General features: G+C 72.3%; 90 protein-coding genes, 5 pseudogenes and 1 riboswitch (1 of these 96 running past the window's edge). Of the genes and pseudogenes, 38 read left to right on the top strand and 57 right to left on the bottom strand.

Features of this window, described 5'->3' with window-relative positions; all coding sequences use genetic code 11:
* The 3 genes and pseudogenes from IF67_RS0100475 to IF67_RS0100470 form a co-directional block, all read right to left on the bottom strand.
* Nucleotides 1-454: the 5' portion of a hypothetical protein gene (locus tag IF67_RS0100475; RefSeq protein WP_037838573.1), read on the bottom strand. 1,376 nt of this gene lie to the left of the window's left edge; 454 of the gene's 1,830 nt are visible here — the first part of the coding sequence; its start codon is at nt 452-454; the stop codon falls past the left edge of the window.
* Nucleotides 455-603: 149 nt separating this feature from the next.
* Entirely contained in the window at nt 604-879 is a 276-nt protein-coding gene (locus tag IF67_RS40985; protein WP_234340938.1) for a DUF397 domain-containing protein, read from the bottom strand.
* A 37-nt stretch (nt 880-916) separates the two neighbouring features.
* Nucleotides 917-1,663: pseudogene (locus IF67_RS0100470) on the bottom strand (helix-turn-helix domain-containing protein); the annotation flags it as partial.
* Nucleotides 1,664-1,867: 204 nt separating this feature from the next.
* Between IF67_RS0100470 and IF67_RS0100465 the strand changes: the two are divergent.
* Entirely contained in the window at nt 1,868-2,245 is a 378-nt protein-coding gene (locus tag IF67_RS0100465; protein ID WP_030981163.1) for a hypothetical protein, read from the top strand.
* Between the two features lie 96 nt (nt 2,246-2,341).
* On the opposite strand, the gene IF67_RS0100460 is transcribed toward IF67_RS0100465, so the two are convergent.
* The 4 genes from IF67_RS0100460 to IF67_RS0100445 form a co-directional block, all read right to left on the bottom strand.
* A complete protein-coding gene (locus IF67_RS0100460) occupies nt 2,342-3,334 on the bottom strand; it encodes a malate dehydrogenase (RefSeq protein WP_030981162.1) in 993 nt (330 codons plus the stop codon).
* A gap of 456 nt (nt 3,335-3,790) precedes the next feature.
* Nucleotides 3,791-4,945: a helix-turn-helix domain-containing protein gene (locus tag IF67_RS0100455; protein WP_030981161.1), complete on the bottom strand. Its 1,155-nt coding sequence runs from the start codon at nt 4,943-4,945 to the stop codon at nt 3,791-3,793.
* 432 nt (nt 4,946-5,377) lie between these two features.
* Nucleotides 5,378-5,806 (bottom strand): DUF3017 domain-containing protein, encoded by a 429-nt coding sequence (locus IF67_RS0100450; protein WP_030981160.1) that lies wholly within the window; start codon nt 5,804-5,806, stop codon nt 5,378-5,380.
* A gap of 65 nt (nt 5,807-5,871) precedes the next feature.
* Nucleotides 5,872-6,726, bottom strand: coding sequence for a bifunctional methylenetetrahydrofolate dehydrogenase/methenyltetrahydrofolate cyclohydrolase (locus IF67_RS0100445; protein ID WP_030082875.1), 855 nt, complete (start codon nt 6,724-6,726; stop codon nt 5,872-5,874).
* A 242-nt stretch (nt 6,727-6,968) separates the two neighbouring features.
* Between IF67_RS0100445 and IF67_RS0100440 the strand changes: the two genes are divergently transcribed.
* Complete coding sequence (locus IF67_RS0100440; RefSeq protein WP_030981159.1) at nt 6,969-7,718, top strand: RDD family protein; 750 nt, start codon at nt 6,969-6,971, stop codon at nt 7,716-7,718.
* Nucleotides 7,719-7,925: 207 nt separating this feature from the next.
* A complete protein-coding gene (locus tag IF67_RS0100435) occupies nt 7,926-8,492 on the top strand; it encodes a hypothetical protein (protein ID WP_030981158.1) in 567 nt (188 codons plus the stop codon).
* Between the two features lie 72 nt (nt 8,493-8,564).
* On the opposite strand, the gene purH is transcribed toward IF67_RS0100435, so the two are convergent.
* Both purH and purN read right to left on the bottom strand, forming a co-directional pair.
* Entirely contained in the window at nt 8,565-10,130 is a 1,566-nt protein-coding gene (gene purH, locus IF67_RS0100430; RefSeq protein WP_030981157.1) for a bifunctional phosphoribosylaminoimidazolecarboxamide formyltransferase/IMP cyclohydrolase, read from the bottom strand.
* On the bottom strand, nt 10,127-10,822 hold the full coding sequence (purN, locus tag IF67_RS0100425) for a phosphoribosylglycinamide formyltransferase (protein ID WP_030981156.1): 696 nt from the start codon (nt 10,820-10,822) through the stop codon (nt 10,127-10,129). Before purN ends, purH begins: the two co-directional genes overlap by 4 nt.
* A gap of 244 nt (nt 10,823-11,066) precedes the next feature.
* Between purN and IF67_RS0100420 the strand changes: the two genes are divergently transcribed.
* The gene (locus tag IF67_RS0100420) at nt 11,067-11,996 is read left to right on the top strand and encodes a hypothetical protein (protein ID WP_037838571.1); all 930 of its coding nucleotides are present in this window, start codon (nt 11,067-11,069) and stop codon (nt 11,994-11,996) included.
* A 49-nt stretch (nt 11,997-12,045) separates the two neighbouring features.
* Here IF67_RS0100420 and IF67_RS0100415 read toward each other — a convergent pair whose 3' ends face one another.
* The gene (locus IF67_RS0100415) at nt 12,046-13,839 is read right to left on the bottom strand and encodes a DUF6350 family protein (RefSeq protein ID WP_234340937.1); all 1,794 of its coding nucleotides are present in this window, start codon (nt 13,837-13,839) and stop codon (nt 12,046-12,048) included.
* Nucleotides 13,840-13,938: 99 nt separating this feature from the next.
* Between IF67_RS0100415 and IF67_RS0100410 the strand changes: the two genes are divergently transcribed.
* The 3 genes from IF67_RS0100410 (at nt 13,939) to IF67_RS0100400 (ending at nt 16,083) form a co-directional block, all read left to right on the top strand.
* Nucleotides 13,939-14,778 carry an RNA polymerase sigma factor gene (locus tag IF67_RS0100410; protein WP_234340936.1) on the top strand — a complete coding sequence of 280 codons (840 nt, stop codon included), beginning with the start codon at nt 13,939-13,941 and terminating at the stop codon, nt 14,776-14,778.
* Nucleotides 14,779-14,979: 201 nt separating this feature from the next.
* On the top strand, nt 14,980-15,729 hold the full coding sequence (locus IF67_RS0100405; RefSeq protein ID WP_030981152.1) for a DUF4232 domain-containing protein: 750 nt from the start codon (nt 14,980-14,982) through the stop codon (nt 15,727-15,729).
* A gap of 105 nt (nt 15,730-15,834) precedes the next feature.
* Nucleotides 15,835-16,083, top strand: a complete 249-nt coding sequence (locus IF67_RS0100400; RefSeq protein WP_030981151.1) for a hypothetical protein — start codon at nt 15,835-15,837, stop codon at nt 16,081-16,083.
* A 298-nt stretch (nt 16,084-16,381) separates the two neighbouring features.
* Here the strand turns inward: IF67_RS0100400 and sucD are convergent, their stop codons facing one another.
* Both sucD and sucC read right to left on the bottom strand, forming a co-directional pair.
* Nucleotides 16,382-17,266: a succinate--CoA ligase subunit alpha gene (gene sucD / locus IF67_RS0100395; RefSeq protein WP_030082896.1), complete on the bottom strand. Its 885-nt coding sequence runs from the start codon at nt 17,264-17,266 to the stop codon at nt 16,382-16,384.
* Nucleotides 17,267-17,286: 20 nt separating this feature from the next.
* A complete protein-coding gene (gene sucC, locus IF67_RS0100390; RefSeq protein ID WP_030981150.1) occupies nt 17,287-18,462 on the bottom strand; it encodes an ADP-forming succinate--CoA ligase subunit beta in 1,176 nt (391 codons plus the stop codon).
* A gap of 855 nt (nt 18,463-19,317) precedes the next feature.
* Here sucC and IF67_RS0100385 point away from each other — a divergent pair.
* Entirely contained in the window at nt 19,318-20,193 is an 876-nt protein-coding gene (locus IF67_RS0100385; RefSeq protein WP_030981149.1) for a peptidoglycan-binding protein, read from the top strand.
* 294 nt (nt 20,194-20,487) lie between these two features.
* Here IF67_RS0100385 and IF67_RS38640 read toward each other — a convergent pair whose 3' ends face one another.
* From IF67_RS38640 to IF67_RS0100360, 5 genes are all read right to left on the bottom strand, one after another.
* On the bottom strand, nt 20,488-21,708 hold the full coding sequence (locus IF67_RS38640) for a hypothetical protein (RefSeq protein WP_158713016.1): 1,221 nt from the start codon (nt 21,706-21,708) through the stop codon (nt 20,488-20,490).
* A 94-nt stretch (nt 21,709-21,802) separates the two neighbouring features.
* Nucleotides 21,803-22,681, bottom strand: coding sequence for a hypothetical protein (locus tag IF67_RS0100375; RefSeq protein WP_158713015.1), 879 nt, complete (start codon nt 22,679-22,681; stop codon nt 21,803-21,805).
* Nucleotides 22,682-22,815: 134 nt separating this feature from the next.
* Complete coding sequence (locus tag IF67_RS0100370; protein WP_030981147.1) at nt 22,816-24,147, bottom strand: VWA domain-containing protein; 1,332 nt, start codon at nt 24,145-24,147, stop codon at nt 22,816-22,818.
* Complete coding sequence (locus tag IF67_RS38635) at nt 24,144-26,837, bottom strand: DUF5682 family protein (protein ID WP_078889196.1); 2,694 nt, start codon at nt 26,835-26,837, stop codon at nt 24,144-24,146. The genes IF67_RS0100370 and IF67_RS38635 overlap by 4 nt, the downstream gene beginning before the upstream one ends.
* Complete coding sequence (locus tag IF67_RS0100360; protein ID WP_030981145.1) at nt 26,834-27,988, bottom strand: ATP-binding protein; 1,155 nt, start codon at nt 27,986-27,988, stop codon at nt 26,834-26,836. The genes IF67_RS38635 and IF67_RS0100360 overlap by 4 nt, the downstream gene beginning before the upstream one ends.
* A 167-nt stretch (nt 27,989-28,155) precedes the next feature.
* On the opposite strand from IF67_RS0100360, the gene IF67_RS0100355 reads away from it, so the two are divergent.
* Both IF67_RS0100355 and IF67_RS0100350 read left to right on the top strand, forming a co-directional pair.
* Nucleotides 28,156-29,517 (top strand): SWIM zinc finger family protein, encoded by a 1,362-nt coding sequence (locus IF67_RS0100355; RefSeq protein ID WP_030981144.1) that lies wholly within the window; start codon nt 28,156-28,158, stop codon nt 29,515-29,517.
* An 80-nt stretch (nt 29,518-29,597) separates the two neighbouring features.
* Nucleotides 29,598-31,535 (top strand): DUF5691 domain-containing protein, encoded by a 1,938-nt coding sequence (locus IF67_RS0100350; RefSeq protein ID WP_234340935.1) that lies wholly within the window; start codon nt 29,598-29,600, stop codon nt 31,533-31,535.
* 59 nt (nt 31,536-31,594) lie between these two features.
* On the opposite strand, the gene IF67_RS0100345 is transcribed toward IF67_RS0100350, so the two are convergent.
* Nucleotides 31,595-32,053 carry a cobalamin B12-binding domain-containing protein gene (locus IF67_RS0100345; RefSeq protein ID WP_051817429.1) on the bottom strand — a complete coding sequence of 153 codons (459 nt, stop codon included), beginning with the start codon at nt 32,051-32,053 and terminating at the stop codon, nt 31,595-31,597.
* 372 nt (nt 32,054-32,425) lie between these two features.
* Here IF67_RS0100345 and IF67_RS0100340 point away from each other — a divergent pair, with 372 nt between their 5' ends.
* A complete protein-coding gene (locus tag IF67_RS0100340; protein ID WP_030981141.1) occupies nt 32,426-33,358 on the top strand; it encodes an esterase/lipase family protein in 933 nt (310 codons plus the stop codon).
* 249 nt (nt 33,359-33,607) lie between these two features.
* The gene (locus tag IF67_RS45645) at nt 33,608-35,488 is read left to right on the top strand and encodes a M23 family metallopeptidase (protein ID WP_030981140.1); all 1,881 of its coding nucleotides are present in this window, start codon (nt 33,608-33,610) and stop codon (nt 35,486-35,488) included.
* Nucleotides 35,489-35,539: 51 nt separating this feature from the next.
* Here IF67_RS45645 and pcrA read toward each other — a convergent pair whose 3' ends face one another.
* On the bottom strand, nt 35,540-37,996 hold the full coding sequence (gene pcrA, locus IF67_RS0100330; protein WP_030981139.1) for a DNA helicase PcrA: 2,457 nt from the start codon (nt 37,994-37,996) through the stop codon (nt 35,540-35,542).
* A gap of 290 nt (nt 37,997-38,286) precedes the next feature.
* Nucleotides 38,287-38,468, top strand: a riboswitch (cyclic di-AMP (ydaO/yuaA leader).
* A gap of 7 nt (nt 38,469-38,475) precedes the next feature.
* Here pcrA and IF67_RS0100325 point away from each other — a divergent pair.
* The gene (locus IF67_RS0100325) at nt 38,476-39,624 is read left to right on the top strand and encodes a C40 family peptidase (protein ID WP_030981138.1); all 1,149 of its coding nucleotides are present in this window, start codon (nt 38,476-38,478) and stop codon (nt 39,622-39,624) included.
* 160 nt (nt 39,625-39,784) lie between these two features.
* On the opposite strand, the gene IF67_RS0100320 is transcribed toward IF67_RS0100325, so the two are convergent.
* Nucleotides 39,785-40,138, bottom strand: coding sequence for a hypothetical protein (locus IF67_RS0100320; protein ID WP_030082926.1), 354 nt, complete (start codon nt 40,136-40,138; stop codon nt 39,785-39,787).
* 324 nt (nt 40,139-40,462) lie between these two features.
* Here IF67_RS0100320 and IF67_RS0100315 point away from each other — a divergent pair, with 324 nt between their 5' ends.
* Nucleotides 40,463-41,599 carry an NlpC/P60 family protein gene (locus tag IF67_RS0100315; protein WP_030981137.1) on the top strand — a complete coding sequence of 379 codons (1,137 nt, stop codon included), beginning with the start codon at nt 40,463-40,465 and terminating at the stop codon, nt 41,597-41,599.
* 13 nt (nt 41,600-41,612) lie between these two features.
* Here IF67_RS0100315 and IF67_RS0100310 read toward each other — a convergent pair whose 3' ends face one another.
* The 4 genes from IF67_RS0100310 to IF67_RS0100295 all read right to left on the bottom strand — a co-directional run bounded on the left by IF67_RS0100310 (nt 41,613) and on the right by IF67_RS0100295 (nt 46,939).
* Nucleotides 41,613-42,737 carry an alpha/beta hydrolase gene (locus tag IF67_RS0100310; RefSeq protein ID WP_030981136.1) on the bottom strand — a complete coding sequence of 375 codons (1,125 nt, stop codon included), beginning with the start codon at nt 42,735-42,737 and terminating at the stop codon, nt 41,613-41,615.
* 183 nt (nt 42,738-42,920) lie between these two features.
* Nucleotides 42,921-43,631, bottom strand: coding sequence for a LuxR C-terminal-related transcriptional regulator (locus tag IF67_RS0100305; protein ID WP_030981135.1), 711 nt, complete (start codon nt 43,629-43,631; stop codon nt 42,921-42,923).
* An 88-nt stretch (nt 43,632-43,719) separates the two neighbouring features.
* Nucleotides 43,720-45,018: an ATP-binding protein gene (locus IF67_RS0100300; protein ID WP_030981134.1), complete on the bottom strand. Its 1,299-nt coding sequence runs from the start codon at nt 45,016-45,018 to the stop codon at nt 43,720-43,722.
* Between the two features lie 166 nt (nt 45,019-45,184).
* On the bottom strand, nt 45,185-46,939 hold the full coding sequence (locus IF67_RS0100295) for a serine/threonine-protein kinase (protein ID WP_234340965.1): 1,755 nt from the start codon (nt 46,937-46,939) through the stop codon (nt 45,185-45,187).
* 332 nt (nt 46,940-47,271) lie between these two features.
* On the opposite strand from IF67_RS0100295, the gene IF67_RS0100290 reads away from it, so the two are divergent.
* The 4 genes and pseudogenes from IF67_RS0100290 to IF67_RS46125 all read left to right on the top strand — a co-directional run bounded on the left by IF67_RS0100290 (nt 47,272) and on the right by IF67_RS46125 (nt 49,988).
* The gene (locus IF67_RS0100290; protein WP_030981132.1) at nt 47,272-48,738 is read left to right on the top strand and encodes a PspC domain-containing protein; all 1,467 of its coding nucleotides are present in this window, start codon (nt 47,272-47,274) and stop codon (nt 48,736-48,738) included.
* Nucleotides 48,735-48,965, top strand: coding sequence for a hypothetical protein (locus IF67_RS0100285; protein WP_030981131.1), 231 nt, complete (start codon nt 48,735-48,737; stop codon nt 48,963-48,965). The genes IF67_RS0100290 and IF67_RS0100285 overlap by 4 nt, the downstream gene beginning before the upstream one ends.
* A 431-nt stretch (nt 48,966-49,396) precedes the next feature.
* A pseudogene (locus tag IF67_RS44555) lies at nt 49,397-49,603 on the top strand (chaplin); the annotation flags it as partial.
* 139 nt (nt 49,604-49,742) lie between these two features.
* Nucleotides 49,743-49,988 carry a transposase gene (locus IF67_RS46125; RefSeq protein WP_107050139.1) on the top strand — a complete coding sequence of 82 codons (246 nt, stop codon included), beginning with the start codon at nt 49,743-49,745 and terminating at the stop codon, nt 49,986-49,988.
* A 310-nt stretch (nt 49,989-50,298) separates the two neighbouring features.
* Here IF67_RS46125 and IF67_RS0100270 read toward each other — a convergent pair whose 3' ends face one another.
* The 3 genes from IF67_RS0100270 to IF67_RS43535 form a co-directional block, all read right to left on the bottom strand.
* Nucleotides 50,299-50,844 (bottom strand): TQO small subunit DoxD, encoded by a 546-nt coding sequence (locus IF67_RS0100270; protein ID WP_030981129.1) that lies wholly within the window; start codon nt 50,842-50,844, stop codon nt 50,299-50,301.
* A gap of 236 nt (nt 50,845-51,080) precedes the next feature.
* Entirely contained in the window at nt 51,081-52,358 is a 1,278-nt protein-coding gene (locus IF67_RS0100265) for a hypothetical protein (RefSeq protein ID WP_030981128.1), read from the bottom strand.
* 1,003 nt (nt 52,359-53,361) lie between these two features.
* On the bottom strand, nt 53,362-53,520 hold the full coding sequence (locus IF67_RS43535; RefSeq protein WP_158713013.1) for a hypothetical protein: 159 nt from the start codon (nt 53,518-53,520) through the stop codon (nt 53,362-53,364).
* Here IF67_RS43535 and IF67_RS0100255 point away from each other — a divergent pair.
* Nucleotides 53,519-54,277: a DUF4239 domain-containing protein gene (locus IF67_RS0100255; RefSeq protein ID WP_030981127.1), complete on the top strand. Its 759-nt coding sequence runs from the start codon at nt 53,519-53,521 to the stop codon at nt 54,275-54,277. The two genes, IF67_RS43535 and IF67_RS0100255, sit on opposite strands and share 2 nt — an antisense overlap.
* 54 nt (nt 54,278-54,331) lie before the next feature.
* On the opposite strand, the gene IF67_RS0100250 is transcribed toward IF67_RS0100255, so the two are convergent.
* Nucleotides 54,332-55,117, bottom strand: coding sequence for a class II aldolase/adducin family protein (locus tag IF67_RS0100250; protein WP_030981126.1), 786 nt, complete (start codon nt 55,115-55,117; stop codon nt 54,332-54,334).
* A 142-nt stretch (nt 55,118-55,259) separates the two neighbouring features.
* Here IF67_RS0100250 and IF67_RS0100245 point away from each other — a divergent pair, with 142 nt between their 5' ends.
* Nucleotides 55,260-55,769: an SRPBCC family protein gene (locus IF67_RS0100245; protein WP_030981125.1), complete on the top strand. Its 510-nt coding sequence runs from the start codon at nt 55,260-55,262 to the stop codon at nt 55,767-55,769.
* 87 nt (nt 55,770-55,856) lie between these two features.
* Here the strand turns inward: IF67_RS0100245 and IF67_RS0100240 are convergent, their stop codons facing one another.
* The 4 genes from IF67_RS0100240 to guaA all read right to left on the bottom strand — a co-directional run bounded on the left by IF67_RS0100240 (nt 55,857) and on the right by guaA (nt 60,307).
* Nucleotides 55,857-56,798: an ornithine cyclodeaminase family protein gene (locus IF67_RS0100240; protein WP_030981124.1), complete on the bottom strand. Its 942-nt coding sequence runs from the start codon at nt 56,796-56,798 to the stop codon at nt 55,857-55,859.
* Nucleotides 56,795-57,928: an aminotransferase class I/II-fold pyridoxal phosphate-dependent enzyme gene (locus IF67_RS0100235; protein ID WP_030981123.1), complete on the bottom strand. Its 1,134-nt coding sequence runs from the start codon at nt 57,926-57,928 to the stop codon at nt 56,795-56,797. The genes IF67_RS0100240 and IF67_RS0100235 overlap by 4 nt, the downstream gene beginning before the upstream one ends.
* A gap of 5 nt (nt 57,929-57,933) precedes the next feature.
* Nucleotides 57,934-58,578, bottom strand: a complete 645-nt coding sequence (locus IF67_RS0100230) for a helix-turn-helix transcriptional regulator (protein WP_030981122.1) — start codon at nt 58,576-58,578, stop codon at nt 57,934-57,936.
* A 142-nt stretch (nt 58,579-58,720) separates the two neighbouring features.
* Nucleotides 58,721-60,307, bottom strand: coding sequence for a glutamine-hydrolyzing GMP synthase (guaA, locus tag IF67_RS0100225; protein WP_030981121.1), 1,587 nt, complete (start codon nt 60,305-60,307; stop codon nt 58,721-58,723).
* A gap of 250 nt (nt 60,308-60,557) precedes the next feature.
* On the opposite strand from guaA, the gene IF67_RS0100220 reads away from it, so the two are divergent.
* Both IF67_RS0100220 and IF67_RS0100215 read left to right on the top strand, forming a co-directional pair.
* A complete protein-coding gene (locus tag IF67_RS0100220) occupies nt 60,558-60,863 on the top strand; it encodes a chorismate mutase (protein ID WP_030981120.1) in 306 nt (101 codons plus the stop codon).
* A 1,035-nt stretch (nt 60,864-61,898) separates the two neighbouring features.
* The gene (locus IF67_RS0100215; protein ID WP_030981119.1) at nt 61,899-63,005 is read left to right on the top strand and encodes an LAETG motif-containing sortase-dependent surface protein; all 1,107 of its coding nucleotides are present in this window, start codon (nt 61,899-61,901) and stop codon (nt 63,003-63,005) included.
* 69 nt (nt 63,006-63,074) lie between these two features.
* On the opposite strand, the gene IF67_RS0100210 is transcribed toward IF67_RS0100215, so the two are convergent.
* From IF67_RS0100210 to IF67_RS46120, 3 genes are all read right to left on the bottom strand, one after another.
* Nucleotides 63,075-64,961 (bottom strand): GMC oxidoreductase, encoded by a 1,887-nt coding sequence (locus IF67_RS0100210; protein WP_030981118.1) that lies wholly within the window; start codon nt 64,959-64,961, stop codon nt 63,075-63,077.
* Nucleotides 64,962-64,981: 20 nt separating this feature from the next.
* A complete protein-coding gene (locus IF67_RS0100205; RefSeq protein ID WP_030981117.1) occupies nt 64,982-66,682 on the bottom strand; it encodes a succinic semialdehyde dehydrogenase in 1,701 nt (566 codons plus the stop codon).
* 129 nt (nt 66,683-66,811) lie between these two features.
* Complete coding sequence (locus IF67_RS46120; protein ID WP_037838566.1) at nt 66,812-68,989, bottom strand: serine/threonine-protein kinase; 2,178 nt, start codon at nt 68,987-68,989, stop codon at nt 66,812-66,814.
* A gap of 108 nt (nt 68,990-69,097) precedes the next feature.
* Here IF67_RS46120 and IF67_RS0100190 point away from each other — a divergent pair, with 108 nt between their 5' ends.
* The 5 genes from IF67_RS0100190 to IF67_RS0100170 all read left to right on the top strand — a co-directional run bounded on the left by IF67_RS0100190 (nt 69,098) and on the right by IF67_RS0100170 (nt 73,767).
* Nucleotides 69,098-69,568 (top strand): hypothetical protein, encoded by a 471-nt coding sequence (locus IF67_RS0100190; RefSeq protein WP_030981116.1) that lies wholly within the window; start codon nt 69,098-69,100, stop codon nt 69,566-69,568.
* A gap of 310 nt (nt 69,569-69,878) precedes the next feature.
* Nucleotides 69,879-70,898 carry a hypothetical protein gene (locus IF67_RS0100185; RefSeq protein WP_234340934.1) on the top strand — a complete coding sequence of 340 codons (1,020 nt, stop codon included), beginning with the start codon at nt 69,879-69,881 and terminating at the stop codon, nt 70,896-70,898.
* 64 nt (nt 70,899-70,962) lie between these two features.
* A complete protein-coding gene (locus IF67_RS0100180; protein WP_030981114.1) occupies nt 70,963-71,340 on the top strand; it encodes a helix-turn-helix domain-containing protein in 378 nt (125 codons plus the stop codon).
* Nucleotides 71,341-71,818: 478 nt separating this feature from the next.
* Nucleotides 71,819-72,481 carry a response regulator gene (locus tag IF67_RS0100175; RefSeq protein ID WP_030087368.1) on the top strand — a complete coding sequence of 221 codons (663 nt, stop codon included), beginning with the start codon at nt 71,819-71,821 and terminating at the stop codon, nt 72,479-72,481.
* Complete coding sequence (locus tag IF67_RS0100170; RefSeq protein WP_078889254.1) at nt 72,478-73,767, top strand: histidine kinase; 1,290 nt, start codon at nt 72,478-72,480, stop codon at nt 73,765-73,767. The genes IF67_RS0100175 and IF67_RS0100170 overlap by 4 nt, the downstream gene beginning before the upstream one ends.
* 219 nt (nt 73,768-73,986) lie before the next feature.
* On the opposite strand, the gene IF67_RS0100165 is transcribed toward IF67_RS0100170, so the two are convergent.
* Entirely contained in the window at nt 73,987-74,361 is a 375-nt protein-coding gene (locus IF67_RS0100165) for an STAS domain-containing protein (protein WP_030087372.1), read from the bottom strand.
* Nucleotides 74,362-74,826: 465 nt separating this feature from the next.
* Here IF67_RS0100165 and IF67_RS0100160 point away from each other — a divergent pair.
* Both IF67_RS0100160 and IF67_RS0100155 read left to right on the top strand, forming a co-directional pair.
* Nucleotides 74,827-75,414, top strand: a pseudogene (locus IF67_RS0100160) (sigma-70 family RNA polymerase sigma factor); the annotation flags it as partial.
* Between the two features lie 122 nt (nt 75,415-75,536).
* Nucleotides 75,537-76,874 (top strand): zf-HC2 domain-containing protein, encoded by a 1,338-nt coding sequence (locus IF67_RS0100155; protein WP_030981111.1) that lies wholly within the window; start codon nt 75,537-75,539, stop codon nt 76,872-76,874.
* A gap of 163 nt (nt 76,875-77,037) precedes the next feature.
* Here the strand turns inward: IF67_RS0100155 and purU are convergent, their stop codons facing one another.
* Nucleotides 77,038-77,928: a formyltetrahydrofolate deformylase gene (gene purU / locus IF67_RS0100150; protein WP_030981110.1), complete on the bottom strand. Its 891-nt coding sequence runs from the start codon at nt 77,926-77,928 to the stop codon at nt 77,038-77,040.
* 32 nt (nt 77,929-77,960) lie between these two features.
* Nucleotides 77,961-78,473 carry an SCO4402 family protein gene (locus IF67_RS0100145; RefSeq protein WP_078889253.1) on the bottom strand — a complete coding sequence of 171 codons (513 nt, stop codon included), beginning with the start codon at nt 78,471-78,473 and terminating at the stop codon, nt 77,961-77,963.
* A gap of 117 nt (nt 78,474-78,590) precedes the next feature.
* On the opposite strand from IF67_RS0100145, the gene IF67_RS0100140 reads away from it, so the two are divergent.
* Nucleotides 78,591-79,943 carry an ABC transporter substrate-binding protein gene (locus IF67_RS0100140; RefSeq protein ID WP_030981108.1) on the top strand — a complete coding sequence of 451 codons (1,353 nt, stop codon included), beginning with the start codon at nt 78,591-78,593 and terminating at the stop codon, nt 79,941-79,943.
* Between the two features lie 69 nt (nt 79,944-80,012).
* On the opposite strand, the gene IF67_RS0100135 is transcribed toward IF67_RS0100140, so the two are convergent.
* Both IF67_RS0100135 and IF67_RS0100130 read right to left on the bottom strand, forming a co-directional pair.
* Nucleotides 80,013-81,923 (bottom strand): hypothetical protein, encoded by a 1,911-nt coding sequence (locus IF67_RS0100135; RefSeq protein ID WP_234340933.1) that lies wholly within the window; start codon nt 81,921-81,923, stop codon nt 80,013-80,015.
* Nucleotides 81,924-82,169: 246 nt separating this feature from the next.
* Nucleotides 82,170-83,564, bottom strand: a complete 1,395-nt coding sequence (locus IF67_RS0100130; RefSeq protein ID WP_030981106.1) for a hypothetical protein — start codon at nt 83,562-83,564, stop codon at nt 82,170-82,172.
* 449 nt (nt 83,565-84,013) lie between these two features.
* Between IF67_RS0100130 and IF67_RS0100125 the strand changes: the two genes are divergently transcribed.
* From IF67_RS0100125 to IF67_RS0100115, 3 genes are all read left to right on the top strand, one after another.
* Nucleotides 84,014-84,685, top strand: coding sequence for a bifunctional DNA primase/polymerase (locus IF67_RS0100125; protein ID WP_030981105.1), 672 nt, complete (start codon nt 84,014-84,016; stop codon nt 84,683-84,685).
* A gap of 130 nt (nt 84,686-84,815) precedes the next feature.
* The gene (locus tag IF67_RS0100120; protein ID WP_030981104.1) at nt 84,816-85,700 is read left to right on the top strand and encodes an ABC transporter ATP-binding protein; all 885 of its coding nucleotides are present in this window, start codon (nt 84,816-84,818) and stop codon (nt 85,698-85,700) included.
* A complete protein-coding gene (locus IF67_RS0100115) occupies nt 85,697-87,334 on the top strand; it encodes a hypothetical protein (RefSeq protein WP_030981103.1) in 1,638 nt (545 codons plus the stop codon). Before IF67_RS0100120 ends, IF67_RS0100115 begins: the two co-directional genes overlap by 4 nt.
* Before the next feature lie 156 nt (nt 87,335-87,490).
* On the opposite strand, the gene IF67_RS0100110 is transcribed toward IF67_RS0100115, so the two are convergent.
* Both IF67_RS0100110 and IF67_RS0100105 read right to left on the bottom strand, forming a co-directional pair.
* Nucleotides 87,491-88,366: an alpha/beta fold hydrolase gene (locus IF67_RS0100110; protein WP_030981102.1), complete on the bottom strand. Its 876-nt coding sequence runs from the start codon at nt 88,364-88,366 to the stop codon at nt 87,491-87,493.
* Nucleotides 88,367-88,861: 495 nt separating this feature from the next.
* Nucleotides 88,862-89,554, bottom strand: a complete 693-nt coding sequence (locus tag IF67_RS0100105) for a metal-dependent transcriptional regulator (RefSeq protein WP_030981101.1) — start codon at nt 89,552-89,554, stop codon at nt 88,862-88,864.
* A gap of 195 nt (nt 89,555-89,749) precedes the next feature.
* Between IF67_RS0100105 and IF67_RS0100100 the strand changes: the two genes are divergently transcribed.
* Nucleotides 89,750-90,517, top strand: coding sequence for an SIS domain-containing protein (locus IF67_RS0100100; protein WP_030981100.1), 768 nt, complete (start codon nt 89,750-89,752; stop codon nt 90,515-90,517).
* Between the two features lie 103 nt (nt 90,518-90,620).
* On the opposite strand, the gene IF67_RS0100095 is transcribed toward IF67_RS0100100, so the two are convergent.
* Both IF67_RS0100095 and pdxH read right to left on the bottom strand, forming a co-directional pair.
* A complete protein-coding gene (locus IF67_RS0100095; protein ID WP_030981099.1) occupies nt 90,621-92,183 on the bottom strand; it encodes a PAS domain-containing protein in 1,563 nt (520 codons plus the stop codon).
* 431 nt (nt 92,184-92,614) lie between these two features.
* Nucleotides 92,615-93,238, bottom strand: coding sequence for a pyridoxamine 5'-phosphate oxidase (gene pdxH, locus IF67_RS0100090; RefSeq protein ID WP_037838662.1), 624 nt, complete (start codon nt 93,236-93,238; stop codon nt 92,615-92,617).
* A gap of 478 nt (nt 93,239-93,716) precedes the next feature.
* Between pdxH and IF67_RS0100080 the strand changes: the two genes are divergently transcribed.
* The gene (locus IF67_RS0100080; RefSeq protein ID WP_030981097.1) at nt 93,717-94,820 is read left to right on the top strand and encodes a citrate synthase 2; all 1,104 of its coding nucleotides are present in this window, start codon (nt 93,717-93,719) and stop codon (nt 94,818-94,820) included.
* A gap of 436 nt (nt 94,821-95,256) precedes the next feature.
* On the opposite strand, the gene IF67_RS0100075 is transcribed toward IF67_RS0100080, so the two are convergent.
* From IF67_RS0100075 to IF67_RS0100035, 11 genes and pseudogenes are all read right to left on the bottom strand, one after another.
* Entirely contained in the window at nt 95,257-95,889 is a 633-nt protein-coding gene (locus IF67_RS0100075; protein WP_030981096.1) for a TetR/AcrR family transcriptional regulator, read from the bottom strand.
* Nucleotides 95,877-96,647, bottom strand: coding sequence for an enoyl-CoA hydratase family protein (locus IF67_RS0100070; protein WP_030981095.1), 771 nt, complete (start codon nt 96,645-96,647; stop codon nt 95,877-95,879). The genes IF67_RS0100075 and IF67_RS0100070 overlap by 13 nt, the downstream gene beginning before the upstream one ends.
* Nucleotides 96,644-96,937: pseudogene (locus tag IF67_RS0100065) on the bottom strand (AMP-binding enzyme); the annotation flags it as partial. The pseudogene IF67_RS0100065 and the gene IF67_RS0100070, both read right to left, overlap by 4 nt.
* A gap of 54 nt (nt 96,938-96,991) precedes the next feature.
* On the bottom strand, nt 96,992-97,237 hold the full coding sequence (locus IF67_RS44550; protein WP_234340961.1) for a transposase: 246 nt from the start codon (nt 97,235-97,237) through the stop codon (nt 96,992-96,994).
* Between the two features lie 146 nt (nt 97,238-97,383).
* Nucleotides 97,384-98,010, bottom strand: a pseudogene (locus tag IF67_RS44545) (RNA-guided endonuclease InsQ/TnpB family protein); the annotation flags it as partial.
* A gap of 103 nt (nt 98,011-98,113) precedes the next feature.
* Nucleotides 98,114-99,277: an acyl-CoA dehydrogenase family protein gene (locus tag IF67_RS0100060; RefSeq protein WP_030981093.1), complete on the bottom strand. Its 1,164-nt coding sequence runs from the start codon at nt 99,275-99,277 to the stop codon at nt 98,114-98,116.
* A gap of 75 nt (nt 99,278-99,352) precedes the next feature.
* The gene (locus IF67_RS0100055) at nt 99,353-101,311 is read right to left on the bottom strand and encodes an acetyl/propionyl/methylcrotonyl-CoA carboxylase subunit alpha (RefSeq protein WP_037838565.1); all 1,959 of its coding nucleotides are present in this window, start codon (nt 101,309-101,311) and stop codon (nt 99,353-99,355) included.
* A 7-nt stretch (nt 101,312-101,318) separates the two neighbouring features.
* Nucleotides 101,319-102,917: an acyl-CoA carboxylase subunit beta gene (locus IF67_RS0100050; RefSeq protein WP_030981091.1), complete on the bottom strand. Its 1,599-nt coding sequence runs from the start codon at nt 102,915-102,917 to the stop codon at nt 101,319-101,321.
* Nucleotides 102,914-104,644 (bottom strand): acyclic terpene utilization AtuA family protein, encoded by a 1,731-nt coding sequence (locus IF67_RS0100045; protein WP_051817532.1) that lies wholly within the window; start codon nt 104,642-104,644, stop codon nt 102,914-102,916. Before IF67_RS0100045 ends, IF67_RS0100050 begins: the two co-directional genes overlap by 4 nt.
* An 89-nt stretch (nt 104,645-104,733) precedes the next feature.
* Nucleotides 104,734-105,537: a TIGR03084 family metal-binding protein gene (locus tag IF67_RS0100040; protein WP_030981089.1), complete on the bottom strand. Its 804-nt coding sequence runs from the start codon at nt 105,535-105,537 to the stop codon at nt 104,734-104,736.
* 396 nt (nt 105,538-105,933) lie between these two features.
* Complete coding sequence (locus IF67_RS0100035; protein WP_051817530.1) at nt 105,934-106,821, bottom strand: EamA family transporter; 888 nt, start codon at nt 106,819-106,821, stop codon at nt 105,934-105,936.
* A 180-nt stretch (nt 106,822-107,001) separates the two neighbouring features.
* Here IF67_RS0100035 and IF67_RS0100030 point away from each other — a divergent pair, with 180 nt between their 5' ends.
* Entirely contained in the window at nt 107,002-107,886 is an 885-nt protein-coding gene (locus IF67_RS0100030; protein WP_030981087.1) for a LysR family transcriptional regulator, read from the top strand.
* Nucleotides 107,887-108,221: 335 nt separating this feature from the next.
* Nucleotides 108,222-108,833, top strand: a complete 612-nt coding sequence (locus tag IF67_RS0100025; protein ID WP_030981086.1) for a GOLPH3/VPS74 family protein — start codon at nt 108,222-108,224, stop codon at nt 108,831-108,833.
* Between the two features lie 341 nt (nt 108,834-109,174).
* On the opposite strand, the gene IF67_RS0100020 is transcribed toward IF67_RS0100025, so the two are convergent.
* Both IF67_RS0100020 and IF67_RS38620 read right to left on the bottom strand, forming a co-directional pair.
* Entirely contained in the window at nt 109,175-112,144 is a 2,970-nt protein-coding gene (locus IF67_RS0100020; protein ID WP_037838564.1) for an FAD-binding and (Fe-S)-binding domain-containing protein, read from the bottom strand.
* 109 nt (nt 112,145-112,253) lie between these two features.
* The gene (locus IF67_RS38620; protein ID WP_078889191.1) at nt 112,254-114,002 is read right to left on the bottom strand and encodes an FAD-binding oxidoreductase; all 1,749 of its coding nucleotides are present in this window, start codon (nt 114,000-114,002) and stop codon (nt 112,254-112,256) included.
* Between the two features lie 54 nt (nt 114,003-114,056).
* Here IF67_RS38620 and IF67_RS0100010 point away from each other — a divergent pair, with 54 nt between their 5' ends.
* Nucleotides 114,057-115,133 (top strand): helix-turn-helix transcriptional regulator, encoded by a 1,077-nt coding sequence (locus tag IF67_RS0100010; protein WP_030981083.1) that lies wholly within the window; start codon nt 114,057-114,059, stop codon nt 115,131-115,133.
* Nucleotides 115,134-115,343: the final 210 nt, after the last annotated feature.

Here is a 115,343-nt window from a genome sequence, read left to right as displayed (position 1 = left end):
ACCAGCGCAGCACGAAGGAGAGGAAGCGGGCCGCCACCTGCGGGATCGGCGCCCGGCGGACCACGCGGCCCAGCGCCATGAGGATGACGGGGAAGAGGTAGAGCGCCGCGAGACCGGAGGTCAGCGGCAGGGCCACGATCCACAGCAGCAGGATCCCCGCCGCCCAGCCCAGTTGGAGCCGCCGGGCGCGCAGCGCGTGGGCGAGGACACGGGCGGCGTCGATGCCCAGGGAGGGCGCGGCGAACCGCTCCTCGTGGACGTACAGCTCGTCGATGACCGCGTCACGGAAGGTGTCGTCCATGTACGTCCCGGCACACAGCAGCCGGGTGGCCTCGCTGGCGCCCGGCGGGATCGGGGGGAGCTGCGCCGGGGGCGGGGAGCCGCCGGCCTCCTTCCGTAACCACTGCGGACCGCCCGGATCACCAGGCTGCGCAGGCACATCCGTCCGAGCCATCGGCTTCCCCCATCACCACACCAACGAGCCACCGCTGCGGGCCTGTTGGACAGACGGACTGCCGGTTCCGGCCGCGGCGGTACGGAAACCGCAGCATAGGGGAGCGGAGCGTTCCGTGTCAGCGCGATAACGCAAGGTCGCCAAGCGGGTCAGACGGCCGCAGGGAACTCCCCGCTCTTGAGCGCCGCGACGAAGGACGACCAGCCGCCCGTCGGGAAGACCAGCACGGGGCCGTGCGGGTCCTTGCTGTCACGAACGGGGACGGCGTCGGGGATACCGGGGGCTACTTCGATGCAGTTGCCGCCGTCGCGGTCGCTGTAGCTGCTCTTCATCCAGGTGAGCGCCACTTCGATGCAGTTGCCGCCGTTTGCGCCGCTGTAGCTGCTCTTGGTCCAGGTCACCACGCTGAGTTCGTGCCTGCCCATGCTGCTCGTACCCCTCCATCACGTCGCTGATCAAAGCGGCGGACTCGCGGGCTGACGGAGCGTCGGCCCTGAGCACATCATAGGTCTGACGATGGCTCGCACACACGGCCGGATCGTCGTTGAAATGCCCACGATCCAACGACTCCGAGTAGACCCAGCTGTGGCCGTCGGGCAGCGCGATCAGCGACAAGGAAGTGTCGGGGCGGTCAATATCAGGGCGGCCCGCGGGCGCGATCTGGATGCGGATGTTGGGCAGTTGGCCCACGGTCAGCAGATGTGCGCACTGGTCTCGCATCACATCCGGACTCCCCACCACATTACGCAGACAGCTCTCGTCCAGTACGGCCATGTACAGCGGGCCACCCACAGCAAGGAAGCGCCGTTGTCGGCTCATGCGGGCCCGGACGCGGTCCTCCACTTCGTCGACACTCGCGATTCGACGGGCAAACAGTGCGTACGCGTAGTCGGGCGTCTGAAGCAACCCCGGCATAGCGTGTACCTGGTACTCGTGCACAGCGAGGGCCTTGGCATCCATCTCAGCCCTGCGCTCGAACCAGTCCGGATGCTCGACCTCCGGATACCAGTCGATCCGCCCCCATAACCGCAGCAGCACTCCGCCCGTACTGAGCAAGCCGTCGCACTGCTTGGCGAACGTGTCCTGCGGGACGCGCGTGCCCGCCTCCACGCGGGCCACCTGCGAGCGGTCACACGGGATCTTGTTCGACAACTCCTCCTGCGTGAAGCCCGCCGCCTCCCGGAAGTGCCTCAAGACCTCCCCGAACACGGCGGCATTGGTGGCTGCCGGACCACTCGTGGCGTTGCGTCGTCGTCGGCTCACCGCATCCCCCTTGGTGCCAGATGGTGAGTGTCACGCGTCTGACGTTGCGACCCGCACTACGGGGCGCAACGCTGAACACACCCAACGTAACGGGTCGTTCGGCCGACCGCGCCGCCTTCTTGCGCAACCAACTTCTGGGAGTCATTGAGCATGAGTTACGACCGGGATGCCGTACCCGCGCACATGCCGGGGCTGCGCCTGCTGCCGTGGGAGAGCGAGGGCGGGAAGCCGTGCTTCTTGTCGGCGGACGGGGCCGGGAGTGTGCTGTCGCGGCTGGCCGATGAGATCGAGGCGGAGCAACTGTGTGACGGTGCCGATGTCCTCAAGGGCGCGGTGGCCGTACTGGACGACCGCAAGGCGGGGGAACATGCGCTGCGGCTGGCGCTGCGGGCGACCGCGCAGGCCTTCGGCAATGTGCTGCGCGTCGCCGACAGCCGGGGCGCGCGCCTGCCCGTGGCGGCGGACGGTGGCCACGAGGCCGACGAGAGGGAACTGCGGGCCGAGCCCTGCCCGATCGAACCCGCATGACCGAGCCCCACATGACCGAGCCCGCACGGCCGTTGCGGACCGTGCGGGCTCGTCGGTGCTGCGGTGCCGCCCGTGCGGGGCGGCCGCGGCGGTGGGTCAGCCGAGGAGGCCGAGACCGCGGACGGCCTCGCGCTCTTCCGCCAGCTCCTTCACGGACGCGTCGATGCGCTCGCGGGAGAAGTCGTTGATCTCCAGGCCCTGGACGATCTCGTACTTGCCGTCCTTGGTGGTGACGGGGAAGGAGGAGATCAGGCCCTCCGGGACGCCGTAGGAGCCGTCCGAGGGGATGCCCATCGAGGTCCAGTCGCCGGCGGCGGTGCCGTTGACCCAGGTGTGGACGTGGTCGATGGCGGCGTTGGCGGCGGAGGCGGCGGAGGACGCGCCACGGGCCTCGATGATCGCCGCACCGCGCTTGGCGACGGTCGGGATGAAGTCGTCGGCCAGCCACTTCTGGTCGCCCACGACCTCGGCGGCGTTCTTGCCGGCGACCTCGGCGTGGAAGATGTCGGGGTACTGGGTGGCGGAGTGGTTGCCCCAGATCGTGAGCTTGCGGAGCTCGGAGACCGGGGTGCCGGTCTTCTTCGAGAGCTGCGACAGCGCGCGGTTGTGGTCCAGACGGGTCATCGCGGTGAAGCGCTCGGCCGGTACGTCCGGCGCGGCGGCCTGGGCGATCAGGGCGTTGGTGTTGGCGGGGTTGCCGACGACCAGGACCTTGATGTCGTCCGCGGCGTGGTCGTTGATGGCCTTGCCCTGCGGCTTGAAGATGCCGCCGTTGGCCTCCAGGAGGTCGCCGCGCTCCATGCCCTTCGTACGGGGGCGGGCGCCGACGAGCAGCGCGACGTTCGCACCGTCGAAGGCCACGTTCGGGTCGTCCGAGATGTCGATGCCCTGAAGCAGCGGGAAGGCGCAGTCGTCCAGCTCCATGGCGGTGCCCTCGGCGGCCTTCAGACCCTGTGGGATCTCCAGGAGGCGCAGCTTGACCGGCACGTCCGCGCCGAGCAGATGACCGGAAGCGATGCGGAAGAGGAGTGCGTAACCGATCTGGCCGGCGGCGCCGGTGACGGTGACATTGACGGGAGTGCGGGTCATGGCGATCTCCTGCGCGGTGTTATTCCGGGGGGCAAGCCCCTGGACCACCATGGGTGGCGGTGGGTGTCCCTGCCCAGCTAGCGAGGTCTCTTGGTATCGAGAGACCCGGCCGTCAGGCTATCGGACCCCCGCCCGGCCCAGGCGACGGGCCGGTGTGGAACACCTCACCGGGTGTCCCGGGGCATCCGTACGGCCGTCCGTGCGCGCATCCCTGGTGCGGCAGGCGCTCCGCGCGGTTCCCGCAGGCGGAGGCGGCGGCCACCCGCTCAAGGAGGGGGGATACGGGCGGCCGCCGAGTTGTGCCACACCCGTGGGGGGATATCCGTCGCATGCCCGGGATCCCGGCGGGCATGCCCCCTGAATTTCGGCCAACCTCCGGAGGGCACAATCCCGGGGCGGATGGCGGGCCGGACGGCCCCCGCACCTCGCGGTTCGCCACCCGGCCAGGGGTGTTCGCTAGCGGGCCGCCTGGCTGGCCTGTCCCGTGGACGTGGCCGGAACCGGACGGGCACAGCTCTTCACCCCCGCCACGGTCGTATCGCAGGCCGCGACCTTCGCCGGGTCCCCGGTCACCTCGACCATGGGGGTGTAGGCATCGCCGTCCCGTTCGGCCTGCGCCGTGGCGCTGTGTCCGCCGGCGCTGATGGTGGCCTGGTCGCCCTGTGCCGCGCGGCTGATCCGCGCCCAGGCCGTATGGCAGACCTTGCTGTAGCGGACCTCGATCACCGCGCGGCCCGCCACGCCGCGGGACGGGGTGGTGGCATGCGGTCCGCCGCAGCCCATCTTCTCCGGGTCCTTGCCCACGCAGCCCGTCCCGGTGCAGTGCACCCCGGCCGGCAGCACCAGCTTCTCGCTCGGCGCGGCCGCGGGGGCAGCCGCCGCCTTCTTCTCCGGGCCGACGCCCGGGTTCAGCAGCAGTACGGCGGCGACGCCCACCAGCACCGCGCCGACCGCACCGACGGCGAACATGACCGGCCGGCCGCGGCGGGCACGCCGGTGTGCGCGGGCGGCGGGTGCGGCGGGAGCGGCAGGTGCCACAGCCGGAACCGGGGACGGCTCCGCCAGCGCCGGCCACTGGGGAAAGTCCGCGCTCGACGGGAGCTCGGTGCCCCGCGGCACCTGCGGCAACTGCGCCGTCCGGGGCGGCTCCGTGGCCTGAACCGGCTTCGCGTCCTTCGCATCCTTCGTGGCTTTTGCGGACTTCGCAGACTTCACGAGCTTTGGGGTCTTCGGGGCTTTCGCGGACGGCTTGTCCTCGGCCGGCTCCGTCTCGAACTCCCCCAGCGCGGCCCGCGCCTGCGCCACCCGTATCGCTTCCATGGTGACGTCCTGCCGCATCTCGGCCCGGCTCCAGGCCCGCTCGGCCAGCTCCCACAGCGTGGTGAGATGCGAGGGATGCGCGCCGGTCGTCTCGGCGAGCGCGACCACCGCGCGCAGTGGTGGCAGCAGCCGTCCGTTGAGATAACGCTCCCAGGACGTCTTGCTGTAGCCCGTACTGTCCGCGACGGCGGCCACACTCAGTCCGCTGCGGTCCACGAGCCTGCGCAGCTGACCGGTGAACTCCGCGACCTGCGGGTCGAGTTCCTCCGGCAGCGCCTTCCAGCGAGGCATTGCCTCCCCCTATCCCCCCGCACGTGCGACAGGGCGGCTCCCCCGGCCCGCCCTCCTTGCTCCCGCGGGAACGCCCCCGGCCAGGACGGCAGTTCCCTTCACGGGCCCACGGAGGCATACGGGCACAGGTCACCCACCCGCGCGCCCCGTGGCCCCGTCAGTGTCGCATTTCGACCGGAGTCTGTACGACTTCCGTACGTTTCCTGACAAGAACAGCCCACGCACTTCCCTCAGAGGCCTACTGTGAGAAACACTCCTCTGCCCCGTCGCCCTCCCCCCACGCAACGGCACTTCGAGGCGTTCCCCGCCCCGGCCGTCGCGGAGCCACCACCCCGGGCACAGCACAGCGGCGGCCCGCCTTCTCCCGGAGGAGAGGACGGGCCACCGTCACGAAGCGCTCAGCGCACGGAGAAGCTCAACGCACGGTGAAGCTCAACGCACGGTGAAGTGGACGATGTCGTCCAGGAACGGGATGTGGATCCACGGCTTGGGCTGGACCATCAGGGACAGCATCACGATCACGAAGCCGAGCACCCCGTACGTCGCCATGTCGGTGAAGCGGGAGCGCACGGCCAGCATCCCCACCGACGGCAGCGCCCACCGCAGCACCGCCCCGCCCAGCAGGGAGAGCCCGATCACCAAGGCTCCGATACGGAACGCGTCGAGCGCCACGAGCAGCAGCCCGACCGCCACCCCGCCCATGACCGTGAGCAGCGGCCACTGCCGGGCGGGCGCGGGGAAGCCGCCCGAGACGGCCCGCCCGCCGCCTTCGGGCCGGGCGGTGTCGCGGGTCAGCATCGGAAAGCGGCGCGAGGTGCGCTGCGGCTCGGAGGCCCCGTCCGAATGCGCTTCGGCTCCCATGGCTGGCAGTCCCTTCCGGTGTCCGGATCCGTCTGTCGAGGACAAGGGTCTCAGGTCCCGCCCGGTCAGCCGGCCGCGCGCTCGGCGGCCTCGACGACATTGACCAGCAGCTGGGCGCGGGTCATCGGACCGACGCCGCCGGGGTTGGGAGCGACCCAGCCGGCCACCTCGGCGACACCCGGGTGCACATCGCCGACGATCTTGCCCGCCTCATCACGGCTGACGCCGACGTCCAGGACCGCCGCACCGGGCTTGATGTCCTCGGGCTTGATGATGTGCGGCACACCGGCCGCGGCGACGACGATGTCGGCCTGCTTGAGGTGCGCGGACAGATCGCGGGTGCCGGTGTGGCACTGGGTCACCGTGGCGTTCTCGGACTTGCGGGTCAGCACCAGCGGCATCGGGCGGCCGATGGTGATCCCGCGGCCGACGACCACCACGTGCGCGCCCTTGATCTCGACGTCGTGCCGCCGCAGCAGCTGCACGATGCCGTACGGGGTGCACGGCAGCGGGCCCTCGATGCCGAGCACCAGCCGGCCCAGGCTCATCGGGTGCAGCCCGTCGGCGTCCTTGGCCGGATCCATCAGTTCCAGGACACGGTTGGCGTCGATGCCCTTGGGGAGCGGGAGTTGGACGATGTAGCCGGTGCAGGCCGGGTCCTCGTTCAGCTCCCGTACGACCGCCTCGATCTCTTCCTGGGTGGCGGTTTCCGGCAGTTCCCGCTGGATCGAGGCGATACCGACCTGGGCGCAGTCGCGGTGCTTGCCGTTGACGTACCAGCGGCTGCCCGGGTCGTCGCCCACCAGGAGGGTGCCCAGGCCGGGCTGCACTCCCTTGGCCTTCAGCGCCTCGACGCGGGTGGTGAGCTCGGACTTGATAGCGGCTGCGGTGGCCTTGCCATCCAGAATCTGGGCAGTCATGCCCCCATCCTCCCGGATGAGGGCGGTGACGTTCCAATCAGGGCGCGCGAAGCCTCCGTGGCCGGAATTGATCATTGCACTTGGACAACAGCTGGGGGCCTTGACTGGACAGAGTGAATGCGCAACTAGAACTATTGACGGGCAGTGCCGCAGGCTTCGTCCGGGGGGTGGCCAGTGAATCCTGTTTTTCCTCCGCGTCACGCCGCGTCGTGCAGCAGTCACACAACGGAGGAAAACAGCAGATGAGCTTCGGCGACCCGAACAACCCCTACGGCCAGCAGCCGCAGGCGCCGCAGGGCCCGTACGGCCAGCAGCCCCCGGTCCCGCCGCAGGGTCAGCCCGGCTACGGCTACCCCCAGCAGGCCCCGCAGCAGCAGGGTTACGGCTACCCCCAGCAGCAGGTTCCGCAGCAGCAGGGTTACGGCTACCCGCAGCAGCCGGCGGCCCCCTACGGCCAGCCCGGTATGCCGGGCATGGGCATGCCGACGGGTTACGCGAGCTGGGGCGCGCGCGTGGGCGCCGCCCTCCTCGACGGCCTGGTCATCGGCGTGGTTCCGGGCATTCTGTACGGCATTGCCTTCGCCGTGGCGGCGAGCTCCGCCTCCTCGACCTCGATCGACACGTCGAGCTGCGCGCCCGGCGACACCCAGTGCATCTCGAACGCCTACAGCTCGGCGTCCAGCAGCGCCATGCCGGTCTTCGCCCTCATCCTGATCACGCTGGCCGGCCTGGTCACGCTCGGCGCCGCCCTCTTCGTGTGCGCCAAGGAGGGCAAGACGGGCCAGACGCCGGGCAAGAAGGCGATGAACATCCGCCTGGTCAAGGAGACGACCGGCCAGCCGATCGGCTTCGGTATGGCCTTCGTGCGGAAGCTCTGCCACGCCGTGGACGGCCCGCTGTGCGGTCTCGGCTACTGGTGGCCGCTGTGGGACGAGAAGTCCCAGACGTTCGCCGACAAGATCGTCGGCACCGTGGTCGTCAAGACCCAGTAATCCGGTCAGTGGGCAGACCCTGAAGGGGCCTGCCCACTCTGCACCACTCCCCGAAGGCCCCCTCGCAACAGCGCGACCGGGGCCTTCGCGGCGCTGTAAGCCGGCGGGCCCCCGCCCCGCGGATCAGGACGGAACCCTCGTGGCTTACCGTCCCCTCCATCGCTTACTTCGCTGATATCCGCTCAAGACGCTTGAAGGACGCCGCTCGTGAGCTATCCCAACCAGAACCCTTACGGTCAGCAGCCGGGTCAGCAGCCCGGGTACGGCTACCCCCAGCAGCAGCCGCAGCAGATGCCGCAGTACGGCCCGTACCCGGGCGGCGGTGGGATGCCCGGTATGCAGATGCCCTACCCGACGGTGATGCCCGGCGGGGCCAAGGCCGCCCGGGTGATGCTGTTCGTGCTCTCCGGGCTGAACGTCATCGGCCTGATCCTCGCGGTGATGGGGCTCGGCGGCGTCAGCAAGGCCTCGCACAACGTCTCGCCGTACGCCCAGACCGAGGACGTCACGGCGATCAACATCGGCAAGGGTCTGCTGATCGCGGTGATCGTGCTCATCGTGATCTTCACCGCGGCCGCGATCACGCTGGCCCTCCAGTTCGCCAACGGCGGCAGCGGGGTCCGGGTCGGCACCATCGTCTTCGGTGTCGCCACCATCATGCTGAGCCTGTTCAGCTTCCCGATCGGCCTGGTCCACACGGTCCTGGGCATCCTGGTCGTGGTCTTCGTCTCCAAGGACGAGAGCAACCACTGGTTCAACAGGCCGCGTTACTGACCTCTTGCGGTACAGCGCGGCGAAGGGCCGCACCCCGGCCGGGGTGCGGCCCTTCGCGCTGGTGCCCGCGGCTCAGTGGAAGAAGTGCCGGGTCCCCGTGAAGTACATCGTCACGCCGGCCTTCTTGGCGGCCTCGACGACGAGCTCGTCACGGACCGAACCGCCCGGCTGGGCCACGGCCTTGACGCCGGCCTCGGCCAGCACCTCGAAGCCGTCGGGGAAGGGGAAGAAGGCGTCGGAGGCGGCGTAGGAGCCGCGCGCCCGCTCCTCGCCCGCACGCTGCACCGCCAGCTTCGCGGAGTCCACGCGGTTGACCTGGCCCATGCCGACGCCGACCGTGGCGCTGTCCTTGGCGAGCAGGATCGCGTTGGACTTCACGGCGCGGCAGGCCCGCCAGGCGAAGGCCAGCTCGGCCAGCTCCCCGTCGGACAGTGCGGCACCGCTGGCCAGCGTCCAGTTGGCCGGGTCGTCGCCCTCGGCCTGGAGCCGGTCGGTCTCCTGGAGCAGGGCGCCGCCGTCAACAGGCTTGACCTCTACGGGGTTCGACGGCGCGTCGGGGCAGCGCAGCACCCGGATGTTCTTCTTGCGGGCGAGGATCTCGACCGCACCGTCCTCGTAGCCGGGGGCCACGATGACCTCGGTGAAGATCTCGGCGACCTGCTCGGCCATCGCCACGGAGACCGGGCGGTTGACGGCGATGACGCCGCCGAACGCGGAGAGCGGGTCACAGGCGTGCGCCTTGCGGTGCGCCTCGGCGACCTCCGGTGCGACCGCGATACCGCAGGGGTTGGCGTGCTTGATGATCGCCACGCACGGCTCGGCGTGGTCGTACGCGGCCCGGCGCGCGGCGTCGGTGTCCGTGTAGTTGTTGTACGACATCTCCTTGCCGTGCAGCTGCTCGGCCTCCGCGAGCCCGCCGCTGCCGTCCACGTACAGCGCGGCGCCCTGGTGCGGGTTCTCGCCGTAGCGCAGGACGTTCTTGCGGGCGTAGGTGGCGCCGAGGAACTCGGGGAAGGCGGAGTCGTCCGCGGCCGCGTAGCCGTCGGCGAACCAGGAGGCGACGGCCACGTCGTAGGCCGCGGTGTGCTGGAAGGCCTCGGCGGCCAGCCGCTTGCGCCGGTCCAGTGCGAAGCCGCCGCCGGTGACGGCCTCCAGGACATCGCCGTAGCGGGCGGGGTTGACGACCACGGCCACCGACGGGTGGTTCTTGGCGGCGGCGCGGACCATCGACGGACCGCCGATGTCGATCTGCTCCACACACTCGTCGGGAGTGGCGCCGGAGGCGACGGTTTCCCGGAACGGGTAGAGGTTGACGATCACCAGGTCGAACGGCTCGACACCGAGATCGGCCAGCTGGCTGCGGTGGTCCTCCAGGCGGAGGTCGGCCAGGATGCCGGCATGCACCTTGGGGTGCAGGGTCTTGACCCGGCCGTCGAGGCACTCGGGGAAGCCCGTCAGCTCCTCGACCTTGGTGACCGGCACCCCGGCCGCGGCGATCTTCGCGGCCGTCGACCCGGTCGAGACGAGCTGGACGCCCGCCGCGTGCAGCCCCTGCGCCAGCTCCTCCAGCCCGGACTTGTCATAGACGCTGACCAGAGCGCGGCGGATGGGCCGCTGCGTACCTTCGGTGGCGGTCACGAGATACGTACCTTTCGTCCCTCAATGCGGTAGCCGTGCCGGGCCAGACGCCCCACGACCTCGACGAGCAGCGATCGCTCGACTTCCTTGATGCGCTCATGCAGCGCGGATTCATCGTCCTCATCCCGGACCTCGACCACGCCCTGGGCGATGATCGGGCCGGTGTCGACACCGTCGTCGACGAAGTGAACGGTGCATCCGGTGACCTTTGCGCCGTACGCGAGCGCATCACGCACGCCATGGGCACCGGGAAAACTCGGCAGCAGCGCCGGGTGGGTATTGACGGTCCGGCCGCCGAAGCGGGCGAGGAACTCCTTGCCCAGGATCTTCATGAAACCGGCCGAGACCACCAGATCGGGCTCGTACGCGGCGATCGCCTCGGTGAGCGCCGCATCCCAGTCCGAGCGGCTTTCATAGTCCTTGACCCGGCAGACGAACGTCGGGAGCCCCGCGGCCCCGGCGCGCTCCAGGCCCACGATGGCGTCCCGGTCCGCGCCGACGGCCACGATCTCGGCTCCGTACGCCTGCGGGCCCTCCTCCGCGATGGCGTCCAGCAGCGCCTGGAGGTTCGTACCGGAACCGGAGACGAGGACGACGATGCGGGCCGGGCGGCCGAGGGGGGTCTCCCCTGCTCGGTCCGAGGGACGAGCCTGGGGAAGGGAGGGCTGGGCGGGGGCTGGGGAGGAAGCCACGACGGGGCTCTTTTCCGATCTCGCGTGCTTTGTGTGGTCGTACAAGACTGCGGGTACCGCAGATCCGGGGAACCCTACGAAGGCGCCGACCGTCAGCAACGATACCGGCACACCGAGCGGCCCCCGCGGGACGGGGGCGGGCACGGGAGGTAGCGTCAGGCGTAAGACTGCATGCAGTTCGTGGTAACCGGGCGCCGGTCGCGAGGCCCGCGTACGGACGAGACAAGGGGAAGACACACTCCAGATGACGGACCGACGCCGCCGCGCGGCCCTCCTGCTCCCTCCCCCAGCTACCGCTGGGTGGTTCCCCCAGCCCGCCACCGCCCCCGGGGTGGTGCTGCTGCCGCGTGAGCGCAAGTCGTCGTCCTCGTCCCCGGAGCCCGACGCCCCGGATTCCCCGGCCTCCCCGGACTCCGACCGGGACAACCCCTTCGCCCCGCCGCCGCCCGACGCCCCCGACCAGGAGTGGCGCCCGCGCCACCGCGCCCACACCCCGGGCCAGGGCCACGACGGCGAGGAGGAGCCCCCGCAGGACGAGCAGACACCGAGCTGGGGCAACCAGTGGAGCCCCCGGCAGCCGGGCCGGCAGAGCGGCGGATTCGGCACCCGGCCGGGCGGCCGCAACGGCCAGCAGAACGGCGGCCCGGGTGGTTCCGGCAACCCCGGCGGGCTGCGCTGGGACCCCACCGACCCGTCCCAGCGGCGGGCACGCTACGCACTCCTCGCCGGTCTGTGGTCGTTCTTCTCCGTGCTGTTCAGCCTCCCGGAGGTCGCCCTGCTGCTGGGCGTGCTGGCGATCTACTGGGGCATCAGCTCGCTGCGCGCCAAGCCGAACCCCGCGAAGGCCTCCGCCGCGGCCATCACCGCCGCCATGGAGGGCCGCCCCGCCCCCACCGACCGGCCCGCCCCGGAAGGGCAGCCCGGCGCCCCGGCCTCGCCCGGCACCGGCACCGGCACCGGCACGACCCGGCCGCAGGTCACCGCGGCGATCTCGGGGCTGGTGATCGCGTCGCTGGCGCTGATGATGGTGGCCGCGACCTTCACCGTGCAGATCGTCTACCGCGACTACTTCACCTGCGTGAACGACGCCCTGACCCAGTCGTCCGGCAAGTCCTGCGAAAAGCTGCTGCCGAAGGAGCTGCGGCCGCTGCTGGGCACACAGCAGGAGGGCTGAGCACACGGCAGTAGGCGGCGTGAGGGCACCGGGGCGGTGGTGACCGGTGTCAGCTGTCCGAGGTGGCAGAGGTGACGGCCGGTTCCGCGGCGGCGAGGGCGCCGGGGCCGGGGTGAGGGCCGCGGTCGGGATCGGCACCGGGCTCGGGACCGGCGTCGGGATCGGGGGCAGTCGGCGTGGTGGTGGTATCGGGGCGGGTGTCTTCGGTGCCGCTCCGGTCGGCTCCGTCCGCCGCACCGTCCGCCGCACCGTTCGTAGCGCCTCCGCTCTTGGCGCCGCCGCCGGTTTCCGCGCCGACCAGGCCCTTCGTACGGCCCGCGCCCTTCTTGACGCTGCTGCCCTTCGTACGGCCCTCCGCCTTTGCGCGGCCCTCACCCTTCGTACGGTCCTCTCCGCCCGTATCGCTGCCCTTCGTACCGCCCGGCTCCCCCTGGCTCTCCTGGCACTGCTGACTTTCCTGGCACTGCCGCCCCTCCTGGCCCTGCTGACCGGCCCCGTCCGCCAAGCGCCCGGCGCGCAGACGCCAGGCCCGTAGGGCGAGCGCGCCCGGGACGCCGGTCAGGGCGGTCCAGGCCGCTGCCGCGAGGCCCGTACGCCACCAGCTCGGGCCGAACGAGGCGAGCGCGCCGGTGCCCAGTGCGCCACCCGCCAGGCCCGCGAGCGCCGCCATGACAACGCCGCAGAGGCCGGCGGCCAGGGCTGCCACGCATGTGGTCGTCCACCAGGACCAGGGTCCGCCGGGGGCCGCCGCGTTACGGGCCACGGAGCGGACCACCGAGCGGGCCAGCAGGACCCCCGCCACCACGGGCACCACGGCAACTGCCCAGGTCAGCGGGTTGCCCGGCCCGGCGTCCGGCAGCCCGCTGAGCAGCGGAAGCTGTGGCAGCACGGGAGAGGTCACGGTCCCCAGCGGGCCGACCGTGCTGCCGGCGCCGACCGTGAAGCCCGGCCCCAGGCCGTATGCGGCACCCCAGACGGCCGCGTTCGGGAGCAGGAAGAGGCACAGCAGCAGCACCGTGGCGCGGCTCGCCCAGTCGGGCGCCAGGTGCAGCAGGTCCAGGCGTACCCGGTCCGCGTGCAGGCCCAGGGAGAGCAGGGTGAGCAGGGCGCCGGCGGCGAGCAGGGCACCGAGGGCGCTGCCTGCGGCGCGGTGCGCGGCGGCGGACCGGGAGCCGCCGAGGAGGGTCCGCAGACCGCGCGGCACTTTGGCCCCGGCCCGCAGAACGCGGGCGGGCAGCAGCGCGGTGCCCGGCTGCCCGAGCAGGCACCAGGCCGTGCCGGCGAGAGTGGCGGCCGCGGTGGCCGGTACGGCGGCCAGCACGCTGAGGGGCTCGGCACTCATCCGCCCGGTGCAGGCGTAGATCAGCGCACCGGCCGCGATCAGCAGATAGCCGCTGAGCAGCGCACCGAGCAGGGTGCGCGGCGTGACCGTCCGGGTGGTGTCCGCATCGCCGCCGTCCGCGCCGGGTCCAAGGTGGCCGTCGGCCGCGGTCGCCAGGGTGTGGCGGGCGGCCCGGTGGAGCAGCCAGACCGGGAGGACGGCGAGCAGCAGCGGGGTCATGGCGACCGGGGCCGCGGCACCGGAGTGGCCCGTGGTGCGTACGAGGTCACCGCCGTGCGCCATCAGCCACAGGTCGGCGGCGAGATGCAGCGCCCGGGACGGGCCGCTGTCGGGGGCGGGCGAGGCGACCCAGAGCAGCAGCACGGCGACCGCCAGCGCGCCGAGGCCGAGACCGGCGGCCGTCACACCGCCGAGGAAGGCCGCGCCGATCGCAGAGGAGCGCTGCGCGGCGGCTCGGCCGTGCGAGGACAACGTAGGGCCACGATCGGTCAACTGGCTCACGCGGACATGCTGCCAACAAGAGACCTTTCATCCCTGTACTGGTGAAATGCCCGACGTGTCGCAGTGCATCCAGTGATGCCGGTTTTCACACTGCTCTGTATGACCCAGTGCGAGCAGGCCGCCAGTGCCTTCGACGATCTCCACGCCCGGCACGCAGCGGCGCTGACGCAGCAGACGTATCTGCTCACCGGGCGGCCGCGGCTCGCGCGGCGGGCCGTGGAGCAGGGATTCCGGCTGGCCTGGCAGCGATGGCCGCAGGTCGCGGTGGACCCGGATCCGGCGGGGTGGGTGCGGGCGGCCGCGTACGAGTACGCGCTGACGCCGTGGCACCGGCTGTGCCCCGGGCTGCGGCCCGCCCGTAAGCCGAGGCACTGTCAGGAGCGCGAGCACTCGGACCGTGCACTGCTGGAGTCGCTGCTGAGCCTGCCCGCCCCGTACCGGCGGGCGCTCCTGCTGCACGACGGGCTCGGGATGGGCCTCTACGAGACCGCGGCGGAGATCGAGGCGAGCACACCGGCCGCGGCCGGGCGGCTGACGCATGCGCGCGAGCACATCGCCGAGCGGCTGCCGGAGCTGGGGCTCGGCGGGCAGCCGCCGGTCGGGCAGGGCGAGATCCTGCGGGCCCGGCTCACCGGGCTGGCGGCCGCACAGCCGGTGACTCCCGCCGCCGCGCAGTGCGTACGGAGCGGCAGCGAACGCAGCGACCTGCGGACCACACTTGCGGCCGTCGGGCTGACCGGACTCTTCGCGCTGGCGACACTGGTGATGATGATCGCGACGCCGGACCACTACACGCCGTCGCCCGACAAGCCCCTGGCGACCGCGCCGCACACCCGCCTCTCACCGGCCCCGCGCCATGGCGCGGACATCAGGAAGCAAGGAAACGCGGCCGTACGGAAGCGGCTCCGGCAGGCCCGGCTGACCCCCGACGTCCGCTAGGGCGTGTGCGACGGCAAGCAGCTGCATGTTTCCCAACTAGGCGGCCGCGCCTGGTTCTTCGGGTTCTCCTTGGAGCCCTTCCCCTCATCACACCCGTGTTAGCCGGACGTTAGCGGAGCGGCAGCCTCGCGACAGTGGCCCAGACCAGAGTGGGTGACGTACCGAAGAGCCAACGACACCATCTGCCCCGGGGGACCCCACATGAGCGCCACCACCACCCGCACCGTTCGTCGCCGCACCCTGCGCCTTGCCGCCGCGGCCCTGACCGCAGCAGCCGGCCTCACCCTGACGGCCTGCTCCGGCTCGGACGCCGCCGGCGCGAAGCCCGCGGACCGCGCGGACACGGGTGTGGCCGCCGATGCGGGCTCCTCCGGGGCCGGCGGCGCGGGCTCCTCCGCCGGGGCGCAGGGCTCCGATGCCCAGGCGAGCTCCGGCGCCAAGGCCGATGCCAAGGCCGACGCCAAGGCGGGCGCTGCGACCAAGCAGCCGGGCAGCGCACAGGGCGCCGGTGGTGGGTCGGGCTCGGGCGCCCAGCGCTGCCACACCTCCGGCCTGAAGGCGTCGTTCGCCACGGGCGGCGATGCCGCCCCGGACCCGGACGCGGACGGCGGGACGACCACCAGCATCGTGCTGACCAACAAGGGCAGCAGCACCTGCAAGATCGGCGGCTTCCCGGGTGTGGACCTCAAGTCCGAGAACGGCGGCGAGCGCTGGTCGCTGGCCCGCTCGTCGAAGAAGTTCAGCTCGATCACCCTGAAGCCCGGCGACAGCACCGACTTCACGCTCAACCTCGCCATGACCAAGGAAGACAAGGGCTTCTACCAGCCCGCCTTCGCGGAGGTCACCCCGCCCAACGAGACCACCGCGCTGACCGTGGAATGGCCCTGGGGCACGCTCGTCGACCAGCGGGGCGCCACGCACCCGGGCACCTTCGTCAACCCCATCGGCTGACCACCCCCGCACTGCCCCGGCCCCGCGCCGACAACACCTTCTGAGCCGGACCGGCCCAGAACGCGAAAGACACACAAGACGCGAAAGACGGACAAGGAGACAACTATGAAGTCGTGGCGTACTCGTATCGGTGTCGGTCTCGCGGTCGGTGCCGCGGCGGTCGCCGTTCCGCTGTCCGCCACCAGCGCCTTCGCCGCCCCGCCCCCCGGCGACGGCTGGGTTCCCGTCGGTGCCGAGAGGTACCCCTCGAAGGCGGAGTGCGAAGCGTCGGAACTCCCGAATGCCCAGGCGAACGGATACCACGAGGTGTGGTGCGACGACAGCAAGGAGATCATGCCGATCTTCAACCGCTGACCGGTCTCCGCTCGGCGGGGACGCGTCCCGCTGACGTGGCGCCTGAGAAAGTCCGCTGCCCCCCGTGTGACACCACCGGGGGCGGCGGACTTTCCGCTTCACACCGCTTCACGGACCCCCGCAGCGATGTTCCTGTGGCCGGTGGATCAACCGGCTGCCGGGCGCGGTCTTCGCGCGGTCTCCACCCCGGAAAGCGCACCGCCGGACCCCCGCCACAAGGGCAGGAGTCCGGCGGTGTCGACGACGGCCGTCAGGGACGGCGTGCGTCAGGTCCGGCGGTCGGGCCGGGAGGCAGCAGTCAGCCGCCGAGGATCTCGCGGGCGAGCCGCGCGGTCTCCGACGGGGTCTTGCCGACCTTGACGCCGGCGGCCTCCAGGGCCTCCTTCTTCGCCTGGGCGGTGCCGGAGGAGCCGGAGACGATGGCGCCGGCGTGGCCCATGGTCTTGCCCTCGGGCGCGGTGAAGCCCGCGACGTAGCCGACGACCGGCTTGGAGACGTTGGCCTTGATGAAGTCGGCCGCACGCTCCTCGGCGTCGCCGCCGATCTCGCCGATCATCACGATCAGGTCGGTGTCGGGGTCCGCCTCGAACGCCTGGAGGGCGTCGATGTGCGTGGTGCCGATGACCGGGTCGCCACCGATGCCGACGGCCGAGGAGAAGCCGATGTCACGCAGCTCGTACATCATCTGGTAGGTCAGCGTGCCGGACTTCGACACCAGACCGATGCGGCCGGGCTTGGTGATGTCGCCCGGGATGATGCCGGCGTTGGACTGGCCGGGGGTGATCAGGCCGGGGCAGTTCGGGCCGATGATCCGGGTCTTGTTGCCCTTGGCCTTCGCGTACGCCCAGAAGGCGGCGGAGTCGTGCACCGCGATGCCCTCGGTGATCACGACGGCCAGCGGGATCTCGGCGTCGATCGCCTCGACGACGGCGGCCTTGGCGAAAGCCGGCGGCACGAAGAGGACGGACACATCGGCGCCGGTCTTCTCCATCGCCTCGGCGACCGAGCCAAAGACGGGCACGTCGGTGCCGTCGAAGTCGACGCTGGTGCCGGCCTTGCGCGGGTTCACACCGCCGACGATGTTGGTGCCGTCACCGAGCATCAGCTTGGTGTGCTTCATGCCAGTGGCACCGGTCATGCCCTGGACGATGACCTTGCTTTCCTTGGTCAGGAAGATAGCCATGGTTGTTGTGTCCTCGTCCTTTACTTAGCAGCCAGCTCGGCGGCCTTGTCGGCCGCGCCGTCCATGGTGTCCACGCGCTGCACCAGCGGGTGGTTGGCCTTCGACAGGATCTCGCGACCGAGCTCCGCGTTGTTGCCGTCGAGGCGCACGACCAGGGGCTTGTTGACGTCCTCGCCCTTGGACTTGAGCAGCTCCAGGGCCTGGACGATGCCGTTGGCGACCTCGTCACAGGCGGTGATGCCACCGAAGACGTTGACGAAGACGGACTTGACGTCCGGGTCGCCGAGGATGATCTCCAGGCCGTTCGCCATGACCTCGGCGGAGGCGCCGCCACCGATGTCGAGGAAGTTGGCGGGCTTGACGTTGCTGTGGTTCTCGCCGGCGTAGGCGACGACGTCCAGGGTGCTCATGACGAGACCCGCGCCGTTGCCGATGATGCCGACCTGGCCGTCGAGCTTGACGTAGTTCAGGCCCTTGGCCTTGGCAGCAGCCTCGAGCGGGTTGGCTGCGTCCTTGTCCTCGAGGGCGTCGTGCTCCGGCTGGCGGAACTCGGCGTTCTCGTCGAGGGACACCTTGCCGTCGAGGGCGATGACCTCGCCGCTCGCGACCTTGGCCAGCGGGTTGACCTCGACGAGGAGCGCGTCCTCGGAGACGAAGGTCTTCCACAGGGTCACCATGACCTCGGCGACCTGCTCGGCGACCTCGGCCGGGAACTTCGCCTGGGCGACGATCTCGCGGGCCTTCTCGATCGTGACGCCCTCGTTGGCGTCGACCGGGACCTTCGCGAGCTCGTCGGGCCGGGTGGCCGCGACCTCCTCGATGTCCATGCCGCCGGCGACGGAGGCCATGGCCAGGAAGGTGCGGTTGGTGCGGTCGAGGAGGTACGAGACGTAGTACTCCTCGGCGATCTCCGGAGCCGTCTCGGCAATCATCACCTTGTGGACCGTGTGGCCCTTGATGTCCATGCCCAGGATCTGACCGGCCTTCTCGACCGCGTCGTCCTCACTGGTGGCCAGCTTCACGCCGCCGGCCTTGCCGCGGCCACCGACCTTCACCTGCGCCTTGACGACCGACTTGCCGCCCAGCCGCTGGGTTGCCTCGCGCGCCGCCTCAGGCGTGTCGATGACTTCACCGGCCAGCACCGGTACACCGTGCTTGGCGAAGAGGTCCCTCGCCTGGTACTCGAACAGGTCCACGCGCGTCCGTCCCTTGTCTTCTCAGAATCGCCGTAGTGATCGCGGTTCGTTGTCTGCGATGGGCGTGCCGCGAAGGGCAACGTGACGGCGCTGTCACTGAGGGAGGCGTACACGGTGACCGGATACGCGGCATGTCCGTCCCGCAGGTTATCGCCGCAGGACCTGAGGCCCTAAATTGCAGATCACACTCCAGCGGTGATTACCATCACAGATCTTTTGGCCAAGTTACGCCTTCTCGGGATTTCTGCATGCCGTCGGCCGGTTTGTCGTGAGCTGGTCTGCCGTGCGCCGATTTGCCGTGGGTCTGTGTGTCGTCTGCCGGATTGCCGTGGGTCTGTTTGCCGCCGGCCGGCTTGTCGTGGGTCTGTTTGCCGTGGGTTCCGTCGGCCGGTTTTCGGCCTCCCCGAAGATCTTGAGGGTCAGGGGCCGCCCGCCCCGCCGTACCACGGCCCGGTTGTCACTCGGCGTGCACGCTCACGTCGCGCATCGTTCGCGGCCTCCTCCCGGTCGCCTCTGTGCGCCCCGCCTCCGGCGATTCCGGTTCCGACGGCACGGGAATCCCTGGGGAAGAAGCCGCGAGTCGTACTCACCAGACCTCCGCAGTCGGGTCCGGAACGCCCTCTTGACCCTTCAACTGGCCGCTTCGGACACTGTCTTGAGCACCTACGGATACAAACGCATCAGGAGTCACACACTTCAGGCTTGGCCCCGTTCCCCCCGTTCCCCCTTTCTCGATTTCTCGGTGCCCTCGCACTCGGCACCGGAAGCGGCGTACGGCGCGGCGGGTCCGGTGCCGAGCAGGGCACAGACCACCGCGGCGGCCGAAGCCGCGGTCGACGTAGGAGGTACGGGCCGATGGCCACTCCCCTGACCGCGAGCAAGCTGATCGCGGCGCTGCGCAACGAGGGCCTGGTGGTCCACGAGGTCCGCGACTGGCGTGAGCACAACCGGAACGCCAAGGGTCCCTGGGGCCCGATGAACGGCGTGATGGTCCATCACACCGCCACACAGGGCACCGACAGCTCGGTGGACCTGTGTTACGACGGGCGCTCCGACCTGCCGGGGCCGCTGTGCCACGGCGTGATCGACAAACAGGGCCAGGTCCATCTCGTCGGCAACGGCCGTGCCAACCACGCCGGGCTCGGTGACGGCGACGTCCTGCGTGCGGTGATCAACGAGGACGCGGAGCTGCCGCCGGACGACGAGGCGGACACCGACGGCAACCGCCACTTCTACGGCTTCGAATGCATCAACCTCGGCGATGGCAAGGACCCTTGGCCCGAGGCGCAGAAGCTCGCCATCGAGAAGGCCACGGCGGCGATCTGCCGTGCGCACGGCTGGAACGAGCACTCGGTGATCGGGCACAAGGAGTGGCAGCCGGGGAAGGTCGATCCGCGCGGCATCGTGATGGACGACCTGCGGGGCCGGATCAAGAAGCGGCTGGCGAAGGCGGCGGAGGGCTCGCCGGAGCCGCAGCAGCCGGCGTACGAGCCGTTCCCCGGCGCGAACTTCTTCCGGTCCGGGGCCCGCAGCCCGGTGATCACGGCGATGGGGGCGCGGCTGGTGGCCGAGGACTGCGGCCACTACGAAGTCGGCCCCGGTCCGGAGTGGACCGAGGCGGACCGGAAGTCGTACGCGGCCTGGCAGCGCAAGCTCGGCTTCCACGGCGAGGATGCGGACGGGGTGCCGGGAAAGATCAGCTGGGAACGGTTGCGGGTGCCCCGCTCGTAGCCCAACACATCGTCCGACACGTAGCCCAGCATGTAGACCCTGCAAGCCTGTTGGCGCCCGCGGGACGAAAGCGGTGCGGTGGAAACACCAAAGCCGGGCGGTCCTCCCCCACAGAGGTCCGCCCGGCTGTTCATGGGTGTTCCGGCATCGGCCGCCGCCGCGGCCGATGAGCCGGTGGTGTCGGCCTGAGGCCTCAGACGGCCTGGACCGGGAGGGCGGGCAGCGCCGGGATGTTGGCGGCGTTGGTCAGGTCGGCCAGGTTGGCGGGCACGGCCGGGACGGCAACGGCGTCGGTCAGGTTGGCGGGCACGGCCGGGACGGACGGAACGGCCGGAACGGCAACGGCGTCAGAACGGCGGGGACGGCCGGAACGGCGGGGACGGCCGGAACGGCGGGGACGGCCGGAACGGCGGGGACGGCCGGAACGGCGGGGACGGCCGGAACGGACTTGACCGGGGTCAGGCCCTGCACACCGGCGACGGCCTTGCCGGCGGTGCCCTGCGCGTCGGTCACGACGACGGCGGCCAGGCCCTGCGCGAACGGGGTGGCGTCAGCGGCCGCACCCTGGGCGAACGCCACGGTGTCGGTCGCCTTCCCCTGGACGAACGGCGCGGCGTCGGCGGCCACACCCTGCGCGAACGGCACCGCGTCGGCGGCCGCGCCCTGCACGAACAGCTGCGCCTGGCCGCCGACCGTGAACACGAACGGGGTCGCCTGGCCGGCCGCGTCACCGGCGAGCTGACCGGCACCGCCGACCGCACCCTGGGCAACCGGCACGACCTTGACGACGACCCGGCGGGCGACGGGCGGCAGCACGTCGGAGGCCGTCTGGTCGACGGCCGGACGGGCGGTGGCCAGGGCGCCCTGGGCCTGCTTCGTCAGCTGCTCGGGGCGGATGCCCGCACCGGCGAGACCGGCCAGCAGGTTGTCGGCCGAGCCCGGCGCCTTGGGCAGCGCGGGGGCCTTCGGCAGCGCCGGGGTGCCGGGCAGGTGGGCGGCCGGGACGCCCGGGGTCGCGGGCAGCGACGGAACGGAGGGCAGCGTGCCGTTCGTGAGGCGGCCGGCCTTGCCGAGGTCGGCGGCCTTGGCGGCCTTCTTGACGGCCTTGGCGGCCTTCTTGGCCTTCTTCAGGTCGGCGGCCTTCTGCACCTCACCGGTCTTCGGCAGACCGACGCCGGGGACCTGCTTCTGCACGCCGTCCAGCGCTCCGGTCACCCCGCCGGCCTGCGGCAGCTTGCCGGTGGGCAGGTCCTGGGTCGACACGCCGCCACCCAGGGCGCCGGTGGCCTTGCCCACCGTCTTCTTGGCGGTGGAGGTGACGGTCCCGGCCGTCTTCTTCGCGGTGCCGGCCACGTCACCCGTGGGCAGCTGCTTGGCGGTGTCGGTCACCGTGCCGGTGGCCGGCAGGTCCGAACCGACGGGCAGCTCGGCGGCGTTGGCGGCGACGGAGCCCAGGGCCCACAGACCGGTGGCGGCGGCAGCAACGACGATGGAACGGCGAATGTTCGAGCGCATGGAGGTGATGTCCTTCGAATTCAGGAGGGGTGAAAGGGCAGACCTGTCCCGCCCCCGCGCGGCAGGTCCAGTTACAGACGCGGAGCGGTCTGCCCTAGCCCGGGAATTCGAGGATTTCTTCGGCACGCCGACGCGTCGGAGCGCCATCGGCCGTGCGGACGCCACCGGGCAGCAGCCGGAAGCGCAGGGGGTCCACCGGAGCGGTGGTGTGCTGGTCGCCGCCACGGGGGCCGTGGCCGTCACCGGCGGCGGTGTGCGAGCTGGGCACCATCGGAGCCTGCGGGCACTGGCCCGGAAGGTCGTGGTGGCCCGGGTCCTGCTGCTCGTGGACGGCGGCCGGGCGGTGCCCGGCGGCCGACTCCTGCATGTCAGCGGCGCAGTGTGACGACCGGGCGGCAGCAGCGCCGCCGGCCGTGGCAGCGGTGCCCTGACCGGCGTGCTGCGCATCGCCCGGCGTACGGCCGTGCGGGTGCGTGGCGCCGTCTCCGGGGCGTTCCGCGTGCTCACCGGACGGGAGGTGCACGGGCAGTTCGGCGCCTGCCGACTCCCCGAGCTCCCGTACGACCCGGCTCACCGGCTCGGTGACCCGGCCGGTGGCGGGCGCGACCTGTCCGGCGGCGGGCCGTACGGCCTCGGCCACCGTGTCGGAGGCGGAGTGGGTGCGCTCGGCGAGCTTCGCGCCGGACGCCTTGCCCTGCCGCTCGAGGGCGGCTCCGGAACCGGACAGCCGGTTCGCCGCCCCGTCCCGGGTGGCGGTCCGGTCCGGGGTGGATGCCTCGGCCGCGGGCCCGGCCGGGGTCGACACCCCGGGCAGATCCGCTGTCCGCGTGCGGTCGTCGGCATGGGCGCCGGGACCGAAGGCGAAGCCGAGGGCGACAAAGCCCACCAGGAAGAACCCGGCCAGCAGCGCACGCCGCACGGCCACCGTGCGCGGAAGGCGCACAGCGGCAGGCAGAGCGAGCACAGCAGACAAGGGGGGACCTTCCCATACGGACGGGGACACCCCAGGCACACAGCCCCGGTGTCACGCGCGTCGCGGGCGATCGAGCGATGGCCTGATCCTTGCATGAGGAGCCAGGTGCCACGCAAGTCCCACGGGGGTTCCTGTCACCGTTGCTCCGCCATGTCCGGTATGGGCAGCGGCCGTTTCTCGATAGCGGCCGCCATCACGTCCGGAAACAGATCCGGGGTGCAGGCGAACGCCGGGGCGCCCAGTGCCGCGAGAGCCGCGGCATGGTCCCGGTCATAGGCGGGCGCCCCCTCGTCGGACAGGGCGAGCAGCGTCACGAACTGCACGCCGGACGCCTTCATCGCGGCGACCCGCTTGAGCATCTCGTCCCGGATGCCGCCTTCGTAGAGGTCGCTGATGAGCACGACGACGGTTTCGGTGGGGCGGGTGATGCGGGACTGGCAGTACGCGAGCGCACGGTTGATGTCCGTACCGCCGCCGAGCTGGGTGCCGAAGAGGACGTCGACCGGGTCGTCAAGTTGGTCCGTCAGATCGACCACCGCCGTGTCGAAGACGACCAGCCGGGTGTCGAGGGCCCGCATGGAGGCGAGCACCGCGCCGAACACCGAGGCATAGACGACCGAGGCGGCCATCGAACCGGACTGGTCGATGCAGAGCACCACGTCCTTCTTCACCGACTGCGCCGCACGGCCGTATCCGATCAGCCGCTCGGGGACGACCGTGCGGTACTCCGGGAGGTAGTTCTTGAGGTTCGCCCGGATCGTGCGGTCCCAGTCGATATCGCGATGGCGGGGCCGGCTGATCCGGGCGGAGCGGTCCAGTGCGCCGGTGAGGGTGGCGCGGGTGCGCTGCGCCAGCTTCTTCTCCAACTGCTCGACGACCTTGCGGACGACGGCGCGGGCGGTCTCCTTGGTCGTCTCCGGCATGACCTTGTTGAGCGAGAGCAGCGTGCCCACCAGATGCACGTCCGCCTCGACGGCCTCCAGCATCTCCGGCTCCAGCAGCAGCGCCGACAGCCCCAGCCGGTCGATGGCGTCGCGCTGCATCACCTGCACCACGGAGGACGGGAAGTACGTACGGATGTCGCCCAGCCAGCGCGCGACCCCGGGCGCCGAGGCCCCGAGCCCCGCCGCACGCCTGCCGCCGGGCGCCTTGCCGCCGCTCCCCTCCTCCCGGCCGTAGAGCGAGGCCAGCGCCCCGTCCATCGCCGCGTCCCGCCCCCGTAGTTCGCACCCCGTGCCGTCCGCACCGCCACCACCGAGCACCAGCCGCCAACGGCGCAGCCGCTCGGCTTCGGAGGTGGCGGTGGCGGAGTCGGCGGGGACGGAGGCGGAAGAGGAGGCGGAAGAGGAGGAGGCAGGGACGGAAGCTGGGTCTGTGGCCGTGGTCGCCGTCGGGTCGGTGGTTGCGGTGGTCGTGGTGTCCGCCGGGTCTGTGGTCGCCGTCAGGTCCGGTGTCGTACTGGTCATGTCCGTGCCCCCGTGAGGTCGTCGGCCGGTCGGGTGGTGTCCGGTTGGTCGCCGTGCGGCCCGCCGCTCAACCCGTCGTTCAGCCCGTCGTCCGGCCCGTCGTCAAACCCGTGTGCCCCGATCCCCAGCAGCATGCGCAGGGTGGGCAGGACGGCCGCGGCACGGTCGCGGTCCAGGCCGGGGCCGAAGCCGGGCGCGGCGGCGTCCGGGGCGTCACCGGCCTGGCGGTGGGACGGCGACGAGGGGCCGCGGCGGATCAGTTCGCCGAGGGTGCGCCGCACTCCGGCCTCGTACTCCGCGAAGGTCCGGCGCAGCAGCGGCAGGACGCCCGTGAAGGCGGCGTCCGGCACTCCGGTCAGCCAGCCGTCGACCAGTGCGAGCAGCCGCGCGTCATGGACCAGCAGCATGCCGCCATCCCCGCCGGACCCGCCTCCGACGAATCCCTCGATCCAGCCGGCGGCGTCGGTGGGCGGAGTGCCCGGCGAGAGGGCGAGCCCCATCAGCCGTTCCGCGCCCCCGTCACCCAACTCGCCCTCGTCCAGCAGCAGTCTGGCCGCCCGACCGCGGATCAGCCCCGGTACGGCGTCCCGTTCGCTCACCGCCCGCAGCACTCCGGCCCACCGCGCCCGCAGGTGCTGCGCTCCGGTCTGCCGAGCGGTCGGCTGGTCGGCCTGCTGGCCAGTGTGCGGTCCGGTCTGCCGGCCAGTCGGATGGCTGGCCGGCTGGCCGGTCGGGTCGCCGCCCGGCTGCCCGGTCTCGGGCTGGCCGAGGAGGCCGACGGCCTGGTGGGTGGCGTCGAGATGGCCGCGCATTTCGGCGGCGCCGTCGGCATCCAGCCCCGGGCAGGCCGGCGGCAATCCGACGAAGACCCGCTCGGCCAGGCCCATGGCCACTTCACGGAGCGCCGCCGCGTCCGTGCCCCGCACATCGCCGTAGCGCACGGACCGCACGAGGGCGGGCAGCGCCTGGGCGAGATGGCCCACATCCGCGTCCAGGGCCGCGCGGTCCGACAGCGCCCGCATCACCACCGGGAGGGCGTCGGGGAGTTCGGCGAGCAGACAGCGCTCGGCGAGCGCCGTCACCTCGGCGAGCGTGGCCGCCCCGGTCGCCTCGGACGCGGCCTTGGCGGTGGCGGCCGAGAGCACGGTCGTGCCCCAGATGCCGGCCTCCGCGACCCGCACCGACAGTTCGGGCTCCCAGCGCAGCCGCCAGGTCTCCCGGAAGGTGCCGGTGCTGCCGCGGGAGCGGGTGGGCTCGCCCCAGGGGATGCCGAGCAGCCGGAGCCGGTGCAGCAGACGGCTGCGGCCGGCGTCGGTCTCCTTGCGCAGGTCCAGCTCCAGTTCCCGTTCCAGCGCCTCCGGTTTGAGCCGCAGCGACCGCTGGCTGCGGGCGATGTCCCGTTGCAGCGGTACCGCGGGGGCGTCGTCCGGGACCTCGCCCAGCACGTCCCCGACCACCAGCCGGTCGTGGATCAGCGACGACGGGGCGTCGGAGCCGTCCCCCATGACGGCCCGGACCGCATCGTCCAGCTCCGTCAGCCCGGCCAGCGGGCGGCCGCGTACCGTGGCCAGCCCCTCGGCGAGCCGCACCGCTTCGATGACATGCGCCGACGAGACGGCGTAGTCCTCCTCCCGGAGCAGCCCGGCGACCTTGGTCAGCCAGCGGGCGACGGGGCGGTCGGGGGCGCTGAAGAGATGGCCGTACCAGCCGGGCGAGGCGATTCCGGCGCCGTAACCGCTGTGGCGGGAGAGCCGTCGGTGCGTCCAGGGCACCCAGGTCATCGCCACCTTCGCCTTGGGCAGGCCCTTGAGCAGCTGCCGGTCGGCGGCCACGGTGGTGCGGTGGGCCAGGGCCGGTACATGCCAGGCGCCGCACACCACGGCGATGCCGTCGCCGAACTCCCGTCGCGCGGCCCGCAGTCGCAGCCGCATATGGGCCTCGCGCACCGGGTCGCGGTCGTGTCCGCCGTCGCCGTACGTCTCGCGCAGCGCCCCCATCGCCTCCGCCAGCGCGGCGAACGGGGCCAGCGCATCGGCACCGGGGTCTCCCCCGCTCCCGGCTCCCGCCCGGCCCGCGCGGTGCTCGACCACGTCCTCCCACCAGCGCTCGGGATCGTCATACCCGGCTGCCTCGGCCAGCACCCGGATCGGATCGACCCGTACATCGGCCTCCGCGGCAGCCTCCTGCTCACCGGGCCCGTCGGCCGCGGCCACCGGGCCTCCGGCGTGAGCGCCGTCGGCGTCCCCCTTGCCGACGCCCTGCTTCTCGCCGTCGGCTTCCGCACCCGCCGCAGGATTCCCGTCGGCCGTCCCCCCATCGGCCGTCTCCCCCTCCTCCCGCATCGCCAGGGAGTGGGCCGCGGGCAGATCGATGAAGCGGACGGGGACGCCGTGCTCCAGTGCCCAGCGCATCGCCACCCACTCCGGGGAGAACTCGGCCAGCGGCCAGAACGCCGCGCGGCCGGGATCGTCCTGTACATAGGCGAGCAGCGCGACGGGCGGCCGCATCCCCTCCTGGGCGGCGAGCGGCACCAGTTCGTCCGCCTCCGGCGGCCCCTCGATCAGGACCGCGTCGGGCGTGCACTGCTCCAGGGCGGCCCGCACCGCACGCGCCGACCCGGGGCCATGATGCCGCACCCCGAGCAGCACCGGCCCGCACCTGTTCGTCGTCCGCTCGCTGCGCTCGCTCATGCGCTCACCTCACGGCAGGCGCGGTAGAAGTCCTTCCAGCCGTCGCGCTCGCGCACCACGGTCTCCAGATACTCCTGCCATACGACCCGGTCCGCTGCCGGGTCGCGGACCACGGCGCCCAGGATGCCGGCGGCCACGTCCCCGGAGCGCAGCACGCCGTCCCCGAAGTGGGTGGCCAGCGCCAGCCCGTTCGTCACCACCGAGATGGCCTCGGCCGTGGAGAGGGTGCCGGAGGGGGACTTGAGCTTGGTCCGGCCGTCGGTGGTGAGACCGGCGCGCAGCTCGCGGAAGACCGTGACGACCCGGCGGATCTCGTCCAGGCCCTCCGGCCCGGCCGGGAGGTCCAGCGAGCGGCCGATCTGCTCGACTCGGCGCGAGACGATGTCCACCTCTTCGTCCGGGGTCGCGGGCAGCGGCAGCACGACGGTGTTGAAGCGGCGGCGCAGCGCGCTGGAGAGTTCGTTGACCCCGCGGTCGCGGTCGTTGGCGGTGGCGATGAGGTTGAACCCGCGCACGGCCTGCACCTCCTGCCCCAACTCCGGGATGGGCAGGGTCTTTTCCGACAGGACCGTGATCAGCGTGTCCTGGACGTCGGCGGGGATGCGGGTCAGCTCCTCGACCCGCGCGGTCATGCCCTGCGCCATCGCGCGCATCACCGGACTGGGCACCAGCGCCTCGCGGCTGGGGCCGTTCGCGAGCAGCTGGGCGTAGTTCCAGCCGTAGCGGATCGCCTCTTCCGGGGTGCCGGCCGTGCCCTGCACCAGCAGGGTGGAGTCGCCGCTGACGGCCGCCGCCAGATGCTCGGACACCCATGTCTTCGCGGTGCCGGGCACGCCGAGCAGGAGCAGTGCGCGGTCCGTCGCGAGGGTCGTCACGGCGACCTCGACGATGCGGCGCGGGCCGACATATTTGGGTGTGATGACCGTGCCGTCCGCGAGCGTGCCGCCGAGAAGATAGGTGGCGACCGCCCACGGCGAGAGCCGCCAGCGCTCCGGCCGCGGCCGGTCGTCGGCCGCCGCGAGGGCCTTCAGCTCCTGCGCGAAAGTGTCCTCGGCATGCGGTCGCAGCGCTTCGCCGCCCGCGGCGTGCGGCGCCGCCCCAGCGCTCGGATTGTTCTCGTCGTCCGTCGTCGTGAAGCTGTTCTCGGACATGGATCCCCCTCGTCGCAACGTGTGCGGCCGGCACCCCGAAATCCCTGCGGCCGCTTGCGGAATCAAGCCTGCACCACCCCACTGACAATCCCCCGATAACCCACGCTGAGCTGCGAGTTCATCGCGGGCCACGACGATTGTCAGTGGGGCGTCGTAGCGTCGATGACATGAATCCGCAGGGGGAACGCTGGACGACGGATCAGGTGCTCGCGCTGGCGCCTGACGAGGCTTCGCGCAGGGCGGGCGGCAAGCTCGCGGCGCCGGGACCGTGGTCGGAAACGGGCGCGGACGAGGGTGCGGTGTGGGGGCAGTGCAAGGGCAGCGGCAAGAAGCCGTATCAAACGGTCGTGGACATCAAGGGCCCTGCCTTCAAGTGCAGTTGCCCGAGCCGTAAGTTTCCGTGCAAGCACGCGCTGGGGCTGTTGCTGCTCTGGGCGGGCGACGGCCGTGAGGTGACGGCAGGGGAACCGGCGCAGTGGGCGGGCGAATGGCTGGCCGGCCGCCGGGCGCGCGCCGAGCGGTCCGCGAGCGCGCCCTCGGGTGCCGCCTCTCCGTCGCGTGCGCCGGCCGACCCGGAGGCGGCCAAGCGGCGGGCGGAGCGCCGGATGCAGCGGATCGGCGCCGGCGCCACGGAACTGGAGCAGCGCCTGGAGGATCTGCTCCGGTCCGGCCTGGCCTCGGCCGAGCGTTCGGGTTACGGCTCCTGGGACGAGACGGCCGCCCGTATGGTCGACGCACAGGCTCCCGGACTCGCCTCGCGGGTACGGGAGTTGGGCTCGGCGGTGGCGTCCGGCCCTCACTGGCCGGCGCAGCTGCTGGAGGAGTGCGCGCTGCTGCACCTCCTCGATCAGGGGTTCCTCGGCATCGAGCGGCTGCCGGCCCCGCTCGCGGCGACGGTCCGTTCACGCGTCGGGCTGACCACGGAGGCGGCGGATCTGCTGACCGGCCCCGAGGCGGCGACGGTGCGGGACCGCTGGCTGGTGCTCGCCCAACAGGACAGCGACGACGGCAAGCTGACCACCCGCAGAATCTTTCTGCGGGGCGAGCGGACCGGCCGGATGGCACTGCATCTCTCCTTCGGCGGGGCCAACCGCCCCCTGGATGTGGCCCTGGCGCCCGGCCTGGTGCTCGACGCGGATCTCGCCTACTACCCGGGGGCCCGCCCGCTGCGCGCCGTCCTGGGCGAGCGGCACGCCCCGGCGGCCCCGGGGCCCGTACCACCCGGCTGCGGCATCGATGCCGCGCTGGCCGCGTACGGCGACGCGCTGCGCGACGACCCCTGGCTGGATTCCTGGCCGGTGGTGCTCGCCGATGTCACACCGATACCGAGCCGCGACGGGACGAGCTGGCAGTTGGCCGATACGGACGGCGAGTCGGCGCTCCCGCTGGACCCGCGGTGCCTGGGCCGTACGAGCCTGTGGCAGCTGGCCGCCATATCGGGCGGGGCGCCGGTCACGGTCTTCGGCGAATGCGGCCACCGCGGCTTTCTGCCGCTGACCGCCTGGGACCCCGCCCCGGTGTCCCTGTGACCCGGGCCCCGGCGCCACCGCCGGCCACGACACCCCGCCACCCGCGCACGCCGTCCACCACCGATGCCTGGAGGAAGGGCATGACGAGCACCACCACGCCCACGGCACCCACTCTTCCCACCACTCCCACTGCTCCCCTCACCCCCACCGCCCCCACCCCTCCCTCCGCACGCACCGCGCCCCCTTCCCCCACCGAGACCGCCCCGGCCCCCTGGGCCGATCTCGTGAGCGCCGCGCTTCTGGGGACCGAGCGGCGTACGCCGCCGGTGGCGGTGCGTTCCGGACAGGGCGCCGCCGCCGCGCTGCTGGACGCGGCCGCGGTGAGCACGGTGCGTCGGCGTGCCGCACTGCGCCCCGCGCCGGCCGCTGAGCGGCCCGCCCCGGCCCCGGCCGACCCCCGGCCCTCGTTGCCGCCCGCCGCGCGCCGCCGGCTGTCCCTGCTGCTCGCCGACCGCGGCGGCAGCGGAGGAAGCCGCCGCGGCACGGCCCCCGACCTCACCGAACTGCTGCCCCAGTGGCTGGCCGCCGCCGGTGAGGTGGGCTACCGCGCCCCGGAGGCGCTGCTGCCCGCGCTGCTCGACGCCGCCCGTGCCCGTACGGACCTGCGGCCCGCCGCGCTGGCGCTGGCGGGGCCGCGTGCGCTGTGGCTGGCGCGGCTCAACGACGAATGGAAGTTCGCGCTCCGTGGGACCGGCCGCACGACCGAGCTGCCCGTGGGCGACGATCCCGAGGGCGTACGACAGCAGTGGGAGGAGGGCCTGTTCGCGGAGCGGGTCGCCCTGCTGGCCGCGCTGCGCCGCCAGGACCCGCAGGCCGGCCTGGCACTGCTGGCCTCGACCTGGCCCACGGAGCGGGCCGAGGACCGTCTGATGTTCCTCGACTCGCTGCGCGAGGACCTCTCTGCGGCCGATGAGCCGTTTCTGGAACAGGCGCTGTCCGACCGCAGCCGCAATGTCCGCACCACGGCCGCCGAGCTGCTCTCCACGCTCCCCGGCTCCGCACTCGCGGCCCGTATGGCGCGGCGCGCGCACACCTGGATCGGCCCGGACCGTACGTCCGGTGCGCCGGCGATCGCCGTGGAGGCCCCGCACGAGTGCGATGCGGGGATGCAGCGGGACGGGGTGGCACCCAAACCACCCTCCGGGCGGGGCGAACGGTCCTGGTGGCTGGGCCAGTTGGTGGAGGCGACGCCGCTGGACGGATGGCGCGCACGCTTCGGGGGCCGTGACGCGTCGGCGATCGTGGCGCTGCCGGTGGGCGACGACTGGCGGACGGAGCTGCACGACGCCTGGTGCCGCGCCGCCGTGCGCCAGCGGAACGCCGACTGGGCGCGGGCCCTGCTGGGTGCGCCGGGCGCTCCTTCCCAGGCGGCCGACGTCTCACCGGCCGGCTCGTCGCGGGACCTGACGAAGCTGCTGACCGTACTTCCCGACGAGGAACGGGCCTGGTGGGTGGCCGAGTTCATCGCGGCGCACGGCCTGTCGGACGCCTTCCGGATGCTCGGCGTGTGCGCGGTCCCGTGGGCCGAGCCGCTGGGCGGCGCCGTCGTCGACGCCCTGGACATCGCCCGGGACGCGGGCAGCTATCCCTGGAGCTTCAGCGGGGTGATGGGCCTGGCCGAGCGCTGTCTGGACCCGGCAGCGGCGGACCGTCTCGACATGCTCACCGCCGTCACGGACGAGCCGGAGGGCGCCTCACCGGGCTCCGGCGGCTACTGGTCCGAGGCCTTCCAACGCCTGGTCGGCACCCTTCGCCTCCGCGCCACCATGCACGCGGAACTCACCCCACCCCCCACCGGCAACAACCCCGCGAACGCCGCCGCCTCGGCCGGCCCCGCCGCTACCGGCCCCGGCGCCGACACGGGCACAGGCGCGGACACGGGCACGGGCACGGGCACAGATACGAGTGCCGACCACGGCCCCGGCCCTGGCGCCAGTCCTGGCCCCGGCACCGGCATCAGAACCGGCACCCCGGCCAACACCCCCGTCCGGACCACGCGCCAACCCCTCGCGCCATGACTCGCCGCGCCGGACCGACCCGCGCCCCGGCCGTCCGCGTCCCCGGGCTGCCCGGTGCCTCAGACCGCCAGCGAGCGCACGTTCGCGTTGACCCAGTCCACGATCGAGGCGGTCGTCGCGCCCGGCGTGAAGATCTCCGCGACGCCCTGTGCCTTGAGCGGGGCGATGTCGGCCTCGGGGATGATGCCGCCGCCGAAGACCTTGATGTCCGCCGCGTCGCGCTCCTCCAACAGGGCGATGACCTTCGCGAAGAGGGTGTTGTGAGCGCCGGAGAGGATGGACAGCCCGATCGCGTCGGCGTCCTCCTGGATCGCGGTGTCGACGATCTGCTCCGGGGTCTGGTGCAGCCCGGTGTAGATCACCTCCATACCGGCGTCGCGCAGCGCCCGCGCGATGACCTTGGCGCCCCGGTCGTGCCCGTCCAGGCCCGGCTTGGCCACGACCACCCGGATCGGCCCCGACCTGCCCGCCGCGCCCTGGCTTCCCGCTTGCGCTCCGTCATGCCGAGCCACACTCATCACTGCCTCCAAGCCATGCACGGCACTGTGGTGCCGCCGAGCCGACAATCGATCGCGCGACCGCGATCCGGCGGCCACGAGCGTGAACGAACGTTATCGCCAGCATCGCGTACCCAGCCGTTTCGTGACATCCGGGGAGGGGGAAATCACACATGGGACACGTTCGCTACGCGCTGTGTTCCGCGTGTCGTGCCGCCAGGGCCGGGCTGCGTGCGCGCGGGGCGGGCGCTCGGGGAGCCGCAGCCGGGCCACCGCGCCGCCGGGCGCGCATCAGGACGGGTACGCCGCAGGCCCGCCCTCGCTGCTCATGGCTTCCCACGAGGGCATACGGGGGTCACAGTCGCCTCCCGCATGCCGTTCGGGAGGTCGGCCATGCAGGCCCTGCCCTTTCTCTCCACACCTCTTCTGCTCGCGCGCCTCTGCGCCGCACCACTCCAGGGCGCACGCCGGCTCCCCACCCGCGCCTCTTCCCTGATCCTGCGCAGCACGGTCGTGGAGCTGGCCGTCCTCGCCGGCCATCTCCTCCTCTACCCGACCGGCATCTCCCAGGAACGACCCGCGCCAGGACCCGCAGCACACCCCGCAGCCGGGCCCCCGGACGGGCACCCGGCACCCGAGGCACGGCAGCCCGCCCCCGGCACGCCGTCACTGCTGCCGACCGAGGGCCGGGCCCATCCACCGGTCCTCCTCCTGCATGGCTTCATCGACAACCGCTCCGTCTTCCTGCTGCTGCGCCGCTCGCTGCACCGGCACGGCTGGCGCCATGTCGAGGCGCTCAACTACTCCCCGCTGACCTGCGATCTCCGTAAGGCCGCCGAGCTGCTGAACCGCCATGTGGAAGAGGTGTGCGCGCGGACCGGGCATCGCCGGGTGGACATCGTGGGCCACAGCCTGGGCGGGCTGATCGCCCGTTATTACGTGCAGCGGCTCGGCGGCGACGCCCGGGTCCGTGTGCTGGTCACGCTCGGCACGCCGCACTCCGGCACCCGCATCGCGCCCCTGATGTCGGCGCACCCGATCGTCCGCCAGATGCGGCCCGATTCCGAGGTGATTGCGGAGTTGTCACGTCCGGCGCCGAATTGCCGGACACAATTTGTCGCTTTCTGGAGCGAGGAGGACCAGGTGATGGTTCCCGCGACGACGGCCAGAATCGACCATCCGGATTTGCTCGCGTACAACGTTCATGTCGCCGGTGTCGGACATCTCGCCCTGCCGGTCAACGGGACCGTCGCCGCCGGCATACGTGAAGCGCTGACCTCGGCCGAGACGGCGGAAGGGGCCGCGGACGTCATTTCGGTGGCCTGACCCCGGCCGGTCGCGACACCCGCCGACCGGTCCCGCGCGACGCCGAATCCGCGCCGCAGAGGCGACGTGATCTTGACGCGCGATCGAACAAGCATCGAACGGGGCGCCAAGAGCTCGCATGGGTACTGCCGAAAGGCGGCCAAATGCCCGGTCTCGCCGAGCCCAAAACCTGTTGAAGATTGTCGCCGCCGCGTACCGCCGGGTACAGTCGCCGCTAATTCTCCTGCTGCCGAGGCGAAAGAGAAGTTGGTGAACGACCGTCACCCATCGGGGGCTCAGCTCCCGACCGGCTCCGCTTCCGACGCCTCGTATGCGCATTATCCGGCCTACGACTCCTACGGGCAGCAGCAATCCCCCACGGGCAGCGCCGAATACGGCGATGGCGACCCCCTCTTCGGGTCGCTCCCCAGCTCGTACGAGACCGGTATGTACGACACCGGCACCTACGACACCGGGATGTACGACACCGGCACGCACAGCGCGGGCGCCTACGGCATGAGCGCGTACGGCACGGGCACCTTCCACACCGGTGCGTACGACACGGGGACCTACCCGGCGGCCGACGGCTACGGCGACGGCTATTCCACCGGCGCCTACGACACCGGCACCTACGCCTCACCGCAATGGGACACCGGCACCTACGAGACCGGCGCCTACGGGACCGATGCATACGACAACGGCACCTACGCCGCCGCCGACCCGCACTCCGCGGGCTACGACCCCTATGCGCATACCTCGTACGAGCCCTCGGCCCACGACGCGGCCGGCTACGCGGCTCCCGCGTACGAGACGACGACCGCATACGAGCCGGCCGCCTACGAGGCCACCGCCTACGGGCACGGCGGGTACGACACCGGCAGCTACCCCACCGGCACGTACGACACCGGCAGTTACGCCACCGGCACGTACGAGAGCGCCGGTGCCTTCGACGCGGTCGGCCGGCAGGCCACCGCGCTCCAGGACACGGCGCTCCAGGACACCGGGAGCTTCGAGGCCACGGCGGTCTGGCCGACCACGGACCGCAATCTGATCGCCGGCATCCCGGCGCAGGCCGGCCCGCCCCCGGCCGACACCGTCCACTGGGACACCACCACGTGGGGCGAAACCCCGCACTTCGACACCGACCGGACCGAAACCGGCCAGTTCGACACCGGCCAGTTCGACACGGGCCAGTTCGACACCGATCAGCTCGACACCGACGTCTTCGAGGCCGGGCGGCCCGGGACCGACGACGGCTTCTCCGGTGACGACGGCCTCTCCCACGGTGCCGACAGCACCAGCGAGGCCGCCGCCGTCGCGGACGCCATGACGCAGGCCATGCCGGTCACCGCCGCGGCCCCCGCTCCCGCCGGACGGCGGGTCGCCGCGCCGGCTGCCGGAAAGGCGGTCCGCGGCCGGGGCCGGAAGCGCCCGGTGAAGCGGTCGGCGCTGCTGACCGTCGCCGTCCCCTCGGTCGCCGCCATGGGCGTATGCGCCGTGGCCGCCGCGTCCGTCACCGGAATCACCGGGGACGACAAGGGCGAAGCGACCGCCCAGGCCGCGCCCGACGCCGGGGCCGTCAAGCCGTCCGCGGCCAACAACAAGCTCGACACCCAGCTCGCCGGACTCAGCGCCAGCGCCGACGACTTCCGCGACCGGGCCAGCCGCACCCAGGAGCGGATCGACCTCAAGGAGCGCCAGGCGCTGGAGCGTGAGCGCAAGGCGAAGGAGGCGGCCCGCAAGGAGGCCATGCGCCCCAAGTTCGTGCTGCCGGTCAAGCAGCACGGGCTGAGCGCCACCTTCGGCCAGGCCGGTGTGAACTGGATGTCCGTGCACACCGGCATCGACTTCCCGGTCAGCTACGGCACCCCGGTCATGTCCGCCACCGACGGCACCGTCCGCACCCAGTGGAACTCCGCCTACGGCAATATGGCGATCGTGACGGCGCCCGACGGCACCGAGACGTGGTACTGCCATCTGAGCAGCACCAAGATCCGGTCCGGTTCGGTCAAGGCCGGTGACCAGATTGCCTATTCGGGCAACTCCGGCAACTCCACGGGCCCGCATCTGCACTTCGAGGTGCGCCCCGGCGGCGGCTCCGCGGTCGACCCGCTGCCGTGGCTGCGCGGCCACGACCTCAACCCGAACTGACCGCCGTTCCGCCGGGTGACGGATCCCGTCACCCGGCCCGTACGGCTCCCGTTACAGCTTCTCCACCGGCGCATACCGCAGCAGCAGCCGCTTCGGCTTCTCGCCGCCGAAGTCGATCGTGGCCTCGGCATTGTCGCCGCTGCCCTTGACGCCGACGACCGTGCCGAGTCCGAAGCTGTCGTGGGTGACGCGGTCGCCGATGGTCAGCGCAACCACCGGACGGTCGCTGGCGCGACGGGTCGCAAAGCCGCTCGGGCCCTTGGCGCGCGACGACGACAGCGCGCCGCCGAAGCCGCCGCCTCCGCCGCCCGCCGACATACCGCCCATCGACGCGGACGGCGTCGCCGGGCCCGTCCGCTTCCACTCCACGTAGTCGCCCGGGATCTCCTCCAGGAACCGGGAGGGCGGGTTGTACGAGGGCTGGCCCCAGGCACTGCGCATCGTCGAGCGGGTGACGTAGAGCCGCTCGCGGGCGCGGGTGATGCCGACATAGGCCAGCCGGCGCTCCTCCTCCAGCTCCTTGGTCTGGCCCAGCGAGCGCATGTGCGGGAAGACGCCGTCCTCCAGGCCGGTCAGGAAGACCGTCGGGAACTCCAGGCCCTTGGCGGTGTGCAGCGTCATGAGGGTGATCACGCCGCTGCCCTCCTCGTCCTCGTCCGGGATCTGGTCGGAGTCGGCGACCAGCGCGACCTGCTCCAGGAAGTCGGAGAGGGTGCCGGGATTCTCTTCGCCGCGTTCCTGCTCGAACTCCAGGGCCACGGCGGCGAGTTCCTGGAGGTTCTCGATCCGGGTCTCGTCCTGCGGGTCGGTGGAGGCCTGGAGTTCGGCGAGGTAGCCCGTACGCTCCAGGACCGCTTCCAGGATCGTGGCGGGTCCGGCCTTGGACTCCACGATGGTGCGCAGCTCCTCCATGAGGACGTTGAAGCGCTTGACGGCGTTGGCGGAGCGGGCCGCCATGCCGTACGCCTCGTCGACCCGGCGCAGCGCCTGCGGGAAGGTGATCTTCTCGCGCAGCGACAGGGCGTCGATCATCGCCTCGGCGCGGTCGCCGATGCCGCGCTTGGGGACGTTCAGGATGCGGCGGAGCGGGACGGTGTCCTCGGGGTTGGCGAGCACCCGCAGGTACGCGAGGACGTCGCGGACCTCCTTGCGCTCGTAGAAGCGGACGCCGCCGACGACCTTGTAGGGCAGCCCGACCCGGATGAAGATCTCTTCGAAGACACGGGACTGGGCGTTGGTGCGGTAGAACACGGCGACATCGCCGGCCTTGGCGTCACCGGCATCCGTCAGCCGGTCGATCTCGTCGGCGACGAACTGGGCCTCGTCGTGCTCGGTGTCGGCGACATAGCCGGTGATCTTGGGGCCGGCGCCGGCGTCGGTCCAGAGGTTCTTGGGGCGGCGGTTCTCGTTGCGCTCGATGACCGCGTTGGCGGCGGAGAGGATCGTCTGCGAGGAGCGGTAGTTCTGCTCCAGCAGGATCGTCGTCGCGTCCGGGTAGTCCTCCTCGAACTGGAGGATGTTGCGGATCGTGGCGCCGCGGAAGGCGTAGATCGACTGGTCGGCGTCACCGACGACGCACAGCTCGGCGGCGGCTTCGGCGGGGCCGACCAGCTCGCGGACGAGGGTGTACTGGGCGTGGTTGGTGTCCTGGTACTCGTCGACGAGGACGTGGCGGAAGCGGCGGCGGTAGTGGTCGGCGACATCGGGGAAGGCCTGGAGCAGGTTGACCGTCGTCATGATGATGTCGTCGAAGTCCAGGGCGTTGGCCTCGCGCAGCCGGGCCTGGTACATGGCATACGCCTCGGCCAAGGTCTTCTCAAAACCGTCGGCCGCTGTCCCGGCGAAGGTCTCCTCGTCGATGAGCTCGTTCTTGAGGTTGGAGATCTTCGCGCTGAAGGACTTGGGCGGGTAGCGCTTGGGGTCCAGATCCAGATCGCGGCAGACCAGGGCCATCAGGCGCTTGGAGTCGGCGGCGTCGTAGATCGAGAAGGACGAGGTGAAGCCCAGCTTCTTGGACTCGCGGCGCAGGATGCGGACGCAGGCGCTGTGGAAGGTGGAGACCCACATGGCGTTGGCGCGCGGGCCGACGAGCTCCTCGACGCGCTCCTTCATTTCACCGGCGGCCTTGTTCGTGAACGTGATCGCGAGGATCTGGCCGGGGTGGACATGGCGCTCGGCGAGCAGATGCGCGATGCGGTGGGTCAGCACCCGGGTCTTGCCGGAGCCGGCGCCGGCGACGATCAGCAGCGGGCCGCCGGTGTGCACGACGGCGGCCTTCTGCTCGTCGTTGAGCCCCTCCAGCAGCGTCGCCGGGTGGAGGGCGGGACGGGCGGCGCCGTCGCGGTAGAACGCCTCTCTGGGGGCGGGCGCGTCGAACCGCCCGCCGAAGAGGTCGGCGGGGATCTCCTCCGGGGCCGGGCCGTGCTCGTCCTCGGGAGGCGGCTGGTGCTCCTCCTCGCCCTTGTGGCCGAGGTCCGCCAGGAAGCTGTCGTCAAAGAGGCTGCTCATCGCCCACCGAGTCTAGGCTGCCGCACTGACAGCCCGCCGCGGAGTAGGCAATTGCGGGGCGCATACGGAGCGGGCCGTGGCGCCGCGGCAGGTCAGGCGGCCGGGCCCTTCACAGACCGGGCGCCGCCTCGTCTACCCGAATCCGACATCTGCCACAACAACCCCCGCATCGCGTTCAGGTCACGAAAAGGTTTCGGGCATATCGAACATCAGCCTTCACAGGAGCCACACGAGTTGGCTAACGTCCTCGCTCAGGCAGCCCGCCTCCCCGTGGACGACAGCGTCCGCACGGGCCGCCCACGCCGAGTCCGGCCCTGCCCTGGGGCATCCGGAGCCGGGGACCCACCAGCACCACCGGGGTGAATCGATCCGGGCAGCCGCCGTCGGCGGACGTCCGGACCGTAGGGCAAGCCTTCCGTCGACACCGCCCGAACCCGACAGCTAACCCGGTAGGCGGTCCACGGAAGGAGTCGCCGGCCTTGGCGTCGCATCGCAAGCCGCGCACCAGCATTCTCGCCTCACCCGGAGGCCGTCGTACGGCGGTCGGACTCACCACCGCCGCCCTCGCCTCGGCCACGCTGCTCTCGCAGTCCGCCGACGCGGCACCCCGGGCGCCCAGGCCCGGCATCGAAGAGGTCAAGCAGAAGGTCGACGGCCTCTACCACGAAGCCGAGGTGGCCACCCAGAAGTACAACGCCGTCAAAGAGCGCGCCGACGCCCAGCGCGACACCGTGGACGGCCTGCTCGACGCCGCCGCCAAGCGCGCCGAGAAGATGAACGAGTCCCGGCGCATGCTGGGCACCTTCGCCTCCGCGCAGTACCGCACCGGCGGCCTGAACCCGACGGCGCAGCTGATGCTCGCCAAGGATCCGCAGCAGTTCTTCGACCGCAGCCACCTCATGGAGCGGATGACCGGCCGGCAGAAGCAGGCCGTCTCCGACTACCAGGAGCAGCAGGCGGCGGCCGCCCGGCAGCGCGCGGAGGCGTCCCGCAGCCTGGAGCGGCTCCAGACGTCGCAGGCCTCCCTCAAGGAGTCCAAGCGGTCCGTGCAGGGCAAGCTGGCCGAGGCCCGGCAGCTGCTGTCCCGGCTGACCGCCCAGGAGAAGGCGCGGATGGCGGAGCTGGAGCGCCGCAAGGAGGCGGCGGCCAAGCGCAAGGCCGAGGAGGAGGCGCGCAAGCAGCAGGAGCGGGAGCGTCAGAGGCAGCACGACGGCGGCGGGCCGTCCGGCGGGCAGACCGGTGGCGGCGCCGACGACGGCTCCACCGGAGGTTCGTCCTCCGCCAAGGCCGAGAAGGCGCTCGCCTTCGCCCGCGCCCAGACGGGCAAGCCGTACGTCTGGGGCGCCACCGGGCCCAGCTCCTACGACTGCTCGGGGCTGACGCAGGCGGCGTGGAAGGCGGCCGGCATCGATCTGCCGCGGACCACCTGGGACCAGGTCAAGGTCGGCCAGCGGATCGCCACCAAGGATCTCAAGCCCGGTGACCTGGTCTTCTTCTACGACGACATCAGCCACGTGGGCATGTACATAGGCGGCGGCAAGATGATCCACGCACCGCACCCGGGCGCCGACGTCCGGGAGGAGTCGATCTACTACATGCCGATCTACGGGAGCGTCCGCCCGGGCTGAGGCCCCGCTCCCCCCTCAGGCCACCCCCCACGGTCACCCCCCACACGCCACCGCGCGGCCGTCGCCTCCAAAACCGGAGTGCGAGGACCGCGCGGTGTGCTGTGGAGGGGCGTTCTTCCCGGGGCGCGGGGCCCTGTTCCCGCGCCGCCGGCCGCTTCGCTCAGGTCCAGAGCACCGCGATGAAGATGTTGGCCACCGTCAGCGCGCCGACCGCGCCGAAGACCGGCTTGGCGACGCTCTCCTCGTCCCGCTTGACGTAGACCAGCGCCAGGATGACCACCAGAACGGCCATCTTGATGCCGAGCTTGATGTTGTTGAGGCTGTGGTCCTGGGCCTGGTTGAGGCCGACCAGCACGATGCCGGTGACCAGCATCGTCAGCGCACCGTGCAGCATCGCGGGCACAAAGCGGGCGGTGCCCGCGCTCATCGCCTTCATCTGGGTCAGAAAGCCGCCCAGCAGGGAGGCGATGCCGATGATGTGCAGGCCGACGAAGATATTGATTACTACGTCCATAGTGCTGGATCGTAGCCCCCGCATAGCACGGCCCTTCCGGCAGGGCGCCCACAATCGCCGCTTCGGTCAGGCCGGGCCCGGTCCCGGCCGTACGGCCTCGGTGCCACGGTCACCCGTGCACCGGCCACGGTCGAAAGCGAACAATCCCGGCCAAGCAGACTCCTTGCCGTGACGTACAGGCTTAGCGTCCTCCTCCAGGCGGCCGACTCCCCGCCATCGCCGGCCTCCCACCGGCGTCCTGTCGGCCGTCCCGCCGAGAGGTGCGGCGGCGGTCCGTTCCCTCGTTACGGACCGCCGCCGGGCCCGCGGCTCGAAGGGAAGGAAGTGACGGCCACAGTGGCCTCGCACCGCAAGCCGCGGCAGCATCCGCTCGCCGCACTCACCGGCGGCGGCTCGCGCAGCGCGCGCACCGCCCGTACGGCCGCCACCCTGGCCCTGGCCGGTGCGGCCACCGCCGCCGGCCTCGACGGCACCGGCCAGGCCGCACCCCAGCCCACCCCCGCCCAGGTCAAGAACCGGGTCGACGCGCTGTACCAGGAGGCAGAGGTGGCCACGCAGAGCTACAACGGCGCGAAGGAAGCCGCCGAGAAGGCACGCGAGGAGCTGAGCAGGCTCCAGGACGAGGCCGCCCGCAGGACCGAGAACCTGAACGCCGCCCGTACCGAACTGGGCACCATGGCCGCGAGCCAGTACCGCTCCGGCGGCATCGACCCGACCGTACGGCTGCTGCTGTCCGCGGACCCGCAGCGCTACCTGGACGGCGCCGCGGTCCTCCAGCGCACGGGCAGCCACCAGGCAACCGCGGTGGCCGGCTACGCGCGCCGGCTCGGCAGCGTACGGCAGGTCCAGCGGCGGGCCGAGGACACCGCGGAACGGCTGGCGGGTACCGAGGCGGCGCTGAAGAAGCACCGGGTCACGGTCGTCCACAAGCTGGGCGCCGCCGAGCAGTTGCTCAGCCGGCTGACCGCGGAGCAGCGGCAGCGGATGGCGGGCCGGGCCGGTGCGCACGGCGGGGCCGGCGAGGGCCGCGCGGACCGCGGGACCGGGCGCGGGGACGGCCTCCGCGGCGACACCGGCCCGGAAGCCGCCGCGGCCGCGGCGCAGGCCGCCGACCCCCGGGCCGCACGGGCCGTCGCCTTCGCCTACGCCGCCCTCGGCAAACCGTACGTCTGGGGCGCGACGGGCCCCTCCGCGTTCGACTGCTCGGGGCTGACCCAGGCCGCCTGGAAGGCCGGCGGGGTCGCGCTGCCCCGTACGACCTACACCCAGATCAGCTCCGGACCGCGCATCGACAGGTCCCAACTCGCCCCCGGTGACCTGGTGTTCTTCTACTCCGGGATCAGCCATGTGGGGCTCTACGTCGGGGACGGCAAGATGATCCACGCGCCGCACCCGGGGGCGCCGGTACGGATCGCGCCGATCGACCAGATGCCGTTCGCGGCGGCGACCCGGCCGGCCTAGGGCGGTGCCGCGCTCACGCCCTGAGCTGCGTCCCCAGCCACTGGAAGATCTGCGGCACCTGGTTCTTCCACACCACCGTGGTGTGGCCGCCCGCGCCCGACGAGATCTGCTGCACGGTCACTGTCGTCGGAAGCTGCGCGAACTGCCGCAGCCCGAGACCGGCCTGGTAGCCGTCGCCCGCCGCGCCCGACACATACAGGGCCGTACGCGGCGGCTTCCCCGCCGCGTTGGCGGCCTTCAGGATGTGGATCGGGTTGGACTCGACGCGCAGCTTGGGGTCCTTGCCGGCGAGGGAATCGCGTTCGAGCGCCGGGTCGTTGTAGCCGGACATGGCGACCGCGGCGCGGTAGCGGTCCGGGTGGGCCAGGGCGAGCTTGGTGGCGCAGTGCGCGCCCGCCGAGTAACCGGCCAGGGCCCAGGAGTCCGGCTTGTCGCCGGCCCGGAAGTTGTCGACGATCATCTTGCGGACATCGACGGTCAGCCAGCTGTCGGCGTTGACCTTCCCGGGGATGTTGACACAGCCGGTGTCCGCGCCGGGGAGGAGATTGGTACGCGGCGCCACCAGGATGGCCGGCTTGACCTGGCCGCGCTGCATCAGCGGCCGGAGCTGCTCGGCCACGTGCAGCGAGCCCAGCCAGGATTTCGCCGAGCCCGGGTAGCCGGGCAGCAGCTCGACCACCGGGAACTTCTTGTTCCGGTAGGCCGGGTCGTCGTACTGCGGCGGCAGCCAGACGTACACCTCGCCCTGGACGCCCGAGATCCGGCCCCTGAGGTCGGTCATCCGGACGCCGGGGCCCACCCTGGGGTCGTCGGCCGGGCGGAACTGCTGGAGCTGCTTGGGCTCGTGCTTGATCTGCCGGCCGCCCATGCCGTCGGGGCCGAGGTCCCGGGCCGCCTCGACATGGCTGCCGGTACCGAGCAGGTCGTCCCAGGTGTCGTAGAGGCTGTTGGCGTTGTTGACCAGGACGAAGACCACGGTGATGGCCGTGACCTGGGCGAACAGCAGCATCAGCAGCCGGGCGAGGCCGCGCGCCAGGGGCGGCCCGGCTATTCGGCCCCACAGGGCGAGCGGCAGCACAAAGGCGACGATCAACAGCGTGACCGAGGTGAGGAAGAAGGGCGTGCCCGTCAGGCTCATCGGGATCTCGCTTCCAGGACAACTACGCGAAGGACGTGGGGGTGGTTCCGGCCCCGCCTTCGGCAGTGAGCCTCTCCGCGCCTTTAGATGGTGATCAGCGTGGTCCTGGTTGCCCGTCTTTGGTCCTTCTTTACGCCCCGGCTCTCCGGCGGCCCGTCACGGCCACGGAGACGGTTGGCCAGGTCAGACCAGCCGCCGGGCCGCTGCCCAGCGGGTCAGCTCATGGCGGTTGGAGAGCTGGAGCTTGCGCAGCACCGCGGAGACATGGGATTCCACGGTCTTCACGGAGATGAACAGCTGCTTGGCGATCTCCTTGTACGCATAGCCGCGGGCGATCAGCCGCAGGACCTCGCGCTCGCGCTGGGTGAGGCGGTCCAGGTCCTCGTCGACCGGCGGGGCATCCGTCGAGGCGAAGGCGTCCAGGACGAAGCCGGCCAGCCGCGGCGAGAAGACGGCATCGCCGTCGGCGACCCGGAAGACCGCGTTGACCAGGTCCGTGCCGGTGATCGTCTTGGTGACATAGCCGCGGGCACCACCGCGGATGACGCCGATGACGTCCTCGGCCGCATCGGAGACGGAGAGCGCGAGAAAGCGGACCGGGCGCTCCGGATCGGCCATCATCGCGGCGCTGCGGCGCAGCACCTCCACACCTCCGCCCCCGGGGAGATGGACGTCCAGCAGGACGACCTCGGGGCGGGTGGCGGTGATGACCGTGAGCGCCTGGTCGACGTCGGCGGCCTCACCGACCACCTTGACTCCGGTGCGCCCGGTTTCGCCGATCTCGGCCTGGACGCCCGTACGGAACATCCGGTGGTCGTCGACCAGCACGACCCGTACGGTGCGGCCCTCGGCCGCCGCGCCGGTCTCGCCCTGCTGTGCGCCCTCGCTGCTCATCTCTTCCGCCCGTCCCTCGATGTCTGCCCCGCCATCATCCCGTGCTCCGGCCCGCGGTGTCGCCACCGGCCGCCCCTCGCCCGTCCCGTCATGTCTCGCGCTCCGTCGCCGCGCGCTCGATTTCCAGCTCGACGACCGTGCCGCCCTCGGGGGCGGAGCGCAGCCGGGCCGTGCCACCGTGGCGCTCCATGCGGCCGATGATGGACTCCCGTACGCCCATCCGGTCCTCGGGGACCGCGTCCAGGTCGAAGCCGGGGCCGCGGTCGCGCACCGAGACAAAGACCGTAAGGCCCTCCACCTCGGCGAACACCTGCACCGCACCGCCCTCGCCACCGTACTTGGCGGCGTTGACCATCGCCTCGCGTGCGGCCTGCATCTGGGCGCCCAGCGCCTCGTCCAGCGGGCAGTCGCCGACGACCACGACCTCGAGGGGGACGCCATGGTCGTCCTCCACCTCGGCGGCGGACTTGCGGACCGCCTCCGCGACGGTGGCGGGTTCCTCGTCCTCCTCCTTGCCACGGCCCTCGGGTTTGTAGAGCCAGGCGCGCAGTTCCCGCTCCTGGGCGCGGGCCAGCCGCGCGACCTCCCGGGGGTCCTCGGCGTTGCGCTGGATCAGGGTGAGGGTGTGCAGGACGGAGTCATGGACATGGGCGGCCACTTCGGCGCGCTCCTGGGCGCGGATGCGCATCAGCCGTTCCTCGGAGAGGTCCTGGGTGATCCGCACCAGGTAGGGCCCCGCCAGCAGCGCGATGCCGACGACGACGGCGAGCGAGGCCTGGAGCACCGAGCCGAGATGACGCACCGACCCCTGGAGCACGACGATGCCGGTCACCCCGATGCCGACCAGCAGCACCCCGGCCGCGCCGCGCAGCACCGGCAGCACGCCCTTGCGGCGGCCGAGTTCGAGCCATTGCGCACGGCGGGAGTTGTCCGCCTGACGCCACACCAGGGCGACACCGGCGCCGATCAGCAGCACCGGCCAGACATAGCCCTTGGCCTGGCCCAGCTGAAATCTGGAGGCGACGATCGCGGTGCCGATGAGCAGCGCGATCAGCGCGAAGACCTGGCCCTTGTCGGGCTTGTGCCGCCGCAGCCGCCGCTTCCCGTCGGCCGGGGCGGGGTGCCGGTGGTCCACCCCGCCGACGCCCAGGGGCACGAAGAACCAGAACGCGGCATACAGCAGGGCGCCCATGCCGTCGGCCATGAACAGGGCCACGAACACGATCCGCACCCAGGAGACCGGCAGCCCGAGATGCCCCGCCAGACCGCGCGCGACACCACCGAGCAACCGCCCGTCGGCGCTGCGGTACAGCTTGCGCACGGGCGGCTCGTCAGGGTCCGGCGCCGGGGAGAAGCTCGTCTCGGCGCGGGGCGGAGCGGTGGTCATGCCGTCGATCGTCACACGGCACCCGGGCCCGGGACATCAGGGTCGTCCCTGAACCTGCCCCTGAGGTTTCGGGGTCGGCCCGGAGCGGGCGGCCGCCGGGCCCCGTTCGTCCCGCCGCTCCGGCCGGTGTTGCGGGCGCCCCCCGCCTGCCGCCGGGTCCGCCGGCTCAGTTCTTCGGGCCGGTGCGGCGGAAGCCGTCCTTCAGCACCGCGAAGACCTTCTCGAACTTGGCCCAGTCGGCTTCCGGCGCGGAGACATAGAGCGCGTACTCCTTCGCGCCCTCACGGCCGAACCCGAGGTCGATCCCCCGGAATGTACGGGCCCGGCCTCCGAAGGTGAACTCCCAGATAGCGGCGGGATCGCCCTGGAAGGTCGTCGGCTGCATCCGCAGCCGCGAGTAGACGGGGTACATCTTCTTGAAGGCTGCCTCGACGTCCTTGAAGTGCTGCACCTGATCGGGCGAGGAGAAGTCCAGAACGCTCAGTCTCAGCTCGGCGCGCTCGGTGTCCTCCGCCTCGCTGGCCCCCGAGGCGTAGACGATCTGCCGGCCGCCGTCCTTGACAATGCGCCTCCACCCCTCGGGCACCGGGAAGGTCACGCCGAGCGCGGCCTCCTTCGCATTCCGGTAGCCGTCGGGGAGCGGCGGCGGCGGTCCGACGCTGCTGGCGGGGCGGTTGGGTACCGGGGCGCCCTTGTCAGAGGCCTGCTGGGACATGCCGTCGGCATCGCGGTGCATCAGGTACCAGGCCGCGCCGGCACCGCCGCCGGCGAACAGCACCCCGGTGACGCTCCAGACCATGACCCGTACCGCACGCCGCCCACGGGACTTGGCCCCGCCCTGCGCCTCCGTACGGTCCCCCGCGGCCCGCCCGCCACCGGCCCCGTCCGAGACATACATGGGACCGGTCACGGCGCCGACCTCCGAGCCCGTACCCGAGCCGGTGTCGGAGTCCGTGCCCGCGGGAGTCCCGGCACCGGTCCCGGTCCCGGAGCTCGTCGAAGTGCCGCCCGACGCGGTTCCCGTCCCCGTGGTGTGCGGCCCCGCACGGGTCGGCGCCTCCGTCTGCCCGGTCTGCCCGCTCGTCCCGGTCGCTTCCCGGCCATCGCGTCCGACCGTGCCCAGTGCCAGCGTCGGCCAGCCGTACAGCGCCGTCTCCGCCTCGGCCTCGGCGGACCGCAGCGCCTGTTCGACGACCTCGGCCGTCGGGCGGTCGGCCGGTTCCTTGGCGAGCAGCGCCTCGATCAGCGGGGTCAGCACCCCGGCGTTGCGCGGCGCTTCGAGCGGGTCCATGGCGATCGAGTACGCCGTCTCGACCGCGGTGTCCTTCCGGAACGGGGGCCGCCCCTCGACCGCTTGATAGAGCGTCGCGCCCAGCGCCCACAGATCGGAGGCGGGACCCGGTTTGCCGCTTCTGACCCGCTCGGGCGCCAAGTAGTCGATGGAGCCCACCAGCTCGCCCGTCTTGGTGAGCGTGGACGTACCGCTGGCGACCGCGATGCCGAAGTCGGTGAGCACGACCCGGCCGTCCTCACCGAGCAGCACATTGCCCGGCTTGACGTCACGGTGCAGCACACCGGCGGAGTGCGCGGCACGCAGCGCCGCCACCATGCCGCGTCCGATACGGGCGGCCTCGCGCGGCGTGACCGAACTGTCCTTCCGCGCGGCTTCCTTGATGACGTCGCCGAGCGTCAGGGAAGGGACGTACTCCATGACGATGCACGGCATCCCGGCGTCGTCCACAACATCGTGCACCCCCACCACATTGGGGTGGTTGATGCGTGCGGCGGCCTGCGCCTCGCGGGTGGTGCGCTCATAACGCCTCGCCAGTTCGTCCGCATCGAGATGCGGCGCCACATGCAGGCGCTTGACCGCGACCTGACGCCCGAGGACTTCGTCCCGGGCCCGCCAGACGGTTCCCATACCGCCCTGGCCTATCCGCTCGACCAGGCGATACCGCCCGGCGACCAGTCGCCCCTCGTCCACCGACGCCGCCTCCGTCACCGCACGCCCCTCCGGAAACCCGTACGTATTCAAGGCGCAACGATAGTCGCCCACGCCGGCGGCGAGCCCTTCGGCCACCACCTGTCCGCACCCGTGTTCCGGCCGGGGCCAAAGGGGCGGGGGCATATGCGAACCCACGAGGGATTTCGGGACCCCCCTGGGGCATCTCAGGGCCGTCATCGACAGATCTCAGGGATCTGCCAGGGTTCTCATGGATGCCGGGGCTCGTCCGCCCTTGTCACCATGGCTCCATGAACGATGCAGCCCCCGTCGAGGAGCCGGCGCCCTCCGACCCCGCCGGCCCCACCCCGCCGTCCGCCCCGCTGCGCCGCAGCCGGCGGCACAAGGTCATCGGCGGCGTGTGCGGCGGGCTGGGCCGGCAGTGGGATCTCGACCCGGTGATCTTCCGGATCGTGCTCGCCGTGCTCGCCGTCGGCGGCCTCGGCCTCATCGCCTACGGCTTCGCATGGCTGCTCATCCCCCTCGACGGCGAGGACGAGAACGAAGGCCGCAGGCTGCTCTCCGGCCGCGTCGAGGGCTCCGCGCTGACGGCGCTGCTCTTCGCGCTGGTGGGCTGCGGACTGTTCCTGACGACCCTCGCCAAGGGCAGCATGATGTCGTTCGCCATCATGCTGACGCTGGCGGCGGCCGGTTCCGCCTACTGGTCGCGGCGGCGCCGGGAGGTGGAGACCAAGGGCCCGGAGTCGGTGGACGCCGCCACCGCCCAGGCGGTGGCCGACGCCCCGCCCGAGACCCAGGCGCCCCCGGTGCCGACCAGCCCCTCCTGGTGGCGCAACCAGCGCTCCAGGGAAGCAGGTGGTCCGGGCTATCTGTGGGGCCCCGAGAACACCCCGCTCCCGCTCGACATCACCTACCGCTCCGAGCACGGCGCCGCCGCGACGGCTGCCGGCCGGCCTCGCCCCTGGTCCGACGCGGGCGGCCCGCCCGGTCCGCCCCCGCACGGCGCCCCTCCCACCCCCGCCCCACGCCGAACTCGCCGCACCGGCCGCCCGATCGGCGGCTGGACGTTCCTGCTCGCGCTGCTCGTCGGCGGCGCCACCGCCCTCGCGGTCTCCCGTCACGACGGCTTCGCACCGGCCCTCCAGGCAGGGCTGGCGGGTGCGCTGGTCGTCTTCGGCCTGGGGCTCGTCCTCAGCTCCTGGTTCGGGCGGACGGGCGGCGGCACGGTCTTCATGGTGGTGCTGACGGCGCTGCTGCTGGCGGCCGCGACGGCGCTGCCCGACACCATCACCACCGACTGGCAGAAGCGCACCTGGACCCCCGCCACCCTCGGCGAGGTCCGGCCGCATTACGAGATCGGTTCGGGAGAAGGGGCGTTGGACCTCGGCGCGCTGCCCCTCAAGGGCGGCCGTACGGTCCACACCGCCGCGGAAGTGGGCTTCGGCCGCCTCCACGTGACGCTGCCCCAGGGCGTCACGACCCGGCTCCATATCTCGCTCGGCCTCGGGGACATCCAGCTGCCCGGTGAATCGCCGCACGAGGTGAGCCTCTCGGGAGGCGGTGAGCGGACCATCACGCTGCCCGCCGACGGCCTCAAGAAGGGCGAGAAGCCCCGCGGATCGCTGGACCTGGATCTCGAACTCGGCGCGGGACAGGTCGTCATCGAGCGCTCGGCACCGGCCTCCGCCCCGGCGCCCTCGGCCCCGCCGTCGCCCGTATCGCCGACTGCCCCGACCCCTGAGGGAGCCCCCGAGTGAATCGCCATCGGTTTGAACCGGCCCGTCTGATCGCGGGCCTCACCGCCCTCACCCTCGGCACGGGCTACGGTCTCGACGCCCTCGGCCTCTGGCAGGCCCCCGGCCTCTGGCTCTTCCTCGCTCTCCCCGCCGGCCTGCTGCTCTCCGGTGTCACCGCCGCCGTCTGGGCCACGATCCGCCGCCACCGCGCCCCGGACACAGACGCACCGCCCCTGACGCACCCCTGACCCGGCGCTGTTCGAGCGCCGCCGCGGACCCACCGACCGTCCCGGCCGCCCACAAGCCCCTGCCCGAGCCGCCCGGAGCGAACCACCGCTGGGACGCACCACGGCAGCAGTGATCACTCGCGGCAGCGCACCACCCCTCGGCGTCGGGGCGGGGAGGGTCCGGTCACGTACCGGCGCGCAATTCACCGGGCCCGCACCCGTCTTGTGAGGTTCTCCGCAGGCCACAGGTGCGGACGGGCACCACGTCACTCAGCAGCCACCGGCAGCAACAAACCACCGATAAACCACACTTATTCCCTGAAAGAGTGAAATATTAGCAAATTCTCTCAGCATCAGGCTCTACGCACCGAAGGAGAGGGAGAGGAAGCGGCAGTGAGCCGCTTTGGATCGATCGGGAGATTGTTATGTCACGGATCACGCGGGTGACTGCTATGGCAGCTCTTGCGGTAAGTACTGCCCTGGGAGGCATGTCGACAGCGTTCGCGGACAGCGGCGCGGCCGGCGGCGCGGCCAATTCACCGGGTGTGGTGTCGGGCAATGCGATTCAGGTCCCGGTCCACATTCCGGTCAATCTGTGCGGCAACACCATTAACGTCGTGGGGCTGCTGAACCCGGCCTTCGGCAACACCTGCTTCAACGGCAACGTTGTGCGCCGGGTGGAGGTCCACCGCGTCGTCAAGCACCACCACCACCACATCGAGCACAAGCAGAAGCCCGTCAAGCACAAGCCCGTCAAGAAGCACCACAAGAAGAAGCACCACCACCACTGGCCGTCCGGTGGCGTGCACACCGGTGGCGGCGGCATGGCCGGCACCGCTCGCTAGGCCGTTTCGTCCGGATCAGCTGACCGTTGGTCCGGACGTGCCGTTACCTGATGCGCACTGCGCACGGATCGAGACCTTGCTTCCGGAGCACATGCCCGGACGAGGTGGCCGATGGCGCGATCACCGCGAGGTGATCGATGCGATCGCCTGGAAGTACCGGACGGGATCGCGGTGGGTCCACCACCTGCCCGAGAAGTAGGGAAGCTGGAGAGGGCCCGCAACCGGCTGCGGATGCGGGCCGCCGGCGGCACCTGGGAGCGCGTGTTCACCGCGCTGATGGCCCGGGCCGACGCCGACCAGGACCTGAACCGGGCGGTTTCGGTGGACTCCACGATCCTCCGCGCTCACCAGCGCCCGGCCGGGGCCCGCACACATGGGGCCCCGGCCGACGCGCGCGGCAGACCAGGCCCTCGGCCGGTCCCGCCCACATCGGCCGCCTTCTGCCCGGCCGTACCGCATATCGCAGGCAGCTGCCACCGGGGCCCCACGGGGGATCCCCACGCCTCGCCCTAGCCGAACAACTGCGTCCCGTGCCGCTTGCGGCGGTGGGCCAGGGCGGCGTCCAGGGAGAACATCGGCGTACCGGCCAGGACCAGCGGGACCCAGGCCATCAGATAGGCGAGGTCGTTGCCGTAGTAGTACGGCGTGGTCGCCCAGCTCACGGTGAGCCACAGGGTCAGCGAGATCAGCGCACCGCCCAGGGCCGCCAGCCGCCCCAGCAGCCCCACGAGAGTCCCGAGGCCCACGGCCAGTTCACCGGCCGCGATGGCATAGCCGAGCCCCACCGGATTCTGCTGAGCGAGCTCCACGAGCTGCGGCAGCGCCGCCGCGTCATGCACCTGACGCAGCATCTCACCGAGCGACCCCGGGCCACCGGCCGCCAGGAACGCCGGATCGGTCAGCTTGTCGATCCCCGCGTAGAGGAAAGTGGCCCCCAGGAAGAGCCGCAACGGGAGCAGCGCATGGCGCGCCAGCTGACCCCGCAACCCGGCGCCGGAGCCCTCAACGGCCACCCCTCCCAATTCGGCACCGATCGTACGATTCGCGTGCACCATGACGTCCGCCTCTCCATTGCCTCCGGGCGCAGACGATTGTGCCCCCGCCCGCGCCTCGTGGGGAGATACGTACGGGCGTGTACGAGAGGTTCAACGCGGCGACGCACTTCGGGAGGCTGTGGCACACAGAATCCTCACCCGACGGCGGCAGGCCGTGCCGCGGCGCCCGCAGTCACCCCTCCGTCGCCCGCTGTGCGGCGGCGCCCATGGCCACCCCTGCCCCGCCCGCCGTGCCCTCAGTCCAGGACGTCGACCGGGTAGCCGTTCGTCTCCACGCCCGCGGCCGTGATCACCCGGACCGTCACCCGGCCCGGCTCGACATCGACCGGCACCGGGACGGTCAGCACCCCGTCCGTCGGATTGGCGAAGCCACCCGCCACCGGAACCAGGGGGACGGGGACATGAACATCGCCGATCCGTACGACGGTCCGGGCCAGCCGGTCGGGCGTCCCGGCCCCCGGTGGGACGAAGCCGGCGCCGCGGATCTCGATGTCATCGCCGGTACGGACCGGCGCGGCGAGATCGCCCAGCTCACGGGAGCGGACCACCGAGAGGATCACCGGGCGCCCGCCCGTCACCGCCTTCCCCCACAGATAGGTCGCTCCGGAGAGCGCGAGGAGCACCACCAACCCCCAGGGCAGCTGCGGAAGGTGTGCCGGCCGGCCGGCCAGCCGCACCAGCGCGCACACCAGCACGGCCGCGTTCACCAGGACGTACTGCACATCGAGGAAATTGCCCCGACCCGCGTCGTCCGCCAGCAGATCGGCGGCCCGTGGCCGCTCCGCGGGAACCTTCTGCAACCGCCCCGACCGCACCCGCGCGGTCACCAGCCCGTATGCCAGCACGGCCACGCCGCAACCGACGGCGAGCATCGCCAACAGCGCGCCGGACCGGTCGAGTTCCAGACCCTGGAGCAGACTGCGCCGCTCGTCCGGGCCGGCGGCCGTCGCCAGCTGCACGGCCATCGTCAGCACGGCGTACAGCACCGCGCCCGCCCAACCCGCCGCCACCGTCCGCGAGGTGGACAGCCGCCCGTCCTCTCCGATCAGCGGTGCCAGCGCCCCGCCGTGTGCGCGATGCCACCAGGCCGCCGCCGTCAGCCCCAGCGCCAGGACGACGGCCGCGAGCAGCCCCGCCGTACGGGCCGCCGTCCAGCCCGCGCCGATGGCGGTCAGCGCCTGTCCGAGCAGCAGAGCGGTCACCGCGCCCCACACGATGAGCAGGCTGCGCCACCGTACGGACGCCAGCCAGGCGACCCGTTCCGCGGCGCACCGGTTGGCCACCTCCCGTGCGGACAGCGTCAGTTCGTCGGAGACCCACTGCCGGGCCGCACCGGCGGAGCGGGCGAGCCCGGCCGGCACCCCGTGCCCGGCCGCGAAGTCCTCGCGCAGCGCGACGAACGCGGCGACCGCCTGCCGGTGCCCCGTACGGGCGCCGTGCGGGCACCGTCCACATCGGCACTCGCCGCCGGTGGCGCGCTCCGCGCCGTCCCCCGGCTCGCCCGTCCCGGCCATCTTGCCCGCCGCATCAACCGACACGTCCGTTACCGCCCCGCCGCCGCTCGCCGCCAACTTGTTGCGTACAGAGCCGAATTGTGCCCCAGATGGCCAGGGTGGATACCAAACGTCCAGCTGGTGGCGGGTGGCGGGCGCATCGGCGCGTTGACGTACGACAAGCGATGGGACCGCGCGTCGCACGCGCCCCGCCCATCCGTACCGATGTACCAGGAAATCCGCGCACCTGACCGGCGGCCGCCCGCGCACCCCCGACGCGTCCCCTATTCGGGCGAACCGGGGCACGGCGACGGCTGAGGGGTCCGCGCGCTGCGCAAGCTCTCGCCGTGTGCCAAATACACGGACCTCATGGATCGCGCAGCCGCAATGACCTGGACGGACAGGAGGGGGCGAACGGACCGGACGGAAGGGGTGGAGGGGGAGCAGGAGGCCCGGGTGGCCGGCTCGGAACGAGTTGCCGGGGCCGGCCCGGCGGACCACCGGAGGCCGGCGGAGCACCACCCTGCCACCTCACCCACCGGCACCGATCCCGGCGCGTCCGCCCCCTCGGCGGCATCCGGCGCCTGCTGGCCGGGCTCCTGGCCGCCACCGCGTTCCTCCTGCTGGCCGGGGCCGCCGCGCTGCTGGTCACCGCGCCGTCGGCGACCGCTCACGACCGGCAGCAACGCCCGGCCGACGGCGACAACTGCGCCTATGCCGGGACGGCGCCGCCCGTGGACGTGCCGACCGACTTCCCCATGCCCCCCGGCTGGCACTTTCCCTGCACCGCGGCCAAGCCCCCGCCCACGCCCTCCCGCGCACCGGCGCCGCGCCCGCAGAGCCCCAAGCCCGCGCCACCACCACCGCCCGCCCCCAAGCCACGGCCGACACCACCCCCGCCGCCGCCACCGCCTCCGCCGCTCACTCCCCGTGCCCGCCCCGCGGCCCCGCCGCCCGAGCCGGCACCCAAGCCCGAACCGCACGTCAGCCGCCCGGCGTCCTCGCCGCCCGCCCTGCCCCGCAGCTATGCGCCGGTGTCCCACAAGCCGCGCGCCGGCCGCTCCGTGGTGACGACGACCTTGCTGATCACCGCCCCGGCCGTGCTGGCCGGCGCCGCCCTGCGTCCCCGTTCGAGCTCCTCGTCCGGTTCCGCCGGGCGCCGTTCCTCGTAGGAGGTCTCCATGTCGCAATGGCTGGTACTGACCCTCGCCATGGTCGCTGCCTGTGGCGTCGTCCTGACCATCACCGTCCTCAAGGAGCGCCGGATCAGTGAGGACGACGACCCGAGCGAAACGCCCGATGTGATCGAGTATCTGACGATGATGGTGGGGGTGGTCTACGCGATCGTGCTGGGCCTGGCCATCGCCGGAGTCTGGGAGGCCAGAAGCGCGGCCGAGGACACCGTACGGACCGAGGCGCAGGCGCTGCACGAGGTCAGCGCGCGGGCACGGGCCTACCCGGCGCCGGTGCGGGACCGTATCCGCGCGGACGTCGCCGCGTATGTGTCGTATGTGGTGCACAAGGAGTGGCCGGTGATGGCCGAGAAGGGGGAGCTGACCCGCAAGGGCACCGATCTGCTGACGAAGGTCCGGGCGGATGTCACCGACTACCACCCGGGCAACGACTTCCAGGGGCAGTCCTACCAGCCCCTCGTCGACCAGGTCGCGGTGGCCGACGGGGCCCGCACCGCCCGTGCGGACGCGGCCGATTCGACGCTGCCGGGTGTGGTGTGGTTCGGGCTGATCATCGGTGGTGCCATTTCCATCGGCGTGATGTTCACCCTCCAGATCCGGCGTTCGGGGCGGGAGTTGCTGATGGCCGGGCTCTTCAGCGCGTTGATCGCCTTCCTGCTGTTCCTCGTCTGGGACTTCGACGCGCCGTTCAGCCGCGGCATCGCCGCCACCGCCTCGCCGTTCTTCTATCTGTTCCCGCATCCCTGAGGCCGGGGGGCGGGGCCCTGCGGGACGACCGTTGTCCGTCCCGCAGGGCCCCCGTCAGTCGAAGAGATCCGGCTCGCTGCGCACGATCTGCTGGTACAGCGGCTGGTAGTTGATCCAGGCCACCAGGTCGTTCCCCAGCTGTTCGCGAGTGCGGACGGCGTTGTGGTGGTCGATCAGGACCGGTTTTCCGGCGGCCTTCGCGGTCAGCTGGACCTGGCAGGAGCGCTCCATCGTGATGAACCACCACGCCGCCGCGTCCACCGAGTCGCCGACCGTCAACAGGCCGTGGTTGCGCAGGATCACGGCCTTGTGCGGCCCGAGCGCGGCCGCGATCCGCCGTCCTTCCGCCTCGTCCACCACCACGCCCGTGTAGTCGTCGAAGAGCGCATGGTCCTCGTAGAACGCACAGACGTCCTGGGTGATCGGGTCCAGCAGTTCCCCCAGCGAGGAGAGCGCCCTGCCGTACGTGGAATGGCTGTGGGCCGCCGCGACGACGTCGGGACGGGCCCGGTGGACCTGGGCATGGATGGCGAATGCCGCCTGGTTGACGTGGTGGCGGCCCTCGACGACCTTCCCCTCCGCGTTGACCATGAGCAGGTCGCTGACCGTGATGTGCCGGAACGACATCCCGAACGGGTTGACCCAGAAGCAGTGCGGGAACTCCGGGTCGCGCGCGGTGATATGGCCCGCGACGCCCTCCTCGAAACCGAGGCGTCCGAAGAGGCGCAGCGCCGCGACCAGGCGCTCCTTGCGGTGGCGCCGCTCGTCCTCGATGGTCTGATGTGCCGGCGGCATCGCGAAATGCAGTTGTTCGGTGGGTATGGGGGTCGGCTCGGGCATCGCGGCTCCTCCTGGCACGTACGGCACTTGATGCTCGATGCGGAAGCTACCTTCCACTACCGCAGGTCACCAGGGGCGTGACCGGCGCGAATGACCCGGCCTGCATGATGAGGGCTCCAGGAACGGCAGCAGAGGGGGCACCATGAGGGCCATATCGGTCAGCAAGGACATCGAGGCCACGCCGCGGCAGCTCTTCGCCGTCCTCCGGGACCCGGCCAGGCACGCCGAGCTGGACGGCTCGGGCATGCTGCGCGGCTGCCCGGAGGGCCCGTCGATGCTGGGCCCCGGCGACCGGTTCAGCATGGGGATGGCGCAGGGGCGTATCGCGTACCGGTCGGTGAACGTCGTGGTGGAGTACGAGAAGGACCGGCTGATCGCCTGGGAGACCTGGGGTGAGTTCCGCGGCCGGCGGCTCGTCGGCGGCCAGCGCTGGCGCTACGAGCTGACGCCCGTGGAAGGCGCAGACGACGCTGACGGCACGGGGGGCATGGACGGCACCGGGAGCGGGGGCACCACCCGGGTCACCCACACCTACGACTGGTCACGCGCCCGGCTCCCCCGCCTCGTCGTCGAGCTGCCCGGCTTCCCGAAGCGGATGGGCCCGGCCATGGCCACATCGCTGGAGCGGCTGGCGTCGGCCGCACGGGTCTGAGGACGCGGCTCCTCCGCGCCGCCGTTCCCGCGGGCCACGACGGAGGCGGGGAGCGGCGGCCGCGGCGAAGCGGTGGTCCCTGGGCGTTCACTCCCGAAGCCGGCTGAGGACGGCCGAGGCGAGCGCCGCGTCCAGTGCTCCGACACCGGTGAGGTCGGCGACCGTGATCGCGGTGTCCGGCCGGTCGACGGGCGCCTTGAGCAGCAGCCCGGCCGCGATGTCGCCGTCCTCGGCGGCGGACCCGGCGCGGACGGCGTGGCCGAAGTCTCCGTGGTCGAGGCACTGGGCGTGGTCGTCGGTGGCGATGAGCCGTGCGCGATCAAAGAGCGCGGGCGGCAGCTCGTTCTTGTGCGGCATATCCGTGCCGATGCCGGTCACATGGGCGCCCGGACGCACCATGGCGGCATCCAGAACGGGGGACGTGGCCGGCGTCGCGGTGATGATCATGTCGGCCTGGGCCGCCTGCGCCGCCGCGGCGGGCCGGGCGGCCAGACCGTGTGCACCGAGTGCCTCGCACAGGGCGCGGGCCCGCTCCGGGGTGCGGCCGTGGACCAGGACCGGGCCGAGCGGCCGGAGTCCGGCCAGCCAGAGCGCCTGGAGACGGGCCTGTTCGCCGGTGCCGAAGACGGCCAGCGTGCCGGCGTCGGGCCGGGCCATGGCATGGGTGATCAGCGCGCCCGCGGCGGCGGTGCGCCAAGCGGTCAGCAGACCGCGGTCGTCGAAGAGGGCGCGAGGCTGTCCGGTGCGGGCGCTGACGACGCAGACCAGACCGTGGTTGGCGGGGAGGCCCCGCGCCGGGTTGCCGTAGAAGCCGGTCGCGATCTTGACGGTGAAGTCGGCGGCCCCGGTGATCCGGCCCGCTTTGACGTGGCAGTCCCCGTCGGCCTCGGGGAAGTCCAGGTGCAGGGGCGGCGGCACGCTGGTACGGCCTTCCGCGTGTGCGATCAGCGCCGCACGGACGGTGTCGAGGACGAGCCGCGAGGTGACGGCCCGTTCGATGGCGGCCGCGTCGAACACAGGAAGCGTCATCGGCGCGCCCGCATCCAGTCGGCGAAGGCCGCCAGGCCCACTTCCGGGTGGCGGCGGCCGATGCCGATGCGGAACCGGTCGGTAGGAGTGGCGGTGAGTTCGGAGCGGTAGATGCTCGCGGGCAGCAGCAGGACGCCGGCTTCCTCGACCAGACGGGTGCAGAACTCCTCCACTCCGTCGGCACCGAGGTAGCGGGGGTAGGCGACGCATCCGCCGTCCGGCCGCCGCCACTCGAAGTCGTCCGCGAACTCGGCGAAGAACGCGTCGAAGGCCGGCAGATTGGCGGCGATCAGGGCCCGGTTACGGTGCAGGATCGTCTCGCGGGCCTTCAGGGCGATACGGGCCAGGACCTCGCTGGGAGCGGAGTTGCAGATGGTGGTGTAGTGCTTGGCCCGCTCCAGACGGGCGCGCAGCGCGCGGTCGCGGCAGGTGATCCAGCCGATGCGCAGCCCGGGAAGCCCCAGGGACTTCGAGGTCACGTTCAACGACAGCGCGCGCTCGGACACATCGGCGGCCTGCGGCAGGGTGCGGGCCGGGTCGCGTTCCAGGCCGCGGTAGACCTCGTCGCTGAACAGGTGGATGCCGCGCTCGTCGCACAGGCGGACCAGCGCGCGGAAGTCGGCGGCATCGAGGACCTTGCCGGTCGGGTTGTTGGGGAAGTTCACCGACACGACCCGGGTGTTCGGCCGGATCGCCGCCGCCACCTCGTCGAGGTCCAGGGCCCAGTCCCGGTCCGCGTCGAGGGCCACGCCGGTGACCTCGCACAGCGCCAGCGGCACGGTCTCGGCGGCCTGGTAGTTCGGAGTCACCACCACCGCGTGGTCACCGGCGCCGAGCAGCACGTTCATCGCCAGATACAGGGCTTCCTCGGCGCCCGCGAAGCAGATGACGTCGTCCGCGTCGGCCTGCTCGTACGTCTGGGCGATCACTTCCCGCAGGGCCGGGTCGCCGAAGGTCTCGGTGTAGCCCAGGGACAGGTTCTCGAAGGCCCCCCGGTCCTTGTCGTCGGCCAGCCCGAGCAGCTCGGCGAGTGTCATGGTCTGGACGTCGGAGGCGGTCAGGTGATGGCGGGCGGTGAACTCCCAGCGGGAGAAGTAGGTTTCGAGGCGGAAGTCGGGCAGCCGGGTCATGGTGGTCAGTCCTTCGCGCTGGATGCTCTGAGGTCGGCCAGCAGGCCGTAGACGGTGGACCGGGACACCCGCAGGGCTCCGGCCACGACCGGCGCGGCGCGGCGCACCGCGAACACCCGGGCCTCGTCCAGCCGGCCGAGGACGGCCAGGCGGTCCTGACGGGTCATGCGCTCGACGGGACGGCCCGTTTCGCGGACGTGGCTGCCGATGATGTGCTGGATGCGCTCGGACCAGTCCTGCTCGAACAGCGGCTCGGGGCGCTGCACGGTCGGGGCGCCGAAGGCGGACAGCACCGCCGCGGCCTGTTCCAGCGGGGTGCGGTCGAGGTTGATGCACAGCACGGCCGACGGCCGGTCGTGCGCATCGCGCAGGACCGCGCTCACCGACGAGAGCCGGCGGCCGTCCGCGAGCAGCTTCTCGTACGGCCCGTACACGCCCTGCGGCGACGGGTCGAGCCCGTCCAGTTCGCCGAGCAGGGAGGGGTCCCCCGGGCCACGGGAGCTCATCGGATTCCAGATCTCCAGGACCCGGTCGGTGTCCGGGTCGTGCAGCACCACCTCGGCGTACGGACCGAGCAACCGCGCGACGGCCTGGCACACCGGCGCCCACATCCGCACACGGGGGTCCCGACCCTCTTCTGCTTGTCCCATGCTTGGACTGTAAGTCCAGACTGGACAGAAAGTCCATACGCGGGCGTCGCCGCGCCACCAACGACAACGCCGCCGCTCAGCACAGGCTGAGCGGCGGCGTCATCAGGCGGTCGGTGGGATCACTCCGACCCGGCGGGTGGGGTCACTCCCACTCGATGGTGCCCGGGGGCTTGCTGGTGACATCGAGGACGACGCGGTTGACGTCGGCGACCTCGTTGGTGATGCGGGTGGAGATCCGCGCCAGCACGTCGTACGGCATCCGGGTCCAGTCCGCGGTCATCGCGTCCTCGGAGGACACCGGGCGCAGCACGATCGGGTGGCCGTACGTACGGCCGTCGCCCTGGACGCCGACCGAGCGGACATCGGCGAGCAGGACCACCGGGCACTGCCAGATCTCGCGGTCCAGACCGGCCGCGGTCAGCTCCTCGCGGGCGATGGCGTCGGCCTCGCGCAGCAGGTCCAGACGCTCCTTGGTGACCTCGCCGACGATGCGGATGCCGAGGCCGGGGCCGGGGAACGGCTGGCGGTGGACGATCTCGTCCGGCAGGCCGAGCTCGGAGCCGACCATCCGGACCTCGTCCTTGAACAGCTGCCGCAGCGGCTCGACGAGCTGGAACTCGATGTCGTCGGGGAGCCCGCCGACGTTGTGGTGCGACTTGATGTTGGCGGTGCCCGTGCCGCCGCCGGACTCGACGATGTCCGGGTAGAGCGTGCCCTGGACCAGGAACGCGACTTCCTCGCCCTCGGCGCCGGCCTCGGCGACCAGCTCGGCCTGGGCCTGCTCGAAGACGCGGATGAACTCGCGTCCGATGATCTTCCGCTTCTGCTCGGGGTCGCTGACCCCGGCCAGCGCGGTCAGGAAGCGCTCCTCGGCGTCGACGACCTTCAGCTGGACGCCGGTGGCGGCCACGAAGTCCTTCTCGACCTGCTCGGACTCGCCCTTGCGCTGGAGGCCGTGGTCGACGTAGACGCAGGTCAGCTGGTCGCCGATGGCCTTCTGCACGATGGCCGCGGCCACCGAGGAGTCCACGCCGCCGGACAGCGCGCAGATGGCGCGCTTGGTGCCGACCTGGGCGCGGATCGCGGCGACCTGCTCCTCGACCACGCTGGTGGTGGTCCAGCTCGGCTCGATGCCCGCGCCGCGGTAGAGGAAGTGCTCCAGGACCTGCTGGCCGTGCGTGGAGTGCATGACCTCGGGGTGGTACTGGACGCCGTAGAGCTTCTTCTCGTCGTTCTCGAAGGCGGCGACCGGCACCACGTCCGTGGACGCGGTGACCGTGAAGCCCTCGGGGGCGGCGGAGCAGGCGTCGCCGTGCGACATCCACACCGGCTGCTCGGCGGGCGTGCCCTCGAAGAGGGTGGAGCCGGGGCGGGAGACGGTCAGGGGGGTACGGCCGTACTCACGGGCGCCGGTGTTGTCGACGGTGCCACCAAGGGTGGTGGCCATGAGCTGGAATCCGTAGCACATTCCGAAGACCGGGACACCGGCCTCGAAGAGCGAGCGGTCGAGGCTGGGGGCGTCTTCGGCGTAGACCGACGAGGGACCGCCGGAGAGGATGATCGCCTTCGGGTTCTTGGCGAGCATCTCCGCCACCGGCATGGTGGACGGCACGATCTCGCTGTAGACCCGGGCCTCACGGACCCGTCGGGCGATGAGCTGGGCGTACTGTGCGCCGAAGTCGACTACGAGGACGACGTCCGGGGCAGCGGCAGGGGGCGCTGATGGCACTTCGGCGGCCTTCCGGCGGTGTGGAGCAGGGGTTGGACTTTCGATTCTAACGGGCTCATACTGAGCCCCATGTCCAAGCAGCTGACCTTCGTCTTTACCTATGGCACCGGCCCGTCCGGCTGCCATGGTCGTGCTGCTTGATCCACTGACAAGCAACTTCCCAGGCGCCCCGGGCCGAAATGGTCCGGGGCGCCTGCGTCTGTCGGGACCGATCAGCGGCTCCGGGGCCACTCACCCCAGGAGAGACGACATGAGCACCGAGACCCACACCACCACCGCACCCGCCCCCGGCACCGGCGCCCACACGCCCGAGGCGGCCGGGATCATCAGCGACGCCCGGCAGCGGATCGACGATCTCGACGGCCGGATCATCGGCCTCGTACAGGAACGGATGGCCGTCTCGGCCGTCATCCAGCGCGAGCGCCTCACCTCCGGCGGACGCCGGGTGAACCTCTCCCGCGAGATGGAGATCCTCGACCACTACCGCGGCCAGCTCGGCAAGCCGGGCACCGCGCTGGCCATGACCCTGCTGGAGCTGTCCCGGGGCCAGATCTGAGGCGGGCGGGAAGCGGGGAGGGCGGCCGCCCCCGGGAGCGCGGACGCCCCGGGAGCACGGCCGGCCGGGGACGGCCGGCACGTCGCTGCCGGATACCGGATAACCGATGGCTGGATCCGGACGGTGTTCGGGCGGCTCCGGGGACGGCGGGCCCGGGGCCCTGCGTGGCTGGATCTGGACGGCATACGGTCGGTTTCCGGGCCGCTCGGGGCGCGTGGTCAGGGTGCATGCGCCCCGGCGCAGCTGCCGGATCCGCGTTCGGTTGCCGACTCACCCGTACGGCGCGTGACCGGCCGCTGCGAGGCTTCGTTGTTCCCGGTGCCACGCCAGCCAGGCGCGGACTTGCAGGACTACGCGTAGCCGCCGCCCCACGGGCGGAAACCCGGAGCGATGAGACGCCGGCCGCTTGCCGCGGCCCGCGTCGTGGGACCTCACTCCGGTGCCGTGGCCGGTCAGCAGGGGACAGCAGCCCGGTCACATCCGATGGGGTGGTCGGTCCTGGGGACGCCCGGGACCGACCGCATCCGGTCGAAACGGTTGCGCCAGGTGAGGCGTATCCAGGACGATGCTTGACGAACGACCTACCGCATCCGGTATGGACTTTTGCACTGCCATGGGTCCGGCCCGCGCGGTATCCGCACCCGCACGCACCACCCCAAGAGCCAGCGGCGCTACCCCCCCCCCAGCGCCGCCCGTCGGTGCCGGCGCTGCCCTGACGCCGGCACCGAAAGCAAAGGGCCCCGTGGCCGTCCGCACCCCCCTCGCGGACGGTGTCCGGGGCCCTTCGCTGTGCCGGGAGTGCGCCCGGCGCACGGCCCCTCGCGGGGGCCCGTTCTGTGCGCCGCCTGTGGGTTTCCTGTGAGGCCGCTGTGACGGATGTGACCGTCATCACTGGCGCATTTTTATTTGAGTGGACAACCTTTTTTGGCCATGGCCGGTCATGTACCTGCAATCGCACGGCCCTACCGCGCCCCACCGCGACGGCCCGCCACCCACGTGTGCCCCACGGCACTTTGGACCCGAGAGGTCTTCTCGATGAAGCTTCGCCGTGCCCTGACGGCTGCCGCCGCGACGGCCGTCATAGCCCCCGCCGCCCTGCTGGCGGCCCCTGCCGCGTTCGCGACCGGCCCCGACACCGAGGCCGGCGTGAGCGCCGAGCCGACCCCGGGCACCCCCGGCTCGGACCCGTCCGACGACACCACCACGCAGCCGGAGACCCCGGGCACCGGTGACGAGACCGCGCCGGGCGACGACACCCCGGGCGACGACACCGAGTCCGGCGGCCAGACCGGGAACGGGGACGACACCGGGCCGGCCACCCCGGCCACCCCGGCCACCCCTGGCGGCGGCACCGAGCCCAGCGACTCCGCCGAGCCCTCCACCCCGGCCGAGCCCACCGATCCGGGCGAGCCCGGGGACGAGCCCGACTGCACGGTCGACGACGCCGCCATCAAGGTGACCGTCGCCGGCCTGCCCTCCAAGCTCGTCGCGGGCGGCGGCTGGAAGGGCTTCAGCGTGCACCTCGCCAACACCACGGACCACACGCTGGACGAGGTCTACCCGGTCATCTACGCGGTGCCGACCGGGAACTTCGAGCACCCCAAGTCGCAGCTCGACCTGGAGTACCAGAACCCGGACACCGGCAAGTGGACCTCGTTCGACGAGTGGACCGACGGCCAGTACTTCGGCTGGTTCCAGCTCGACGCGCACCGGACCGCGCAGCTCAAGCTGCGGATCCGCGCCGACAAGGGCGCCGAGGCCGGTGACGGCTTCGCGCTGGTGGCGGGCGACTACCGGAACAAGGACGGCTCCTGCGGCTGGTCCGAGGAGCAGTGGTACGACTTCACGATCCTGCCCGCCGGCAGCAAGCCGGGCGAGATCCCGCCGGCCAAGCCCGGCAAGCCCGGCAAGCCCGGCAAGCCCGGCAACAAGCCCGGTACGCAGGGCGGCGGGAAGCCGGTCAACACCACCGAGCCGAAGGACGGCATGGCCAAGCTGCCGGTGACCGGCAACCTCGCCGAGACCGGTGCCTCCTCCGCGCTGCCCACCATCGGCATCGTGGGCGGTGTCGCCATGGCCGTGGGTGCGGGCGCCATTTTCGTGGTCCGGCGTCGTAAGACGGACGGTGCCGTCGCCGCGTAACGGCGGGCGCCCCCGAGGAGAGCCGCACCCGGGCCGGGTGCGGCTCTCCGTCGTGCGCGGGCAACCGCCCTACGTCAGGGACTTCTTCGGCGGTACCGGCGGGACGGCCACGAACGGCAGGGTCAGCGCGCCGAACGCCTCTCGGGGGACGGCGGGGCGGACCGGCTCGACGGGGGCCAGCCGCTGGTAGGCCCGGCCCTGGGCGGGGCGCGGGTCGGGCTCGCCCTTGTTGGGCCACAACGACATCGCGCGCTCGGCCTGCGCGGTGATCGTCAGGGACGGGTTGACGCCGAGGTTGGCGGAGACAGCGGCGCCGTCGACGACCGAGATGCCCGGGTGGCCGTAGAGGCGGTGGTAGGGGTCGATGACACCGGAGTCGCCCGAGTCTCCGATCGGGCAGCCGCCGAGGAAGTGCGCGGTGAGCGGAGTGCCCATCAGCTCCCCGATGTTGGAGCCCGCGAAGCCGTTGATCTCCTCGGACAGCAGCGTCGCCGCCTGGGTGGCCTCGGGGATCTGGTTCGGGTTCGGGGCCCCGTGGCCCTGGCGTGCGGTGAGCAGGCCCTTGCCCAGCCCCTTCGGCTTCCGGTACGTCGTCAGGGAGTTGTCGAGGGACTGCATGACCAGGCCGATGATGGTCCGCTCCGACCAGCGGCGGTTGGAGAGCGAGCGGAGCGCCAGCCAGGGGTGGCGGGCCACGTTGCCCAGCCAGCCCGCGACGCGTCCGGTGGGCCGGTAGGGAACCTGGAGGATCGTCATGCCACCCATCGCGTTGGAGCCCTTGCCGTAGCGCACCGGCTCGATGTGGGTGTTCTCGTCGGGGTGGATCGACGACGTGATCGCCACGCCTTTGGTGAAGTCGGCCTTCTGGGCACCGTGCCGCTTGCGGTAGCGGCGGTTGTCGGTCTGCGCACCCACCAGCGCCTCGGAGTTGGTACGGGTCAGCGAGCCGAGCCGGCCGGAGAGGTACGGGAGCCGTCCGCTGTCCTTCATACGGTGCAGCAGGCTCTGTGTGCCGTAGGTGCCGGCCGCGATGATCACGCGCCGGGCCGTGAACGTACGGCCCGCGCCCTTCTTCTTGTTGTCGGTCGGCAGCGTGCTGACGGCGAAGCCGCCGCGGGAGTCCTCGGTGAGCGCGACGACGGAGGTCATCGGGTGGATGACGGCTCCCGCCCGCTCGGCGAGGTAGAGGTAGTTCTCGTTGAGGGTGTTCTTCGCGCCGTGGCGGCAGCCCGTCATGCACTCGCCGCACTCGGTGCACGCCTTGCGGGAGGGGCCCGCACCACCGAAGTACGGGTCCGCGACCTCTTCCCCGGGCGCCGCCTTCGCGGCTGCGGCCCCCTCCTCGCCGACGGCGTCCCGGCCGTCCCCGAAGAACACCCCGACCGGCGCCATGTGGAAGGAGTCGCCGACGCCCATGGCCTGCGCGGTCGCCTTCAGATGTACATCGGACGGCGTCATCGTGGGGTTGAGCCGTACGCCCAGCATCCGCTGGGCCTGGTCGTAGTACGGCTTCAGCTCCGCCTGCCAGTCGGTGATGTGCTTCCACTGCGGGTCGTCGAAGAACGGCTCGGGCGGTACGTAGAGGGTGTTGGCGTAGTTCAGCGAACCCCCGCCGACCCCGGCACCCGCCAGGACCATGACATTCCCCAGCAGGTGGATGCGCTGGATGCCGTAGAGGCCGAGGGCAGGGGCCCACAGATAGCTCTTGAGGTCCCAGGAGTTCTTCGGGAGCGTCTCGCGGGTGAAGCGGCGGCCGGCTTCGAGGACGCCGACGCGGTAGCCCTTCTCGGTCAGCCGGAGTGCGGAGACCGAGCCGCCGAAGCCGGAGCCGACGACGAGCACGTCGTAGTCGTACCCGTCGTCCTGGGAGCCGTCGGCGTCAGGGGCATCGTGGGTGTCATGGGCGTCCCGGTCGCCGTTCCGGTCCTGATTTCGGGCAGAGTTCTCCTGGGGCACTGGCTCTCCCTGCTGAATTGTTAGCGGAGTCGGAACGCCTTCATCGCGCGCAAACTGCGGGTCATGAACTGTGCGTACTTCTCATCGGTCATCCCGAAGGACGGCGCGAGCGGCATCAGCCGCTGCTGGGCGACGGTCTGCGCCTCGGTGTACTTGAGGATGCCCTCGGAGCCGTGCCGGCGGCCCAGGCCCGAGTCCCCCATGCCGCCCATCGGCGCCTGCACACTGCCGTAGCCGGCCGCGTAGGACTCATTGACGTTGACCGTGCCCGTCCGCAGCCGGGCGGCGATCGCGCGGCCGCGGCGGCCGTCCTTGGTCCAGACGCTGGAATTCAGGCCGTACGGCGTGGCGTTGGCGAGCGCCACCGCCTCGTCCTCGTCGCTGAAGCGATAGATCGAGACGACCGGGCCGAAGGTCTCCTCGCCGCAGACCGCCATCGGGGCCTGGACGCCGTCGAGGATGGTCGGCTCGTAGAAGAGCGGGCCGATGTCGGGGCGGGGGCGGCCGCCGGCGACCAGCTCGGCGCCCTTGGCGACGGCCTCCTCGACATGGCGGGTGACGGTCTCCAGCTGGCGCTCGCCGACCAGCGAGCCCATGTCGGCGCCGTAGGCGAGGGAGTTGCCCAGCCGCATCGCCTTCGTCCGGGCGGCGAACCGCTGGAGGAAGTCGTCGGCGATGGACTCGTGGACGTACAGCCGCTCGATGGAGATGCACAGCTGGCCCGCGGAGGAGAAGCAGCCGCGGACCGCGCCGGACGCGGCCTTCTCCACATCGGCGTCCTGGAGCACCAGCATGGCGTTCTTGCCGCCGAGTTCGAGGGAGACGCCGACCAGGCGGGCGGCCGCGCCCTGTGCGACCTCGCGGCCCGTACGGGTCGAGCCGGTGAAGGAGACATAGTCGGCGTGCTCGACGACGGCGGGGCCGACGACCGGACCCTCCCCGAGCACGACCTGCCAGACGTCCTCCGGCAGCCCGGCCTCGATGAGCTGCTCACGGGCCCACAGCGCGGTCAGCGCGGTCTCCGTGTCGGGCTTCATGACGACGGCGTTGCCCGCGACGAAGGCCGGCAGGGCGTCGCCCACGGACAGCTCGAAGGGGTAGTTCCAGGGGGCGATCTGCCCGACGACGCCCCGGGGCTGGCGGAGTTCGGTGACCTTGGTGAGGGTCGGTACGACGCCGGTGCGGGCCTTGGGCTTGAGGTAGGCGTGGGCCTTGCGGCCGTAGTGGCGGGCGGTGACGGTGACCGCCTGCACCTCCTCATGGGCGTGCAGCCGCGCCTTGCCGGTCTCCAGCTGGATCAGGTCGAGCACCTCGGCCTGGCGGCGCAGCACCAGGTCGTGGAAGCGGAGCAGGACCGCGGCGCGCTGCTTGACCGGGACCCTGGCCCAGCGCTCCTGGGCGGCACGGGCCCGCTCGAAGGCGGTGGCGACGTCCTCGGGGGTGGACTCCGGCAGGTCGGCCAGCTTCTCCCCGGTGAACGGGGTGTGGTTGGCGGTGCGGCCTCCCCCACCCACCACACCGCGGGTGAGCCGGGCGGCGACCTCGGGCGTGACCACGTCCGCCGCCGTACGGGCGCCTGCCGGGGCAGGGGCCACCGGGTTGCCCTCGACGGGCGCGGCGGGGGCCTCGTCGGCGGCGGTTGCTGCGGGGGCTGCGGGAGCCTCGGCGGGGGCCTCGTCGGCGGCGGTGGGGGCTGTTCCGGTGTCCTGCGAGTCCGTCATGTCGGCGAGCGTATTCCTCCCCGGACGCTTTGTGTACCCGGGAGTAATGAGTTTTCACGCCGTACGCACAATCGCGCCAGTGTTCGCTGGCCGCAAGGGTGCCGGCCTGGGACGACCGGGAGGCCGGGGTCAGGCCCCGGGCAGCCGGAACGCGTCGAGCGCGGTGTCGAAGTGCCGCTCGGCCTCGGTGCGCGAGCCGACCGGGGAGGAGATCCACACGTCGATCATCTTGCCGCCCTCGTCCCAGCTGAGGTCGTAGGTGTACCGGGGGCCGCCGTCCTGGGCGCCGCCGTCCCAGACGAACTCCCAGCGTCCGGCCCGGAGTCCGTTGTGGGTGGTCTCGGTGACCTGCCCCTGACGGTAGCCGGGGTAGTGGACGGGGCCCTCCGCGTCCGCCGTACGCATCGCGCCCAGCGGCCCCTCCGGCACCCGCTTCTGCAACTGGATGCCGATGCGGAACCGCTTGCCCTGGGAGGAGTAGTAGACGCGCTCGTTCTCGTACGAGCGTGTGAAGCCGTCCGGTACGGCGAGCACGAAGCCGGCCGGGTCGTTGACGAGGCGGTAGCCGGCCGGGACCTTGCCGCTGGCACCGGGGGACGGCGACGAGGTGGCCGAGGCGGTGGGCTTCGCCGTGCCGGGGCCGGTGGGCCGCGTCGGCCCGGCGTCCGAGGCCTGCTGGGAGCGGCTGGGCCGGCCGCGCCCGTCGGAGCCGTCGCCGGCCCCGCTGCCCTGCATCAGCAGGACGGCGATGCCCGCGCCCGCGCCGCCGATCAGCACCGCCGCGAGCGCCACCAGCAGGACGGTGCGGGTGCGGCCGGTGTGCGGGCGGGCGGCCGCGGCCAGCGCCCGGTCGTCGAGCGCCGCACGGATCGGCGCGGCCGGGCCGCGGCCGCCCGCCCGTCTTCCCGTACGCCCGGCGCCGCCTCCGTCGGACACCCCGGCCGGGCCGGCGGGGGAAGGCGGCGTATCCGCGGTGAGGGGGTCCTCGCCGGGCGGGTGCTCGCCGGACGGGTGCTCGCCGGACGGGTGCTCGCCGGACGGGTGCTCGCCGGCCCGGTGTTCATGGGGCGGGTGCTGGTGGGGACGGTGCTCGTTGGGCGGCTGCTCGTCGGGCAGGCCGCCGCCGGGGCCGTCGTACGGGGAGGTGTGGGCGTCGGGGCCGGGGTGGCGCGGAGTCGCCGGGTCGCCGGGGCGGTGCCCGCCCGGTGTCGGGGAGCCGCTCGGTGTCGGCGATTCGCCCGCTCCCGGCGGTCCGCCCGGTCCCGTCGAGCTGCCCGCTCCCGGCGATCCGGCCGCTCCCCCGGCCCCCTTCGGCCCCGCCGGTCCGCTCGTTCCCGCTTCCGCTTCCGCCCCCGCCACCGCCTCCGCGGCCTCCGCGGCCAGGCCCGTTGCCCCGCCGCCGAGACCGTGACCCGGGAAGCGGCCGGGGCTGGGCCCGTGCCCCCCGTGCCCGCCCGTTCCGCGCTCCGGCGCGCGGCCCGACTGGAGATAGCCGCGCAGCAGCCGCTCCGTTTCGCCCGCCCCCAGGCGGCGCCCCGTGTCCCGCTCCAGCAACCCGTGCACGACGGCGTGCAACGGGCGGGCGGCCTCGGGGAGTTCGATCTCGTCGTACACGACGGCATGCAGCACACCGCCCAACGAGTCGCGGCGGAACGGCGATTCGCCGCTGAGCGCGACACACAGCAGCACCCCGAGCGACCAGAGATCGGCCTCGGGACCGGCGCCGCGGCCGGCCATCCGCTCCGGCGCGGTGTATTCGGGTGAGCCGACAAAGCCGCCGGCGTCGGTCAGGGTCGTGACGCCGGGGACCTGGGCGATACCGAAGTCGGTGAGCACGACGCGGCCGCTGCCCGGCTCCATCAGAACGTTCGCGGGCTTGATGTCGCGGTGCAGCACCCCGAGGGCGTGCGCGGCGTGCAGCGCGCCCAGCAGCGCGACGCCGATCCGGGCGGCCTCGCGCGGTGCGACCGGTCCGCCGCTCTGGAGCCGGTCGGCCAGCGACGGGCCCTCCACCAGCTCCATCACGATCCACGGCCGGCCGTCCTGCTCGACGACGTCATGGACGACAATCACATTGGGGTGCTTGATCCGGGCGACCGTCCGTGCCTCGCGCATCGCCCGCTCGCGCTGCACCCGCGCCTCGGTCTCGGTCGTCCCCTCGTCCAAGTGCAGCTCCTTGACTGCCACTTGGCGCCCAAGGATCTCGTCGGTGGCGCGCCAGACCGTGCCCATTCCGCCGCGTCCCAGCCGTATTCCCAGGCGGTAGCGGCCCCCGATCAGCCGACCCTCGCCCCCGATGATCCCCATGGCTCCATCTTGCCGCACCGGCACCCCACCGGAAGGGCGCACCCCAGGGACCGGCCATGGTCGCCCATGGCCTGACGCCGGCCCGGACCGCTGTGGTCCACTGCTCCCATGGAGGCAGTTGTTGCGAGCGTTGTGGCCGTCATCGGCACCCTGCTGGGTTCCGGCATCACCCATTTCTTCCAGAGCAGGGCGGCCGGGCGCAGCGAGCAGTTCGCCCGCGCCGAGCGGCTGCGGCAGGAACGTATCGATGCGTACTGCGCCTACGCCGGAGCGCTGCTGGACTACCGGCGGGTCCTCGTCCACCGCTGGTTCGTGCTCCACGAGGAGGGCCGCTGCGACGAGGACTCCCCGGAGCTGCGCGAGGAGGTGTACAAGACCCGCTACACCGCCCAAGAAGCCATGTTCCGGGCCCAGATGGTGACGGACGACGCCGAGATACTGGAGCGCAGCGAGCAGGTGATGTCGTCGACGACCGAGCTGCACTGGGCCCGCGACCAGGAGGCCCTCACCGCCCTGCGGACCACCACCCGCCAGGGCATACGGGACTTCATCGCGGCCACCGCCCGGCATGTGCGCTGACCATCCGGAACCCGGACCCCACGGCACACCTGATCGCACGGGACACGGCGCACAACGCCCACCCGGTCACCTGACCGCACATCACACGGCCCACCCGGTCACCTGACCGCACGTCACACGGCCCGCCCGGTCACCTGACCGCACGTCACACGGGTCACCCGACAAACCGACCACACGACACACGGGGTGGAACCTCCACCTGCTCCACCACCGTCCTTGACACAGTGAGGCTGTCGTACGGGAACGACCTGTAGGACGGCTACGAGAGGCGGATCGGGGGTCGGTCGTGGTGATGCAGGACGGTGGAACGGTGGACGTCCGTCCGAGGCCCGATCCGGGCCGGGCCGCCCCGGAGCACAGCGACGCCTACCTCGCGACCGCCCTGTCCCTGGCCGGCTACTCCGGCGTACTGACCGCCTGGACGGTCTACGGAATCCGCCAAGGGGACGGCAACGCCTGGGACTTCCTGGAGGGCATGTTCAACCCGGGCGCCTCCCTCACGACCCAGGTCCTCGGCCCGTACGAGTGGGCCTTGTCCGTCGCGTTCCTGGTGATCGCCGGGCTGGCGCTGGCCCAGCGGCGGGTGGCGCGCTCCGCCGCGCTGCTGTCCGGTTTCGTACTGCTCGCCGTCTCCCTGCGGGAGGGCCTGGGCCTCTTCGACGCCGCCTACCGCGACCAGTACCGCCACGACCCGCTGGGCGGCTGGGCGCTCGCCACCCGCGGTCTGGGGCTGGTGGTGGCGCTGGTGGTGCTGCTCGCGATGTTCCCGGCCACCGAGCGGCGCCGCGGGGTGCACCCGAGCGCTCCAGGAGCGGCGGACGCCCCGGAAGCGTGGTGGCGCCGCTCGTCCCGGATCTGCGGGGTGCTGTTCCTGCTGATGGGCCTGGCACGGATCGGCTGGGCCGTCCGCGATCTGACCGGGGTGGGCACGGGCCACTATCTGCGCGCGGTGGTCGACGGTTCGGTCCTCGGCACGCTCGACCTGGCGGCGCCCACCGAGTTCACCACCGTCGGATCGGTGCTCGCGCTCTTCGTCCTCGGTGCGCTGGCCCTCCCGGGGCGACGGGAAGTGCGCGGCGCCCTCCTGGTGTTCGCGGCGCTGGAGCTGTATGTGACCGTGCGGATGGTCGTCTGGCTGACCGTGACGGACTTCTTCAACCGCTCCTTCGAGACCCCCGAGGGCGCCCTGTCGCTCGCCACGACGGCCTACGCCCTGGCGGCCATGACCTCGGTGGTCGTCCTGGCCGGCGGACGCGGCTTCGGCCCGTACGGCGGCATGCGGACGGAGGGGTTCCGGGCCGCGGCGGTGGGGCGGAACGGGGGGTTGTAGGGGCAGCGTGCCGCGCCGTGCGCAGGCGTACCGTGGTCGGTACGTCCTTCCCGCGGGGGTGGCCATGGAGTTGTTCCAAGAGGAACCCGGTATCGGTGAGCGCATCGCCCGGCTGCGCGCACGCCGGAAGCTGACGCAGGAGGGCCTCGTCGAGCGAGCGGGCCTGTGCGTCGATATCGTCCGCAAACTCGAACAAGGCGTACGCCGGACGGCGCGGCTGACGACGCTCAACGCACTGGCGAGAGCCCTCGACGTGGAGCCGTCCGCACTCGTCGGGCAGCCCGCCACTTTCGAGGTGCGCAGTGAGAGCGAACAGCCCTCCGCCCTGGCGCTGCGCCAAGCCATCTCACCGGTGTCCGACCTGCTGGGCGACGAACCGGACCCCGAGGATCCACCCGGCGCCAGATGGCCGTCGGACTACTGGATCATGCGCAGGCGCTGATCGACGACCCGGCAGTGGATGCACGGCAGTTGCGGTTTTTGTCGGCTCAGCTCAGTGCGGCGCTGCGGGATGCCGTACGCGTCGCCCAGAGCCGGGGCGCACTGTCAGGGAGCGTCGAAGCCCCTCTTGACCAGGGGTTTTAGGGCATGCCAGGACACGTGCCGGACGTGCGGGGGAGATCCCCCTCCGAACCGCCCCCGCACGCGCGCAGCGGCCGCCGCGTGTGGGGGTCGCGGCGGCCGCCAATGTGAACTGCAACGCGTCCTGGGCTTGTGGCCTCTTCAGTGGTGCAGCATGAGAACCACTCTGCCCGTGGGGACCTCCCCGCGGCATCCTCCAGAGGTCGCGGGCTCACCCCCGCCGCTCGGCGGGGGTGCGGGGCCGCCGCAGGGCGGTTCCGGGTGACAGGGAAACGGAACCGCGCGACGCCGGGTGGTTCCGTGAGCTCGGGTGGGTGCGAAGGAGAAAGGGGCGGCCGGTGATCCGTGTCGCTGTGGTGGACGACGAGCGGCTGGTCAGATCCGGACTGCGGATGATTCTGGGGACCGCCCCGGACATCGAGATGGTCGCGGACTGTAGTGGGGCCGAGGCCGTGGAGACCGTGCTGCGGTGCGCGGCCGACGTCGTGCTGCTGGACATCCGGATGCCGGACGTGGACGGGCTGACCGTCCTGCGCCGGCTGCGCGCCGCACCGGAACCGCCGACGGTGGCGATGCTGACCACCTTCGACGCCCAGGAGTATCTGACGGCGGCGCTGCGCGAGGGCGCGGCCGGGTTTCTGCTCAAGGACTCCGATCCGGAACAACTCGTACGGGCCGTACGGACGCTGGCGGAGGGTGGCAGCGTGCTCGATCCGGGTGTCACCCGCGCGGTGATCGGGGGCTATCTGACCGCCGAGGACCAAGCCGCCGCGAACCGGGCGGTGAGCGGGCTGACGCCGCGGGAGTCACAGGTGCTGGCCCTGCTCGGGGAGGGGCTGGGCAACGCCCAGATAGCCGACCGGATGGGGCTCGCCCCCAGTACGGTCAAGGATCATGTGCGCGCCCTGCTGGGCAAATTGGGCGGGATCAACCGCATCCAGGCGGCCATCGTCGCCGACCGCGCCGGTCTGGTGACGGGCGATCCGCGGGGTGCGTGGTGAGAGCCGGGAGCGGGAGCGGCAGACGGGGCGGCGGCCCGCGGGCGGCCGGCCGGGGGGCGGCGGCCCGCGGTACCGCGGTATGGCAGGCCCTGGCACGAGGCGCGGTGGGGCGGCGGCTGCGCAGGATCGCGCCGCTGGCGGTCCCGTTGCTGCTCGCGATCGCCGACGCGATGCTGGTCAACGGCGTCGAGTTCGACCTGGAAGTGGGCGTCTCGATGGTGGCCGCGGCGGCCCTGCTGCTGCGCCGGCGCTTCCCGCTGCTGGTCTTCCTCTTCACCCTCCCCGGGCTCTACATCGGCTACATCTGGTTCGCGCCGATGATCGCGCTCTACACACTGGCCGCCCGCCGGCCCGGCCGGGCCCGGCTCGGCGTCTGTGCGCTGCTGCTGATCGCCGCGCACTTCTTCCCGTATCCGATCTCCGACCTCGAACTCACCGCGTACCGCGAGAACACCCTGGTGCTGATCGACGCGAGCGTCACCTCGGCCGCGCCCATCGCCCTGGGACTGCTGGTGCGCACCCGCCGGGAACTGGCCTCCCGCGTCGAGGATCTGACCCGCAGCCTGCGCCGTGAGGACCGGCTGCTCGCGGACCGGGTCAAGACCACCGAACGCGCCCGGCTCGCCCGCGAGATGCACGACGTGGTGGCCCATCAGGTCAGCCTGATCAGCCTTCAGGCGGGGGCGGTGCAGGTCAGCACGGACGACGCGGAGGCGCGCGCGGGCGCCAGGACCATCCGGGAGCTGTCCGTACGGACGCTGGAGGAACTGCGGCACATGGTGGGCGTGCTGCGGGCGGACGGCGGCGAGGCGGCGGAGGCGCGGGGCCTGGCGCCCCAGCCCGATCTGGAGGAGCTGCCGCGGCTGATCGAGATGAGCGCACTGGATGTGACGTACGAGGGCGGTGTGGTGGCCGGCGGCGCGAGCGGGGCGAAGACGGTGGAGCGCGCGGCCTTCCGCACGGTCCAGGAGGCGCTCACCAACGTCCGCAAGCATGCACCGGGGGCGCACGTGCGGGTGCGGGTGGATCCGGTGGACGCGGTGCGGGGCGAGGGCTCGGACGGGGCGGAGGCGGCCGACGAGAACCGTGCGGCGCACGGGCTGCGGGTGGAGATACGGAACGGGCCGCCGGACGCGACGGCGACGGTCCCCGCGCTTCCCGGGGGCGGGCACGGTCTGGTGGGGCTGCGCGAGCGCGCCCAGAGCCTCGGCGGGACGCTGGAGGCGCGGCGGACCTCCGACGGCGGCTTCGTCGTACGGGCGGAATTCCCGTACGGAGCGGCGTGAATCGGGCCGGCGCGGGCAGAGCGGAGCAGCGGAAGGGCGCGTTGTGCGGCGGCGGGGCCGCATGAGCCGTGAGGCCCGCGAGGCGGAAGCCCGTGAGCCCGAAGGCCGTTGAGCCGGAAGGCCCGTGAGCCCGGAGGCCCGTGCGAGGTGCAGGGCTCGTGTGCACAGGAGGGGCGCGTCCCGGGAGAGGCCTCCCGGCAGGGGCGCGTCCCGGAGGTGTCAGGCGGAGAGCGGTGCGGCCGCCTCATCGACGGCGGTGCGCAGGTCCGGGTAGACCTCGAAGAGCCGCCGTACGCCCAGCGCGGCCAGCACACGGTTGACGTGCGAGCCGTCCACGGCGCCCTGCGCGGGGAGGATCAGCCGCAGCCGCCCCTGACAGGAGCGCATCAGACGGCGGGCGGCGATCAGTACGCCGACACCGCTGGAATCGCAGAACCGCACCTCGGAGAGATCGAGCACCAGTGATCTCCGGCCGTCCGCCACCGCGTCGTGCACATGCTGGCGCACCGCCGGTGACGTGACCAGGTCCATCTCCCCGGACACTTGGAGTACGGCCCAGGGGCCCTTTTCGTCCTCTGCCACCTTCAACGACACGCGCTCGAAGCCTTTCGCTCGCTTTCGTACCGGATGAACCGGACTGCATCCGGAATTCATCCTTCCCCGCTCGACTGCCCGGACCCTCTCCCCTGAAACTCTTCCGAATCCTTGGCGCAACAGGCCGTCCGCCTAAGGCTATGCCCCGACACCCTCAGCTTTTCGCCGACATCCGGTCACACACGGATAACACATCGCCCTATACGGACACGAACGATCAGCATCGATCCGCCGCGATCGGGCATTATCGCCACAAAGGGAGGGCGCGCCGACCGTCAGGGCTTTACCATCCCCGTACCTCTCAGGGCTCGGTTTGCCGCAAAGGAGAGTGAGTTGTCGGACCCGCGCACTACATTCGTTGGCACGGCGGATTCTGTGACGGCGCCCACAGGTCCGGGCAGGTGCGGGTGCAGGAGTGACGGCTGAGGTGTAAGCCCGGACGTGACGGGCAGGGATGGGGATCCGATGGGACACGACGCCCCACCACGGTGGGACAGGCGGATGCAGCAGCGGCTCGCCCACGGCGAGGCCGCAGCGCTGGGCGAGCTCTACGACCGCTTCGCCTCTCTGGTGCACAGCCTCGCCTACCGCGTCCTGGACGACGAGGACGCCGCCGACCGCGTCACCCGCGAGGTGTTCGCCTACGTCTGGGAGCACCCGGATTCCTACGACCCCAAGCAGGGCCCGCTGCGCTCCTGGGTCGCCGGTGTCACCCGCCATCAGGCCGTCCAGCGGCTGCGCCAGACCGAGGCGGCCTCGGCGCGCGACTGCGGGGCCGACGCCCCCGCGCCCGCCGAAATAGAGCAGAAGATCCGCGAGGCCTCCACCGCCGCCCGCGCCGACTTCATCGTCACGTCCATGCCCGCGCCCCTGCGGGCCGCCCTGGAGCTGGCGTACTTCCAGCGCCGCGACTACCGCCAGACCGCCGCCGACCTCGGCGTCACGGAGGACGAGGCCCGGCGCAGGCTCCGCCTGGGCCTCCAGCTGCTGTCCACCGCCCACAACCACCAGGCCCTGCCGCCCGCCCATCGCACCGCACCCACGCCGCGCTCCGCCCCTGCGTCGCCTCACTCACCCCATGCATCGTTGGCGCCCCACAGCCCCCGCCCGTCGCACACCCAGCACACCGGCCCGGGGAACTCCGCACCACCCGGCCCGGGCCGCGGACGGTCCCTGTGAACGGCCCGGACGAGTGGGACGGCCGCGAACTGCCCGGCAGCCCCGGTGAACGGCCGCGGATACCCTCACCGCGCCCCGCTGCCGAGGACCACGGCCCGCTCCCCGACGCCCCGCCGGCCCCCGTCCGCGAGACGGTGGACGACACCGCCGGCGGCCCCCGCGCACCGGAAGCCGAGCCCGTGACCGAGCCACCCGCCCCCTTGCCGCTCCCGCTGCCGGCGCCCGCCCCGCCGCACCGGGTCCTCAAGTCGCTGCTCGGCGCCTGGGCACTGTCGGCCTGCTCGGCCGAGGAGACGACCGCCGTCGAGGCGCATCTGACCGACTGCGCCTCCTGCGCGGACGAAGCGCTGCGGCTGCGCGACGCCGTCGGACTGCTGCACCCCGCCGACAGCCTCGACCTCGATCCGCTGCTGCGCTCCCGCGTGCTGGAGGGCTGTCTGGGCCGCCGGCCGGCCCGTATCCCGGTGCCCGAGTGGGCGACGCCGTACGACGCGGAGACCGCCAAACTGGACGCCCTGCTGCGTGACATGGGCGAGACGGAGTGGCGTGCTCCGGTGCGGCTGCGCTGGTTCGAGGGTGAGCGTCCGGTCGAGCGGGAGACCACCGTCGGCGGTGTCATGGGGCATCTGATGGCGGTGGACGGCCTGGTCGCGACGGCGCTCGGACTGCCGGACCCGCTCGGGACGACCGCCCCGCCGGGCACCCCGGACCCCCTCATCCGTACGGAAACGTTCTGGCGGACGCCGGACGAGGAGCGCAGCCCGCTGGCCCTCCACGCACCATGGCGCGACCAGAGCTATGCGCTGATACGGCAGGTGTCGTTCGCCGGTGACAAGGTCGCCGAACTCGCCGTGCCCTACGGGGACTTCCGGCTCACGCTGCGCGACTCGTTCCTGGACCGCGCCTTCGAGTGCTGGGTGCATGCCGGGGATATTGCGGAGGCCGTGGACTATCCGTACCAGCCCCCGGCCGCCGGGCATCTCCACCGGATGGTCGACCTCGCCGCCCGGCTGCTGCCCAGCGCGCTGGCCGACCGGCGGCGGGCCGGGCTCGCCGCGCCGCCGCGGCGGCTGGTCGAGGCGGGCGCCCCGGGCCGTACGCTCCATCTGGAGGTCGAGGGCAACGGCGGCGGCCACTGGTACATAGCGCTGGATTCACCGGCCGCCCTCGGCACCCCGGACCGCACGGTCGCGCATATCGCCCTGGACAGCGCCGAGTTCTGCCAGCTGGCCGCCGGCCATATCTCCCCCGAGGAGGCCGCCGCGGGCCAGCGCGGCGAGCGTGACGCGATCCGCGACGTCCTCTTCGCGACGGCGTCGCTGTCCCGGCTCTAGACGCTCGCCAGTAAGGGGCGGTCGAACACAGCCCGTAGGGGGTCCGAGCGCCCCCTCGGGGCCACAACGTGCTGGGTGGTGAGGGGTATTCCGCGGTGGCGGAAAGCGCGCTCAGACGGAAGGCGCCCTCGGGCGGAAAGGCACGCTTCGGCGGAAGGCGCGCTCAGGCGAAGACGACCGTCCGGCTGCCGTTGAGCAGCACCCGGCGCTCGCTGTGCCACTTGACCGCCCGTGCCAGCGCCTGGCACTCGACGTCCCGGCCGATCGCCACGAGCTGGTCGGGCGTGACCTCATGGCCGACGCGCTCGACCTCCTGCTCGATGATCGGGCCCTCGTCGAGGTCGGCGGTCACATAGTGCGCGGTGGCACCGATGAGCTTCACACCGCGGGCGTGCGCCTGGTGGTACGGCTTGGCGCCCTTGAAGCTCGGGAGGAAGGAGTGGTGGATGTTGATGATCCGGCCGGACAGCGCCTTGCACAGATCGTCGGAGAGCACCTGCATATAACGGGCGAGCACCACCAGCTCGACGTTCTCCGCCTCCACCAGCTCCAGCAGCTGCGCCTCGGCCTGGGCCTTGGTGTCGCGGGTGACCGCAATGTGGTGGAAGGGGATGTCGTACGAGCCGACCAGCTCGGCGAAGTCGGTGTGGTTGGAGACCACGGCCGCGATCTCGACCGGCAGCGCGCCGATCCGGGAGCGGAAGAGCAGGTCATTGAGGCAGTGCCCGAACTTGGACACCATCAGGACGATGCGCATCTTCTCGTCGGCCCGGTGGATCTGCCAGTCCATGCCGAACGAGTCGCCCACCGCCGCGAAGCTGGCCCGCAGCTTGTCGACGCTCACCGAGGTGTCCGCGCTGAAGTGGACCCGCATGAAGAACAGCCCGGTGTCGTGGTCGCCGAACTGCTGGCTGTCCTCGATGTTGCAGCCGGTGATGAAGAGGTAGCTGGACACGGCGTGCACGATGCCCTGCTTGTCCGGGCAGGACAGGGTGAGGACGTACTGATCGTTCCGGTCGTGCTGACCGGGCTGGGTGGGCTGCGACTCGCTCATGACCTCATAGGGTCGCACACCTGCCGAGCAGGTCAGGCCGGGGCATCCGCCTGACCGGTCATGATGGCCAGTACCTCCAGCGAGCGCGGCGCGGCATCGGGGTCCTCGCCGTCCGCCGTGGCCAGCTGCACATGGGCCTCACGGGCCGCGCGTACGGCCTCCGGCCAGCCCTGGTGCTCCATGTACGCGGTCACGGGGGCGTCCGCGCCGACCTGGTGCATGATCCGCAGCACGCGGAGTACGGCGACATCGACGAGCTGGGCCTCCTGGGAGTCCCGGAAGATCGTGCCGACGTATTTCTCCGCGGACCAGTTGTCCAGCCAGGTGTCCTCGACGAGCCGGTAGACGGCGTCGGTGACATCGCCGTACCCGGGCAGGCCGGCCAGCCAGGCCTCCTGCTGGAAGGCGGGGTCGGAGAGCATGTGCAGCGCGGAGCGCACATTACTGCGCCAGCGCCACCACGGCATGTCGTTGAGTGGCATACCGCCCATGGTGGTCGAGCGGCTGCCGCGACGGGAAGACTTCTCCGAACCTTGCACAGCAATCGATCGTACGTTCTTCACGGATGATCTCAAGCGGCCCCCTGGAGTTCACCTCTACGTCACCAGTCATTGCCTCGTCGTCACCAACCCGTTCCGGGCAGGACGGAAGGGTGCTGTGACATGACCGGACGGCGACGCTCCCTCCCCCGCCCCTTCTCCTCCGCTCCCGCGGTCGCGACCGCTTCGGCGGTGGTGTGCACGGCGGCCATCGCGTCTCTGCTCTCGGGCTGCGGCTCCCTCGCCGGAGCCTCGGAGGATGCCGGGGACAAGGCGCCGATCACGGTGATGACCTGGGCCCCCGACGGCACCAAGGCGACCAATGTGCCGGGAATGCCTGCCATGGCACAGGCCTACGCCCGCTGGGTCAACTCCCGGGGCGGCGTCCGGGGCCACCATCTGAAGGTGCTGACCTGCAACGAGCACAACGACTCGGTGACCGCGGCGCACTGCGCCCAGCGCGCGGTGGACGAGGGCGCGGTCGCCGTCGTCGGCTCGTACAGCCAGTTCGGCCGTTCGTTCATGTCGCCGCTGGAGGTCAAGGGCATCCCCTTCATCGGCGGCTACGGCGCCTCGGACGAGGAGTTCGAGAGCCCGCTGTCCTACCCCGTCAACGGCGGCCAGGCCTCCCTGCTGGCCGGCAACGGCCGCCAGCTGGCGCGCGACTGCAAGCGCGTCGCGCTGGTCCGGCCGGACACCATCCAGGGCGATCAGATGCCGTCCCTGCTCAACTCCGGTCTGGAGAGCGGCCATCGGCACCCGGCCAAGGACATCAAGGCGCCCGAGGACGGCACCGACTACTCGTCCGAGGTGAAACGCGCGCTGGCCGGTGCGGGCGCCGACCCGGTCGTCTACGGCACGGCGGCGGCCGGCGGAAAGGCACCCGGCTCCTGTGTGACCGCCTCGCTCGGCGACCACACGGACGCGTTCTTCGACTCGTTCCGGCGGCTCCAGGAGGACAGCCCCAAGGTGCAGGTCGCCTCCGTCCTGGGCAGCGTCGGCCAGTCGCTGCTGAACCGTACCGGCGGCAGGTCCGGGCCGCTGGAGGACGCGGACATCACCGGCTGGTACCCGGTCGCCCACGATCCGCGCTGGGATCCGATGCGCAAGGTCATCAACGACTTCGCCTTCGGCGACAACCGCATCGACGCGGCCGACCAGGGCGTCCAGACGACCTGGATCGCCTACACCGTGCTGCGCTCCTTGATCGAGCAGCTCGACGACGCGGGCGTCGAGGACGTCACCCCGAACGCCCTCCAGACGACCCTGGACCGCGGTGACCACGCCGTCGACACCGGCGGGCTGACCCCGAAGCTGCGGTGGCGGGACGACGACATGCTCGCCGTCCAGGACTTCCCGCGCATCGTGAACGGGATGGTGACCTACCAGGTCGTCAGGGACGGCGAGTTGACCGCCGCCAAGGACGGCTTCGTGAACGTCACCAAGACGCTGGAGCGGCGGCGCACGGACAGCTGAGCGGGCGGGCCGCTGAGCGGGCGGGGCGAGGCCGGGCGGGCGGCCCGGTGGCGCCCGCCCCGGACCCGCTCAGAGCTGTTCGGGGCGGCGCTCCGTCAGCCCGTACTTCTGGGCGAGCGGGTTCCAGATCTGCGCCGCCTGCTTCTTGGCCGTGGTCGCCTGGCCGCTGGCCGCATTGCCCTGGGCGGTCTGCCTGCTCAGCCGGGCCTTGCCCTTGTGGCAGCCCTTCTTGCTGCCGACCTGGCCGGCCCAGGCCGCGTAATGGTTGTCCGCGGCGGCCGAGGACTGCCAGGCCTTGGTCAGCGCGGCGGTCAGCCGGTCATGGTTCGGCATCTTGTCGACGGGCAGCTGCTGGAGCCGCTTCACCAGGTCGTTGCGCTGGCCGGCCGCGGCCCGCAGGTCCTTGGCCGCGCCGCCGAGGTTGCTACAGGTCTTGATGCTGTTGACGGCGCCGATCACCGAGGAACGGCTGTTGTTGCTGTCGCCCAGCAGCGCGTCCAGGCCCTTGGCCTGCGCCTCGGCCGGGTCGGCGGACGGCTTCGGCTTCTCCGGGTCCTTGGCCGCCTTCGTCGTGCCGGCTCCGGAGTCCTCCTTCTTGGCGGTGTCCTCGCCGCTCCCGCCGCTCAGCGCCCAGCCGAGGCCGAGACCGGCCCCCGCGAGCGCCACGATGACGATGCCGACGATCGCGATCGGGGCGAACCGGCGGCGCCCGCCACCGTCGTCGTCGTACGAGGCCTGCTGGTCGTAGCCGCCGCCGGGCGGGAACTGCTGTCCGGGGCCCTGGCCCTGGTGGCCGTACGGGGGACGGCCCGGGTCCTCGAAGCGCGGCAGCTGTGCGGTGGAGTCCGGGGCGCCGGTCTGTCCGGGCGCGCCCGGACCGTCGCGGAACAGGCCGTCGAACTCAGCGGGGGTGGGACGGTCGCCGGGCGCGCCGGGGCGCACGCCGTACGGCGCGCCCGGCGGCGGGGGCGGCGCAGCGGCGCCCACCGGCGGGATGAGCTGGGTGGCCTCGGCGTCGCCCGCGCCCGGGGCGCCGGGCATCGGCTGCGACTGCGGCATCGGCCGGCCCTGGCCCTGGGGCCTTTGCCCGTTCGGCTTGATCGCGCGCAGCATCGTGGTGGATTCGTCGCGCGTCTCGGGCCGTGCGGACGCTTCGGGCGGCAGCGGCGCGGCACCGGGGCCGCCGGGCTGGGCACCGACGGGGGGAATGAGCGCGGTGGCCTCCGCGTCGCCCGCGGCGGGCGGGAGCAGCGCGCCGGTCTGCGGGGTCGCCCGCACCAGCTCTCCGGACGGGCCCTGGGGCTGCTGCCCGTACTGCTGCTGCGGCTGCTGGGCCTGCTGGCCGTACGGCTGCTGCGGGGGCTGCCGGCCGGAGCCGTACTGGCCCTCGGGCGGCAGTGCGCCGGGCGCACCCTGGCCGTGCTGGGCGCCGTTCGGTACGCCGTGCGGCATGAGCGCCGTCGCCTCGGCGGCCGAGTCGGCCGGGGGCAGCGGCCCGCCCGGCTGCTGGGGCGCCTGCTGCGGCATGGAGGGCGGCAGGGGCGGTGCCGGCGGCGGCCCCTGGGGCGCCTCCGGGAAGCCCTGGCCGCCCTGCGGCTGCGGCGGCATGGCGGCCTGGGGGTGCTGCGGCTGCGCCTGAGCCGGGTCGTAGCCCTGCTGCTGGTCCTGGCCGTAGCCCTGCTGCTGGCCTTGCCCGTAGCCCTGCTGCTGGCCCTGGCCGTAGCCCTGCTGCTGACCCTGGCCCTGGCCATAGCCCTGCTGCGGGGCGGACGGCTGGCCCTGGGCGGGCGCCTCTCCGTACGGCTGCGGGGCGGCGGCCTGCCGGTCCGGGCCCCAGGGCTGGCCCCACGGCTGGCCGGCCGGCGGTGCGGCCTGCTGGTCGGGCACCCACGGCTCACCGTTGGCGGGCAGCACAATGCCCTCTCGCGCGGGACCGGCCGCAGAATTCTGCGGGTCGTGACCCTGTCCGCTCTGCGTCACCGTGACTCCTACCAACATGCAGACCTACGGAATCGTCGGCTGCACGCTACCGGGTCGCAGCAACGTTCGACCACGTCGCCTGGTCACCACCCCCGCCCGCCCCGGGAACGCAGCGGGCGGGCCCCGCCCGCCGGCCCGCCCGGCGCCGTACGACAAACCCGGCGCCGCATGACAAAGCAGCCACCCCGCCGTCGCCGTCCCCTCGCCGCCCCGTCCCACGCGTGCCGCAGGCCCCTCGGGCGTTGTTCAGGCCGCCGTGGCCCGCAGCTCCAGCCGGGCGCTGAATTCCCGCACCACCGGTTCGTCCCTGAAGGGCTCCAAACGCAGCTGGAAGTCCTCCAGATACTCCGCTCCGCGGTCCGAACGCAGCCCGCTCAGCAGCTGCACCGCCTGGGTGCCCGTATGGCAGGCCTGCTCCACCTCCCGCTGCTGCGCCTGGGCGCCGGCCAGCAGCAGCAGACCGATGGCCCGCCGCCGCGCCCGGCCTTCCGGGTGCCCGTCCAGCGCTTCCTGCGCGCGCTGCCCGGCGGGTCCCGGCTGCCCCAGATCCCGGTGGCAGTGGGCGAGTTCATCGGCCAGATAGGCCTGGTCGAAGTGGGAGATCCAGACCGGGTCGTCGCCCGCGTCGGCGGCCGCTTCGGCGCGCTCCATCGCGGCGGCCGCGCGGCCGGCCACGACCTGGAAGGCCCGGCCGTCGCCCATCAGGGCATGTCCGCGCGCCTCCGCCGCGCAGAACATCGCCTCCACCCGCGGGGTGACATGGCCACGGGCGCCTTCCTGGGCGGCGCGCGCGAGTTGGGCGATCTCCCGGGGATTGCCGAGCGAGGCGGCCAGATGGCTCATGCTCGCGGCCAGGACATAGCCGCCGTAGCCGCGGTCACCGGCCGCCTGGGCCAGCCGCAGCGCCTGGATGTAGTAGCGCTGGGCGAGGCCGGGCTGACCGGTGTCGACGGCCATGTAGCCGCCCAGTTCCGTCAACCGCGCGACGGCGGCGAAGAGTTCCCGTCCGACGGACTCGCGGTACGAACCGGCCAGCAGGCCCGACACCACGCTGTTGAGGTAGTGCACGACGACCGGCCTGACATGCCCGGCGCCGAAGCGGTGGTCGAGTTCGCCGAGCGCGGTGGTCATGGCGCGCACCGCCTCGACGTCCGAGATCCCGACCCGGGCGCCGGCGTTCCGCGCGACCTGGCTGTCCGCGCCGGTGATCAGCCAGTCGCGGCTGGGCTCGACCAGCGCCGAGGCCGCGACCGTGGACCCACTGAGGAAGTCGCGCCGCCCGACATCGCTGCGCCACAGTTCACAGACCTGCTCGATCGCCCCGAGCACGGTCGGTGAGAACTGGAGCCCCACCCCGGACGCGAGGTTCTTGCCGTCGGCCATCCCGATCTCGTCGATGGTGACCGTGCGCCCCAGCTTGCGCCCCAGCGCCTCGGCGATGACGGCCGGAGCGCGGCCGCGCGGCTGCTGTCCGCGCAGCCATCTGGCCACCGAGGTCTTGTCGTAGCGGAGGTCGAGACCGTGTTCCGCACCGCACATGTTGACGCGGCGGGCGAGCCCCGCGTTGGAACAGGCGGCTTCCTGGATCAGCGCCTGGAGCCGTTCGTTGGGCTGCCGTGCGACGAGTGGCCTGGCGGCCATGCTTGTACCCCCTGTGTACTGCTGCGCGTTCACCGGCGAACGCCGTTCCTCGTGATCGATTCCCCGTGAATATGCCGGATATCCGAGAGATCCGAGATATGCGCGATAGGAGAGATCGGAGTGATACGCACTTTGCAGCGGATGCTCAGTTCTGAGCGTTTTGAGCCCTGTCCGGAGCATCCTCGGTGCGCTGCGCTCGTTCACGAGTAGGGAGGTGCGCGGTGCCGTGCACAGCTCGCGGCGCCGCCGTGCCGGGCTCCCCCCGGGTGCACTTCGGTCTGCCGCCGGGCGGCCTCTCCGCCCGTCACGCAGGTGGCTACCCGCTCCTCGGGCCCCGCCCGCATATGCGCCCCCACCGGTGCACCCATGCGCCCCACGTGCGAGAACGATGCGCCGGGGGGTCAGCCATCTGGCCGTAACCCTTGGTGACACCGGGAGTTGTCCTCTGCGTGGAAGAGACCATCCAAGTCACAGGAGCCCCGCAGATCCCCAAGCAGCGCGGCGAGCAGATGCTGGACACTGCGGTGCGTTACGCGGAAGAACGGCATTGGGACGTGTTCCCCGGCGCATGGCTGGAGCACGACGGCGAGACGCCGCGCTGCTCGTGCGGCGCCGGCGACTGCGCAGCGCCCGGCGCGCACCCCACCGCCCCCGGCTGGGCCGGACAGGCCAGCGGCAGCGCCACCGCCGTCCGCCGGATGTGGAGCAAGCAGCCGCGGGCCTCGATCCTGTTGCCGACGGGCCGGACGTTCGAGGCACTGGACGTCCCGGAGACCGCGGGCTGCCTGGCGCTGGCCCGTATGGAGCGGATGGCCCTGCCGCTCGGCCCGGTGACCCGCACCCCCGACCGCCGGATGCTCTTCCTCGTCCTCCCCGGCGCCTCGGTGAAGGTCCCGAAGCTCGTACGGAGCCTGGGCTGGGCGCCGGCCGCGCTCGATCTGGTCTGCCGCGGCGAGGGCGAGTACATCGCCGCACCGCCGACCCGGGTGGGGGCGCACGGCTCGGTGCAGTGGGCGCGCCGCCCCACCCCCGCCAACCGCTGGCTGCCGGACGCCGAGGAGCTGATCAGCCCGCTCGCGTACGCCTGCGCACGGGACGCGGTCGCGGTCCGCGGCCGCTGACCCCGGACCGGTCCGCTCCCCTTGTCCCCGGCGGCGTCCGCCACCCGGACGCCACCGGCACCCGCCCGTATCGTGGGATGCCGGACGGGGGCCAGGACGGCCCCTGCGGGGACGTCGAAGGGCAGGACCGGTGGCGAACGAGCCGGAACACATCGATCAGCGGGCCGAATCGGCACCGCCGCAGCGCACCACGGCTGCCTCTCCGGGCGGGCCGGCCGCGGCCCCCGGAGGCGGCGTGGCCGGCCCGCCCGCCGTACGTATCCAGGGTCTGTGGAAGAAGTTCGGCGAGCAGATCGCCGTCAACGGCATCGACCTGACACTGCCGGCCGGCCGCTTCATCGGACTGGTCGGCCCCAATGGCGCCGGCAAGACCACCACCCTCTCCATGGTGACGGGCCTGCTGCGGCCGGACGCCGGCGTGGTCGAGATCGGCGGGCAGGACGTCTGGCAGGACCCGGTGTCCGTCAAGTCGCGTATCGGGGTGCTGCCCGAGGGGCTGCGGCTCTTCGAGCGGCTGTCCGGCCGTGAACTCCTCGGCTACATAGGCCGGTTGCGCGGCCTGCCGGGCGACGAGGTCGACAAGCGGGCCGCACAGCTGCTGGACGTGCTCGATCTGGCGGGCGCACAGAACAAGCTGGTGGTGGACTACTCCACCGGTATGCGCAAGAAGATCGGGCTGGCGGCGGCGCTGCTGCACAACCCCGAGATCCTCTTCCTCGACGAGCCCTTCGAGGGCGTCGACCCGGTCTCGGCGCAGACCATCCGCGGCGTACTGGAGCGCTACACCGCCTCCGGGGCGACCGTGATCTTCTCCAGCCATGTGATGGAGCTGGTCGAGTCGCTGTGCGACTGGGTCGCGGTGATCGCCGCCGGGCGGATCCGTGCGGACGGCCCGCTCGCGGAGGTGCGCGGCGCGGCGCCCTCGCTCCAGGACGCCTTCCTCGAACTCGTCGGCGCACGGGAGCGCGGCGCGGGGCAGAACCTGGACTGGCTGGGCGGTGGCGGCGCCCGATGAGCACCGAATCCGCCGTGGCGGCTGCCCGCCCCGCCGCCGCACCGTCCCTGACCGGCGTCTTCGTCCGGCTGAAGCTGTCGCTGCTGCGCAACGGGCTGCGCCAGTCCACCGGGCGCGCGCTGGCGTATACCGGGTCCGTCATCGTCGGCCTGCTGTTCACCGCCGGTGTCGTGCTGGGGCTGATCGCGCTGCGCGGCACCCCGCATGCCGGTGCGCTGGTCGTGCTGCTCACCGGGATCCTCACCCTGGGCTGGGCGGTGATGCCGCTGTTCTTCCCCACGGGCGACGAGACGCTCGATCCGACCCGGCTGGTCATGCTGCCGCTGCGGCCGCGGCCGCTGATCGTCTCGCTGCTGGTGGCCTCGCTCGTCGGCATCGGCCCGGTCGTCACCCTCGCGCTGGTGACCGGCTCGGTGATCGCGGTCGCGGACGGGGCGGCCGCCGCGGTCGTGGCCGTGGTGGCCGTCGTCCTGGTGGTGCTGGTGTGCGTGTCGCTGGCGCGTGCGGTCGCCACCGCCTCGGTGCGGCTGCTGACCAGCCGCCGTGGCCGGGATCTCGCCGTGCTCAGCGGCCTGTTCATCGCCATCGGCGCGCAGGGCGTCAATATCGCCGCGCAGAAGCTGGGCCGGCCGGACGGACTGTCCGTGCTGGAGCCGCTGGGCACGGTGCTGCGCTGGGTGCCGCCGGCCTCGGCGGTCAGCGCCGTCGAGGACGCCGGGCACGGGGCGTGGGGGCGGGCGCTGGCCGGCCTGGCGCTGACGGCGCTGGCGCTGGTCCTGCTGCTGTGGTGGTGGCAGCGCACGCTGACCACCCTGATGACGTCCCCGGACTCCTCCACCCTCCAGGCGGTGGAGAAGGACAGCGCGCGCCGGGCCGGCAGCGGGGAGCGGGGGCTCGCGCGGCTGCTGCCGGACGGGCGGACCGGCACGGTCATGCTCCGTACGCTGCGCTACGCCTGGCGCGACCCCAAGTCGAAGATGGGGTGGGCGACCTCCATCGGCGTCGGCCTGCTGCTGCCGGTCGTCTCGGCCGTGCAGGACAACGGCAGCATCTATATGTCGTTCTCGGCAGCCGCGCTGCTCGGCACGCAGATGTACAACCAGTTCGGGCAGGACACCTCGGCGTTCTGGATGGTCGCCTCGACGATCTCCACCCCACGGGACGCCTATCAGGAGCTGCGGGCGCGCGCCTTCGCGCTGGCGCTGGTGGCCGTCCCGTACGTCACGCTGGTGGTCGCCGGCACCGCCGCCGTCATCGGGCCGTGGTCGGACTTCGTGGAGGTCTACGGGCTCTCGCTGGCGGTGCTGGGTGCGCTGCTCGCGACCGGGGCGCTGTCGTCGGCGCTCTTCCCGTACTCGATCCCCGCGGAGAGCAACAAGAACGTCGCGCCGGGACAGGGCGCGATCGCCTGGTTCAGCCTCTTCGGCGGGGTGCTGGTGGGCGCCGTGCTGTGCTCGCCGCTGCTGGGCCTGACCATCTGGCTGCATGTGGCGGGCCTGCACCATCTGTTGTGGGTGCTGCTGCCGATCGGTGCGGTCTACGGCGCGGGCGTCGCGGAGCTGGGGCTGCGCCTTGCGGCGCCCCGCGTGACGCGGCGGCTGCCGGAGATTCTGGCAGCGGTCAGCAAGGGCTGATGGCCCCGGGCGGGGCAGGACCGGCCGGTGCGAAGGGCCGGGTCCTGCCCCGCCGCGAAGTCCTCCACAGGCTGCACCGGCCGCTCGCGCGACGGCGGTGGCGGTGGCGGTGGCGGTGGCGGTGGCGTCATTGCCGCGGCCCGGGGGCGCGGGCCCTCAGCTGGGCACCGTGGCCGTACGGAGAAAGGGTTCGATGGCGGCGCACCATGCGTCGGGCTGTTCCCAGGGGAGCAGATGCCCGGCGTCCGGGATTTCGGCGTAGGCACCGCGAGGGAGCACCCGGACCATCTCCTGGGCCTCGGCGCGGCCCAGTTCGGCATCGAGGCCGCGGACGACGAGGGTGGGGCACGACACCTGGGCGAGCTCTTCCCAGTGGGCGTCATGCACCCAGGTCTCGCGGGCCGTGAGCATCTGCCGGCGGGAGAAGACGGGGCGCCAGCCGTCGGCGCGCTCGGCCATCACCTCGGCGAAGAACTCGCCGCGGGTGGGTCTGGGCCGCTCCAGGGTCGGGTCGTCCTCGCCGAACCACTTGCGGACATCCGCGAGGGTGGCGAACGGCAGCGGCCAGGACCGGAACCACTCGGTCCACTCATGCTGGGAGGCCGCCCCGAGCGCCGAGGCCCGCATATCGCAGATGACCAGCGCACTGACCAGATCCGGTCTTCGGGCCGCTAACTGCCACGCCGTCAGGGCGCCCATGGCATGCCCGACAAGGGCGACCGGGGCGAGGCCGAGCTGCTCGATGGCCGCGATGGCGTCATCGACATAGGCCTCGCGGTCGTACGGTCCCTCGGAGGGCTTCTCGCTGCGGCCGTGGCCCCGCTGATCCAGCGCGACGGGGCGGTGGCGTGCGCTCAAGCGGCGTGCGGTGGCCGCCCAGTGCGAGGCGCGGCCCATCAGGCCATGGAGGAGGAGTACGCCCGGCCGCTGTTCGCTCTCCTCCAGGCCGCCGCCGATCTTGGGCGGGTCGGCGAATTCCCAGGCGGCGAGGCGTACACCGCCCATCCCTGTCACATCGATGCGCTGAACCATGTGCCCTGGCACCCCCAATCGTCCCTTGAGCAGCTCCACACTATCGAACCCCTATTCGAACGCACCGTTCCGGCGCGCAATACCCCTCGTTCGAGTGACCTCGGTCAGTGATTGGCCGCGCCCGCCACGGGGAGACATCTGCCGGGAGGCGGGCCCTATCGGGAAGGGGGCCCGTGGGGGAAGACCCTGGGAGCTCGGGGCTCCGGGTCTTGGGTGGGGGACATGGGGAGGCAGGGCCCCGGCTGCTCGCAGCGCCGGGGCCCTGACTGTCTCCGTCTTGCATGGATGCATCCGAACCCCCTCCCCGGCCAGGACAGGCCGATGCATGGCCATGCGTCAGCGTGACACGAGCCCGGCCGTATCGCACGGATTCGCACAAGTCCGTTCAACCGGAAAGAACTTGCCCAGCCCTCTGAGGGCGCGTCGGCGCAGCTCAGCGGGTTCACGGGGGAGGCCGGGACGAAAGTGCGGAAAAGAAAGAGGCTGAAACTGATTTCAGCGCTTGGCGACAAACACGTGAGAGGCGATCTCGGAGTCCAGCTCGGCGGCCTCGCCGCTGCTGCCGACCAGCACCCCGGCCGGTGACTCCGTCACGCTCACCACCGCGCCCGGCTGCACACCGGCCCGCCGGAGGGTGTACATCAGCTGGGCGTCCGCCTGGATCGGCTCGCCGATCCGGCGCACGACGGCGGTCTTGCCCTCGGCCCCGGCGTCCAGATCCATCAGGCTCACCATGCCGGCGTCCAGGAACGGGTCGACCTCGGACTTCTCGCCGAGCTCCGCCAGCCCCGGGATGGGGTTGCCGTACGGCGACTCCGTGGGATGCCGCAGCAGTTCCAGGACACGGCGCTCGACCGCCTCGCTCATCACATGCTCCCAGCGACACGCCTCGGCGTGCACCTGCTCCCATTCGAGCCCGATGACGTCGACGAGCAGGCACTCGGCGAGGCGGTGCTTGCGCATCACCCGCGTCGCCAGCCGCCGGCCCTCCTCCGTCAGCTCCAGATGCCGGTCGCCCGCGACCGTCAGCAGTCCGTCGCGCTCCATGCGCGCCACCGTCTGGCTCACCGTCGGGCCGCTCTGTTCGAGCCGCTCCGCGATGCGGGCGCGCATAGGCACCACACCCTCCTCTTCCAGCTCGAGGACGGTGCGGAGATACATCTCCGTGGTGTCGATCAGTCCGGACATGCGTGCCCCTTGATGTGTGGTGCGGTGGCCCTGGACTCAATTCTGACGCATCTCACTGACAACGGTGCCGCCTCGTCCGTGCACCGGACCCTCACGGCCGTATTGACAGGGCACTGGTCCAGACCGCAACGTGATCCGCGCCACTGATCAGATACGACGAGATCCCACGAGATCCGACGAGAGGGGCCCGCGGCCATGGCTGAGAGCGACCGGAGCGACCGGCTGGCCGGGAAGTACTTCGACGCCGCGATCGACCTGCTGCGGCAGGTCCGCGACGAAGAGGGCGACCGGATCACCGCGGCCGGGCGGCTCATCGCGGACACCGTTGCGGCGGGCGGCCGGGTCTTCTCCTTCGGCGCCGGGCACTCCTCGCTCCCCGCGCAGGACACCGTCTACCGGGCGGGCGGTCTGGCCCTCATGAATCTGCTGTCCGTCCCGGGCGTGGTCGGCGTGGATGTACGGCCCGCGACGCTCGGCAGCGCGCTGGAGCGGGTCAACGGTCTGGCCGGGGCCGTCCTGGACACCAGCCCGCTGGAGGCGGGCGATGTGCTGGTGATCATCTCGCTCTCCGGGCGGAACGCGCTGCCCGTCGAAATGGCAATGAACGCCCGCGCCCTCGGCATCAAGGTCATCGGCGTGACGTCGGTGGCCTACGCGGACGCGACCAAGTCCCGGCATGTCTCCGGCAGCTTCCTCAAGGACCACTGCGACCTGGTGCTGGACAGCCGGATCACGGTGGGCGACGCGGAGTTGACGCTGCCGGGCATCGACGCGCCGTTCGCCCCCGCCTCCACGGTCGTCAGCAGCACGATCATGCAGGCCATGGTGGCGACGGCCGCGGGCACGCTCGCCGAGCGGGGCATCGACCCGCCGCTGCTGCGCTCCGGGAACGTCGACGGCGGGCACGACTGGAACGCCCGGGTGATGAGCGAGTACGCGGACCGGATCTTCTACCGGCAGTGAGCGGGCGGGTCTCCCACCGGAGCGGGCGTGTTCCCCCCGGAGCGGGCAGCTCTCTCCCCCCGGAGCTCAGGGCTCTTCGTCCGGCAGTGAACGGGCTGCCCGCTCAGAGCGACGCCGCGCCGGCGAGGTCCAGGGCCGTGGCGATCCGGGACGCGACCTCCTCCGCGTAGTCCGCGTCCGCGCGGTCGAAGGGACGGCGCGCGGGCGCCCGCAGAAACGTGGCGACGCCGAGGGTGCGGCCGCGGCTGCGCAGCACCACGCACAGACCGTGCACGGTGCCGTCCGGCCAGTTGCGGGCGGCCGCCCAACCGGCGGGCGAGGCGGGACCGGCGCTGGTGCGCACCGAACCGCGCCGCTCGTACGCCTGGAACGCCGGATGGCCCGGCACGTACGGCGTGGGAATGCCGGTCGCCGACAGCGTCTCCGAGGGGCCGGGCGAACCGGCCGGGGAGGCCAGCGTGCGCACCAGCCGGGGCGTGCCCCGCCGGGCGCGCCGGCCACGGTCCGCACCGGCGGCGCCGGCCTCCGGAGCGCCGGACGGCGGTGCGGCACCGCCCGCCGCGCCCGCCCCCTCGGACCCGCGGGACGCCTCGGCCGCCTCCCCTGCCGTGTCATACGCGTCGTCGTCCACGTCCGTGTCGTACGCGTCGTACGCATCGGCCTCGGCGACCGCACCGTACGGCCGCGGCGCAGGTGTCGCGGCGAGGTCGACCAGACCGTGGTCGGCGAAGCCCGCCAGGGCGAAGTCGAGGTGGACCGCGGCGGCTTCGGCCGGGTCCGGGCACTCCGCGGCCGCCCGGCCGGCGCGGTGCAGCTGATGGGCGCGGAAGCGCAGCAGCGAGCCGTCCGTTTCGGCCCGCTTGGCGTCCGTGACGTCCTGGAAGAGCCAGGCCACGCCCAGCGGCACCGGCTCCTCCGCCAGCGGGGAGGACAGCCGGACGAAACCGCTGCGCCAGCACCGGCGCGGCAGCTCGGCCTCCTCGGAGCGCAGCGTCACCCACAGGTCGGCGACGGCCTGCGGCGCGCCCTCGGCGAGGACATGCTGGAGGGCGCACTCCAGCTCCTCGACGCCCTGCGCCAGCAGCTCGCCCAGGGGGCGGCCCAGCAGGGCCGTGCGCCCCACGCCGAGAGCACGGGCGGCATGCGCGTTGACGACGGCGGGCCGCAGATCGGCGTCGATCAGCACCACGCCCCAGGACGCGTCCTCGAACAGCGCCTCGCTGAGCGCGATGGACCGCTCCAGGTCCATCTGGGTGTGCACCTCGCTGAAGGCGCAGTACACGCCCGCGACCCGGCCGCCGGGGACGCGGACCGCGGAGGACTGGGTGCGGACGAGAACGCGGTGGCCGTCCTTGGTCAGCAGGGCGAACTCGTGCACCTGGCGGCCCGGGGAGCGCATGGCGGCCGCGAGCGCGGCATCGATCGCGTCGGCGTCCTCCTTGCGGACCGCCCAGCCCGCCAGGCCCGTACGGCCGACGGCTTCGGTGGTGGTCCAGCCCAGGATGCGTTCGGCTTCGTGGTTCCAGTGCGTGACCGTGCCGTCCGCGGCGAAGGCGACCAGGGCGGCGTCCATGCCGTCCAGGAGCGCGGCCAGCAGACCGGAGTCATCGGTCTCGTCGGCGGAGCAGCGCGCCGCCGACGCAGAAGAAGCTGACGAAGCAGTCACTGGCACCCCTTACGAACGCGGCCGCACGTGCTCCACCTGGGAACATTCAACTGGAACGTGACACACCCCACAGCCGATTCGCGGAAATCGTTGCTAACGGGAAATTCCCTTGTGTGCGGCCGGACGGCTTCCTAATGTGTGGAGCACACGAGAAGGGAGGTGGTTCGGCCAATGATTTCGCACCGGACGCGTGAGGTGGCTGCGGGCTAGCGGCCCGTCGCTTCACCCGAAGTGCAGCGCCGGACCAGCGCATACTGCAGATGCGCAGCCGGCCAATCCCAAGCAGTCACCCGACCCGCGGGCTGCCGGTTCGTCCGACCGGCCCTCTGCGCCACCGAGCGCGGAGGAACCAGCCCGCGGGTCGTCTGCGTCTGCCCACCACGGGCAGCCGCGAAGGGCGACGGGCGTGCCGTCAGGCAAACGGGCCCGCGTCAGGGCGCCAGGCGCTCCACCCTCCAGGAACCGTCCTCGCGGACATACCGCAGCCGGTCGTGCAGCCGGTTGAGCCGGCCCTGCCAGAATTCGATCGACTCGGCGGCGATCCGGTAGCCGCCCCAGTGCGGCGGCGCAGGCACCTGCTCGCCCTCCGGGTAGCGGGCCGCCAATTCCTCGTAGGCGCGCTCCAGTTCGTCGCGCGAGGCGACCGGCGCGGACTGGTCGCTGGCCCAGGCGCCCAGCTGGGAGCCGTGCGGGCGGCTACGGAAGTAGGCGGCGGTCTCGTCCCGGCCGATGCGTTCCGCGGTGCCGGTCACCACGACCTGACGGGCGAGCGGGTGCCAGGGGAACAGCAGCGACACGGCCGGATTTGCGGCCAGTTCACGACCCTTCCGGCTGTTGTAGTTGGTGAAGAACACAAAGCCGCGGTCGTCGAACGCCTTGAGCAGGACGGTCCGTGAGCTCGGCCGGCCGGCGGCGTCCGCCGTCGAGACGACCATGGCGTTCGGCTCGTGCAGGCCGGCCACGGTCGCGTCCTTGAACCAGCGCGCGAACTGGTCATACGGGCTGGCGGCGAGGTCGGACTCGACGAGTCCCTCGGCGCGGTAATGCGCACGCATGGAGGAGGGATCGGGGGTCTCGGCATGAGGCGCGTCGGCGGGGTGCACGGCCTCATCTTGCAACATCGGGCCCGGCGCGGTCAGCCGGGAGGGGCGGAAGTCTGCCCCTAGTCGACCAGCCGTAACCCTCCCGTCGGCAGATCGACCATTGTGCCGAGTCTCACGCCTCCCCGCAGGTAGGAGACCCGCCAGAATGAGGGGGCGGAGCACTGTGGCCTCCGGACAGGGAGAGCTATCGTGTCCGTCCGGCCTGAAGGACGCACCACTTTGAACCTGCTTGCCCACGGTCCGACCCACCGCGGGCAAGACCGCCGCGTGCCCCACGTCCTGGCGGGGCATCACCGGCGTGACCGGTACGGACCGCGAGCTGCCCGGCGCAGCCGCGTAACCGCACCGGGACCGCACCGCACACCTGAGACCCGACCGCACGGCAGCCGGTCACGGACCGTTTGCCGTCCCCATCTTGAGGAGCTGCCTGATGTCCGACTTCGTACCCGGACTCGAGGGAATCATCGCGTTCGAGACGGAGATCGCCGAACCGGATAAGGAGGGTGGCTCGCTCCGCTATCGCGGGGTCGACATCGAGGATCTCGTCGGGAAGGTGTCCTTCGGAAACGTCTGGGGGCTGCTGGTCGACGGGGCGTTCAATCCTGGTCTGCCGCCCGCCGAGCCGTTCCCGATTCCGGTGCACTCCGGCGACATCCGGGTCGATGTGCAGTCGGCGCTCGCCATGCTCGCGCCCGTTTGGGGCCTGAAGCCGCTGCTGGACATCGACGAGGCGACGGCCCGTGACAACCTTGCCCGGGCCGCGGTCATGGCCCTGTCGTACGTGGCGCAGTCGGCGCGCGGGCCGGGCCTGCCGATGGTGCCGCAGAAGGAGATCGACACGGCGGAGACCGTCGTGGAGCGCTTCATGAAGCGCTGGCGCGGGGAGCCCGACCCCCAGCACGTCAAGGCCGTCGACGCCTACTGGACCTCGGCCGCCGAGCACGGCATGAACCCCTCCACCTTCACCGCCCGGTCCATCGCCTCCACGGGCGCGGATGTGGCGGCCGCGCTGTCCGGCGCGGTCGGTGCGATGTCCGGTCCGCTGCACGGCGGTGCGCCCTCCCGCGTCCTCGGCATGATCGAGGAGATCGAGCGGTCCGGCGACGCGTCCGCGTATGTCCGGCAGGCGCTGGACAAAGGCGAGCGGCTGATGGGCTTCGGCCACCGCGTCTACCGCGCCGAGGACCCGCGGGCGCGGGTGCTGCGACGGACCGCCAAGGAGCTGGGCGCCCCGCGCTTCGAGGTCGCCGAGGCACTGGAGAAAGCCGCGCTGGACGAGCTGCGCAGCCGCCGCCCCGACCGGGTGCTGGCCACCAACGTCGAGTTCTGGGCGGCCATCGTCCTGGACTTTGCCGAGGTCCCGGCGCACATGTTCACCTCGATGTTCACCTGCGCCCGCACGGCCGGCTGGAGCGCGCACATCCTGGAACAGAAGCGGACGGGCCGACTGGTGCGGCCGTCGGCCCGGTACGTGGGGCCTGCGGCGCGCGGCCCGCAGGAGATCGCGGGGTACGAGGGCCTCGCGGCGCGTTGATCCCACGTTTTTGGTTTTCCCGCCGTGGGGGTTGTTCGCCGTTGCGCCTGCGGCGGGCGGGTCCGTGGTTGTCGGGTGCGGTGACGGACCTCCGGGGCCGGTGTGTGGGACTGCTTCGCTTTACGTCCCACACACCGGCCCCTCCGGCCCGTCCCCTCCCGTGAGTGGGGGCGGGCCACCGACGTGGCCGTTTCCATGTGATCCACAAGGAGCACCCGAGCACCCCCACCAGCCTTCCCTCATCCCCCAACGGGAGGGGACGCGCCGCAGGACGAAGTCCGGAGGAGCGGCACCGCACCCGACAGCCCCGCGCAGCGACCCGGCCCGCCGCAGGCGCAACGGCGGGACAGCCAAAAACGTGGGGCGCACGGCGAAGCGCAGCGGACCGGCCCGCCGCAGGCGCAACGGCGGGACAGCCGACAACGTGGGAAGGCCGCTACGCGGCAGAACCGCTGAGCTGAGAGTCGATGATCTTGGCCCACTGTTCGACGACCCGGTCGCGACGAGCCGAGTCATCGGTCAGCAGGTTGGCGAGCCCCAGCCCCCGGGCCATATCCAGCAGTCCCTGGACCGTCTCCCGGACGCCGGGCACCGCCTCGTCGGCGTCCAGCAGCGTCACCGCCGTACGGTGGGCCTCCCGGCCGACGCGGGCCTCCAGGGCGGTGACCCGCTCACGCAGCTGGTCCTCGTCGGAGGCGGCCACCCACAGGTGCAGCGCGGCGCGGAACAGCGGCCCCGTGTAGAGGCCGACGAGCTCCTCGACGATGATCCAGGTGCGGGCGACGGAACCGGCCGGCGGCAGGTTGTGGGCGACGGCCTTGACCGCGCCCTGGCGCTTCTCCGCGACATGTTCGACGGCCGCCGTGAAGAGGTCCTCGCGGGTGCGGAAGTGGTGCTGGGCGGCGCCCCGGGAGACCCCTGCCCGCTCGGCGACCACGGAGACCGTGCTGCCGCTCCAGCCGCGCTCCGCCAGACAGGAGACGGCGGCCTCCAGCAGTTTGAGGCGGGTGGCGCGGCTGCGTTCCTGCTGGGGCTGTTTGGGGCCGCGGGCGGGGGTCAGCGCGCCCATGCCGGGGCCCGCCGTTCCAGGAAGGCGGTCATGCCCTCGCGGGCCTCGGCGGAGCCGAACAGCCGGGCGGACTGTTCGGCGAGCGCCTCGGTGTCGCGGTCGAAGGCGGCCAGTACCTCGGCGGTGACCAGCTTCTTCGACTCGGCCAGGCCCTGTGGAGAGCCCTTGCGCAGCCCGTCCAGTACGGGGGCCAGGCCGGTGTCGACGTCGTCGGCAGTGAGCGTGACCAGGCCGATCCTGGCCGCCTCGGCCGGGCCGAACTTCTCGCCGGTCAGGTAGTAGCGGGCCGCGGCGCGGGGGTCGAGCCGCGGCAGCAGCGGCAGGGAGATGACGGCGGGGGCGAGGCCGAGGCGGGCCTCGGTGAACGCGAAGGTGGTGTCCGGACCGGCCGCGGAGATGTCGCAGGCACCGAGCAGGCCGAGGCCCCCGGCGCGGACGTGGCCGGTGACCCGGGCGACGACCGGTTTGGGCAGCTCCACGAGGGCGCGGAGCAGCCGGGCCAGGCCGAGCGGGCCGTCCTTCGCCGCGCCCGAGGTGGCCTCGGAGAGGTCCGCGCCGGCGCAGAACGTGCCGCCGGTGTGGGTGAGGACGACGGCGCGGGTGGCGTCGTCGGCCGCGGCGTCTTCGAGTGCCTGGTGCAGTTCGGCGACCAGGCGGGCGGAGAGGGCGTTGCGGTTGTGCGGGGAGTCCAGGGTGAGGGTGGTGATGCCGTGTTCGTGGGAACGCGGCACGAGCGGTGTCGCGGGTGCGTCGGTCATCGGGCCGTCGAACTCCTTTCCCTGGCGCGCAGTTCGCGCCGCAGGATCTTTCCGGTGGTGGCGCGCGGCACGCTGTCCAGGAATTCCACGCGGCGCACTTTTTTGTACGGGGCGACTCGTCCGGCAACGTACGCGATCACCTCGTCCGCGCTCAGCCGGGCCCCCCGCTGCCGCACCACGAACGCCGTGGGCACCTCGTTGCCGTCCTCGTCCTGGACTCCGATGACCGCCGCGTCGGCGATCGCGTCGTGGGTGAGCAGCAGCGCTTCGAGGTCGGCGGGGGCGAGGCGACCTGGTAGCCCTTTTGGCGTCCTCCCCGCCAAGGTCGGCGAGGATTCCCTTTCTCAGGGGTTTCGGCCGGTCGCCCGGCTTACAGGTTCCTGCTTCGTGGACCGGCTGATGCCGAGGTCTCCACAGGCTGGGAACGTGAGCCCCGCGTCCCCTTGGTTCTTGGCCGCGTTCACGTCGGCGTGGTCCCGGTGCCCGCAGGCAGTGCACTCAAAAACCGCTTGGCTCTTGCGGCTTTTCGCGTCCACGTGCCCGCACCGGTTGCACGTCTGAGACGTGTAGGCGGGGTTGACGAGAAGAATCCGACTGCCCGTGTGGCGAGCAGCGCTCCGCAGTGCGAGTTCCAGCTTGTGCCAACCCTTGTCGAGGATGGCACGGTTGAGTCCGGCTTTCTGTTCGCGGATCCCTTCTTCTGCCGGACCAGCTTTTGTTGCAGCCTTCGGTACCGAGCCGTCTCGTGCGGAGCGATGAATTGCCGGTCGTGGAAGGTGCCATCGCTGGTGACGGCCGCGACCGTCACGCCCCGATCGATACCGACAGCGGTGTCCGGCATCGCATGCGTCCGGGGAGTCTCGCACCCTTCGGCCACGAGGAAGGACACGAACCATTGACTGCCCTTCCGGCCAACGGTCGCTGAACGGATCTCTCCGCCGAGAGGACGAGACCAGCGAAATCGGAGCCATCCCAGCTTGGGAAGCTTGGCACGCGCCCACTTGCGGCCCAGCCGCTCCACCGTGATGAGGTTGCCGACCGGGAAGCGGAACGACGGAGACCATCGCGCCTTCGAGCGCCACCGGACGCCGAAGGTACCGTGTGCATTACAGGCCCGATCAAGATCCCGGAGGGTCTGCTGGAGTACCTGTGCCGGCGCAGCCTTTAGCCAGGGGTGTTCACGCTTGGCCTCAGCGAGTTCGGCGGTCTGTGGCACGTAGTTCATCCATGCCCCGCGCCGACGGTACTCCCTGCGCTGTTCGAGGCCGGTGTTCCACACGGCGCGACAGATGTCACCGAACTCTAGGCATTGCTTGGACTGTTCATCCGTCAGCTCAAGCCGGTACCTGCGGCCCGACAGCATGGAAAGACCCCTTCCAAATGATGCGACCACGCTAGCGCGAACCACTGACAACGCAGCAGGCTCCGCAAGCGACTCCGCTTCCTCGACAAGCGCAGTCCCGCCCTCAGTACGACTTGGGCAGCCCCAGCGACTGGTGCGAGACAAAGTTGAGGATCATCTCGCGGCTGACCGGCGCGATCCTCGCCACCCGGGCGGCTGTGACCATCGAGGCGAGGCCGTACTCCTGGGTGAGGCCGTTGCCGCCGAGGGTGTGGACGGCCTGGTCGACGGCGTGGACCGCGGCCTCGGCGGCCGCGTACTTGGCCATGTTGGCGGCCTCGCCCGCGCCCATGTCGTCGCCCGCGTCGTAGAGATGGGCCGCCTTCTGCATCATCAACCGGGCCAGTTCCAGCTCGATATGGGCCTGGGCCAGCGGATGGGCGAGGGCCTGGTGGGCGCCGATGGGCTCCTTCCACACCTGGCGGGTACGGGCGTAGTCGAGGGCCCGGCCGAGCGCGTAGCGGCCCATCCCCAGGGCGAACGCGGCGGTCATGATCCGCTCCGGGTTGAGTCCCGCGAAGAGCTGGAGGAGTCCGGCGTCCTCGTCACCGACCAGCGCCTCGGCGGGCAGCCGGACCTCGTCCAGGGTCAGCTCGAACTGCTTCTCCGGGGCGGCGAGTTCCATCGCTATCGGGCTGCGGCCGAAGCCGGGGGTCTCGCGCGGGACGATGAACAGGCAGGGCTTGAGGCGGCCGGTGCGGGCGTCCTCGGTGCGGCCGACGATCAGGGTGGCGTCGGCGATGTCGACGCCCGAGATGAACACCTTGCGGCCGTTGAGGACCCAGTCCCCGCCGTCCTTGCGGGCGGTGGTCGTGATGCGGTGCGAGTTGGAACCGGCGTCCGGTTCGGTGATGCCGAAGGCCATCTTGCGGGAGCCGTCGGCCAGGCCCGGGAGCCAGGCCCGCTTCTGCTCCTCGGTGCCGAACCGGGCGATGACCGTGCCGCAGATGGCGGGCGAGACGACCAGCATCAGCAGCGGACAGCCGGCCGCCCCCAACTCCTCCAGCACCATGGAGAGTTCGACGATGCCGCCGCCTCCGCCGCCGTACTCCTCGGGGAGGTTGACGCCGAGGTAGCCGAGTTTGGCGGCCTCCGCCCAGAGTTCGTCGGTGTGTGCGCCCTCGGCCACGACACGGGCGAAGTATTCGCGGCCGTAGCGCTTGCCGAGCGCGGCGACGGCGTCGCGCAGGGCGCGGTGTTCCTCGGTCTCGATCACAGGGTTGCTCATGGCAGTCACGGCTCCTTGTGTGCGGTGGGTGAGGTGCGGGTGGTGCGCGTACGGAGGAGGCCGGCCGGGCCGGGGTCAGCCCGCGTCCGCCACGGCCTCCCCGTCCGCGGCCGTCTCGGCCACGACGGCCAGCAGCGCCCCCACCTCGACCTGCTGCCCCGGGCCGACGGGGAGTGCGGTGAGGGTGCCGGCGGCCGGTGCGGTGATCTTGTGTTCCATCTTCATCGCCTCCAGCCACAGCAGCGGCTGCCCCGCCGCCACCCGGGCGCCCTCGGTGAGGCCCTCCGCGATCCGGACGACCGTGCCGGGCATCGGCGCCAGCAGCGAGCCGGGCTCCGAACGGGCGGTGGGATCGGGGAAGCGGGGCAGTGCGGTGAACGCGCAGGAGGCGGGTGCGGTGGCGCCCCCGCCGGGCGCGGGGGGAGCGTCGACATGGACCCGGTCGCCGTAGCGGGCGACCGCGAACTGCCGTCGCAGCCCGTCGGCTTCGAGCACCACCTCGTCCGGTCCGAGAGCCAGCAGCCGTACGCCCGGGAAGCCCTCGGCCGACAGCCCGTCCCGGCCGAGCCGGTAGCGGATCTCGTACTCGGTGCCGGCGCAGGCGTAGGTCTTGGCCTGTGGCCCGGAGGGGACATTGCGGAAGCCGCCGAAGCGGGAGCGGCCGTGTGCGTCGGCGAGCGCGGCGGCGAGCGCGAAGACGCCCGTCCCGTCGGCGGCCGCCTCGGTCAGCGCGGGAAGGTTGCGGTCGTAGAAGCCGGTGTCCAGCGCGCCGGGGTCGGTGAACTCCGGGTGGCGCAGGGACCGTACGAGCAGCTCGCGGTTGGTGACGGGGCCGTGGATGCGGGCCCGCTCCAGGGCGCCCGCCAGCTTCCGTACGGCCTCGTCCCGGCTCGGCGCCCAGGCGATGACCTTGGCCAGCATCGGGTCGTAGTGGACGCCGATGGTGTCGCCGTCGGTCACACCGGAGTCCAGCCGGACGCCGTGGGGCAGCGCCAGCCGGTGCAGGGTGCCGGTCTGCGGCTGCCAGCCGGCCGCCGGGTCCTCCGCGTACAGCCGCGCCTCGACGGCATGGCCGTGCGGCCGCGGCGGTTCGGCGTCCAGGGGGCGGCCCTCGGCGACGGTCAGCTGGAGGGCGACCAGGTCGAGGCCGAAGACCGCCTCGGTGACCGGGTGCTCGACCTGGAGGCGGGTGTTCATCTCCAGGAAGTACGCCCGGCCGTCCGCGGAGACCAGGAACTCCACGGTGCCCGCGCCGCGGTAGCCGATGGCGCGGGCGGCCTGCTCCGCGGCCCGGTGGAGGGTGCTGCGCAGCTCGTCGGAGAGGCCGGGGGCCGGGGCCTCCTCGATGACCTTCTGGTGGCGGCGCTGGAGGGAGCAGTCGCGGGTGCCGAGCGTCCAGACCGTCCCGTGCGCATCGGCGAGGATCTGCACCTCGACATGGCGCCCGCCCACGACATACGGCTCGACGAACACCTCCCCGTCCCCGAACGCGGAGGCCGCCTCGGCGGCCGCCGCCTTCAACTCTTCTTCGAGAGCGTCCAGTTCCTCGACCACCCGCATACCGCGGCCGCCGCCGCCCGCCGCCGCCTTCACCAGCAGCGGCAGATCGGCCCCGGTGGCCCGCCCGGGGTCGACGGGGGCCAGCAGCGGCACCCCGGCCCCCGCCATCAGCTCCTTGGCCCGCGTCTTGGACGCCATGGCCTCGATGGCGGCGGGCGGCGGCCCGATCCAGGCCAGGCCCGCTTCGGCCACCGCCGCGGCGAAGGCGGCGTTCTCGGAGAGGAAGCCGTAGCCGGGGTGGACCGCGTCGGCTCCGGCGGCCCGCGCGGCCCGCACCAGCAGATCGCCGCGCAGATAGGTGTCGGCCGGGGCGTCGCCCGGGAGCCGTACGGCGGTGTCCGCCTCGCGGACGTGCGGTGCGCCCGCATCCGCGTCCGAGTGCACGGCGACTGTGGAGATGCCCAGCTCACGGCACGTGCGGAAGACCCGCCGGGCTATTTCGCCGCGGTTGGCGACAAGTACGGAACGGATCACTTCTGCCTCACATCCGGAAGATGCCGAAGCCGCCCCGCGCGCCCTCGACCGGGGCGTTGTGGAGGGCGGACAGACACAGGCCGAGGACGGTTCGGGTGTCGCGCGGGTCGATGACGCCGTCGTCGTAGAGGCGCCCCGACAGGAACATCGGCAGCGACTCCGACTCGATCTGCTGCTCGACCATGGCGCGCAGCCCGGCGTCCGCCTCGTCGTCGTACGGCTGTCCCTTGGCGGCGGCCGACGCGCGGGCGACGATCGAGAGCACCCCGGCCAGCTGCTGCGGCCCCATGACGGCGGACTTGGCGCTCGGCCAGGCGAACAGGAAACGGGGGTCGAAGGCGCGGCCGCACATGCCGTAGTGCCCGGCGCCGTAGGAGGCGCCCATGAGGACGGACAGGTGCGGGACCTTCGAGTTCGACACCGCATTGATCATCATCGCGCCGTGTTTGATGATGCCGCCCTGCTCGTACTCCTTGCCGACCATGTAGCCGGTGGTGTTGTGGAGGAAGAGCAGCGGGATGTCGCGCTGGTTGGCCAGCTGGATGAACTGTGCGGCCTTCTGGGACTCCTCGCTGAACAGCACGCCCTGGGCGTTGGCGAGGATGCCGACCGGGTAGCCGTGCAGCTCGGCCCAGCCGGTCGCCAGGCTCGGCCCGTAGAGCGGCTTGAACTCGTCGAAGTCCGAGCCGTCCACGATCCGGGCGATGACCTCGCGCGGGTCGAACGGTGCCTTGAGGTCGCCGGGGACGATGCCGAGCAGTTCGCCCTCGTCGTACTTCGGCGGCGCCGCCGGGGCCGGGTCGTCCTGCGCCTTGCGCCAGTTGAGGCGGGCGACCACCCGCCGGGCCTGGCGCAGCGCGTCCGGCTCGTCCACCGCGAAGTAGTCCGCGAGCCCGGAGGTGCGGGCGTGCATCTCGGCGCCGCCCAGCGACTCGTCGTCGCTCTCCTCGCCGGTCGCCATCTTCACCAGCGGCGGCCCGCCCAGGAACACCTTCGCGCGCTCCTTGACCATGATCACGTGGTCGGACATCCCGGGGACGTACGCGCCGCCCGCCGTCGAGTTGCCGAAGACCACGGCGACGGTCGGGATGCCGGCCGCGGACAGCCGGGTGAGGTCCTTGAACAGCGCCCCGCCCGGGATGAAGATCTCCTTCTGGCTGGGCAGATCGGCGCCGCCGGACTCGACGAGCGAGATCACCGGCAGCCGGTTGGCGAACGCGATCTCGTTGGCCCGCAGCGCCTTCTTCAGCGTCCAGGGGTTGCTGGCGCCGCCGCGCACCGTCGGGTCGTTGGCGGTGATCAGGCACTCCACGCCCGCGACCGTGCCGATGCCGGTGACCAGCGAGGCACCGACCTGATAGTCGCTGCCCCAGGCCGCGAGCGGCGACAGCTCCAGGAACGGCGTATCGGGGTCGAGGAGCAGCTCGATCCGCTCCCGGGCGAGCAGCTTGCCGCGCCCCCGGTGCCGGGCGACGTACTTCTCCCCGCCGCCCGCGGTCGCCTTCGCATGTTCGGCGTCGACCTCCGCGAGCTTCGCGAGCATCGCCTCACGACGCTCCGCGTACTCGGCACCCGCCGGGTCGAGCCCGGTTGCGAGCACGGTCACCACAACACCTCCGGTATGTCCATGTGCCGCGCGCGCAGCCACTCCCCCACGGCCTTGGCCTGCGGATCGAACCGGGCCTGGGCCGCGACGCCCTCGCCGAGCAGCCCGTCGACGACGAAGTTGAGCGCGCGCAGATTCGGCAGTACGTGCCGGTCGACGGGCAGACCGGCGGTCTCCGGCAGCAGTTCCCTGAACCGCTCGACGGTCAGCTCGTGCGCCAGCCACCGCCAGGCCTGGTCGGTACGGGCCCACACCCCGACGTTCGCCGAGCCGCCCTTGTCGCCGCTGCGGGCGCCGGCGACCCGGCCGAGCGGCCCACGCCGGGTGGCCCCGGCGGGCAGCGGCGCGGGGAGCGGCGGATCGGACACCCTCTCCAACTCCCGTGTTTTTGCAGGCAGTTGGCTGCTGATCCGGGTGCCGTCCGCCAGTACGGCCAGATGCGGCACCTCGGCCGCGTCCACCGCCACCGCCTCGAAGACCCCGTAGGGGGTGCCCTTACCGGGCGGCGCGGTGACATGGAAGCCGGGGTAGCTGGCCAGCGCCAGCTCGATCGCGGCGCCGCTGACCACCCGCCCCACCGCATCCTGGTCGGCGTCCCGCACCACCAGCCGCAGCAGTGCGCTCGCCTCCTCCTGGATGTCCGCGTCGTCCCGGTCGGTGCGGGCCAGCGTCCAGCGCACCTCGGCCGGGCGGTTCCCCGCCGCGTCGAAGGCCGCCTCCATCTGCCGGCGGACCAGCACGGCCTTGGCCGTCACCTCCAGCCCGGTCAGGACGAAGGTGACCTCGTTGCGCCAGCCGCCGAGCCGGGTCAGCCCGGTTTTGAGGGTCGGCGGCGGCGCCTCGCCGCGCACCCCGTCGATCCGGACCCGGTCCGGCCCGTCCTCCATCAACCGCACGGTGTCCAGCCGCGCCGTCACATCCGGCCCTGCGTAGCGGGCGCCGGACGTCTCGTACAGCAGCTGGGCGGTGACCGTGCCGGTGGTGACCGCGCCGCCGGTCCCCGGATGTTTGGTGATCACCGAGCTGCCGTCGGCGGCGATCTCGGCGAGCGGGAAGCCGGGCCGCAGCAGGTCGTGATCACCGAAGAAGGAGTAGTTGCCGCCCGTGGCCTGGGTGCCGCATTCGAGGACATGCCCGGCGACCACCGCCCCCGCCAGCTGGTCCAGATCCTCGGGCCGCCAGCCGAAGTGCGCCTGGGCCGCGCCGCTGACCAGCGCGGCATCGGTGACCCGCCCGGTCACCACCACATCGGCACCGGCCCGCAGACACGCCGCGATCCCCCCGCCGCCCAGGTAGGCATTGGCGGTCAGCACGCCTTCACCCCACCCCCCGCGCGCCAGCAGGTCATCGCCTTCCACATGCGCCACACGGACGGACACCCCGACCTTGTCCGCCAACTCCCTTACGGCATCGGCGAGTCCGGCCGGATTCAGCCCGCCCGCGTTGGTGACGATCCGTACGCCGCGCTCGACGGCCAGCCCGAGCCCGTCCTCCAGCTGCCGCAGAAAGGTCTTGGCGTAGCCGCGGGCGGGGTCCTTCAGACGGTCCCGGCCGAGGATCAGCATGGTCAGCTCGGCGAGATAGTCGCCGGTCAGGACGTCCAGGGGGCCGCCGGTGAGCATCTCGCGCAGCGCATCGAAGCGGTCGCCGTAGAAGCCGGAGGCGTTGCCGATGCGGAGGGTGGCGGGGTCGGAGCCTATGGGGCGTGGGGGCGTGGTGCTTTCCATGGGGTGCGTGGCGTGTGCGGAGCTGTCGATGGCGCGTGGGGGCGTGGTGCTGTTGCTGGGGTGCGTGGCGCGTGCGGGGCTGCCGTCGCTCACGAGGCGGCACCCTTCCCCGACGGCTCGCGGCCCTTCCCCGGCGGGCCCGCGAAGGCCTGGGCGATCCCCAGCCACCGGTCCGCGTCCGCCCCTTCCGCCCGCAGGGAGGGCAGGTCGGCACGGTGCGCCCGCTGGGTCACCAGCAGACAGAACTCCACTGCCTCACCGGTCACCCGCTGCGCAGCGTCCGGCGGCCCGTACTCCCACACCGTGCCGTCCGGCGCCCGCAGCTCGACCCGGAACTCCTCGTCGGGCGGGGTGAGTTGATGCGTCGCATAGGCGAAGTTGCGGGTCCGTACGCCGATTCGGGCGATATGCCGCAGCCGGGCGGTGGGGAGCCGGGCGGCACCCAGCGCATCGGCGACGTCCTGCCCGTGCGCCCAGGTCTCCATCAGCCGCGCGGTGGCCATCGACGCCACGCTCATCGGCGGGCCGTACCAGGGCAGTTTCTCGCCCGTCGGGCGTGCGGCGAGCGCCCGCAGCAGCTCTTCACGGCCGTCGCGCCACCCGGCGAGCAGTTCGGCGGGCGACACCTTCGCCCCCGCCTCGGCAGCCTCGTCGACGAAGGTCAGAGGCGAGGCGAGCGCCTCCTGCGCGGCCCGCAGGAACCCCTCCGGGTCGGTGGCCGAGAGCAGCGCCTGCCGGTCGGTCCAGGCCAGATGGGCGATCTGATGGCTGACGGTCCAGCCCTCGGCGGGCGTCGGGGCCGCCCAGCGCTCGGCCGGCAGCCCGGCGACCAGCGCGTCCAGCTCCTCGCTCTCCGCCCTGAGATCCGCCAGTACGGCGCCGGGATCGGACACGCGACACTCCCCTCATCAGCCCCATGTGGCCGACGGCCAGGGCAGGTTGGCAGGTGCTGTGGTGCGGTACGGGTCCGAGAGTGGCAGCGTGGCAAGAAACAATCAAGCACGCCTGCATGATTTTCTGTCCCGCCGATGCCTTTGCGACATGGCCGCTGAGGCGATGCCGCGCCGCCGAGGGGCAGGGCGGTCGAGTGCGGCAGGCGAGGGCGCGCCCGTGAGGCAGGCGGGGGCGCGCCCTGGAGCAGGGTGCGCCCCCGCCTGGGGGCGAGGGTGCGTCCCCGTCTAGCGACGAGGGCGTGCCGTCACGGCTGCGCGACAGCGGGCGGTGTGGCCGCAGGGAGCAACGCGGCTCACCTCACCGCGAGCCCGCCGCAGGGAACAACACGGCCCACCTCAGTGCGAGCCCGCCGTCGCGCTCCGTACCGCCCCCACACTCGCGACCACGACCAGCCCGATGGCCAGCACCTCTGCCCAGCCCAGTGCCTGGTGCAGTACGAGAAAGCCGGCGGTGGCCGCGGCGGCCGGCTCCAGGCTCATCATCACGGCGAAGCCGGAGGCCGGGAGCTTGCGCAGGGCGAGGAGTTCCAGGGTGTAGGGCATCACGGACGACATCAGGGCGACCGCGGCGCCGAGCCCCAGCATGACCGGGTCGAGCAGGGCGCTGCCCGCACTGACGATGCCGAACGGCAGGCTGAGCAGCGCCGCGACAGTCATCGCCAGCGCCAGCCCGTCCGCCTGCGGGAAGCGCTGCCCCGTACGGGCGGAGAGCAGGATGTACGCGGCCCACAGGCCACCGGCCGCCAGCGCGAACGCGGCGCCGGTGAGGTTGAGCCCGTCGAACCCTTCGCGCCCCAGCAGCACCACGCCACCCAGCGCCAGCGCCGCCCACACCAGACTCAGCAGCCTGCGTGAGGTCGCCACCGACAGGATCAGCGGCCCGAGGAACTCCAAGGTGACCGCGGCACCCAGCGGAATGCGGTCGATCGCCTGGTAGAAGAGCGAGTTCATACCGGCCAGCGCGACGCCGAAGGCGAGCACCGTGGCCCAGTCACCCCGCGAGTGGCCCCGCAGTCTGGGACGGCAGACGATCAGCAGCACCAACGAGGCGGCGACCAGCCGCAGCGTGACCACGCCCAGCGCACCGGCCCGCGGGAACAGCAGCACCGCCACCGACGAGCCGAATTGCAGCGAGACGATCCCGCCGATGACCAGCGCCACCGACACGATCCGCCCGCGCGCACCCGCCGGCCCGGGGGTCCCGGCCTGGGCCTCGGCCGTCAGTACCTCGGGCGAGGGCGGGACGGGATGCGGAATCCCCCCGTCACCGGCAGGCACGGTCTGGACGGGAGGGGCAGGGATACGGCCATCGGGGCTCTCGGGCGAAGCGTTCACGCCACCACGCTACGGGGCCTTCTTCCGGTCCGTGAAATGCCTTTTCCCCTGTTGTTATGCTCCGCACGCATGAGCATCGAGCTGCGTCATTTCCGTTGCTTTCTCGCCATCGCCGACACCCTGAGCATCACCCGCGCCGCCGAGCGCCTGCATCTGACCCAGCCGGCCGTCTCCCGCACCCTGCGCCAGCTGGAACAGGAAATGGGCACCCACCTCGTCGACCGCTCCACCCACCACCTCGCGCTCACCCCCGACGGCCTCTCCTTCCGCGACCAGGCCGCGATCGCGGTGACCGCCTTCGACCGGGCGCTCGGCCACGCACACCACACCGCCTGGCCCCTGCGCCTGGGCCACGCCTGGTCGGCCGCCGGTACGGACACCACCGCCCTGCTGCGCCGCTGGCAGGAGGAGCACCCGGAAACCCCGCTCGAACTCCTCCGCATCGATGACCGCACGGCCGGCCTCGCCCGCGGCGACGTGGACGCCGCCCTGCTGCGCGGCGAGGTCCGTGCCCCCGGCCTGATCACCGAGCAGCTCGTCACCGAGCCCAGGGTCGCCGGCCTTCCCGCCGACGACCCGCTCGCCCACCGCACCGCCCTCTCCCTCACCGAGCTGACCGGCCGCACCATCGCCCTCAACACCGTCTCCGGCACCACCACCCTCGACCTGTGGCCCGCGTCGGCCCGCCCCTCCTCGACGATCACCATCGGCAACACCGACGACTGGCTCGCCGCCATCACCGGCGGCCGCGCCGTGGGCGTCACCACCTCCGCCACCGCCGAAATGCACCCCCACCCGTCGATGGCCTACGTCCCCCTGACCGACGCCCCGGCCGTCCCCGTGGTCATCGCCTGGCGCGACAGCCCCGGCCATCCCCGTATCCCGGACCTGATCACCCTGGCCCACGAAGTCATGGGGAGAGGCACGGGCGGAGCCCCACCGCGCACCCGCTGAGCAAGGACGTCACTCACTGCGCGCCCCTTGAAGCGGTGCGCGCGGTGTACGCGTGGGCATGGTGTACACGTAGGCCCGGTGTACGCGTGGGTGTGGTGTACGCGCGTACGTGATGTGCTGGTGTCTGTGGTGTACGTGGTGCGTGCTCCCCCGGCGGGCGGGGTCCGGTGTGGGATGCAGCTGCCGCCTTCGCTCCATAAGCTCGTAGGAGGGAACGCTCACCGACGGGAGGAGAGGCCCACCCGGTGCCGCTCGGCGTCACACCGGATGCCGGGCCGGTTGCTCGGCGACGCATCGCTCCTGACGCCCCTGACGCCCCTGACGTGGAGTCCTTCATGACCACACCGCGGGACCTGTTGTTCGTTGCCATGGACGTGGAGTCCAGTCGCACGGTGGAGCGCGGTGACCTGTCGCTCGCGCTCGCCGGAGCCGAGCTGATCGACCTCCTGGAGGCGCAAGCCGTCAGCCTGGACGGCGAGCGCATCGTGCCGGGCTACCGGCCGTCCGTGGCGGATCGCCTCATGGACGAAGCCGCGTCGTCGCTCGACCAGCAACCGCCGTACGAGTCGGTCGGCGACTGGCTGTGGCGCCGGGGCCGCGGCCTGGCCACGGCCTATCTCGCCGCCCTTGAGGCGGAAGGGCAGCTCACTCAGCCCCGCCGCCGCTGGATGCGCTTCCGGACCGGTGAGTTGACCCTGGCCGATACGCCCGCTCGCCGCGAGGCGGCGGACCGCTGGACCTCGGGCGAGCCCGTCCTCGTCTCCCTTGTCACGGCCCTCGGGCTCCGCGGCGAGCGGACGGACAACCCTCCGGACGTGGCCGACGAGGCGGTGGCCACCGTGCTCGCCGCCGTCCATGACGCGGTGCGAGAGCTGGAATTCGAACGCCAACGACGGGCCATCGACGAGGAGGCCTTCAGCAATATCTGGCGCGGCCCGGACGGATGACGACCGCAGGAACGGCCACGTCCGCTCTGCCCGGCCACCGCCCGGCCCTCTCTTGGACTGTGCACGTGCGAGGGCCCCTTGTGGTCCCGCCCGCTCCGGCCGTGTCCTGGCAGGGAATGGCGGCCGGGGCGGGAGTTTTCGTAAGCCGTCGCGGGTGTGACGGAACGCCGTCCTGCCGGAGGGCCGTTCAGCAATCGCGTCGGCTACTGGCCGCCCGGAACGGCGGCTCAGCCAAGCCCGTAAGCGCAGTGCGACTCCCGCACTCCTTCACGGCCTCGGCCGGTGCCTCGCACGGTGCCGGGCGATGAGGACGTGGAAGTCGGTCACCCTGTGCCTTCCCGCTACGCGCCCAGGGGTCCCGGCTCTCCCGACCGCCCCACCTCTCCCGACTCCCCCAACGCCTCCGCCAGCACCTCCGCCAGATGACGACCCGGCCGGTCGCCCAGCTGGTCGAGCTGGGTGCGGCAGGAGAAGCCGTCCGCGAGGATCTCCGTCCCCTCGGTGGAATCCCTTACGGCGGGCAGGAGTTGATCCTCGGCACAGGCGACCGAGACCTTGTAGTGGCCGCGCTCGAAGCCGAAGTTGCCGGCCAGGCCGCAGCAGCCGCCGGTCAGCCCGCCGGTGAGGCCGGCGCGTTCGCGCAGGCGGCGGTCGGCCGCGTCGCCGAGGACCGCGTGCTGGTGGCAGTGGGTCTGGCCGGCGACGGGGCGGTCGATGCGTGGGGGCTGCCAGTCAGGGGCCAGTTCTTCCAGGGCTTGCGCAAAGGTCCGTACGGCACCAGCCAGCCGGGCGGCCCGGGGATCGTCGGCCAGGAGTTCCGGCAGGTCCGTGCGCAGGGCGGCGGCGCAGCTCGGTTCGAGGACGACCAGGGGGTGGCCGTCCCGCAGCAGCGGGCTCAGGATCTCGACCGTGCGGCGCATCACCGCGCGGGCCTGGTCGAGCTGGCCGGTGGAGACATAGGTCAGGCCGCAGCACAGGGGGCGGTGGCGGCGCGGCAGGGGAAGGGTTCCGGCCTCGCGCAGGGGCGCGGTCGGCGGCAGGAGAGGGCGCAGTCCGGCGGCTTCCAGGACACGTACGGCGGACCGGCCGACCTCCGGGGAGAGGTGGTTGGTGAAGGTGTCGGGCCAGAGGATGACCGTGCGGCCGGACGGGGCCTCGGGGGCTGCTTCGGAAGGTGCCCCGTGAGCCGCCGGCTTCCGGCGGCGCCACCACCAGCGGGTGAAGGTCTCGGTGGCCAGTTGGGGGATCGGGCGCTCGGGCGCGATCCCGCCGAGGCGTTTGCCGACGGCGGCCAGCGGCGTACGGGCGAGGACGTTGAGGGCGGGTGCGGCGGGGGCCGCGGCGTGCAGCCACTGGGGGAGGCGGCCCATCGAGTAGTGCGCGGCGGGGCGCCGCCGGCCCTCGTAGTGGTGGTGCAGGAACTCCGCCTTGTAGGTGGCCATGTCGACCCCTACGGGGCAGTCGCTGCGACAGCCCTTGCAGGACAGGCAGAGGTCGAGGGCGTCACGTACCTCCGGTGACTGCCAGCCGTCCGTGATCACCTCGCCGGCCAGCATCTCGTGCAGCAGACGGGCCCGGCCGCGGGTGGAGTGCTGCTCCTCCCCGGTGGCGCGGAAGGACGGGCACATGACGTCCGTCGAGCCCGGACCGGTCGCGGCATTACGGCACTTGGCGACGCCGACACAGCGCCGTACGGCCGCGGAGAAGTCGCCGTTGTCGTGCGGGTAGCCGAACTCGACCGGGACCGGGCGCTCGGGCAGCACCTCGAAGCGGAGGTTCTCGTCGAGCCGGGCGGGGCGGACGAGCATGCCGGGGTTGAGACCGGCGGCCGGGTCCCAGAGCGACTTGAAGCGTTCGAAGAGGCCGACGAGTTCGGGGCCGTACATCTTCGGGAGCAGTTCGGCGCGGGCCTGGCCGTCGCCGTGCTCGCCGGAGAGCGAACCGCCGTGCGCCACCACCAGTTCGCCCAGGTCGTAGGAGAACTCCCGGAAGCGGCGGATGCCGGGCGCGGTCAGCAGGTCGAAGTCGATACGGACGTGGATGCAGCCGTCGCCGAAGTGCCCGTAGGGGGTGCCGCGCAGGCCGTGCTGGGTCAGCAGGGCGCGGAAGTCCCGCAGATACGGGCCGAGCCGGGCGGGTGGTACGGCGCAGTCCTCCCAGCCGGGCCAGGCCTCGGAGCCGTCGGGCATCCGGGTCGCGGTGCCGGAGGCGTCCTCGCGGATCCGCCACAGGGTGCGCTGGTCGGCCGGGTCCGTGACGAGGGTGTGGTCGGTGGCGCCGTCCGCGGCCGCCGCCCGGCAGAGCGCCTCGGCCCGCGCCGCCGCTTCACCGGGGCTTGCGCCGCCCATCTCCACGAACAGCCAGGCGCCGCCCTTGGGCAGTCCGGCCGCGTCGCCCACCAGGTCGGCGGCCATTCCCTCGACGGTCATCGGGCGGTGCGGCAGCAGGGTGTGGGCGGCCTCGGCCGCCGCGCTCTCGTCGGGGTAGCCGAGGACGGCGAGGGCCCGCGCCGCCGGGGTCTCCACCAGCCGTACGGTCGCCTCGGTCAGTACGCCGAGGGTGCCCTCGCTGCCGGTGAGGGCGCGGGCGAGGTCGGTGCCCGCTTCCGGCAGCAGCGCGTCCAGCGCGTAGCCGGAGATCCGGCGGGGGAGGTCGGGGTAGCCGGTGCGCAGCAGCGCCAGCTCCCCGTCGACCAGGGCCTTGACGCCGTCCCGCAGCCGCGGGGGCAGTCCGGTCGGGGCTCCGGTGGGGCCCGTACCGCGGCCGGCCCGCACCTGCTCGCCGCCGTACGTCAGCAGCTCCAGCTCGCGGACGCTGTCGGCGGTGGTGCCCCAGACCACCGAGTGCGAGCCGCAGGAGTTGTTGCCGATCATGCCGCCGAGGGTGCAGCGGCTGTGGGTGGAAGGGTCGGGTCCGAAGGTCAGTCCGTGCGCTCCGGCCGCCGCCCGCAGGTCGTCCAGGACGACGCCGGGCTGGACGACGGCGGTGCGGGCGGCGGCGTCCAGCGACACGATCCGCCGCATGTGCCGGGTGAAGTCCAGCACCACGCCGACTCCGGTCGCCTGCCCGGCGATGCTGGTCCCGCCGCCGCGCGGCACCACCGGCACGCCGTGCTCCCGGCACACCCGCAGCGCCGCCGCGACGTCCTCGGCGTCCTTGGGCGCGACCACCGCTCTGGGCACCCGCCGGTAATTGGACGCGTCCATCGTCATCAGTGCCCGGTCGGCCGCGGCGAACGAGACCTCCCCCCGTACCGCGGCCGCCAACTCATCCGCCAGGTTCCGCTTCTCCGTCTCCGTACGATCAGCCATGTCTCCAGCCTGCCCACTGGGGCGGGTTCATGGGGCATCGGCAGGCCGGTGCGTGGGGGAGGTTGACCGGGCCGGGAGGGGACAGCGGTGAGGGGACAGGGTGAGGGGTTCAGTCGCGGACGGGGGTGTCGGCGGCCGGTGTGCGGTCGGCCGGTGTGCGGTCGGCCGGTGAACGGTCGGCCGCGGCGGCCCCGGACGGGTGGAAGCGGAAGACGTTCTCCGGGTCGAGGTGGGCCTTGAGCCCGGCCAGCCGCGGGTGCGCGTCGGCGTCGTGGACACTGCGCGCCACCTCCGCGGCGTCCGGCCGCTCCCCGTGCGGGCCGAAGAGGAAGTTCACGCTGCGGCCGATCCGCCAGGGCGCGACGGCCGCCAGCGCCTCGGCGTGCAGCGCCCGTACGGTCGCGAGGGCGGCGCCGGGCCCGTCGGAGGCGGCCTCACCGGAGCCAGGACCGCCGTCACCGGGCCCGACCGCACCGAGGTCGCCGTCACCGAGGTCGTCTCCCCTATCGGCACCGAGGTCATCGCCCGCCTCGGCTCCGGGCAGCGGTGACAGCAGCCGCAGCGCGAACCGGGCGTCCCGGTGGCCGACGGAACCGGCCGCCTCCTCCGGCCCGCCCCGCTTCGCCATCGCACCCCCGAGATGGTTGAGCTGGAGTACGCACATCGTCGGCGCGGCCGGCCCGGTCAGCGCGGCCACCCGGTGCAGCGCCGCCGCGTCCAGCCCGCTGAGCAGCGCGTTGTCTCCGTCATAGGCATGCGGATCGCTCGGGTCCCGGTGGATGGTGTGCGAGTCGGCGTACGGCATCTCGCGCAGCTCGTCGCTCACCCGCGGCCCCACCGCCCGCAGCGGCGCCACCAGCCGCTCGCCCTCCTCCGCGCTCCCCGTATAGGCGATCCGGATCTGCGCGAGGTAGCGGCCGCGCAGCGGCTCGGGCAGCTGCGGAAGGTCCGGGTACGCGATCAGCGCGAGCGACGACGTCAGCTCGTCCGGCACGGTCTCGGTCCAGCGCAGATACGCCGCCAGCGCCTCGTCGATCCGCTCGCCGCCGAACACCAGCTGCCCGCCGTACAGCCGGGCCACCGGCACCAGCCCGAACTCCATCGCGGTCACCACCCCGAGGCCGTGGCCACCGCCGAGCAGCGCCCGGAACAGCTCGGGATCGCTGTCCGCCGTGACGTGCAGCTGCCGCGCGTCGGCGGTGACGAGGTCGACGGACCGCACCTGGTCGGCGGCGAAGCCATAGGTACGGGCCAGCACCCCGACACCGCCCCCGAGGGTGTAGGAGATGACGCCGACACCCGGGGAGGAGCCGTTGAGCGGCGCGAGCCCGTACGGGGCCGCCGCCTCGACGACCTGTCCCCAGACGACGCCCGCCTCGGCCCGCGCGGTACGCGCCGCCGCGTCCACCCGCACCCCGGACATCCGCCGCGTACTGATCAGCAGCCCGCCGTCAGTTGCCGCGGACAGCCCGTGCCCGGTGGCCTGTACGGCGACCGGCAGCCCCTGGGCGCGGGCGAAGCGCACCGCGGCGACGACGTCCCCGGCGCACTCCGCCCCGACGATCACGTCCGGCCGGTGCCGGTACGCCCGCTGGAATCCGGACCGCTCGGCGTCGTATCCCGCGTCGCCGGGGACGAGGACCGGGCCGCGGGTCTGCCGTACGAGCTCGGCGAGTGCGGCAGGAGTCGGAGGGGTGTGGGAAGTGGTGTTGGGAGTTGCGGGAGTGGCGGGGGCCGTCGTGACACCCGTGCGGCCACCGGGGCCGCCGGGGCCGCCGGGCCGGGCCCCAGGGGCCTGACGCGTGTGACGGGTGTGACGGCTCTGTCGGGTGCGCGGTGTGCGGTCATTGCTCTCCATGCCGCGCACTCTGCCGCGATAACTTGACACCCGCCGTCATATTTAAATGTGCCTGTGAAAGCGGACCGGCTCCTCTCGATCCTCCTGCTCCTCCAGACCCGCGGCCGGGTGCCGGCCGGGGAGCTCGCCGAGCGGCTGGAGGTCTCCACCCGGACCGTCTACCGCGACATCGAGTCGCTGTCGGCGTCCGGGGTGCCGGTCTATGCCGAACGCGGCCGGCACGGCGGGATCGCGCTGCTGCCCGGCTTCCGCACGGACGTCACGGGCCTGACCACCGACGAGGCACGCGCCCTGTTCATCCTGGCCGCGCAGGGCGCACACGCCGCCCTCGGTCTGGACGAGGCGCTCGGCTCGGCACTGCGCAAGGTGATGGCCGCGCTGCCCGCCCCGCACCGCCCGGCCGCGGAACTGGCCGGCAGCCGCATCCTGGTCGACCCGGACCGGTGGATGGGCGGCCCCCGCCCCGCCGTGGACCTCGGCATCCTTCATACGGCGGTCTTCACCGACCTCCGGCTCCGTATCCGCTACCGGCACAGCGGCGAGACCCGGCTGCGTACCTACACCGTCGACCCCTACGGGCTCGTGGCCAAGGCCGGCACCTGGTACCTCGTCGCGGACCGGCGCGGCAGACCGCAGCTCTTCCGGGCCGACCGGGTGGCGTCGGCCACCCTCACCGACGTCCCGGTACGCCGCCGCGCGGGCGTGGCGCTCGCGGAGGTCTGGCAGCAGTTGCGGCGCCAGGTGGAGGACCGGCCCGCGGACGTACGGGTGACCGCCCGGATCCGCCGCGACCGGCTCGACCTCGCCGTACGGATCCTCGGCGGGGCACTGACCGGTCCGCCCCGTACGGGCGACGGCGAGGACGCCGGAGACGGCGAGGACCCCAGGCACGAGGCCGGCGCCGGGGGCGGCGAGGACGCCGGGAACGAGGCCGGCCCCGGGGCCGGCAAGGGCACCGGAAACGACTGGGCCACTCTCAACCTGGCCTACCCGGTCCTCCCCGCCGTCCGTCAACTGCTCCAGTTCGGCGACTCCCTCGAAGTGCTCGACCCGCCCGAGGCCCGGCAGATGATGGCCGAGGCCGCCGCCGCCCTCACCGCCGTCTACGCGGCGGACGCCCCGTCCGCATGAGCGGGTGGCACTCCGCCCCGGCCGTCCGCCGGACGGGCGGCTGACGTCTCACCCGCTGGACGCGCCGCCGGGCCCCGCAGCGCGACGGATTAGGCTTCCCCCGTGGCTGATATCCAGATTCCCGCTGACATCAAGCCCGCCGACGGACGCTTCGGCGCGGGCCCCTCCAAGGTGCGTACGGAGGCGCTCGGCGCCCTCGCCGCCACCGGT

The sequence above is a fragment of the Streptomyces sp. NRRL S-1813 genome (genome assembly GCF_000719605.1).
GTDB classification, from domain to species: domain Bacteria; phylum Actinomycetota; class Actinomycetes; order Streptomycetales; family Streptomycetaceae; genus Streptomyces; species Streptomyces decoyicus.
The sequence above is the reverse complement of the archived record's forward strand: the minus strand, read 5'-3'. Positions and strand labels throughout refer to the sequence as shown.

Coding starts and splice junctions, on each gene's coding strand:
- IF67_RS40985 (WP_234340938.1), bottom strand. CDS start 879: ATGGGCAGGCACGAACTCAGCGTGGTGACCTGGACCAAGAGCAGCTAC.
- IF67_RS0100465 (WP_030981163.1), top strand. CDS start 1,868: ATGAGTTACGACCGGGATGCCGTACCCGCGCACATGCCGGGGCTGCGC.
- IF67_RS0100460 (WP_030981162.1), bottom strand. CDS start 3,334: ATGACCCGCACTCCCGTCAATGTCACCGTCACCGGCGCCGCCGGCCAG.
- IF67_RS0100455 (WP_030981161.1), bottom strand. CDS start 4,945: ATGCCTCGCTGGAAGGCGCTGCCGGAGGAACTCGACCCGCAGGTCGCG.
- IF67_RS0100450 (WP_030981160.1), bottom strand. CDS start 5,806: ATGGGAGCCGAAGCGCATTCGGACGGGGCCTCCGAGCCGCAGCGCACC.
- IF67_RS0100445 (WP_030082875.1), bottom strand. CDS start 6,726: ATGACTGCCCAGATTCTGGATGGCAAGGCCACCGCAGCCGCTATCAAG.
- IF67_RS0100440 (WP_030981159.1), top strand. CDS start 6,969: ATGAGCTTCGGCGACCCGAACAACCCCTACGGCCAGCAGCCGCAGGCG.
- IF67_RS0100420 (WP_037838571.1), top strand. CDS start 11,067: ATGACGGACCGACGCCGCCGCGCGGCCCTCCTGCTCCCTCCCCCAGCT.
- IF67_RS0100410 (WP_234340936.1), top strand. CDS start 13,939: ATGACCCAGTGCGAGCAGGCCGCCAGTGCCTTCGACGATCTCCACGCC.
- IF67_RS0100405 (WP_030981152.1), top strand. CDS start 14,980: ATGAGCGCCACCACCACCCGCACCGTTCGTCGCCGCACCCTGCGCCTT.
- IF67_RS0100400 (WP_030981151.1), top strand. CDS start 15,835: ATGAAGTCGTGGCGTACTCGTATCGGTGTCGGTCTCGCGGTCGGTGCC.
- sucD (WP_030082896.1), bottom strand. CDS start 17,266: ATGGCTATCTTCCTGACCAAGGAAAGCAAGGTCATCGTCCAGGGCATG.
- IF67_RS0100385 (WP_030981149.1), top strand. CDS start 19,318: ATGGCCACTCCCCTGACCGCGAGCAAGCTGATCGCGGCGCTGCGCAAC.
- IF67_RS38640 (WP_158713016.1), bottom strand. CDS start 21,708: ATGCGCTCGAACATTCGCCGTTCCATCGTCGTTGCTGCCGCCGCCACC.
- IF67_RS0100370 (WP_030981147.1), bottom strand. CDS start 24,147: ATGACCAGTACGACACCGGACCTGACGGCGACCACAGACCCGGCGGAC.
- IF67_RS38635 (WP_078889196.1), bottom strand. CDS start 26,837: ATGAGCGAGCGCAGCGAGCGGACGACGAACAGGTGCGGGCCGGTGCTG.
- IF67_RS0100360 (WP_030981145.1), bottom strand. CDS start 27,988: ATGTCCGAGAACAGCTTCACGACGACGGACGACGAGAACAATCCGAGC.
- IF67_RS0100355 (WP_030981144.1), top strand. CDS start 28,156: ATGAATCCGCAGGGGGAACGCTGGACGACGGATCAGGTGCTCGCGCTG.
- IF67_RS0100350 (WP_234340935.1), top strand. CDS start 29,598: ATGACGAGCACCACCACGCCCACGGCACCCACTCTTCCCACCACTCCC.
- IF67_RS0100345 (WP_051817429.1), bottom strand. CDS start 32,053: ATGAGTGTGGCTCGGCATGACGGAGCGCAAGCGGGAAGCCAGGGCGCG.
- IF67_RS0100340 (WP_030981141.1), top strand. CDS start 32,426: ATGCAGGCCCTGCCCTTTCTCTCCACACCTCTTCTGCTCGCGCGCCTC.
- pcrA (WP_030981139.1), bottom strand. CDS start 37,996: ATGAGCAGCCTCTTTGACGACAGCTTCCTGGCGGACCTCGGCCACAAG.
- IF67_RS0100320 (WP_030082926.1), bottom strand. CDS start 40,138: ATGGACGTAGTAATCAATATCTTCGTCGGCCTGCACATCATCGGCATC.
- IF67_RS0100310 (WP_030981136.1), bottom strand. CDS start 42,737: ATGAGCCTGACGGGCACGCCCTTCTTCCTCACCTCGGTCACGCTGTTG.
- IF67_RS0100305 (WP_030981135.1), bottom strand. CDS start 43,631: ATGAGCAGCGAGGGCGCACAGCAGGGCGAGACCGGCGCGGCGGCCGAG.
- IF67_RS0100300 (WP_030981134.1), bottom strand. CDS start 45,018: ATGACCACCGCTCCGCCCCGCGCCGAGACGAGCTTCTCCCCGGCGCCG.
- IF67_RS0100295 (WP_234340965.1), bottom strand. CDS start 46,939: ATGGGAACCGTCTGGCGGGCCCGGGACGAAGTCCTCGGGCGTCAGGTC.
- IF67_RS0100290 (WP_030981132.1), top strand. CDS start 47,272: ATGAACGATGCAGCCCCCGTCGAGGAGCCGGCGCCCTCCGACCCCGCC.
- IF67_RS0100270 (WP_030981129.1), bottom strand. CDS start 50,844: ATGGTGCACGCGAATCGTACGATCGGTGCCGAATTGGGAGGGGTGGCC.
- IF67_RS0100265 (WP_030981128.1), bottom strand. CDS start 52,358: ATGGCCGGGACGGGCGAGCCGGGGGACGGCGCGGAGCGCGCCACCGGC.
- IF67_RS0100255 (WP_030981127.1), top strand. CDS start 53,519: ATGTCGCAATGGCTGGTACTGACCCTCGCCATGGTCGCTGCCTGTGGC.
- IF67_RS43535 (WP_158713013.1), bottom strand. CDS start 53,520: ATGGAGACCTCCTACGAGGAACGGCGCCCGGCGGAACCGGACGAGGAG.
- IF67_RS0100250 (WP_030981126.1), bottom strand. CDS start 55,117: ATGCCCGAGCCGACCCCCATACCCACCGAACAACTGCATTTCGCGATG.
- IF67_RS0100245 (WP_030981125.1), top strand. CDS start 55,260: ATGAGGGCCATATCGGTCAGCAAGGACATCGAGGCCACGCCGCGGCAG.
- IF67_RS0100240 (WP_030981124.1), bottom strand. CDS start 56,798: ATGACGCTTCCTGTGTTCGACGCGGCCGCCATCGAACGGGCCGTCACC.
- IF67_RS0100235 (WP_030981123.1), bottom strand. CDS start 57,928: ATGACCCGGCTGCCCGACTTCCGCCTCGAAACCTACTTCTCCCGCTGG.
- IF67_RS0100230 (WP_030981122.1), bottom strand. CDS start 58,578: ATGGGACAAGCAGAAGAGGGTCGGGACCCCCGTGTGCGGATGTGGGCG.
- IF67_RS0100220 (WP_030981120.1), top strand. CDS start 60,558: ATGAGCACCGAGACCCACACCACCACCGCACCCGCCCCCGGCACCGGC.
- IF67_RS0100215 (WP_030981119.1), top strand. CDS start 61,899: ATGAAGCTTCGCCGTGCCCTGACGGCTGCCGCCGCGACGGCCGTCATA.
- IF67_RS0100205 (WP_030981117.1), bottom strand. CDS start 66,682: ATGACGGACTCGCAGGACACCGGAACAGCCCCCACCGCCGCCGACGAG.
- IF67_RS46120 (WP_037838566.1), bottom strand. CDS start 68,989: ATGGGGATCATCGGGGGCGAGGGTCGGCTGATCGGGGGCCGCTACCGC.
- IF67_RS0100190 (WP_030981116.1), top strand. CDS start 69,098: ATGGAGGCAGTTGTTGCGAGCGTTGTGGCCGTCATCGGCACCCTGCTG.
- IF67_RS0100180 (WP_030981114.1), top strand. CDS start 70,963: ATGGAGTTGTTCCAAGAGGAACCCGGTATCGGTGAGCGCATCGCCCGG.
- purU (WP_030981110.1), bottom strand. CDS start 77,928: ATGAGCGAGTCGCAGCCCACCCAGCCCGGTCAGCACGACCGGAACGAT.
- IF67_RS0100140 (WP_030981108.1), top strand. CDS start 78,591: ATGACCGGACGGCGACGCTCCCTCCCCCGCCCCTTCTCCTCCGCTCCC.
- IF67_RS0100130 (WP_030981106.1), bottom strand. CDS start 83,564: ATGGCCGCCAGGCCACTCGTCGCACGGCAGCCCAACGAACGGCTCCAG.
- IF67_RS0100115 (WP_030981103.1), top strand. CDS start 85,697: ATGAGCACCGAATCCGCCGTGGCGGCTGCCCGCCCCGCCGCCGCACCG.
- IF67_RS0100110 (WP_030981102.1), bottom strand. CDS start 88,366: ATGGTTCAGCGCATCGATGTGACAGGGATGGGCGGTGTACGCCTCGCC.
- IF67_RS0100105 (WP_030981101.1), bottom strand. CDS start 89,554: ATGTCCGGACTGATCGACACCACGGAGATGTATCTCCGCACCGTCCTC.
- IF67_RS0100100 (WP_030981100.1), top strand. CDS start 89,750: ATGGCTGAGAGCGACCGGAGCGACCGGCTGGCCGGGAAGTACTTCGAC.
- pdxH (WP_037838662.1), bottom strand. CDS start 93,238: ATGCGTGCGCATTACCGCGCCGAGGGACTCGTCGAGTCCGACCTCGCC.
- IF67_RS0100080 (WP_030981097.1), top strand. CDS start 93,717: ATGTCCGACTTCGTACCCGGACTCGAGGGAATCATCGCGTTCGAGACG.
- IF67_RS0100075 (WP_030981096.1), bottom strand. CDS start 95,889: ATGGGCGCGCTGACCCCCGCCCGCGGCCCCAAACAGCCCCAGCAGGAA.
- IF67_RS0100070 (WP_030981095.1), bottom strand. CDS start 96,647: ATGACCGACGCACCCGCGACACCGCTCGTGCCGCGTTCCCACGAACAC.
- IF67_RS0100060 (WP_030981093.1), bottom strand. CDS start 99,277: ATGAGCAACCCTGTGATCGAGACCGAGGAACACCGCGCCCTGCGCGAC.
- IF67_RS0100045 (WP_051817532.1), bottom strand. CDS start 104,644: ATGGAAAGCACCACGCCCCCACGCCCCATAGGCTCCGACCCCGCCACC.
- IF67_RS0100030 (WP_030981087.1), top strand. CDS start 107,002: ATGAGCATCGAGCTGCGTCATTTCCGTTGCTTTCTCGCCATCGCCGAC.
- IF67_RS0100025 (WP_030981086.1), top strand. CDS start 108,222: ATGACCACACCGCGGGACCTGTTGTTCGTTGCCATGGACGTGGAGTCC.
- IF67_RS0100020 (WP_037838564.1), bottom strand. CDS start 112,144: ATGGCTGATCGTACGGAGACGGAGAAGCGGAACCTGGCGGATGAGTTG.
- IF67_RS38620 (WP_078889191.1), bottom strand. CDS start 114,002: ATGGAGAGCAATGACCGCACACCGCGCACCCGACAGAGCCGTCACACC.